The sequence below is a fragment of the Actinomadura sp. K4S16 genome (assembly GCF_008327685.1).
In the GTDB taxonomy this organism is placed as follows: Bacteria; Actinomycetota; Actinomycetes; order Streptosporangiales; family Streptosporangiaceae; genus Spirillospora.
In genome coordinates this window covers 226,562-340,092 of record NZ_BDDE01000017.1, presented here as the reverse complement: position 1 = coordinate 340,092, position 113,531 = coordinate 226,562, and the positions used below count along the sequence as shown (strand labels likewise).

At 71.2% G+C, this 113,531-nt stretch carries 105 protein-coding genes, 1 tRNA gene and 2 pseudogenes (2 of these 108 running past the window's edge); 66 read left to right on the top strand and 42 right to left on the bottom strand.

What is annotated here, in order from left to right:
- Both K4S16_RS27625 and K4S16_RS27620 read left to right on the top strand, forming a co-directional pair.
- Positions 1-1,120: the 3' portion of a sensor histidine kinase gene (locus K4S16_RS27625; RefSeq protein WP_235037110.1), read on the top strand. The gene continues 11 nt to the left of window position 1, outside the view; the window shows 1,120 of its 1,131 coding nt (coding positions 12-1,131); its start codon lies off the left edge, out of view; its stop codon occupies positions 1,118-1,120.
- Positions 1,117-1,779 (top strand): response regulator transcription factor, encoded by a 663-nt coding sequence (locus tag K4S16_RS27620; RefSeq protein ID WP_149261940.1) that lies wholly within the window; start codon positions 1,117-1,119, stop codon positions 1,777-1,779. Before K4S16_RS27625 ends, K4S16_RS27620 begins: the two co-directional genes overlap by 4 nt.
- Positions 1,780-1,888: 109 nt before the next feature.
- On the opposite strand, the gene K4S16_RS27615 is transcribed toward K4S16_RS27620, so the two are convergent.
- Complete coding sequence (locus K4S16_RS27615; RefSeq protein ID WP_149261939.1) at positions 1,889-3,160, bottom strand: MFS transporter; 1,272 nt, start codon at positions 3,158-3,160, stop codon at positions 1,889-1,891.
- Entirely contained in the window at positions 3,141-3,764 is a 624-nt protein-coding gene (locus tag K4S16_RS27610; RefSeq protein ID WP_149261938.1) for a DsbA family protein, read from the bottom strand. Before K4S16_RS27610 ends, K4S16_RS27615 begins: the two co-directional genes overlap by 20 nt.
- Positions 3,765-3,804: 40 nt before the next feature.
- Between K4S16_RS27610 and K4S16_RS27605 the strand changes: the two genes are divergently transcribed.
- The 4 genes from K4S16_RS27605 (at position 3,805) to K4S16_RS27590 (ending at position 9,177) form a co-directional block, all read left to right on the top strand.
- Positions 3,805-4,296, top strand: a complete 492-nt coding sequence (locus K4S16_RS27605) for a MarR family winged helix-turn-helix transcriptional regulator (protein ID WP_149261937.1) — start codon at positions 3,805-3,807, stop codon at positions 4,294-4,296.
- 209 nt (positions 4,297-4,505) lie between these two features.
- Entirely contained in the window at positions 4,506-5,894 is a 1,389-nt protein-coding gene (locus K4S16_RS27600; RefSeq protein WP_149261936.1) for a serine hydrolase, read from the top strand.
- A 1,175-nt stretch (positions 5,895-7,069) separates the two neighbouring features.
- Positions 7,070-8,245 (top strand): hypothetical protein, encoded by a 1,176-nt coding sequence (locus K4S16_RS27595; RefSeq protein WP_149261935.1) that lies wholly within the window; start codon positions 7,070-7,072, stop codon positions 8,243-8,245.
- Entirely contained in the window at positions 8,242-9,177 is a 936-nt protein-coding gene (locus K4S16_RS27590) for a DUF4231 domain-containing protein (RefSeq protein WP_149261934.1), read from the top strand. Before K4S16_RS27595 ends, K4S16_RS27590 begins: the two co-directional genes overlap by 4 nt.
- 14 nt (positions 9,178-9,191) lie before the next feature.
- On the opposite strand, the gene K4S16_RS27585 is transcribed toward K4S16_RS27590, so the two are convergent.
- Together K4S16_RS27585 and fxsT are read right to left on the bottom strand one after the other, a co-directional pair.
- On the bottom strand, positions 9,192-10,187 hold the full coding sequence (locus K4S16_RS27585; RefSeq protein ID WP_149261933.1) for a hypothetical protein: 996 nt from the start codon (positions 10,185-10,187) through the stop codon (positions 9,192-9,194).
- Between the two features lie 43 nt (positions 10,188-10,230).
- Positions 10,231-14,070: an FxSxx-COOH system tetratricopeptide repeat protein gene (gene fxsT / locus K4S16_RS27580; protein WP_149261932.1), complete on the bottom strand. Its 3,840-nt coding sequence runs from the start codon at positions 14,068-14,070 to the stop codon at positions 10,231-10,233.
- 471 nt (positions 14,071-14,541) lie between these two features.
- Here fxsT and K4S16_RS27575 point away from each other — a divergent pair, with 471 nt between their 5' ends.
- Genes K4S16_RS27575 through K4S16_RS27565 form a run of 3 tightly spaced genes read left to right on the top strand, consistent with a single transcriptional unit; the run spans position 14,542 to position 17,629 of the window.
- A complete protein-coding gene (locus K4S16_RS27575) occupies positions 14,542-15,570 on the top strand; it encodes a toll/interleukin-1 receptor domain-containing protein (RefSeq protein ID WP_149261931.1) in 1,029 nt (342 codons plus the stop codon).
- A 12-nt stretch (positions 15,571-15,582) separates the two neighbouring features.
- On the top strand, positions 15,583-16,689 hold the full coding sequence (locus K4S16_RS27570) for a hypothetical protein (RefSeq protein WP_149261930.1): 1,107 nt from the start codon (positions 15,583-15,585) through the stop codon (positions 16,687-16,689).
- Between the two features lie 25 nt (positions 16,690-16,714).
- Positions 16,715-17,629 carry a toll/interleukin-1 receptor domain-containing protein gene (locus K4S16_RS27565; RefSeq protein WP_149261929.1) on the top strand — a complete coding sequence of 305 codons (915 nt, stop codon included), beginning with the start codon at positions 16,715-16,717 and terminating at the stop codon, positions 17,627-17,629.
- Between the two features lie 34 nt (positions 17,630-17,663).
- Here K4S16_RS27565 and fxsA read toward each other — a convergent pair whose 3' ends face one another.
- Complete coding sequence (fxsA, locus tag K4S16_RS27560; RefSeq protein ID WP_149261928.1) at positions 17,664-17,852, bottom strand: FxSxx-COOH cyclophane-containing RiPP peptide; 189 nt, start codon at positions 17,850-17,852, stop codon at positions 17,664-17,666.
- A 135-nt stretch (positions 17,853-17,987) separates the two neighbouring features.
- Between fxsA and K4S16_RS27555 the strand changes: the two genes are divergently transcribed.
- The 8 genes and pseudogenes from K4S16_RS27555 (at position 17,988) to K4S16_RS27535 (ending at position 24,254) form a co-directional block, all read left to right on the top strand.
- On the top strand, positions 17,988-19,286 hold the full coding sequence (locus K4S16_RS27555) for an FxsB family cyclophane-forming radical SAM/SPASM peptide maturase (protein ID WP_149261927.1): 1,299 nt from the start codon (positions 17,988-17,990) through the stop codon (positions 19,284-19,286).
- A complete protein-coding gene (locus K4S16_RS27550) occupies positions 19,255-20,583 on the top strand; it encodes an HEXXH motif domain-containing protein (RefSeq protein WP_149261926.1) in 1,329 nt (442 codons plus the stop codon). The genes K4S16_RS27555 and K4S16_RS27550 overlap by 32 nt, the downstream gene beginning before the upstream one ends.
- Before the next feature lie 373 nt (positions 20,584-20,956).
- Entirely contained in the window at positions 20,957-21,463 is a 507-nt protein-coding gene (locus tag K4S16_RS46550; RefSeq protein ID WP_268843279.1) for a transposase, read from the top strand.
- Positions 21,445-21,701: pseudogene (locus tag K4S16_RS46545) on the top strand (transposase); the annotation flags it as partial. The gene K4S16_RS46550 and the pseudogene K4S16_RS46545, both read left to right, overlap by 19 nt.
- Positions 21,701-22,186 carry a transposase gene (locus K4S16_RS46540; RefSeq protein ID WP_268843278.1) on the top strand — a complete coding sequence of 162 codons (486 nt, stop codon included), beginning with the start codon at positions 21,701-21,703 and terminating at the stop codon, positions 22,184-22,186. The pseudogene K4S16_RS46545 and the gene K4S16_RS46540, both read left to right, overlap by 1 nt.
- A gap of 229 nt (positions 22,187-22,415) precedes the next feature.
- A complete protein-coding gene (locus K4S16_RS27540; protein WP_149261925.1) occupies positions 22,416-23,075 on the top strand; it encodes a hypothetical protein in 660 nt (219 codons plus the stop codon).
- A gap of 302 nt (positions 23,076-23,377) precedes the next feature.
- A complete protein-coding gene (locus K4S16_RS44510) occupies positions 23,378-23,530 on the top strand; it encodes a hypothetical protein (RefSeq protein ID WP_160161052.1) in 153 nt (50 codons plus the stop codon).
- A gap of 442 nt (positions 23,531-23,972) precedes the next feature.
- A complete protein-coding gene (locus K4S16_RS27535; RefSeq protein WP_149261924.1) occupies positions 23,973-24,254 on the top strand; it encodes a hypothetical protein in 282 nt (93 codons plus the stop codon).
- Between the two features lie 117 nt (positions 24,255-24,371).
- Here K4S16_RS27535 and K4S16_RS27530 read toward each other — a convergent pair whose 3' ends face one another.
- The 4 genes from K4S16_RS27530 to K4S16_RS27515 form a co-directional block, all read right to left on the bottom strand.
- A complete protein-coding gene (locus K4S16_RS27530) occupies positions 24,372-24,818 on the bottom strand; it encodes a hypothetical protein (protein WP_149261923.1) in 447 nt (148 codons plus the stop codon).
- Positions 24,815-26,218, bottom strand: a complete 1,404-nt coding sequence (locus K4S16_RS27525; protein WP_149261922.1) for a hypothetical protein — start codon at positions 26,216-26,218, stop codon at positions 24,815-24,817. The genes K4S16_RS27530 and K4S16_RS27525 overlap by 4 nt, the downstream gene beginning before the upstream one ends.
- A gap of 368 nt (positions 26,219-26,586) precedes the next feature.
- Positions 26,587-26,865 (bottom strand): hypothetical protein, encoded by a 279-nt coding sequence (locus K4S16_RS27520; protein ID WP_149261921.1) that lies wholly within the window; start codon positions 26,863-26,865, stop codon positions 26,587-26,589.
- Between the two features lie 25 nt (positions 26,866-26,890).
- The gene (locus K4S16_RS27515; protein WP_200842154.1) at positions 26,891-27,214 is read right to left on the bottom strand and encodes a helix-turn-helix domain-containing protein; all 324 of its coding nucleotides are present in this window, start codon (positions 27,212-27,214) and stop codon (positions 26,891-26,893) included.
- Positions 27,215-27,442: 228 nt separating this feature from the next.
- Here K4S16_RS27515 and K4S16_RS45220 point away from each other — a divergent pair, with 228 nt between their 5' ends.
- Positions 27,443-27,658 carry a hypothetical protein gene (locus K4S16_RS45220; RefSeq protein ID WP_200842153.1) on the top strand — a complete coding sequence of 72 codons (216 nt, stop codon included), beginning with the start codon at positions 27,443-27,445 and terminating at the stop codon, positions 27,656-27,658.
- Between the two features lie 567 nt (positions 27,659-28,225).
- Complete coding sequence (locus K4S16_RS27505; protein WP_149261920.1) at positions 28,226-29,599, top strand: hypothetical protein; 1,374 nt, start codon at positions 28,226-28,228, stop codon at positions 29,597-29,599.
- Between the two features lie 389 nt (positions 29,600-29,988).
- Here the strand turns inward: K4S16_RS27505 and K4S16_RS27500 are convergent, their stop codons facing one another.
- The 3 genes from K4S16_RS27500 to K4S16_RS27490 all read right to left on the bottom strand — a co-directional run bounded on the left by K4S16_RS27500 (position 29,989) and on the right by K4S16_RS27490 (position 33,094).
- The gene (locus tag K4S16_RS27500) at positions 29,989-31,446 is read right to left on the bottom strand and encodes a hypothetical protein (protein ID WP_149261919.1); all 1,458 of its coding nucleotides are present in this window, start codon (positions 31,444-31,446) and stop codon (positions 29,989-29,991) included.
- Positions 31,447-31,454: 8 nt separating this feature from the next.
- Complete coding sequence (locus K4S16_RS27495) at positions 31,455-32,201, bottom strand: hypothetical protein (protein ID WP_149261918.1); 747 nt, start codon at positions 32,199-32,201, stop codon at positions 31,455-31,457.
- 332 nt (positions 32,202-32,533) lie between these two features.
- A complete protein-coding gene (locus K4S16_RS27490; protein WP_149261917.1) occupies positions 32,534-33,094 on the bottom strand; it encodes a hypothetical protein in 561 nt (186 codons plus the stop codon).
- Positions 33,095-33,272: 178 nt separating this feature from the next.
- Between K4S16_RS27490 and K4S16_RS27485 the strand changes: the two are divergent.
- Together K4S16_RS27485 and K4S16_RS45215 are read left to right on the top strand one after the other, a co-directional pair.
- Positions 33,273-33,629, top strand: a pseudogene (locus K4S16_RS27485) (hypothetical protein); the annotation flags it as partial.
- Positions 33,626-33,919 carry a transposase gene (locus K4S16_RS45215; protein ID WP_235037119.1) on the top strand — a complete coding sequence of 98 codons (294 nt, stop codon included), beginning with the start codon at positions 33,626-33,628 and terminating at the stop codon, positions 33,917-33,919. The pseudogene K4S16_RS27485 and the gene K4S16_RS45215, both read left to right, overlap by 4 nt.
- Positions 33,920-34,082: 163 nt before the next feature.
- Here the strand turns inward: K4S16_RS45215 and K4S16_RS27475 are convergent, their stop codons facing one another.
- Both K4S16_RS27475 and K4S16_RS27470 read right to left on the bottom strand, forming a co-directional pair.
- A complete protein-coding gene (locus K4S16_RS27475; RefSeq protein ID WP_149261915.1) occupies positions 34,083-34,367 on the bottom strand; it encodes a hypothetical protein in 285 nt (94 codons plus the stop codon).
- Between the two features lie 45 nt (positions 34,368-34,412).
- Positions 34,413-35,531: an RDD family protein gene (locus tag K4S16_RS27470; RefSeq protein WP_160161051.1), complete on the bottom strand. Its 1,119-nt coding sequence runs from the start codon at positions 35,529-35,531 to the stop codon at positions 34,413-34,415.
- Positions 35,532-35,838: 307 nt separating this feature from the next.
- Between K4S16_RS27470 and K4S16_RS27465 the strand changes: the two genes are divergently transcribed.
- From K4S16_RS27465 to K4S16_RS27455, 3 genes are read left to right on the top strand one after another with little or no spacing between them, the layout of a single operon-like run.
- Positions 35,839-36,162: a hypothetical protein gene (locus K4S16_RS27465; protein ID WP_149261913.1), complete on the top strand. Its 324-nt coding sequence runs from the start codon at positions 35,839-35,841 to the stop codon at positions 36,160-36,162.
- Positions 36,159-37,631, top strand: a complete 1,473-nt coding sequence (locus tag K4S16_RS27460) for a hypothetical protein (protein WP_149261912.1) — start codon at positions 36,159-36,161, stop codon at positions 37,629-37,631. Before K4S16_RS27465 ends, K4S16_RS27460 begins: the two co-directional genes overlap by 4 nt.
- A gap of 35 nt (positions 37,632-37,666) precedes the next feature.
- Positions 37,667-37,882 (top strand): hypothetical protein, encoded by a 216-nt coding sequence (locus K4S16_RS27455; protein WP_149261911.1) that lies wholly within the window; start codon positions 37,667-37,669, stop codon positions 37,880-37,882.
- Positions 37,883-37,910: 28 nt separating this feature from the next.
- On the opposite strand, the gene K4S16_RS27450 is transcribed toward K4S16_RS27455, so the two are convergent.
- Both K4S16_RS27450 and K4S16_RS27445 read right to left on the bottom strand, forming a co-directional pair.
- Positions 37,911-37,983: transfer RNA gene (locus K4S16_RS27450), tRNA-Glu, on the bottom strand.
- Between the two features lie 71 nt (positions 37,984-38,054).
- A complete protein-coding gene (locus K4S16_RS27445; protein ID WP_149261910.1) occupies positions 38,055-39,665 on the bottom strand; it encodes a metallophosphoesterase in 1,611 nt (536 codons plus the stop codon).
- Positions 39,666-39,730: 65 nt separating this feature from the next.
- On the opposite strand from K4S16_RS27445, the gene K4S16_RS27440 reads away from it, so the two are divergent.
- Positions 39,731-40,081 carry a metallopeptidase family protein gene (locus tag K4S16_RS27440; protein WP_375708348.1) on the top strand — a complete coding sequence of 117 codons (351 nt, stop codon included), beginning with the start codon at positions 39,731-39,733 and terminating at the stop codon, positions 40,079-40,081.
- 167 nt (positions 40,082-40,248) lie between these two features.
- Positions 40,249-41,505: an MFS transporter gene (locus K4S16_RS27435; protein ID WP_235037109.1), complete on the top strand. Its 1,257-nt coding sequence runs from the start codon at positions 40,249-40,251 to the stop codon at positions 41,503-41,505.
- An 8-nt stretch (positions 41,506-41,513) separates the two neighbouring features.
- On the opposite strand, the gene K4S16_RS27430 is transcribed toward K4S16_RS27435, so the two are convergent.
- On the bottom strand, positions 41,514-41,828 hold the full coding sequence (locus tag K4S16_RS27430) for a PspC domain-containing protein (RefSeq protein ID WP_149261908.1): 315 nt from the start codon (positions 41,826-41,828) through the stop codon (positions 41,514-41,516).
- 138 nt (positions 41,829-41,966) lie between these two features.
- Here K4S16_RS27430 and K4S16_RS27425 point away from each other — a divergent pair, with 138 nt between their 5' ends.
- The gene (locus K4S16_RS27425) at positions 41,967-43,118 is read left to right on the top strand and encodes an acyl-CoA dehydrogenase family protein (protein ID WP_149261907.1); all 1,152 of its coding nucleotides are present in this window, start codon (positions 41,967-41,969) and stop codon (positions 43,116-43,118) included.
- 97 nt (positions 43,119-43,215) lie between these two features.
- Positions 43,216-44,238, top strand: a complete 1,023-nt coding sequence (locus K4S16_RS27420; protein WP_149261906.1) for an aspartate-semialdehyde dehydrogenase — start codon at positions 43,216-43,218, stop codon at positions 44,236-44,238.
- Here K4S16_RS27420 and K4S16_RS27415 read toward each other — a convergent pair.
- From K4S16_RS27415 to K4S16_RS27400, 4 genes are all read right to left on the bottom strand, one after another.
- The gene (locus tag K4S16_RS27415; protein WP_149261905.1) at positions 44,235-44,447 is read right to left on the bottom strand and encodes a DUF2277 domain-containing protein; all 213 of its coding nucleotides are present in this window, start codon (positions 44,445-44,447) and stop codon (positions 44,235-44,237) included. The genes K4S16_RS27420 and K4S16_RS27415 overlap by 4 nt on opposite strands.
- Positions 44,448-44,955: 508 nt before the next feature.
- Positions 44,956-46,476: a M28 family peptidase gene (locus K4S16_RS27410; protein WP_149261904.1), complete on the bottom strand. Its 1,521-nt coding sequence runs from the start codon at positions 46,474-46,476 to the stop codon at positions 44,956-44,958.
- A gap of 71 nt (positions 46,477-46,547) precedes the next feature.
- Positions 46,548-48,959, bottom strand: a complete 2,412-nt coding sequence (locus K4S16_RS27405; RefSeq protein ID WP_235037108.1) for a M4 family metallopeptidase — start codon at positions 48,957-48,959, stop codon at positions 46,548-46,550.
- A gap of 323 nt (positions 48,960-49,282) precedes the next feature.
- A complete protein-coding gene (locus K4S16_RS27400; protein ID WP_149261903.1) occupies positions 49,283-50,311 on the bottom strand; it encodes an esterase family protein in 1,029 nt (342 codons plus the stop codon).
- A 140-nt stretch (positions 50,312-50,451) separates the two neighbouring features.
- Here K4S16_RS27400 and K4S16_RS27395 point away from each other — a divergent pair, with 140 nt between their 5' ends.
- Positions 50,452-51,183, top strand: coding sequence for an isocitrate lyase/phosphoenolpyruvate mutase family protein (locus tag K4S16_RS27395; protein ID WP_149261902.1), 732 nt, complete (start codon positions 50,452-50,454; stop codon positions 51,181-51,183).
- A gap of 259 nt (positions 51,184-51,442) precedes the next feature.
- Positions 51,443-52,267, top strand: a complete 825-nt coding sequence (locus K4S16_RS27390; protein ID WP_149261901.1) for an oxygenase MpaB family protein — start codon at positions 51,443-51,445, stop codon at positions 52,265-52,267.
- Positions 52,268-52,282: 15 nt separating this feature from the next.
- On the opposite strand, the gene K4S16_RS27385 is transcribed toward K4S16_RS27390, so the two are convergent.
- On the bottom strand, positions 52,283-54,049 hold the full coding sequence (locus K4S16_RS27385) for a BCCT family transporter (protein WP_149261900.1): 1,767 nt from the start codon (positions 54,047-54,049) through the stop codon (positions 52,283-52,285).
- 127 nt (positions 54,050-54,176) lie between these two features.
- The gene (locus K4S16_RS27380) at positions 54,177-55,358 is read right to left on the bottom strand and encodes a cytochrome P450 (protein ID WP_149261899.1); all 1,182 of its coding nucleotides are present in this window, start codon (positions 55,356-55,358) and stop codon (positions 54,177-54,179) included.
- A gap of 130 nt (positions 55,359-55,488) precedes the next feature.
- Between K4S16_RS27380 and K4S16_RS27375 the strand changes: the two genes are divergently transcribed.
- The gene (locus tag K4S16_RS27375) at positions 55,489-56,304 is read left to right on the top strand and encodes an SAM-dependent methyltransferase (RefSeq protein ID WP_149261898.1); all 816 of its coding nucleotides are present in this window, start codon (positions 55,489-55,491) and stop codon (positions 56,302-56,304) included.
- Positions 56,305-56,313: 9 nt separating this feature from the next.
- Here the strand turns inward: K4S16_RS27375 and K4S16_RS27370 are convergent, their stop codons facing one another.
- Positions 56,314-57,738 (bottom strand): pyridoxal-dependent decarboxylase, encoded by a 1,425-nt coding sequence (locus K4S16_RS27370; protein WP_149261897.1) that lies wholly within the window; start codon positions 57,736-57,738, stop codon positions 56,314-56,316.
- Positions 57,739-57,809: 71 nt separating this feature from the next.
- On the opposite strand from K4S16_RS27370, the gene K4S16_RS27365 reads away from it, so the two are divergent.
- Entirely contained in the window at positions 57,810-58,787 is a 978-nt protein-coding gene (locus K4S16_RS27365; protein ID WP_149261896.1) for a helix-turn-helix domain-containing protein, read from the top strand.
- Positions 58,788-58,907: 120 nt separating this feature from the next.
- Here the strand turns inward: K4S16_RS27365 and K4S16_RS27360 are convergent, their stop codons facing one another.
- The gene (locus tag K4S16_RS27360; protein WP_149261895.1) at positions 58,908-60,728 is read right to left on the bottom strand and encodes a bifunctional UDP-sugar hydrolase/5'-nucleotidase; all 1,821 of its coding nucleotides are present in this window, start codon (positions 60,726-60,728) and stop codon (positions 58,908-58,910) included.
- Positions 60,729-61,269: 541 nt separating this feature from the next.
- On the opposite strand from K4S16_RS27360, the gene K4S16_RS27355 reads away from it, so the two are divergent.
- Genes K4S16_RS27355 through K4S16_RS27335 form a run of 5 tightly spaced genes read left to right on the top strand, consistent with a single transcriptional unit; the run spans position 61,270 to position 66,890 of the window.
- Positions 61,270-62,862: an AMP-binding protein gene (locus K4S16_RS27355; protein WP_149261894.1), complete on the top strand. Its 1,593-nt coding sequence runs from the start codon at positions 61,270-61,272 to the stop codon at positions 62,860-62,862.
- Positions 62,859-64,091: an acyl-CoA dehydrogenase family protein gene (locus tag K4S16_RS27350; RefSeq protein ID WP_149261893.1), complete on the top strand. Its 1,233-nt coding sequence runs from the start codon at positions 62,859-62,861 to the stop codon at positions 64,089-64,091. The genes K4S16_RS27355 and K4S16_RS27350 overlap by 4 nt, the downstream gene beginning before the upstream one ends.
- A 23-nt stretch (positions 64,092-64,114) precedes the next feature.
- Entirely contained in the window at positions 64,115-64,867 is a 753-nt protein-coding gene (locus K4S16_RS27345) for an enoyl-CoA hydratase/isomerase family protein (protein ID WP_149261892.1), read from the top strand.
- An 8-nt stretch (positions 64,868-64,875) separates the two neighbouring features.
- The gene (locus tag K4S16_RS27340) at positions 64,876-65,817 is read left to right on the top strand and encodes a VOC family protein (RefSeq protein WP_149261891.1); all 942 of its coding nucleotides are present in this window, start codon (positions 64,876-64,878) and stop codon (positions 65,815-65,817) included.
- The gene (locus K4S16_RS27335; RefSeq protein ID WP_149261890.1) at positions 65,808-66,890 is read left to right on the top strand and encodes an acyl-CoA dehydrogenase family protein; all 1,083 of its coding nucleotides are present in this window, start codon (positions 65,808-65,810) and stop codon (positions 66,888-66,890) included. Before K4S16_RS27340 ends, K4S16_RS27335 begins: the two co-directional genes overlap by 10 nt.
- 7 nt (positions 66,891-66,897) lie before the next feature.
- On the opposite strand, the gene K4S16_RS27330 is transcribed toward K4S16_RS27335, so the two are convergent.
- A complete protein-coding gene (locus K4S16_RS27330; protein WP_235037107.1) occupies positions 66,898-67,221 on the bottom strand; it encodes a type II toxin-antitoxin system PemK/MazF family toxin in 324 nt (107 codons plus the stop codon).
- On the bottom strand, positions 67,218-67,526 hold the full coding sequence (locus tag K4S16_RS27325) for a molecular chaperone GrpE (RefSeq protein ID WP_149261888.1): 309 nt from the start codon (positions 67,524-67,526) through the stop codon (positions 67,218-67,220). The genes K4S16_RS27330 and K4S16_RS27325 overlap by 4 nt, the downstream gene beginning before the upstream one ends.
- A gap of 156 nt (positions 67,527-67,682) precedes the next feature.
- On the opposite strand from K4S16_RS27325, the gene K4S16_RS27320 reads away from it, so the two are divergent.
- The 6 genes from K4S16_RS27320 (at position 67,683) to K4S16_RS27295 (ending at position 73,923) form a co-directional block, all read left to right on the top strand.
- On the top strand, positions 67,683-68,873 hold the full coding sequence (locus K4S16_RS27320; protein ID WP_149261887.1) for a sensor histidine kinase: 1,191 nt from the start codon (positions 67,683-67,685) through the stop codon (positions 68,871-68,873).
- Positions 68,874-68,927: 54 nt separating this feature from the next.
- On the top strand, positions 68,928-69,677 hold the full coding sequence (locus tag K4S16_RS27315; protein WP_235037106.1) for a LytTR family DNA-binding domain-containing protein: 750 nt from the start codon (positions 68,928-68,930) through the stop codon (positions 69,675-69,677).
- A 92-nt stretch (positions 69,678-69,769) separates the two neighbouring features.
- Complete coding sequence (locus K4S16_RS27310) at positions 69,770-70,078, top strand: DUF485 domain-containing protein (protein WP_235037105.1); 309 nt, start codon at positions 69,770-69,772, stop codon at positions 70,076-70,078.
- Positions 70,075-71,805, top strand: a complete 1,731-nt coding sequence (locus K4S16_RS27305; protein WP_149261886.1) for a cation acetate symporter — start codon at positions 70,075-70,077, stop codon at positions 71,803-71,805. Before K4S16_RS27310 ends, K4S16_RS27305 begins: the two co-directional genes overlap by 4 nt.
- A 151-nt stretch (positions 71,806-71,956) precedes the next feature.
- The gene (locus K4S16_RS27300) at positions 71,957-72,316 is read left to right on the top strand and encodes a DUF485 domain-containing protein (RefSeq protein ID WP_149261885.1); all 360 of its coding nucleotides are present in this window, start codon (positions 71,957-71,959) and stop codon (positions 72,314-72,316) included.
- Positions 72,313-73,923, top strand: coding sequence for a cation acetate symporter (locus tag K4S16_RS27295; RefSeq protein ID WP_149261884.1), 1,611 nt, complete (start codon positions 72,313-72,315; stop codon positions 73,921-73,923). The genes K4S16_RS27300 and K4S16_RS27295 overlap by 4 nt, the downstream gene beginning before the upstream one ends.
- Positions 73,924-74,067: 144 nt before the next feature.
- Here K4S16_RS27295 and K4S16_RS27290 read toward each other — a convergent pair whose 3' ends face one another.
- Positions 74,068-74,652 (bottom strand): DUF2867 domain-containing protein, encoded by a 585-nt coding sequence (locus tag K4S16_RS27290; RefSeq protein WP_149261883.1) that lies wholly within the window; start codon positions 74,650-74,652, stop codon positions 74,068-74,070.
- A 102-nt stretch (positions 74,653-74,754) separates the two neighbouring features.
- Here K4S16_RS27290 and K4S16_RS27285 point away from each other — a divergent pair, with 102 nt between their 5' ends.
- Positions 74,755-75,309 (top strand): TetR/AcrR family transcriptional regulator, encoded by a 555-nt coding sequence (locus tag K4S16_RS27285; RefSeq protein ID WP_149261882.1) that lies wholly within the window; start codon positions 74,755-74,757, stop codon positions 75,307-75,309.
- A gap of 48 nt (positions 75,310-75,357) precedes the next feature.
- Here the strand turns inward: K4S16_RS27285 and K4S16_RS27280 are convergent, their stop codons facing one another.
- From K4S16_RS27280 to K4S16_RS27270, 3 genes are all read right to left on the bottom strand, one after another.
- Entirely contained in the window at positions 75,358-76,293 is a 936-nt protein-coding gene (locus K4S16_RS27280; RefSeq protein WP_149261881.1) for a hypothetical protein, read from the bottom strand.
- A 1-nt stretch (position 76,294) separates the two neighbouring features.
- Complete coding sequence (locus tag K4S16_RS27275; RefSeq protein ID WP_149261880.1) at positions 76,295-76,795, bottom strand: SigE family RNA polymerase sigma factor; 501 nt, start codon at positions 76,793-76,795, stop codon at positions 76,295-76,297.
- A gap of 76 nt (positions 76,796-76,871) precedes the next feature.
- Positions 76,872-77,429, bottom strand: a complete 558-nt coding sequence (locus K4S16_RS27270; protein ID WP_149261879.1) for a maleylpyruvate isomerase family mycothiol-dependent enzyme — start codon at positions 77,427-77,429, stop codon at positions 76,872-76,874.
- 71 nt (positions 77,430-77,500) lie between these two features.
- On the opposite strand from K4S16_RS27270, the gene K4S16_RS27265 reads away from it, so the two are divergent.
- From K4S16_RS27265 to K4S16_RS27255, 3 genes are read left to right on the top strand one after another with little or no spacing between them, the layout of a single operon-like run.
- The gene (locus K4S16_RS27265; protein WP_149261878.1) at positions 77,501-78,103 is read left to right on the top strand and encodes a TetR/AcrR family transcriptional regulator; all 603 of its coding nucleotides are present in this window, start codon (positions 77,501-77,503) and stop codon (positions 78,101-78,103) included.
- 57 nt (positions 78,104-78,160) lie between these two features.
- Positions 78,161-79,522 (top strand): hypothetical protein, encoded by a 1,362-nt coding sequence (locus tag K4S16_RS27260; RefSeq protein WP_149261877.1) that lies wholly within the window; start codon positions 78,161-78,163, stop codon positions 79,520-79,522.
- 23 nt (positions 79,523-79,545) lie between these two features.
- Entirely contained in the window at positions 79,546-81,141 is a 1,596-nt protein-coding gene (locus K4S16_RS27255; RefSeq protein ID WP_149261876.1) for a hypothetical protein, read from the top strand.
- A 4-nt stretch (positions 81,142-81,145) separates the two neighbouring features.
- Here the strand turns inward: K4S16_RS27255 and K4S16_RS27250 are convergent, their stop codons facing one another.
- Positions 81,146-82,456: an SDR family oxidoreductase gene (locus tag K4S16_RS27250; protein WP_235037103.1), complete on the bottom strand. Its 1,311-nt coding sequence runs from the start codon at positions 82,454-82,456 to the stop codon at positions 81,146-81,148.
- Between the two features lie 53 nt (positions 82,457-82,509).
- Between K4S16_RS27250 and K4S16_RS27245 the strand changes: the two genes are divergently transcribed.
- The 14 genes from K4S16_RS27245 (at position 82,510) to K4S16_RS27180 (ending at position 98,764) form a co-directional block, all read left to right on the top strand.
- Entirely contained in the window at positions 82,510-84,291 is a 1,782-nt protein-coding gene (locus K4S16_RS27245; RefSeq protein ID WP_149261874.1) for an AAA family ATPase, read from the top strand.
- Positions 84,292-84,448: 157 nt separating this feature from the next.
- Positions 84,449-85,558, top strand: coding sequence for a DegT/DnrJ/EryC1/StrS aminotransferase family protein (locus K4S16_RS27240; RefSeq protein WP_149261873.1), 1,110 nt, complete (start codon positions 84,449-84,451; stop codon positions 85,556-85,558).
- Positions 85,555-86,586: a Gfo/Idh/MocA family protein gene (locus tag K4S16_RS27235; RefSeq protein ID WP_149261872.1), complete on the top strand. Its 1,032-nt coding sequence runs from the start codon at positions 85,555-85,557 to the stop codon at positions 86,584-86,586. The genes K4S16_RS27240 and K4S16_RS27235 overlap by 4 nt, the downstream gene beginning before the upstream one ends.
- Entirely contained in the window at positions 86,576-88,210 is a 1,635-nt protein-coding gene (locus tag K4S16_RS27230; RefSeq protein WP_149261871.1) for a glycosyltransferase family 2 protein, read from the top strand. The genes K4S16_RS27235 and K4S16_RS27230 overlap by 11 nt, the downstream gene beginning before the upstream one ends.
- Positions 88,211-88,213: 3 nt before the next feature.
- Positions 88,214-89,551, top strand: a complete 1,338-nt coding sequence (locus K4S16_RS27225; RefSeq protein WP_149261870.1) for a nucleotide sugar dehydrogenase — start codon at positions 88,214-88,216, stop codon at positions 89,549-89,551.
- 2 nt (positions 89,552-89,553) lie between these two features.
- Positions 89,554-90,777, top strand: a complete 1,224-nt coding sequence (locus tag K4S16_RS27220; RefSeq protein WP_200842152.1) for a glycosyltransferase — start codon at positions 89,554-89,556, stop codon at positions 90,775-90,777.
- Positions 90,774-91,313, top strand: coding sequence for a hypothetical protein (locus K4S16_RS27215; RefSeq protein ID WP_149261869.1), 540 nt, complete (start codon positions 90,774-90,776; stop codon positions 91,311-91,313). Before K4S16_RS27220 ends, K4S16_RS27215 begins: the two co-directional genes overlap by 4 nt.
- Positions 91,314-91,318: 5 nt before the next feature.
- Entirely contained in the window at positions 91,319-92,698 is a 1,380-nt protein-coding gene (locus K4S16_RS27210; protein ID WP_200842151.1) for a glycosyltransferase, read from the top strand.
- Between the two features lie 35 nt (positions 92,699-92,733).
- Entirely contained in the window at positions 92,734-93,276 is a 543-nt protein-coding gene (locus K4S16_RS27205; protein ID WP_149261868.1) for a hypothetical protein, read from the top strand.
- Positions 93,277-93,460: 184 nt separating this feature from the next.
- A complete protein-coding gene (locus K4S16_RS27200) occupies positions 93,461-95,017 on the top strand; it encodes a glycosyltransferase family 4 protein (protein WP_200842150.1) in 1,557 nt (518 codons plus the stop codon).
- Between the two features lie 3 nt (positions 95,018-95,020).
- Positions 95,021-96,244, top strand: coding sequence for a glycosyltransferase (locus tag K4S16_RS27195; protein ID WP_200842149.1), 1,224 nt, complete (start codon positions 95,021-95,023; stop codon positions 96,242-96,244).
- A complete protein-coding gene (locus K4S16_RS27190) occupies positions 96,241-96,810 on the top strand; it encodes a hypothetical protein (RefSeq protein WP_149261867.1) in 570 nt (189 codons plus the stop codon). Before K4S16_RS27195 ends, K4S16_RS27190 begins: the two co-directional genes overlap by 4 nt.
- Entirely contained in the window at positions 96,807-98,189 is a 1,383-nt protein-coding gene (locus K4S16_RS27185) for a glycosyltransferase (protein ID WP_149261866.1), read from the top strand. The genes K4S16_RS27190 and K4S16_RS27185 overlap by 4 nt, the downstream gene beginning before the upstream one ends.
- A gap of 20 nt (positions 98,190-98,209) precedes the next feature.
- Positions 98,210-98,764, top strand: a complete 555-nt coding sequence (locus K4S16_RS27180; protein ID WP_149261865.1) for a hypothetical protein — start codon at positions 98,210-98,212, stop codon at positions 98,762-98,764.
- Positions 98,765-98,770: 6 nt separating this feature from the next.
- On the opposite strand, the gene wecB is transcribed toward K4S16_RS27180, so the two are convergent.
- The 6 genes from wecB to K4S16_RS27150 all read right to left on the bottom strand — a co-directional run bounded on the left by wecB (position 98,771) and on the right by K4S16_RS27150 (position 107,180).
- Positions 98,771-99,865 (bottom strand): non-hydrolyzing UDP-N-acetylglucosamine 2-epimerase, encoded by a 1,095-nt coding sequence (gene wecB, locus K4S16_RS27175; protein ID WP_149261864.1) that lies wholly within the window; start codon positions 99,863-99,865, stop codon positions 98,771-98,773.
- A complete protein-coding gene (locus K4S16_RS27170; protein ID WP_149261863.1) occupies positions 99,862-100,485 on the bottom strand; it encodes an acyltransferase in 624 nt (207 codons plus the stop codon). Before K4S16_RS27170 ends, wecB begins: the two co-directional genes overlap by 4 nt.
- Complete coding sequence (locus tag K4S16_RS27165) at positions 100,482-102,461, bottom strand: glycosyltransferase family 2 protein (RefSeq protein WP_149261862.1); 1,980 nt, start codon at positions 102,459-102,461, stop codon at positions 100,482-100,484. The genes K4S16_RS27170 and K4S16_RS27165 overlap by 4 nt, the downstream gene beginning before the upstream one ends.
- Positions 102,462-102,500: 39 nt before the next feature.
- Entirely contained in the window at positions 102,501-104,267 is a 1,767-nt protein-coding gene (locus K4S16_RS27160; RefSeq protein ID WP_149261861.1) for a CDP-glycerol glycerophosphotransferase family protein, read from the bottom strand.
- A 138-nt stretch (positions 104,268-104,405) separates the two neighbouring features.
- Positions 104,406-105,824: a bifunctional cytidylyltransferase/SDR family oxidoreductase gene (locus K4S16_RS27155; protein ID WP_149261860.1), complete on the bottom strand. Its 1,419-nt coding sequence runs from the start codon at positions 105,822-105,824 to the stop codon at positions 104,406-104,408.
- 249 nt (positions 105,825-106,073) lie between these two features.
- On the bottom strand, positions 106,074-107,180 hold the full coding sequence (locus K4S16_RS27150; RefSeq protein WP_149261859.1) for an acyltransferase family protein: 1,107 nt from the start codon (positions 107,178-107,180) through the stop codon (positions 106,074-106,076).
- A 236-nt stretch (positions 107,181-107,416) separates the two neighbouring features.
- Here K4S16_RS27150 and K4S16_RS27145 point away from each other — a divergent pair, with 236 nt between their 5' ends.
- The 3 genes from K4S16_RS27145 (at position 107,417) to K4S16_RS27135 (ending at position 109,259) form a co-directional block, all read left to right on the top strand.
- A complete protein-coding gene (locus tag K4S16_RS27145) occupies positions 107,417-107,833 on the top strand; it encodes a PGPGW domain-containing protein (RefSeq protein ID WP_149261858.1) in 417 nt (138 codons plus the stop codon).
- 90 nt (positions 107,834-107,923) lie between these two features.
- Positions 107,924-108,334, top strand: coding sequence for a hypothetical protein (locus K4S16_RS27140; RefSeq protein ID WP_149261857.1), 411 nt, complete (start codon positions 107,924-107,926; stop codon positions 108,332-108,334).
- A 106-nt stretch (positions 108,335-108,440) separates the two neighbouring features.
- Positions 108,441-109,259, top strand: a complete 819-nt coding sequence (locus tag K4S16_RS27135; protein ID WP_200842148.1) for an IclR family transcriptional regulator — start codon at positions 108,441-108,443, stop codon at positions 109,257-109,259.
- Positions 109,260-109,265: 6 nt separating this feature from the next.
- Here K4S16_RS27135 and K4S16_RS27130 read toward each other — a convergent pair whose 3' ends face one another.
- Genes K4S16_RS27130 through K4S16_RS27115 form a run of 4 tightly spaced genes read right to left on the bottom strand, consistent with a single transcriptional unit; the run spans position 109,266 to position 112,669 of the window.
- The gene (locus K4S16_RS27130; protein ID WP_149261855.1) at positions 109,266-110,153 is read right to left on the bottom strand and encodes a fumarylacetoacetate hydrolase family protein; all 888 of its coding nucleotides are present in this window, start codon (positions 110,151-110,153) and stop codon (positions 109,266-109,268) included.
- Positions 110,150-111,019 carry a fumarylacetoacetate hydrolase family protein gene (locus tag K4S16_RS27125; RefSeq protein WP_149261854.1) on the bottom strand — a complete coding sequence of 290 codons (870 nt, stop codon included), beginning with the start codon at positions 111,017-111,019 and terminating at the stop codon, positions 110,150-110,152. The genes K4S16_RS27130 and K4S16_RS27125 overlap by 4 nt, the downstream gene beginning before the upstream one ends.
- Positions 111,020-111,071: 52 nt before the next feature.
- On the bottom strand, positions 111,072-111,860 hold the full coding sequence (locus K4S16_RS27120) for an SDR family NAD(P)-dependent oxidoreductase (protein WP_149261853.1): 789 nt from the start codon (positions 111,858-111,860) through the stop codon (positions 111,072-111,074).
- A gap of 14 nt (positions 111,861-111,874) precedes the next feature.
- The gene (locus K4S16_RS27115) at positions 111,875-112,669 is read right to left on the bottom strand and encodes an SDR family NAD(P)-dependent oxidoreductase (RefSeq protein ID WP_149261852.1); all 795 of its coding nucleotides are present in this window, start codon (positions 112,667-112,669) and stop codon (positions 111,875-111,877) included.
- 152 nt (positions 112,670-112,821) lie between these two features.
- Here K4S16_RS27115 and K4S16_RS27110 point away from each other — a divergent pair, with 152 nt between their 5' ends.
- Positions 112,822-113,433 (top strand): TetR/AcrR family transcriptional regulator, encoded by a 612-nt coding sequence (locus K4S16_RS27110; RefSeq protein WP_149261851.1) that lies wholly within the window; start codon positions 112,822-112,824, stop codon positions 113,431-113,433.
- Positions 113,430-113,531, top strand: the 5' portion of a protein-coding gene (locus K4S16_RS27105) for a ferredoxin (protein WP_149261850.1). Its footprint extends 99 nt past the window's final position; the window shows 102 of its 201 coding nt (coding positions 1-102); the start codon lies at positions 113,430-113,432; the stop codon falls past the right edge of the window. The genes K4S16_RS27110 and K4S16_RS27105 overlap by 4 nt, the downstream gene beginning before the upstream one ends.

Sequence of the window (113,531 nt, the reverse complement as noted above, 5' to 3'; positions counted from 1 at the left end):
CGACCGGCTGCGCGCCATCCCGGCACGCCGGCTGGACCTGGCGCTCGCCGCGCTCGTCCTGGCGGCCCAGCTCTGGCCGCTTCTCTCCAGCCCGGGATCGTGGAGCTGGTGGGGGTACGCCGTCGTGCTCGCGGCGGCCGTACCCCTGGTGTGGCGGCGGCGCGCGCCGGTGGCCGTGCTCATGGTCGTCCTCGTCACCGTCTCCCTCTACGACCTGTCGGACCGGGTCGCCGCCCAGCCGGTCTGGTACGGCGCCCTGGTGGCGATCTACTCCACCGCCGCCTACGCCTCCCGGTGGCCGCGCATGATCGCGCTGGCCGTCGCCACCGCCGGCGGGCTCGCGTTCACCGGATCGTCCGACACGGCGGTGCGCGGCGTCGTGCTGTTCGTCGCCGCCTACGCCGTCGGCCGGGCCGCGGCCGTCTCCCGGAGCCACGCCGCCGCGCTGGAGGAGCGGGCGGCCCAGCTCCAGCGCGAACGCCAGGTCGAGGTCGAGCGGGCCGCGGAACGCGAGCGGGCGCGCATTGCCAGGGACATGCACGACATCCTGGCCCACGCGGTCAGCCTCATGGTCGTCCAGGCCGAGGCCGGCCCGGTCGTCGTGCGCAGCGACCCCGACCGCGCAGAGGCCGCGTTCGACGCGATCGCCGCCTCGGGGCGCGACGCGATGGTGCAGCTCCGCCGGCTGCTCGGCGTGCTCAAGGAGGGCGAGGGCCCGCGCGAGCCGCAGCCCACGCTCGCCGACCTGCCCGACCTCACCGGCCACGTCGCGGGTCCCGGGCTGACCGTGAACCACTCCGTCACCGGGACCCCGGTCCCGCTCCCCGGCGACGTGGACGTCGCGGCCTACCGGGTGACCCAGGAGGCGCTCACCAACATCGTCAAGCACGCCGGAGCCACCCGCGCCGACATCCGATTCGACTGGCAGGACGACGAACTCATGATCCGCATCACCGACGACGGCAAGGGGGTGCCGCACGCGCTTCCCCACGGCGGCAACGGCCTGATCGGCATCCGAGAGCGCGCCGCCGCCTGCCGCGGCACCGCCTCGGCGGGACCGCGCCCCGACGGCCCCGGCTTCGAGGTCGTCGTCCGGCTGCCGCTCGGGGGCGCGGCATGAGCGGTCTGCGCGTCGTCGTCGCCGACGACCAGGAACTCGTCCGGGCCGGGTTCGGCATGATCCTCGAAGCCCAGCCCGACATCGAGGTCGTCGCCGAGGCCGGGGACGGGATCGAGGCGGTCGAGGCGGCCCGCGTCCACGAGCCGGACGTGCTGCTGCTCGACATCCGGATGCCCCGCATGGACGGCATCGAGGCGGCCGGGATCGTCTCGGTCCAGACGGCGTGCCGGGTGCTCATGCTGACCACGTTCGACCTCGACGACTACGTGTTCGAAGCGCTGCGGGCGGGCGCGAGCGGGTTCCTGCTCAAGGACGTCCGGCGGGACGACCTCGTGCACGCCGTGCGCGTGGTGGCGGCCGGCGAGTCGCTGCTGGCCCCCTCGGTCACCCGCAAGCTGATCGCCGAGTTCACCTCCCGGTCTCCGGCCGCGAAGCCGCCGGCCGGAGAGCTCGACGTGCTGACCGCCCGGGAGCGGGAGACCCTGCGAATGATCGCCCTGGGGCAGTCCAACGCCGAGATCGCCGCCACGATGGTCCTCAGTGAGCACACCGTGAAGACCCATGTCAGCAGCATCCTCACCAAGCTCGGCGTGCGGGATCGGGTGCAGGCCGTGATCGCGGCCTACGAGGGCGGCCTGGTCGTGCCGGGGTCCCGGTGACGACACGGTGGCGAGCGGCGCGTGGCCACCGCGGCGTCCCAGGACCCCCGGGCCGCCTCCGCCGCCGCGAGCCAAGACCTGCGGACCGGTGCCGTGCTCGCGAGCGGCTCTAGGCGCCGGCCTGTTGCACGGCGTTCTCGAGGGTCGGGGAGCCGGGCGCTGGACGGATGCCGACCGCGTGCGGCGGCAGGGCGCGCTCGGTGCACAGCAAGATGATCGCCCCGGTCAGGACCATCAGCGCCAGTACCGCCCACAGCTGCCATGACCCCGTCTCCAGCAGGAATCCCAGGAGCAGGGGCGCGATCGTGCGGCAGAGCGACCAGGACAGTTGGTAGACCGACAGGTACCGTCCGCGCAGGTGGTCGGGGGCGGCCTGCACCGACAGGCCCTGCGCGGGCACGGAGTGGATGAGTTCGCCGCTGGTGTAGAGCACCGCGACCGCCAGGACGGCGACGAGGGCGGTCGTGCCGCCGAAGAGTCCGGGGATGAGCGCGAAGGCGGCGAAGGACGCCGCGAAGATGGTCGCGCCGAGCGCCGAGGTGCGGGGGCGTCTCCCTCGCATGGTGAGGCGTGCGACCGGTACGCCGAGCGCGGCGACCAGCGCGGTGTTGAGCGCGAACACGCCTCCTGCGAGGGCGGCGGGCAGGCCGATGTCGCGGGTGAGGAAGACCGGCAGCGCCATGGCCTGTGCGGTGTAGCCGAAGGCGATCAGGAAGTTGGCGGCGGCGATGAGCAGGTAGGGCCGATCGGTGAGCACCTGCCGGTATCCCTGCTGCTTCTCGGGCGGTCGCCGTGCACCGTCGTGGACGGCCGGGATCCTGGCCACCAACCCGGTGGCCAGGACGAACAGCGAGGCCAGGACCATCGCGGCCGTGGTGAAACCGGTGTTTCCGTCGACCGCCAGCAGGGCGGCGGCCGCGATGCTGCCCAGCCCCATGCCGCCGTTGCGGAGGCTGCGGTCCCAGGCCAGCAGCCGGTCGCGTTCGGTGCCCTGGGCGATCTCGCCGATGAGCGCGTGCTGGCTCGGCGTGGAGGCCCACATCCCCACCGCGACCACCACTGCGACCGCCAGGAAGGACGGGTAGGTGTCGGCGAAGGGGTAGGCGGCGAACCCGGCGGCGCGCAGTACCAGCGCGCACATGACCACGCGCTTGGCCCCCATGCGGTCGATGAGGGTCCCGGCGACCGGCATGAACGCCAGCGCGCACAGCCCGGCGAGGCTGAGGCCGGCACCGATCGCCGTCAGGGACAGCCCCGTCAGCGCATGAACGAACAGCATGGTCAGCGGGACGTAGATGCCGTCGCCGACCGACCCGACGAGTGCGGCGGCGTAGAGGCGGCGGCGCGTGGACGCGTTCGAGTCAGCTGAAGTCGAGCGCACCCCGTGCCCGCTTCATCTCGGCGAACGGCCCCGTCCCGGCGAGGGTCCGCACGGCCTCGAACAGCCGGACGGCCTGCTCGCCCTTCGGGATGGCGTTCAGGACGGGCCCGAAGAACGTCGCCCCGTCGAGGGTGATGAGAGGCGTGCCGCCTTCCTCGCCCATGGCGTCCTGCGCGGCCTTGTGCCTGGCGCGCAGAGCCGTGTCGAACTCCTCGCTGCGGGCGGCTTCGGCCAGCGATGCGGGCAGACCCGACTCCTCCAGGGCCTCGGGGATGACCGTGTCGAAGTCCTTGTTGCCTTGCGCGTGTATGCGCGTGCCGAGCGCGGTGTACAGGTCGCGCAGGACCGCGGCGCCGTGGCCGATCTCGGCGGCCGTGCACACCCGGGCCGGGCCCCAGGCGCGGTCGTTGAACTCGCGGTACCAGGGCTCGATCTCGCGGTGCTCGTTGAGCACCGACAGGCTCATGATCCGGAAGCTCAGGTCGACCGGCCGCAGCCGCTCGACCTCGAGCAGCCACCGGGAGGTGATCCAGGCGAACGGGCAGCTGGCGTCGAAGTAGCACACGACCTGCACGGCCTGCCGAGACGCAAGATTATCTTCCATGGAAGCTAATATAACTTCCAAGGAAGATATAATCAACGCCATGGACCCTGACGCCACCGACGCGATCGTCGCCCAGTGGAACCGCGAGCGCCCCGACCTGGACGCCAGCCCGATGCTGGTCATCGGCCGGCTCTTCCGCCTCACCGACGCGGTCGACCAGCGGCTCCGCCCGCTCTTCGCCGCCGCGGACCTCGGCAACGGCGACTTCGACGTCCTCGCGGCACTGCGCCGGTCCGGCGCGCCCTACACCCTGTCCGCGGGAGAGCTGAGCCGTGCCGTCCTGGTCACCACCGGCGCGATCACCAAGCGCGTCGACCGGCTCGAAGCCCGCGGCCTGGTCGGCAGGACCGTCGCCGAGAACGACTCGCGCGGACGACTCGTCACCCTCACCGCCGAGGGCGTCGCGCTGACCGACGACCTCATGGCCGCCCACCTGGACAACCAGCGCCGCGTCCTGGCCGGGCTCAGCGCGCCGGAACAGGAGCGACTGGCCGCCCTGCTCCGACGCCTCGCCTCGTCCCTCGACAATTGAGCACTTTCACGTCCGGCCGGACCGCCGAGCGAGCGGTGCGCGATTGACAGCGGCCCCTGAGCGCCGGACGCGGGCGGGTGGTCCTGTTCCGGGGGCCGCGACGCCTTGGCCGAACCCACGAAACGACGTGCCGCTCGTGGTGGCGGCGAACGAAGAGCCGGGGCCTCGCCGACCCTATGCTCGTCGGGAGTCGAGCAAGGAGGACACCGGTGTCGAAGCTGGACGAGATCGGTGCGTGGCTGCGACACCGGTTGGCGGACCTGCTCGCCGAGAACGGGGTGCCCGGGGCGGCGGTGGCGGTCTGCGCCGGCGACGAGACGGTGGACGCCGCGGCCGGGATGCTGAACACGGCCACGGGCGTCGAGGCGACCGTCGACTCCCTCTTCCAGATCGGCTCGATCACGAAGGTGCTGACCGCGACGCTGGCCATGCAGCTGGTCGACGAGGGGAAGCTGGACCTCGACGCTCCGGTGCGGACGTATCTCCCCGAGTTCCGGATCGGCGACGAGCGGGCGGCAGAGCGGATCACCGCGCGGCAGCTGATGTGCCACGTCGCGGGATTCGAGGGGGACGTCTTCACCGACACGGGCAAGGGCGACGACTGCCTGGAGAAGTACCTGGGCGTCCTGCGCCAGGTGCCGCAGCTGTTCGAGCCCGGCGAGATGTTCTCGTACAACAACGCCGCCTACTGCGTACTGGGCCGGATCGTCGAGGTCGTACGGGGGAAGCCGTTCGACGCCTGCATGAGGGCGCACCTGTTCACGCCGCTGGGCCTGACCCACGCCGCGAACGACCCGTACGAGGCGATCATTCACCGCGCGGCGGTGGGGCATATCGAGGAGGCGCCGGGCGCCCGGCTCCGGCCGGCTTCCGTCTGGGCGCTGGCGCGCTCGAACGCGCCGGCCGGGTCGATGCTGGCGATGCGCCCCCGCGACCTGCTGGCCTTCACGCGCATGCACCTTGCCGGCGGGCTCGGCCCGGACGGCGGTTCCGTGCTGAGCCGGGCGAGCGTCAGGGCCATGCGGCAGCCGCAGGTCGGACTGCCCGACATCGGCTGGGGCACCGCCTGGGGCTTGGGGTGGGAGCTCTACGACCTTCCGGGCGGCGCCGTCCTCGGCCACGACGGCAACACCATCGGCCAGTCGGCGTTCCTGCGCGCGGCGCCGGAGCGAGACGTGGCCGTGGCGATCGTCACCAACGGCGGCTCGCCGCAGCCGGTGTACCGCGAGATCGCGGGCCGTGTGCTCCGCGAGCTCGGCGGTGTCGAACCGCCCGGGCCGCCGGCGCCCGATCCGGCTGCGCCCCCGCTGGACGCGTCCCGGTACGTCGGCACCTACAGGTCGGGCACGTGTGAGACCGCGGTGAGCCAGGACGAGGAGGGGCGGGTCTGGCTGGAGCGCACTCCCACCGGGATCACCGCCGAGCTGGGCGAGGCGCCCTACCGGACGGAGCTGGTCGCCTGGCGCGGCGATGCGCTGCTCCCGGTCGAACCCGAGCGCGGCGTCCGCGCGCCGCTCGCGTTCCTCGGTGACGACGGAGAGGGGCATGCGGCCTACCTCCACACGGGCCGAGCCGACAGACGCGTTTCGCCGGCCTGAGCCCTGCGCGTGAGCGCGCGAGTGTCGATGCCTCCGGCTCAGTCGATTCCGTGCATCGCTCAAGCATCGTGACTCACACCGCGGGCCAACCTGTCCGGTCGGCCATCATTGGCGCGCAAGCTTGGGATACGGCGATGAAATCGAGCAGACGCCCGCCACGGAGAGTGCTGATCCGATGACTCGGCCCGGGAGTAGGGCCCCGCGTCCATGTTGTGTACCCCCTACGGGATCCGCCGTAGACCGGCTCCACCCCCCACCCCACCCAACGCTCGCCTAACCATCCCATCCCGCTTCCCGATCACCTAATCGCGCGGCCCGCGTCGCTGGGGGTGCCAAGGAGTTCGCACCTTAGGAACCACCCCAGCGTGCGCGGCCCCGACGAGCCATGCCTGTAGGAGCCTGGCCGCACCCTGTGCGGGTGTCTTCCACCCGGACGGCCGGTCCACGTCCCAGCCACGTGCGGATCTTCGGACGATATGTGGCGCCGCAGGTCGGTCTTGCTCACGCCCGGCATGACCGCGTCCGCCGCCGGCACATCGACCGCAAGACCTCCGGCATCCGGACGTCGGCGAGATCACGTCCTGTACGAGAGCCTCGACATCGGCCTGGAGGGCCAGCGGCTGGCGATCTCCAGGCCGTCCCCGGCACCACCGACCAGGAGAAGATGAGGCTGCTGTCCTACGCGTCCCGGTCGAGGTCGGCGGCCGCACCGCGACACCGTGGTCAGCCGCACCGCCGACCTCCTGCGCGAGGTGTGGTACGAGAGTGTGGTCCCCACGGCCGTCGGCGGCGGGCTCTTCGACGGCTGGGAGCGCCTCTACGCCGGTGCGCGGCAGATCAGCCAATGGACGATCGCGGTCCTTCGGACCATCGGGACACGTCCGGCGGCAGTCCGCTTTCCGGCTCCGAATGAGCCATTCCAATGATCGACAACCCGCCGTCAAGATCACATACTGCGCGGTTACATCTTCCGTCGAATGATGGTCCCCGGCCGGGTCCGCCGATTATCATCGAATGGCCCGGTAGTGACGCAGATCGTGGGTGCCGATGCGGCCCGTGAGGGGGTGGCCACGGGCTATGAACAGGGGTCATCCCGGATGACAACACCAAGAATGGTCCGCGGCCCGGCGGCCAGACGATTTGTCATTGCACTCGCCATTATCGCGCTGGGCGCCTTGGCCGGCCGTGCCGCCGGAGCCGGACGGGTCGAGAATCTGGTCAACGGCCATCCGTATTTCCTCGCCGTCACGGCATTGCTCGCCATCGGGCTCTACAGCAGCACCCACGGGATCGACAACGCGCGGATGCGCGCGGACCTGCGCGTTGTGGTGCTCGCGGTCACCGTGGGAGTGGTGGTCAAGGCCACGATCATCACGCTGGTCATGGTGGCGCTGTTCCCCGGGCCCGAGGCGCTGGTGCTCGGCGTGGCGGTCGCGCAGATCGACCCGCTCTCGGTCGCCGCGCTCCAGCACTCCTCGCGGCTGTCCTCGCGCGGCAGGACGCTGCTGCTGGCGTGGGCATCGTTCGACGATCCGGTCACGACGCTGCTGACCGTCTACGCCGCGACGCTGGCGGTGGCGGCCTACGACATCGACCGCACCGGCGAGTTGGCCGCGCTCCAGGGCGGCGGCCTGGACGCCTTTCTGCTCGGGGTGGCCGCCAACGTGGCCTTCGCGGCGGTGGTCTGCGGGTCGTGGTGGGTGCTGCGGAGGTGGCGTCCGGGCACGGTCACCGGCTTCGCGGTCGGCTGCGGTTTGCTGCTGGCCGCGGCCGTCGTGGCGGTCTCCCAGTTCTGGATGCTCGGTGTGGCGCTCATCGGCCTCTTCGTCCGGCCGGTCCTGGCCAGGGCCCCCGAGACGTTCGAACGCCGGCTCGCGCAGCTGACCCAGGTCGCCCTGCTGCTGGCCGTGCTCGGCGTCGGCTTCCTGCTGTCGGTGCGGGTGCTGTTCGCCGCCGGGATCGTGCTCGGCGTGACCGCGTTCGCGGCGCATGCGCTCGTCAGCCTTCCGCTGACGCGCGGGCAGGACGCCGATGACCGCGCCCAGTTGGCGGTTGCGCAGCAGAACGGCATCACGGCGATCGCCCTCGCGCTCCTGCTCACCCCGCTGTTCCCCGGCGTGGTAGCGACCGTCGCGCCCGCGATCGTCGTCATCAACGCGCTGCACGCCATCACCAACGCCGGCTACGACCGCGCCGGCTCCTGGGCGGCCGTCCGGGACCGGCTCGTCCGGCTGGTCCCGTCCCGCCGGAAGAGCCGCATCGGTGCCGGGAAGGCGCGGGTGCCGCCGACTCCACCCCGGCCCGGCGACGAGCAGCCCGTCCGCTCCTCCGGGCCCCGTGCCGACCGATGACGTCCCAGCGACCGCAGGGAGGCAACGACGTGCAGGGCGAGGCGACCGGATCCGTGGCGGTCCAGCGGGTCTGGGACCGGCAGAGCGTCTGGTCGCAAAGCGCCGACCGGCTCAACCGGCTGATCGGCCGGACCCGGCTGGCCAGCCTGGTGCTCGGCGCGGCCGCTGCGGTGATGGGCGCGGCGGCCGCCCAGACGATGGACTTCGGGCTGCTCGGCGAGATCCTCGCCTTCGGCGCCGCCGTCGCCGCCGCGCTGGTCCCGCTGACCGCACGGTCCGCGGGGCCGGACGCCCTCCGCGACTGGACGCGCCTCCGCTCGATCTCCGAGGCACTGAAATCGGAGGTGTACGTCCACCTGGCGGGGGCGGGCCGGTACCGGGGCGCGCCTGGCCCCGGTCCGCTGCTGGACGAGGCCGAACGAATCGAAGCCGACGGCACCGACCTGCTCCCCTGCCTCGCCGGCATCGAGCCGGTCGCCCGGACGCCCCCCGCGGTCTCCGGCATCGGCTCCTACGTGACCGAGCGGATTCAGGGGCAAGTGGACGGCTACTACCGGCCCAAGGCGCTGCGGATGGGCCGCAGCGTCCGGATCGTCCGCCGGATCGAGTCCGCGCTGGGCGCTGCTGGCGCCGTTGTCGGCGCGGTCGCGGGAGCCTTCCAGGTGGGGGAGATCGCCGCCTGGGTCGCCGTGTCCGCCATGCTGGCCGCCGCCGTCGGCACGCACGCGGCCGCCGCCAAGTACGAGTACCGGCAACTGGAGTACACCAGGACCGCCGAGCAGCTGACCCGGCTGCTGGCCCGGCGCGAGCGGAACGCCCCGTCCACCGGGGACGATGACGCCTTCGTCGCCGAATGCGAGCTCGTCATCTCCGCCCAGAACGATGCATGGATGGCGAAGGTCTCTGGAAACGACGCCCCTGCCCTGCCCTGAGCCGCGTCCGTGTCTCAGCGGTCGGCGATCGCCTGCGCGAGCGTGTTCATCGCCGCCTCCGCCACGGCGACCTTGGCCTGGTCGAGGGTCACGCCGATCAGGGCGTCGTCCTCTCCCAGCCGTCGGTAGTACAGCGCGCCGGCCTCGACGTCGAGGACCACGCGCTGCAGCACCCCGCCGAGCAGCGGGAGGAGGGTGCGGTCCATCCGGTTGCTGGTGATGTAGGTCAGCTTGCCGATGCGCTCGTAGTGCTTCCTGCGCGTGTCGTGGTTGGTGTGGACGGTCAGCGCCGCCAGCTTGGGATGCCGGAGCAGGTCCGCCGACCGGACCGGCTCGGCTCCCTCCAGGTACATCACGTAGTGCAGCGCCTCGGGGCTGAGCGCGGCGCGGAAGTGGCCGCCGAGCTCCGGATGGGCCCCGCCGAGCCCGAGCTCGTCGATGTACGGCTCGTCGTCGGCCAGGTCGGCTTCCTCGACCTCCACGTCGTACTCGGTGTGCGCACCGCCCGGGTTCTGATGGCCGCCGTAGCCGCGGGCGAGCCGCACCAGGTCGCACAACTGCCCCATGGCGGCGTCGGCCTCGTCCGCCGGTGTCTCCGCGAGGACCGCGCCCACCAGGTACTCCCCGGCGAAGGGCGAGTGGTAGAAGACCGCCCCGTCGCCGACGTCGAACACGCACCGGATCAGGCGGCCGCTCCGGACCGGCACGAACGCCTTGTCGAGGCGGGCCACGACGTAGTGCAACTGCTGGCCGCTGGCGTGCAGCGACTCACGCTTGCGCTTGGCGTCGTCCGGGGAGTCGATGCCGGGCTCGTCCTCGGAGTCGAAGGTGTCCTGCCAGAACTGCTGGTTGCCCTGGATGTAGTACGCGACGTACTGCACCGTGTGGCGTTCCAGCGCCTGCCGGGCCAGGCCCTTGAGCTTCTCCAGGCCGGTCGCCGACAGGTTCGGCTGCCCCCCAGTGATCCTCAGCCTCGGCCCGCTGCCGTTATCGGGGACCTCTACCGTCATCACACACCCCGTTCCGCGCCGCCGCGTTCTCTTCCCGCGCTTCTCACGTCGCCGGAATCTCAATGTCGATGTCCTTGCGCAGGCCGCCGTCCAGGCTGTCGTCGGTCCCGGTCTTCCTGTCCTCGGTCACCTGCAGGTTGGTGTAGGCGATCTGGCTGAGCGGATGGCGGGGCCCCAGCCGGTCCTTGTAGCTGTCGTAGGCGTGGCCTTCGCGCTCTGAGGCGGCCTCGGCCTTTCCGACCGCCGCCAGCGCGTTGGCGAACCCGATTTCCGCGGCGAGCGTGAACGAATGCTCCGGCCCGACGTTGACGTCGTCGTGCAGCGCCCGCCACGCCTTCTCGGCGTTGGGCAGGGCCTCGATGAGCTGGCCGCAGAGGCGTGCGTACACGGCGAGGTTGGCCTGGCATGCGCGGGTGAACGGATGCGACTCTCCGAAGACCTCCCGGTAGAGCCGCAGATTGAGCCGCCCGCGTTCGAGCGCGTCGACGCTCCTGCCGGAAGCCGCCTGAGCCGCTGCGACGCTGACGGCGCAGGAGAGGGTGGCCGGGTGGTGGGGACCGTAGAACTGCCGGCTCCGGTGCCAGGTGTCGGTGATGGAGGCGAGTGCCTCTTCCGCCTCGCCTTCGTATCGCCGGGTGACGGCCAGGGCCTGTTCCGCTCGCAGGGCCGGGGGAGTGGTGTTCCCCCCGGTGGAGCGGAGCATGGCCAGGACCTCCTCAAGGTGGCTCCTGGCGTTGGCGTATTCACCCATGTCCCGGTAGTCGATGCTGAGCATGATCAGCGTGTGCCAGGTTTCCGGCGCCTGCTCGCCCAGCACCCGGCACCGGGTCTCATAGATCGAGCGGTCCAGCTCCATCGCCGCCTTGGTGGCACTGATCAGCCTGAGCGCGACTGCGAGGTTGTTGGCCTCGCGCAGCGTGTCGGGGTGCTCCTCACCGAGCCGCTGGCGGAACGACTCCAGGGTCCGCTGGTCCAGCAGGGCCGCCTCGCCGAACCGTCCCTGCGCGCGCAGGTCGGCGCCGGCGGCACGCTGGATCTTCAGGCCGAGCAGATGGTTGGCCGGCAGTTTCTCCGCGCGCAGCCGCCCGGCCTCCTCGTCCCAGCGGGTGGCCTCGGCGTACCGGCCCAGCTCGCGCAGCGCGTTGGCGAGTTCGAGGAGCAGCTCCAGCCGGTGACGGTCGCCTTCCCCGAAGTCGTCCGTCCAGCGGACGCGCAACTGGTCGCCCAGGTCGAAGGCCACCTGCCAGTCGTTGGTCAGGTACAGGTGCCTGACCTGCCGGACGGCCCACGCGCGCACGGTGTCGGCGGCTTTCACCGTGTCGCCGAGCTCGCATGCCGCCACGTGCCGCTGCAGCTCCCGGTGGCGCCGCTCCCGGAGGGGACTGGGCGCCTCGTCGCCGGGCACGAACGCCGCCAGCACGGACTGCGCGGAGGTGCGGGCCGCGAGCCGCTCCTCCGCTGTCATCCGGTCGTGGACGATCCCCAGCGTGTGCGGGTGCACGCACAGCCGGCCGAGCTGCTGGTCGACCCGGATCAGCGAGTAGCGCTTGAGCGTCTGGACGACCTCGTCGACGGTCACGTCGAGACCCACGTCCGGGTCGTGCTCCCCGATCTGTTCGCGCATCCCGACGGAGCGGACCAGCTCCGTGGCGACACCGTCCGGGGACAGGTACACGCAGAGGCGCAGCAGCCAGAGCGCCGCCGCCCGCTCGTCGGCGAGGCGGTCCAGGGACAGCTCCGCGGGCCGCTCCTCGTCGGCCGGGACGGTGATCTCGCCGGCGTCGCCGAGTATGTCGAGGAGCTGGTTGACGAGCGCCCGGGGCGTGCGGTCGGTGGGCGGGCCTTCCTGGCTCTGCGCCGCCGACCAGCTCGTGGCGACCCACCCCGCCGCCTGGTCGATGGCGAGCGGATGGTCGTTGAGGCGCTCGGCCACCCGGTCGGCCATCGCCTGGGTGACGTCCATCTGCCCGATGCGCGCCAGGAAGAGCCGGATGCTTTCGGCGCGCTCGAAACGGTCGACGGGCAGGACGGTATGCCCGGCCGCGGCCCAGCCCGCATGCCGGGACGTCACCAGCACGTTCCCCGGCCCGCCGGACGGCATGAGGCCGCGGAGCCCGTCCGGGTCGTCGGCGCCGTCGTAGATCAGCAGCCACCGGTCCGGGCCGTCGCCGGCGCCCAGTGCCTCCAGGACCTGGTCGACGGCGTCGTGGGCGTCGGTGGAGGCGCCCTTGCGCAGCCGCGGAAGCAGCTCCGCCAGCTTGGTCCGCACGTGGTGGACGTCCTCGGCGGGAAGCCACCAGATCACGTCATAGTCGTGGGCGAACAGCCATGCGTACATCGCCGCGACGCTGCTCTTCCCGATCGCCGTCGGGCCGGTGAGCACCGTGGGGCGCCCAGTGCCGCGGTTCAGCCGCAGCGCCTCCCGGAGGTCGCGCAGGAGGCCGTCCCGTCCGACGAAGCTCTTCGCGGGAGCGCTGACCTCCCGGATCCTCGGGGGGCGCTTCGGGAAGCGGGGGGCGTCGGGCGCGTCAGGGACGCGCGGCTCGAGCCGGTCGGTGAAGGTGAAGGAGGTGAGCAGCTCCCGCTGCACGGCCTCGGGCTCCGTCCCGTACGGCACCAGGTCGACGTCGACGATCCAGGACAGGATCTCGCCGAGCGCGCCCTCTCGGACCCGGACGCCGACCAGCCGCTGGTCCTCGCGCGCGCGGCTGCCCGACCTCAGGTCGGCGATCAGGCCCGCCGCCTCGTCGAGTTCGGGCGCCTCCAGCAGGTCCGGCGAGAGCAGCACGATGGTGGTCTCGACGGGCGCGCCCGGTGTGCCGTGAGGTCTGACCCGCAGGCGCGCGCTCTGCAGGACCCACGTCATCCATTCCGCCCACGGGCTGTCCGCCACGCAGGACAGGATCGCCACGTCGTACGCGGTCGCCACCGGCTGGGCGGTTAGGTGGCGCTTCAGTGCCGTCCGGGTCTGCTCCGGGCGCGGCTTCGCTGCGGTCTCGGGATCTCCGGTGATGGCCTGGGCGAGTGTCTCGTAGGCCTTGAGCGCCGTCCCCGGCTCGTTGGGGTCCTCGGCGATGGCCGCGATGATCGGGTGCCGTCGGAAGTAGGGCGACTCCGGGACGGTGACCCCGCCCCAGTACCGCGCCCGCTTGACCTCGTCGGGCTCCTGGAGCAGCCGGTCGAACCGACTGCGGGCGAAGCGCTTCATATCCTCGACGGCGTTCCGGTCGTCCCTCATCGGCACCGGCAGCACTCTGACGGGGCCTTCGGCGCGGTGCTCGGTGAGTCCGCGCAGCACCCGCGTCTGCTCAGCGGCGTCGGCGATGTCCTGGGCGTAGCCGAGCCTGAAGCAGGCCACCAGTACGTCGGCGAGGTGGGTGATGCCGAGCTGGGCGACGGTGTATCGCCCCCAGAGGTTGTCGAGCAGGACGTAGTCGTACCCGCTTTCCGTAAGCTCGGTGCGCAGCGAGCTGAGGAAGTGGAGGCCGGGCCTGCTCTCGATGAACAGCTTCCATTCGAAGCTCTCCGTCTCGGCCCAGTAAGTGTTGTCGGAACGCCGGCCGGGGCCGAGGTAGGCCAGCTTCCCCGCGAGGTCGAATTCGAGCCCGGCGTCGGGCCAGCCGAGCGTCAGGATGTGCTGGCCGATCCGCCCGTGCCGCTCCCACAGCGCGTCGAGAGTGAGGTCGGTGTCGCGCCGGGCGACGTCCCAGTAGTTCTGCACGACATCGAAGATCCCCGGTTGCTCATCGGCGATCTCCTCGCTCGGGAAGAATTTGGCGAGGTATTGATCGACGGAAGGGCGCTGCGCGCCGATGGCCCAGTCGGCGATGAGCACATTGTGGCCGTGGTCTGCCAGTATCCATGCCGTGTTCGCCAGCGCCATGGAGCAGCCGATTCCCGGCTGGCCGCCATGGAATGCGATGATCTTTCCTGTGGATGCCGCGGCGGGCACCTCACCGTGCCGTGGAGTCACCCTCGCCCCCGCCCTGGGACACAAGTGCACAACCGTTGAGAAATGCTATGGATAGCTCATGTTATATCCACTCCGCTCGCCTGCTCACCTCTTACCGTGACATCCGGCCAAACGATCACGTGATCGTAGTTTAGGGCTGTCCCAAAACCGTAGATACATGGCCACATCAGGTCGTTTTGGGCTTGTTTGGATCGCTGATGTGCGGTGATGGCCAGACTTTTATGGCGCGGGAAAGCTGTTGTCCGCACTTCGGTGCGGTCATCGGCGTCTCATCCCTTACGATGAGAACGAAAAGTCAACGGCCGTCCCCGACCCTCCGTCCCGGACCCCGCGCAGGCCTTGCCCAGAGCAGGCCTTGCCCAGGGCTGAGTTGTTCCGCGCATGCGAGGTGACGTGAAGACCTACTTCTTCACAAGCTACGCCCGGGGTACGGACCAGGCATGGGTCGGTCGGTTCCACACCGACCTAGAACGCGAGGTGCGCGTCCGGCGCGGCCCATTCGCCGAAGGGCGGCTGGCCGAAGCGGAGACCGCCGGCGTCCACGTGGCCGCCGAGTCCGCGGCGATGGTCGCGTTGATCTCCGGCGGCTATCTCCGCGACTCGTACTGCGGCCGCGAATGGGCGATCTTCGAGGAGCGGTTCGCGCCGCGGCGGGAGACGCGCGACCTGTGCCTCATACCCGTCCGATGGCGGCCGCTGGACCCGGCCGCCGTACTGCCGACGATCATGCGGCCGATGCCGGACGCCTGGACGTCCGCGGACATCGAGTCCTCCACCCGCTCCGGGGTGCTGGAACTCATGCGCACCCATCAGCTCGAAGGGGAGAGCGGCTACTATGCCGTGGTGCGCGCGGTCGCGGCGCGGATCCTCGCAGCCCAGCTCGTCGACCTCGCTCCGCTTGACTCGAAGACGGCGGCGGCCACCGGGCCCGCGTTCGGCGACCGCGCCGAGCAGGGGACCACCGAGCCGGTGTCGGCGCGGTCCGAAACTGAGGACCCGCCGCACACCGTGGCGATCAGCTATGTCGGGGCCGACCAGCCCTGGGCCGAGTATCTCGGCAACCTGCTGCGCACCTACAACTACGACGTCGAACTGGTCCGCTGGAACGCCGGCCGGAGCGAGCCACTGAACGACTCCGTCGCCCGCGCCCGCAGCAGCGGGGAACGGGTCGTCGCCGTGCTCTCCCAGAACTTCGTCGCCCCGCACATGGAGGCGCTGGTGCGCGAGGACGACCTCGGCTGGGAGGAGGCCCTGACCGCGCCCCCAGGGAGCGGCGCCCCCGTCATCCCCGTCCAGGTCGACAGCAGCCCTCTGCCCGGCGGCCTCAGCAAGCGCGCCATCCGCATGCACGGCCTCGACGACGCGATGATCAGAACGTTCCTCGACGCGGTCCGAAGACGCCCAGCCTGACCGGCCGGCCCCATGACCCCCTACTTTCCGACCCTGCCCGATCCGCTGCGCCTCCCCGGCACGCCTCCGCCAGTCTGTCGCCGCGGCCCGCGCGACCCCCACTTCACAGGTCGCGACGACGAACTGGAGCGGGTCAGTGAACTCTTGTGCGAGGAGCGGGTCCTGGTCGTCGACGGCGACGGGCTGGAGCAGTCCGGCAAGTCCGCGTTCGCGCTGGAGTACTGCCACCGGTTCGGCCAGCGCTACAACATGATCTGGTGGTTCGACTGCCGCGCCGAAGACGGCCTCGACGCGCAGGAGGACGCCTTCCGGGAGCAGGCAGGGGACGCGCTCCGGTCGCAGCGGTGGCGGCTGAGCGTGTACGACGGCGTGCGGTCCGCCGCGGACGTGGACGGCCACCTGCCCGGCGGACCGGCGCACGTGCTGCTGACCTCCCACGGCGCCCACAGGCCCCATGACCGCGGTGTCCCGGATGTCCGGACCTTCCCGCTGGGCGCGCTGACCCGGGAAGAGTCGATCATGCTGCTGATGCGAAAGGCGCCGGCACTGGACCCGGCTCAGGCGAGGCGTCTCGCCGAAGCGGTCTGCCACTGGCCCGCGCTGCTCGGCGAACTGGGAGACCGGCTTGTGGAGAGGCCGGACCTCGACGTGGACACATGCCTCGGCCTGATCGGTCTGGGCCGTCGCGTGCACTCCCTCGCATCGGCGGTGCCGGCTCCCCGCCTTCCTCCAATGGAGGAGCCCGCGACTGTGGGGGAACCGCTGCCTGCGGGGGAGCCGCCGCCGGTGGAGGCACCACCGTCACCGTCGCGCAAGAAGGTGCCGATGGCGCTCGTGGCGCAGCTCGTCAACGCGATGGCCGAGGTCCGGGCCCTGAACCACGACGGCATCGGCCTATGGATCGAGGTCATTGAAGACCGGTTCGAGCCATTGGACGTCCAGCGCGACGGAATGCGCGCCACACTTGTCAGGATGACCAATCGCGCTCTCGCTCACGAGAACGGGCAGATGCTCGAAGGAATGCTCGAAGCCCTCGGCGTCGTAGCGCCCGCAAATGAGCCCGGGGTGCCCCAGGTGGCCGAAATCATCGGCCAGATAAAGCGCATCCGTTACCCCTGATCGTCCGCGACGCCCGGAGAGCCTCATGTCCGAGACCCCCTACGCCTTTTTCGTCAGCTACGCGCGCCACGTGGACCAGGACCTCGTCGCCGAGTTCTTCGACGATCTGGATGTGGAAGTGCGGCTGCTGCTCGGCCGCGACCGGAAGGACGCCGGTTTCCTCGATCGCGAGGGGCTGTATCCGGGCGATGACTGGGAGCAGGTCCTCATCGAGCGGGCCCGCACCGCGCATTCCATGATCGCTCTGTTGTCCGCCGATTACGGCAGGAGTCGCTGGTGCGGCCGCGAATGGGGCATCTTCGCCGAGCGGATCGAGCGGCTGAACGCGCCGCCCGGGGCGCCGCATGCCCGCTGCCTGATGCCGTTTCGCTGGTCCGGGGCGGCGACGCCGCCCGCCGCGGTGGCCAAGCTGCACAGCACCCATCGAGGCCTGGGCGGCGACCTGCTGATCGACCTCAAGTGGGCGGGCGGGCCCCCGTACCTGAAGGCGGTGGCCAAGATCGCACGCTGGATCGCCGGGGCCGACGCGCTCGCGCTGCCGCCGCTCGGCCGGGCTGAGGCCCGCGCGGTGCCGCCCGCGTTCGGTGACCCGTCGACACCGGCGTCACCGCCGCCGCTCCCCGCCGCGGCTCCCGGGCGCGTGCCGATGCAACTCAAGGAGCGCCTCGTGAACGCGCTGTACATGGTGGGTCCGATCCGGTCCGGGGAGATCGGAGAATTGATCCGGCTGGTCGAGGATGAGGTGGGCATCCTGGACATCGGCGGCAACGGGCCCAGGGCCCGGCTGGTCTCGCTGGTCCAGCGTGCGCTCGCGCATGAGGACACGACGATGCTCGACAGCATGCTGGCCGGCCTCCGCGTCCAGGCACCCGGGAACGACCCCGCGCTGCCGCGCGTCGCCGAGCTCATCCGGCAGATCAAGGACATCCGCTACCCCTGACCGCGGCCCGCGGTGGGTTCGGCCCATTAACGCGTCATTCCATATCGTCCTCGAACGCAGACTGGAAAGCGGCGACGGCATCGGATGAGTTTGTGTCAAGTGACACAAAGAAGCGTTCCAGGGCGTGCGCCAGCACGGAATCCTCGAGATCATCCAGGGCGTGCAGGGGTATGGCGCTGACATCGAGCAGAAGGTCGGGTGAGTCCGCTCCAGCATCGGGCATGGGTACACCTCCGAATCGATGTTATTTTGTGATGGGGCTCACCGCGACGGACTATCGGGTAAGGGACGGCCCGTTTTCGCCCGGAACGGGAGGCGAAACGGCCGGCGCCGTGCCGGGATACGGATCCGGATGACAATGAAAACCTCTTCTGAGGCGTTGCCGCACCCGCCGTTCGGCGACGCCTGGCCGGCGGCGCTGGACGTTCGCGCGCTGCTGGACGGTGGCTGGCGGCCGACCCCGTTCCGTCAGTTCGTGCTGAAGGTCTTCAGCCGCTGCGACCTGGCGTGCGACCACTGCTACGTCTACGAGATGCGCGACCAGAGCTGGCGGGGCCGCCCGCGCGCCATGCCGCGCGAGGTCCTCGACCGGGCCGCCGAGCGCATCGCCGACCATGTCGCAACCCACGACCTCGACTCCGTCACGCTCGTCCTGCACGGCGGCGAGCCGCTGCTGGCCGGCACCGGCCTGCTCGGCGACGCCGTCCGCACGACCCGCGACGCGGTGCGCCGAGCAGCGGGCCCCGGCCCGGATGGCCGCCACCGGGTGCGCGCCGTCGTGCAGACCAACGGCGTCCGGCTCGGCACGCGCGAGCTTGGGCTGTTCGACGAGTTGAACGTCCGCGTAGGGGTCAGCCTCGACGGCGCGCAGGCCGCCCATGACCGGCGCCGCCGCCACGCCGACGGGCGAGGCAGTCACGCCGAGGTCCAGGCGGCACTCGACCGGCTCTCCTCCGACCGCTACCGCCACCTGTTCGCCGGGCTGCTGTGCACGGTCGACCTGCGCAACGACCCGGTGGAGACCTACGAGGCCCTGCTGCGCCACGGCCCGCCCACCGTCGACCTGCTGCTGCCGCACGCGAACTGGTCGGAGCCGCCCCCCGGACAGGGCGATCCCTGCACGACCCCGTACGGCGACTGGCTGGCCGCGGTGTTCGATCGCTGGTATGCGGCGCCGCGGCGGGAGACCGGTGTGCGGCTTTTGGAGGAGATCCTTCAGATGCTGCTGGGCGGGGCGTCCAGCAGCGAGGCGATCGGGCTGTCCCCCGTCGGCGTCGTCGTAATCGAGACAGACGGGGCCATCGAGCAGTCCGACAGCCTCAAATCCGCATTCCCCGGCGCGCCCCGAACGGGAAGGCATGTGTTCGTCGACTCTTTCGACGAGGTACTGCTGTCGCCGTTCGTCGCGGCCCGCCAGATCGGGCTGCGCGCGTTGTGCCCGACCTGCTCGTCCTGCCCGGTGAATAAGGTGTGCGGGGGCGGGCATTACGCTCACCGTTACAGTGACGGAAACGGTTTCCTGAACCCTTCGGTGTATTGCTCCGACCTTCTCCGGCTCATCATGCACATTCGTGCCAGGGTCGCCGCCGACCTTCCCCGGACGGCCGCGAGACGAAAGGTGTGCGATGGAGATCCGCTACCACCGACCGCCAGCTGACCTCCTCCGGGAATTGGCCGCGGGTGGTGGCGGCGTCCGCGCGATGCGCATGCTCGGCGAGATCCAGGCCAGTCGGAACCTGCTGCTGGTGCGCGGCGTGGTGGAGACGGCGCGTGCGTTTGGCGGCCCAGGCACGGCGTGGCGGGTCCAGGCGGCCTACGGGATGCTCGCCGACCTGCAGGCTGCCCATCCGGAGGCGGTCCGGCAGGTGATCTGCCACCCTGCGGTCGGTGCATGGGCCGGCCGCGCCATCCGGGACGCGCGGCTCCGCCGCTCGCACGGCGGCCTGGAGCGGCTGGGCGCGCTCGCCGCCGCGGCGGCGGTCCGGGCCGGCGCCCGCACCACCGTGATCGTCCCAGCGCCGGGCGGACGGCTGATGCTGCCGTCGCTGGGCATGGCCGTGCCGGCCCCCGCCTCGCGCGCGACGGTACGGGTGGCGGGCGGCCACGCGGTCGTCGAGGCGTCCGGCGCGCGGGTCGCGATCCCCGCCGATCCGGAGTCGGACGCGTCCGGTTGGCTCGGGCTGCGCCGTCTCACGGTGTCCTCCGGCGATCTGTCCCTCGACGTGCTGGTCGACGACCTCGACCCGTACCGCCTCCCCGGCATGCCGGTGCGCGCCCGGCTCCCGGGGCCGGAACTGGCCCGCTGGGAGGACGATCTCGCGGCGGCCTGGCGGATCCTCGTGCACCGCCATCGCCCCGCCGCCGAGGAGGTCGGCGCGGGAATCCGGGTGGTGACGCCGCTCGCCGGCGACGGCACCGGACAGGTCAGCGCAAGCTCCCGCGAGGCGCACGGGAGCCTCGCGTTCTCCACCACCGGCAGGGCGCGAGATCTGGCCCTGATCCTCGCCCATGAGGTGCAGCACGCCAAGCTCGCGGCACTGATCGAGGCGGTCCCGATGATCCGTTCCGACCATGACCGCCGGTACTACGCGCCGTGGCGGGAAGATCCCCGCCCGGTCTACGGTCTGCTCCAGGGCGCCTACGCCCACCTCGGCGTGGCGGGTTTCTGGCGGCGGGAGCGCCGCCGGTCACCGGGCGACATGCACGCGCACACCGAGTTCGAACGCTGGCGCAGGGCGGCGCTGCTCGCGTCCGAAAGCCTTCTCGACGGGCGCGGCCTGACACCGGACGGCGCTGGCTTCGTCGGAGGCATGGCGGACACCTTGCAGCTGTGGGGGCGCGAACCGGTGCCCGCTCCGGCGATGCGGCTGGCCCGCCGCAAGGCCGCCCGCCACCGCGCCCTCTGGCTCCGCCGCCACGGCCACCACCTCGCAGCCCCCAGGAACCAGGGATGATCACCCCGGCCTGGCGCCTCGCCTCCGGCGGGCTGGAACACGGACCCTGCTGAGCCGCTGAGCCCGCGCCGGAGCAGCCCCGAGGGAACGCGAAGCACCGATCGAGGGGGCTCGGCAGTGAGCGACGTGATCCTCCACAAGCCATCCCGCTGACAGCAGGAGCGGCTCCTGGCATGCTGAGGAACACCTCACGGACTGCTCGGCTACCAGCGTGTCAGCCAGTCGCTTATGGTGTCGGCCTACCGCTCGGTCCACGGTTGCGTCCACGGAGGTGGTGTATGAGTTTGACCTGGTCAGAGGGCGTGGCGTCGTGACGTGAGACGGCCATCGCGTGATCCTTCGAATCGACCAAGATCAGAAGGAGAGGAACGCGATGGCCGTGGACAACAGTGTGGCCCCTGCGGGGTGGCCGGCCGAGCAGATCGGGGCGTGTGAGCCCGATGTGTTGCAGTCGATGGTCAAGACGATGGCCGAGGCGCTCATGAGCGCGGAGGCCGACTCGGTGTGCGGCGCCGACTACGGGACCCGCTCGGACGAGCGGGTCAACCGCCGCAACGGCTACCGGTCCAGGGACTGGGACACCCGCGCCAGCACCGTGGAACTGGCGATCCCAAGCTGCGGTCCGGCTCATACTTCCCCGAATGGCTGCTGGAGCGACGCCGTCCGGGCCGAGCAGGCCCTCGTATCGGTGGTGGCCACCTCCTATCTGCTGGGCGTCAGCACGCGGCGGCTGGACAAGCTGGTCGAGCAGATGGGCATCAAGGGCATCTCCAAAAGCCAGGTCAGCGAGACGTCCAAGGTGCTGGACGCCCAGGTGCGGGGTTCCGCAACCGGCCCTTGGAGGGCGGTCTGTATGCGTTCGTGTGGGTCGATGCCCTGACCCAGAAGGTTCGTGAGGGCGGCCGGATCGTCAACGTTCACGTGCTGGTGGCCACCGGCGTCAACGCCGACGGGCACCGCGAGATCCTCGGCGTCGAGGTCACCTCGGCCGAAGACGGCGCCGGGTGGCTGACCTTTCTGCGCGGGCTGGTCGCCCACGGTCTGACCTGCGTCCAACTGGTGATCTCCGACGCCACGCCGGCCTGGTCGAGGCGATCGGATCCACGCTGCCCGGGGCGTGCTGGCAACGGTGCCGGACCCATTACCTGCGCAACCTGCTGACCAGGGTGCCCACCGCAGCCGTGGGTGGCCACGCTGGTGCTCACCGTCTTCGACCAGCCCGCCGCCGAAGAGGTCCACGCCCAGCACGCCCGCGTCGTCCCTGGAGGCCAAACACCCCGACGCCGCCGCGCACCTGAACGCCGCCCGCGCCGACCTGCTGGCCTTCACCGGCTTCCCACGCCAACTCTGGCGGCAGATCTGGTCCAACAACCCGCAAGAACGGCTCAACAAGGAGATCTGTCGGCGCACCGACGTGGTCGGGATCTTCCCCGACCGGGCCGCGATCGTCCGCCTCGTCGGCGCCGTGCTGATGGAGCAGACCGATGAGTGGACCGAGGCCCGCCGCTACATGGGCATGGAATTCCTCGCCAAAGCCCGCCTGCGCGTCATCGAGGGCACCACACCCGACCTCGAGATCGAGCAGCGAGAGCTCACCGCTTAACCTGCAGAGACAGGATCACGCGAAGATCAACTCTGACACCACTCCAGTGGACGTGACCCAGCCGTCCCGGCCGAACAGATGCCGAAGACACCGAACACCCGTACGTCCTGCGGTCCTACATCACCTGTGCCGACTGCGAACGCCGGATGTTCGGCAAGAACGATCGGGGCGGCTGTACTACGTCTGCAGCCCGAAACGTTCTCACCTGCCTGAAGGGCATCCCGCGGTCGTGCGGATCCGTGAAGAGCCTCTCATCGCGGGGCTGAACGACTTCTTCAATCGGGAGATCTTCGGTGCCCATCGCCGAGGGCGTCTTGAGACGCTGCTCGTCCGGCTGGATGATCGACACCTGCGTGAACACGAAGGGCATGTCGCAGCCCTGGTAACCGAGATCGCGGATCTCGGTCGTCGCCGGGCGCGGGTGCTGGATCCGCTTGAACAACTAGATGACCCCAGCGAGGCGTTCGTCCAGAACATCAACGAACGCGCCGCTCAGATCGCCGCCGACCTGGAAGCCGCACAAGCCAAGCTACGAGAAGTCCGGAGTGCGGCGCCCCCGCGCCCCTACCCTGAACTGCTGGATCTGCTCCCGGCCGGAGCGATCGATCCGGGGCGGGTTCCAGGGCCGGTGCTGCGGCGGCTGCTGGATGTGCTCCGGTTGCGGATGCGCTACGACCGGAAGACCGGCCGCATGGACTGCGAGGTCACGATCACGTCCGAGATCGTCGGCACCCAGCACGACGCGGCGGCTGCGGCGATCGGGGCCGCCGAAACGGGATCGCGCGCCGGTCTACGGCGGACCCCCTACGGGGTCCGCCGTAGACCGGCTCCAGGCCCCACCCCACCCAACGCCCGCCTAACAATCCCATCCCGCTTCCCAATCCCGTAACCGCGTATTGCCGAATGCTCAGATCCGACCACACAAGACCCTGCACCGACGCCCCTGCCGACCACTCTGGCTCTTTGTCGAAGAGCGGAGTACCAGGCTGGCGGAGGCGTTGCGAGCCATCGCTATGGCCTGAGCGCGGTGATCCTCCACGAGCCGGAGCGGCCAACGAGCGAACACGGCCGACCCGCGTGATGTGGCGGCTCAACCGTTGAAGCCCCTCCACGGCACGCCGAGATGGGCGAGCGGTCGCAGGAGGCTGCGGTGGGTGGTGCCGACCCATATGTCGCATTGGCCTTCGCCTCGTGGTCGCGACCGGCCGCGTGCTGGATGTGCTCATCGAGTCGGCGATCCGTGGTGCGATGGCCAGCCCGGCGTTCGACGGCACGCGGGACCTGGAGGCCGCCTTTCGGACGCTTGATATCAGCGGGTCGTGCCGGGGGGCCGGATGGTGCTGAAGGTACGCCGGTGGTTGCACGATTGATTGGAAACGGTCCGCGGCTTCGAGGAGCTCCGCGTCACGGCAGGCATCCGGGCGCCACGGCTGCTGGATGCCGGAACCATCGGGGATGCGTGGCGGGCTGTCCTGGAACGCCTACCGGGTGCGCTTGCGGAGAGGCCGACACCTGAACGGCAACGGGAACTGGGCCGCCAGCTCCGCCTTTGGCACTCCCAGCCTCCCGGCGAGGGTCTGCGTCTGGAGGATCCCGGCGCATTGGGTGTCCTGCTGGGCTGCCGCTCGCGTGATTCTGACCGATCTGCTGAGCACGGTGACCACGACCTTCGCCGCGATCGCGGCCGACGACGACGAGCGAATCACGCGCGGCATGGAGGACATAGCGCGCTACGCCGGTAGCGTCCGCCGGACGGAACGACACGTCAGACGACCCGTACGACCAAGTGTTCGTCCTACTCGGGTGGGCATGGGACGTCGCTCTCGCCGCTCAGGAGGCTACCCGCTACCCGGTCACGCACGCGACGGTCGCGGAAGCCGCGGACCTGTCGCGCCCGCTGCTGGCCGTTCCGCTCCCCGAGGTAAGAACGCCGATCGTCAACGACGGATGGCATCGAATCCACAAGGCCAGACAGACGGGCATCACGGAGTTGCTGGTCATCTTCCTGGATGTCGATGACGAGCGCGCATGCCGACTCATGAGCGGCAGCATCGAACGCCGCTGGTAGACCGGCAGATACGGCACGGACAGTGCCACGCGCGAGGGCCCGGGTAGGCGGGACGCCGCCCGGGCCCCGTGCGTGCGGTGGAGGGTGCGGCCCGGTGCGGCAGTCATAACCATCGGGTCAGTTCGGTTCGAACAGGGCGGTGATTCGGGCGGTCCGGCCGTTCTGGTCGAACTCGAAGTGCAGGTAGTGCTCGTTGACCTGGTACCGGTCGAAGCTCGGCCCGACGCGTTCCGGCGTGCCGAGGAAGGCGGTCACCTCGGCACGGGTCGCGGTGGGCGACAGCCCGTCCACGAGGGCGGTGGGTCGCGGGTACAGGCCGTAGGCCGCGTCCTGGGGGTCCGGTTGGGTGCGGACCATGGCCGACACGAGGACCTTGTCCTCGAAGATTAGGTCGGTGCCGGCTGGTTTGAAGATGTAGTAGGTCGACTTCTCGCCGTCGAAGTCGAACTCCTCGACCTCCATCGTGGGGCCCACCAAGGCGACGGCGTCGAGGATCCGGTCGTCGCCCTGGCGGCGGCCGAGCACATCCAGCAGCACGGCGATCTCGCCGGTGACCGTAGTCATATCCCCTTCTTTCGGTTCGCCTCGCGCATCTTTTTGATGGCCGCGTCGACGGCCTCGGGTGAGTAGCCCTCGTCAATGAGGTTCTTCCGGGTCGTAGTGTAGTCCCTCTCAGCGGCCGTGCTGAGGTCAGCGGCGTCGACCTCGATCTTTTCCTGCGTGTTCTTTCCCCGCCACGTGTCGCCTTTCGCGTGAACGTTTTTCGGTACCTCTATGGCCGTGCCCTGATCGTGGACTGCCTTCGCTTCCTGAGGGGTCAGCTTGCGACCGAGGTCCTTTTCCTTAGACTTCTTGAGCGCCGCCGAGGAGGGAATGTGGTCGTGTTCGAGATTGTCGCCGACCTTCTCGCGTTTCTTGAGATCGGCGTAGGTGCCGACGTCGAGTGGTTTGACGTTGCCGGTGTCGTCGCTGCTGAGGGCGGTGGTGGCTTGGGAGGAGGTGTCGCTGGCCGCATCGGCGAGTGGCTGCCCATTCCGGCCGATCACTTCATCAGGAACCTCGTCGATAGCCTCTGCGGGCGGCGTCCCCTCGACCCATCCGTCACCCCCTAGCTCGGGGCGCGAGGCATCGCGGTTGCTGGATTCGGTGGTGGTCTCGCCGTTCTCGCTCGCCGCCTGCGCACCCTGCTGCTCGACGGGCGAGGTCTCGGTCTTCTTGCCCTCTTCGCTGGGTTGGCCGATGTCGGTCTGCGAGGGAATTGCCTGGCTGGTATCACCGGGCTCGGCGGGGGTGTCTTGGAAGACGGCTCGGTTGCGTTCCGCGGCCGCGAGTTGTTCTGCGCGGGCCAGGGCCAGGCTCTGCAGGCGGGAGTGGGGTTGGGCGGGTGGCTGGGAGGCGTCGGCTGGAGGGGTGCGCTGAATCGGTTCGGGGTCGTCGGTGGTCTCGACGCGGGGGCCGGGCCATTGCTCAGAGGATTGAGGTGTGGGCGGGTCGATATCCTCGGAGTCGTCACCGTCGGTCTTGTCGTCGCTGCTGCCGACCACGGCGGGGCCGGTGTTGTTCTGAGGGCGCGGACCCTCGTCGCGGTCGTCCTGCCCTCCCACCTCGCCGGTCTCGGGTTGGCCGACCCCGGAGCCGCGGTCGCCGTCCTCTCGCTCACTCTCGTCTTGGCGCGGGTCCTCTGGCTTGGCCTGGCCAGAATTCTCCGCTTCTGCGCCGCCGCTCTGAGCTGGGTCGGTCTTGCTGCGGTCGTGCTCTTCGGGAGGCTGGGAGCTGCCTTCGGGTTCGCTGGTCTCCGGCTCCTCCTTGGTCTTGGCGCCGGTTTCGGCTGACGGATCGGCCGGGGTCTTCGGCTTCTCGCTGGCCAGGTCGGTGGAGGAGGATTCGCCAGTTTGGCCCTTACCGTCGTCACTGACGTCCGGCCGCTCAGGGAACTTCCAGCCTGCTGCTCTGAGGCTGTCCATGCGGGGGGTTCTGCCGTCCGCGCCGGGAGTGGTGGACGGAGACTCACCAGCGTTGCCCGGTGGTGTGGGCTTGTCGGTGGACTCAGGGTCCTGCGCACCGGGGGGCCTGTCCACACCCACGCTCGCAGCCCTTCCACTGGGTTAAGGCGAACCGATCCGCCGGACGGCTCACCGGGCGTGTCCTTGACATACCGGGGCAAATGCCGGATCACGCCGGTCCCTATGTAAGCGCGCACGCGCGGACTTTGCACGTGCACGGTGCCGAGACTGCGGTACTCGCATGCGTTTTCGTGATGTCTCGCCGCTCCAAACCTTCAGGATTGTTCTCATTTGCCACCGCGACAGGGTGGGCAACGGCGTGGGCGGTCCTATTCAAGTAATTCGGCCATGCCTGGCTCGTTGGAGCTTGGAGGTGCGGAGAGGACGGGGCCGGTGTGCCGAGCGAGCTCTGCGGCGTCCTCGGGTGAGGCCGCGATATAGATCTTGTTGCGGGCGTCGGCGGAGACCGTGTCGCGCAGGTCCTTGGGCAGTTGGGACAGGTGTTGGTGGGCCAGGACGAGCGAGAGGCGGTAGCTGGGGGCCTCGGCCGGGATGTCGGAGACCGAGCCGGGCAGGTTGAGGAAGTTTGAGGAACGCCTGCTCCTCAAGGGATGACAGTTGGAAGTCTCCGTCTTACCCGCGCAGGTAGGCTCTGCCGGATCCGGTCACGCGGCATGGTTTCGCCGAGGGATCGCACTCGGGAACGTGCGCGATGACAACCGGCATTCCCTCGACAACCCCGTCTTCCATGGTGATCCGGAGGGGTGGGGTGAAGGAGCGTGCCTTCACGGCGATGCCTTGCTTGAGCTTCTGCGGGTCGGTGAGCGGTACCGGCCGGAAGCCTGTCGCCTCGTCGAGCCCCAGGATGATCGTGTCGCCGCCCGGAAGGTCCGCCAGGGCGCTAAGTGTCGAGGTCAACGACCGTGGCAACTCGTCGGCGGCCGACCTGACCTCCACGTCCAGACGAGTCGCCGCCTGCTGTGCGCAGGCGTTCCACCAGGCCGTCCAGATTCATGCTCACGCGCAAATGCAACGGGGGTGTGGTTACATTTGCCATGGGTTCAGTTGCATTTGGGTGTTTCGTCCGCTCAGCTGCGTGCCCCATCACGCGGCCCGGCGACGACCTCTGTGGCTGCCGGAGGCGTTCGGTCCCGTCGCATGAACGAGCCGGCACACCGTGCGCTCATGAGGATGCTGGGCGCGCAGTCGCAGCGCGAGGTGCTGCGGGCACGGCACCGTGTCCTGACCGCGATGCGCATCCAAGCCTGCGAGCAGGGCCGCTGCATCGGCGGGCTCGGCGCACTCATCCGCGTCGACCAAGATCACGCGGAGACGGTAGATCTGTCCCACCCGCTCCTGGCCGTTCCGCTTTCCGAAGTGGGGACGCCGATCGTGATCTGACGGATGGCACCGGCTCCACAAGGCCCGGCAGACCGGCGTCACGGAGTTGCCGGTCGTCTTCCTGAATGCCGACGACGCGAGCGCATGCCGCATCATGGGCGGCAGGGTGAAACCCGCTGGTAGACCGGCGAGGCCAGCACACCGCGCCACGCGCGAAGGGCCCGGGTAGGCGGAACGCCGCACGGGCCCCGTGCGCGCTGCACCGAGCCCGTGCGGCAACTTCCCAACACTCGGGTGCAGTTCGATGAAAAAGGCCCGCCGTGCCGCGAGACTTACGGTATGAGCCGGACCCGTCCCCATCGGCAACCCCGACGGCAGGAAGCCCGCTTCCGGGCGCACGGGCTATGTGCGAGCCCTGATCCTCACCCGCTTACGGTGGGGCCTGATATGACATCCGGCGTACGAGAGCCCCATGGCTCTGTTTGTCACTGTTGCGTTTTTCGAGGTAGTTGGACGCGCATGTCTAATAGCGGATACGTTACCCCGAACTTGGGACCGAGGTAGGTGACGCACTCAGTCTTCCGCCGTTCAGTACAGGATACCATTCATTCTTCAAGTGGAGGAAAAATGTCATATGTAATCATTTTGAGAGACGGTAGCAGATCTCTATCTGTCGGTCCTTTTAGAAAAGCGGTCCTCAAGCCTAATATCGGAACTCTTCGGCCTGACGTGTGCTGGATATTCACTTTCTCGACAGAGTTGCTGCTAGTTGGAATAGCATACGCAAGTCCGCGTCAAGTGCGCAGCGCAAAAGAACGCATTATCGAAGAGCAGTTGTCTGTCGACCATATTCAGATGATAAGCCCGGCGCTGCGGCTTTCTGAGATCTTTTCAGAGATGATTCCTTATGTCGATCCGGAAACCCACCTCCAGCTAAGAGGTTTCTTGGAGACGTCCCGCCCGGGCCATGCCGAACAACTCTCGAATCGCCAGGGTTACGCGCTGGAAAGGATTGCGGTCTCGCGGCGAGATGATATAGCTCAAATATTGGAGACAGTTCGTCAACTTGCTGGAGCAAAAAAGATCCCATTCACTGGCTCAGCAGCGGACATTTGGCAACTTGAGCGTGACGCAATGCTCACTGCCTTGCGTGCGGCGGGATTCTCTTCGAGCATCCTAGCCGCCTGGAGCCCTCCAGAGTCCGCCGACGATCCATTCTCTTCTGGCCTCAACGACATCGAGATGCGGGAAGCCGGCGATCTCGAAGAAGGTGTTGCAGCGGCGAGGAGACCCACGCCAATTCGTGGAAGGCTATCTCTCGCTGACCTGACCACCCCGAGCGAGCAGTCACTAATCGAGGCGGACAGCAGGGTGATGCCTGGCTGGATCAGCAGCGGAAGTGAGAATCTTCGTCATGACGTGCAGTCGTTCGATGACGGAAACGGGCATGTACTGGAGATATTTAACGTTAATGCTACTCCCATCGAGAGCAGGTTGGGTGTGGATCTTTTGTATTTTTATCGAAATGCAAACTCGCTTGTCGGCGTTCAGTACAAAAAACTGAAGTCTTCCGATGATGTCATCTATGTGGATGCTCGTCTTGAAGATCAGATTAGCCGCATGAGTCGATGGACTGAAGAGTGTAGGGTCATGCCGACCGAGCCAGCGCATTGGCGAATCGGCGATGACTGGATGTATCTAAAACTCGCCGAGGCAACGCCCATGTATCCGGATACCCCTAGACTCATGGGAGGGCCATACCTGCCCCTATCATACCTTCTTTTGATCCTAGAGGATCCGGCGATCTTGGGGCCAAAAAAAGGAAAGCGTCTGGGGCCTGGACTTGTGAAGCGGCATGTAACCGGCACGCTTTTTATTGATCTACTTAAGAGGAATTGGATAGGGAGTCCAAGTCTAACAGAGGATCGATTGAAAGAAATGATGCAAGTGTCTTTGCAGCGAGGAAATAGTGTTGTAGTCGGCATTGATTACAGGCCTTGAGTTGCGGATTGGACTATGGAATCATGCGGGCTTCTGATTGCTCCAGACAAGGAGAGGTTGAGTAGTGCCCACTCAGTCAGTCCGGCGGTAGGTCTCAACGCCGATTGCCGGGTGGCAGGTTGAGCAGCGGGCAGCGATCACTTTGCCGGGGGCGATGACGAGGCCAACATGGCCAGGGTGAGTACCAGAGGTACTGGGCCAGCGTCGAAAAATTGAGCCTTTTTCGCCGGCAGTTCGGTGTGCGCTGAAAAAGACTCGCTGTACCCTTTTTGCCTGCGTTGGTGTGATCGACGATCACGGTGTGATCGCGGACGGCGAGTGCGTCCTCGGCAGCGGACGACCCAGGGCGTCGTTTCTACGAGGCTGCCCAGGAAGGGACATCCGATCTTTTACCAAGCCCGTCGTTCCTCTGGGCCGTAGGGGCTCCAGTCCTTGAGGTAGGGCTTGAGATCTTCTGGGCGCAGCTCCGGATGTTCAGGGTGCGAGGGCAGTGCCCGAAGGGGATCGAGTGAAGCGGCGTAGTCACACACCCACGACAGCCATTCTCGAGCCTCCCGCACCCCGGGCGTATCCGGTGTCTCACGGTCAATACGTTGTTCCAGCGCTCGGCAATAGGCGCCGATCTCCTGAGACTCGCGCCACCTGGAGATCTGTTCGCGGAGCGCAGTCGCCTCGTTGGCCTCGTTTGCTTTCCGCCGTGCTTCGGCCATGGCGAGTTCCCAGCGCCGTCGTCGTTCGGTTCGGGCTCGCTCTTCCTCGGCCTCACGGGCGGCATCTTCCACAGCGCGTTGCTCAAGCTCACGCAGGACCGTTTCAAGAATATCTTCGACTTGCCAACGCTTTCGATCGGCCCACCGACACTGCCGGCCGTTCGAGCGGTACCGCGTGACCTCGACGACCAGACGCTCGACCTTTTCGGGATCGCTGCTTTGCGGGTTCTCCTCTGCGATGGTCACCGCGTAGGAGAATTTCTCGATTGCGATGCGTATCGCGCCGTCACGGCGAGAATACCTGCTCGGATAGTGCTTCCCCAGGTACGCGTAGGGCCGGCTCCTGTGATGCTCGGGCACCGGTTCGTCGTGCACGGCGTGGCCACGCCGTTCGGCCTCGGTTGCCAGCGCCTGGAGGATGAGCAGGCAGCGTCGCCTGCGGTGGCGTGGCATGACGAGGCGGTGCTCATCGTCGCGGAGGCGGGCAACCACCGGATGCAGGGCCCGGAGCTGCGAGGGCACCGGAATGCTCGGAGCGTCGTCACTCGCATTGACGCGCTTGTTTGGAGGATCGCCGGTGAGGAGCTCGATGACGAGGTTTCCGTTCCACTCCTTCCGCTTTTCGATCCATCGACCGGGCGGCTCGAGCTTGTGCCGCTTAACGTAGTTGATCGTGCGGCGCCACTGGCCGACGGTCTCCTCGTCTGGTTTTTCGATGATGAGGCGCTGCTCAGAAGTCAGGCGCTCGATCAGGGCCGTGGCCGCCGCATAGCGCTTCTCCGAGACCAACGTCTGAGGATGCGTCCGGTTCTTTCCCGAATAGTCTTGCGGGGCCGCTGCTCGTGGCGTCCGGGCGCGTGGACGAGACGACGGCCCTTTCTCCTCAGCAGTTGAGTTATCGCGCCTGCGGTCGGGGTGGTCGGGGTGTTGACCATGCTCGAGGTAGAACCGTCCGGCCTCGGTGATGGACGCCTGCCACCTGCCATCGCGACGGCTGACATCGACGAGTCCGCGGCTCTGCAAGGCCCGAGCCGAGGTGCGTAGAGCGACGTCTTCGGGTCGGCTCAGGTCATTCCCTTCGCCGATCCGGCGCAAGACGTCCAGTTGGCGCTCGTTGAGCGGATCCCACCGATGCATCCATCAGCTCACTCATCTGCAGCCGAGCCGGGGTCCCTGAGCTGTGCGCCGAGTTCCTCGATCCGGCGTTGTGTCTTCGTGATCGACTTGTTCTGCCGCTCCAGCTTCGCCTCCGCGGCTTGGAGCTCTTCGGCCAGTCGTGCCGTTCGCACACGCCCCTCAGCGTCGTCCGTGGGGCCGATGCGATGGGCTTGGACGACACCTCGGCGAGCGCTGCAGGTGGGACAGTCGATGATCCGCCGGGAGTAGTAGTCGTGATCGCGGTGCTGTGTAACGCGAACCATGTGATCGCAGGTCAGCGTGAGATCCCAGTCATCGAGATCCCGTTTCCGCACCTCCGACTTGACGGACGTGAAAATTCTGCTGATCTGTTCGATCTGCCTGTGGCTCAAGGGATGTGGTGGGCAGCAGTATCCGCAGTGCACGGTGCGTGATCCTTGCATGCTCCATCGATGGGAACGGCATTCACCGTGACGCTCGAGGTAACGCGCTTCCTCCCGATCATGCTCTTCGCGCTGTTCCGGCGTCATATGCATCAGCGCAAGACGGTCGCCACGTTGATCCAGAAGGGGCTCACCGCAGCCCCGACAAGGCTCGCCCGCTTCAAACTCCTCACGGCTTAGATAAGCGCCGTCGCGTACCCACTTCTGTCGCTGTTCTTCCTGTCGGCGATCTTCCTGCTCGGCGGCGAGAGCCTCACGCCGCGCGCGCATCAACGCCCGACGCTTACGCTCTTCCTCGGTTAGCTTTGCCACAGGGGCTCCCGGAGTTGTTCTCTCGCCTTCAGGTTAAAGCCAACGTAGCCACCAGTGGACGCTTTCTAGAAATCCGCACGCCGGTGCTGGCAGGCGGTAGGGGAGATATTCACCTTTCCAGGATATAGGCCACAGAAGTTCTCGATCGGTTCTTGGTGTGAAATTGAATATTTCAGACATCGGTCCAGATCAACTACCCGCACGCCAGGCTCCGCGGTAAACGCGGGCAGAAATTCGCGCCGCGCGTGTCCAAGATCGGGGTGGGCGGTGTCAGTTACTTGGTGAGACAGGGGACCGGGCGACCACCACGGGTCACCCAACATGACCAGCACCTACCAGCCGAACCCGACGCCCGCCAGCGGTGCACGGCAACTGCTGCCACTTATCGTCTGGCTTGCCCGGACGACACCACCGACCAGCCCGCCCAGAACGTGCAGCCCTGGCAAGGCCCCGCGCACCGAGCGTCGCAGCCCCGAACCTGTGAACGGCACCTGGGCACGATCAGTTCCGGGCTCGCGCGCCATCTCATTACCACCGCCACCGGTGAAGGCGACGTGATCGCTGAGGCGTTCACCACCAACTCCGCCACCCTGCGCGCCGCGGCCGAACTCGACTGGCGCGCCGTCGCGTGCGTTCCGCACCTCCCGCTCGCCCAGCACATCGGGGCGCAGTTGCGCGCCTCCCTGCCGCACGAACACCTCGGACGAGTCGCGATGCGCCCGCGTCGTGCCGACCAGATGCACGGCGGTATCGCCGACCACTCGGGACAGGTCGCCCTGGTGATCGCCGCCCCGCCCACGGCCGGGAGTTGCACCGCCGAACCAAAGCCAGGGCGGGCACAGGGAGCGTGCCCAGCCTACTTGTCGGATGTCCTGATCGACAGTGCCTTCCACGCCGGTCGTTCCTGCCGGCCGCCTACCGGGTGCTGCGCCCCGGAGGTCACCTCGCCCGTCGTGACCACGGCCCGGCATCACAACGGGCACCTGATCGACCCCGCACCGGTGATCACCCGAGCGGACGTCCCGGTTCCCCGAAGGCAGAAACGACCGGGTCGCTGTCCGCACCCGGCAGCGGCACGCCGCCGTGCACGCCTTACTGACTTACGGCCGCACCATCAAGCAGATCGCCGACGAGCTGCAGCTGAGCCGCAACACCATCCGCCGGTTCGCCCGGACCGCCGATCCCGACCTGCTCCTGGTCCACGGCGGCACCGGAAAGCGCACCAAAGACCTCCAGGCCTACGACGCCTACCTGCGCACACGCTGGGACCAGGCAACGCCCAACGGCTCCACGCAGAACTACGTGAACGCGGATACAGCGGCGCCGTCACCACGGTCCGGCAATACCTCCAGCCCTGGCGGACCGGCCGGCCCGCACCGCACGGTCCGCGTCCGCCGACGGTCCGCCAGGCCACCGCCTGGTTCCTGAGCAACCCCGCCCACCTGGACCCCGGCGACCAGCACCGCCTGGACATCCTCTGCGATGCCAGCCCGCAGCTCGCGGTCTTGCGCGAGCGCGTCCGCGAGTTCGCCGAGATGATGGTCCACCGCCGAGAACAACGGCTCGAGACCTGGATGACCGCCGTTGTCCGTGACGACCTGCCCGAACTGCACTCCTTCGTCACCGGACTGCGCCGCGACCAAGACGCCGTCACCGCCGGACTCACCCTGCTCTGCAGCTCCGGCCCCGTCGAAGGCCACGTCAACCGCATCAATTGATCAAGAGGCAGATGTACGGCCGCGTCAACCCCGACCTCCTGCGCAAACGCGTCCTCCTGGCTGACTGACGCGCTCCGCTTCACGGAATGTGTGCCAGAGCTAGACTTCGGCCGTCGTTGACACTCGATGACGGCTTCGTCCCGCTGGGCCCGGACCCGCACCGTCACCGAGTCGCCGGGACGGCAGTAGCGGGCCGCGTTGGACAGCAGGTTGCCGACGCCTGGTGGATCCGGTCGGCGTCCGCGCGGATTACGACGCCGTCGTCGATGCCGGTGTGCACGGTGAGACCCGCCGCGTTTAGCTGGGCGCGGCGTGCGGCGACCGGCTCGCGCGCCACGGCGCCGATGTCGACGTCCGCCGGGCGCAGTGACAGGGCGGCCGACTCCGAGGCGGACAGCTCGGCGAGGTCGTCGACGATCCGGCCTAGCCGCAGGGACTGGTCGTGCAAGGCGGTCAGGCGCGACCCGATGGTGAACCCGCGAGGCGCGGAGCTTCAGAGCCAGAGGATGACGTTGAGGGTGGGGACGTGGATCAGGAGGAAGGCGTTCTTCGCCTTCGCCGCCGCTTCAGGCCGGCGTGCAGAGACGGCGGTCGTGGCGACCACGTAGCGGTCCCGGGTTCCGACCTGGCCGATGAGGGCGCCGCCCGGCGGGTCGACGCGGCCGCCGGGAACGAAGCGCAGGTCGGTGTGCCGCAAAAGGCGCTGAGCACCGGCGGCGGAAGCCCGGTCGTGGAACTTGAGGACGTGGCTGCTGACCAGGACGCCGTCCGTGGTCCTGAACGCGATCTCGATCCGTCCCTCGCACCCCGTTCGGCGCAGGACGGCCCGGGCCTGCTCACTGGTCGCTCCCGCCAGGCAGCCCTCCTCATCGTCCAGGACCTCGGCGGCCGTTCGCTCGTAGGTCTCGGAACGTCCCCCGAAGCGGTTCTCGAACCTGGTGGCGTCGTCGTAGAAGGTTTCGACCTCGAACGCCGGGCCGCTGACGGCGGATGGCCCGGTCATGAGCACGGCGGCGAACGGTGCGGACAGAACGGCCGCCCCCAGAACGCCCAGGGAGGAGCCGAGCGCGATGCGCCGCTTGCGCTCGCGTGCCTCCCAGCGGTGCACATGGTCAGGGAGCCCGGCCGGGCTGGGAGATCCGAGCGCCGCCAGTCCGCCGGTCTCCTTGGGCGCCGGGGGCGCCTGGGCCCGGACGACCACCGTCCCGGCGCGCCGGTCGTGCAGGCACTGCCTCAGCCGGTCGTCCTTCCTGTACACCCAGGGGTCGCTGATCAGCGGTACGGGCGAGGCACTCCTCGGGAGGACGTACCGCCGGAAGGACCGCCGCCATCCCGGGGCCCGCGTCCCGTCCTCCTCGCGCACCACCCGGATCCCGGCGACCCGCTGGCCCAGGGTGCAGCCCCACCGCACGATCCCCCCGACGCGCAGCAGCGGCGGACCGGCCATGCCGGTGATCACGAGTGGGGCGGCCGCCCAGGCCGTCGCCGCGGAGGAGGAGCCGTCGGACAGCAGGACGACCGCGTAGACGGGCGACACGGCTGCCAGGACCATGAGAAAGGCGACCAGCAGGTCGATCGCCCGGGCCGCGACCCGCTGCCGCGTGCTCGCCAACACCCGCACGACACGGCCGTCTTCGCCCGGATCCCGATCTGGGGAAGTCCCCGCAGGGACATACAGGGGAGCCGTCATGAGCGTAAATGCAAGCATGCCCCAGGCCTCAGACAGACCCACTGTGGCCTCGCGCCACGTCACCGCCGGCCCATCGCGGCGATCCAACACGCTGGTCGCGGGCATGGCAGACCGACACTGGCCACTCTGCCTGACGCGACGCCAGGGTGAACGAGTCTCCGGTAGGTCTGGATGTCGAGGACCCTGCCTGCTGGAGAGGATCGCCGTGGACCTTGTCGAGTATCAGGGCATGAGCGACGACGAGCTCTACACCTTGCTCGGAGCGGAACTGCTGGGCGAAGGGGTGGGGCTGTCCCCCGAAGACGAGGAGGAACAGCGTCGCTTCGGCAAGCAGTGGTTCGCCGACAAGCACCGCGATCTCCAGCGCAAGATCTGCCATCACGAAGGGATCCGGCCGTTCCTGGGGACCAGCGGTTCCGACCGCGTCATCGACGCGGCCGCCATCGCCGAACTCCTCACCGACGATTTCGGCCCCACATCGGTGATCGTCGCCGTCCTGATCGCGCGGATCGGCCTGGGCGCCTTCTGCCAGAACGCCCCCGCGCCGCGATGAGCACGGACGAGGCCGAGCCGGAGCCGGAGTCACCGGGCGAGGCGGCCGCACGCCTCTCCGGCATCAACCGTGAGGACCAGCTGGAGAAACTGCTCGAAGAACTCACCGACATGGGCGACCATGCGGGGCGCGCCGAACTCGAACGCCTCATGGCCGAGTGGAAGCTCAGCCAGGGGGAAGGCGGCCACGCCAATCCGGTCGATGCGCTGACCCACGGACTCAAACAGCAGGTCACCGAGGCCATGGCCGAGCTGACCAACCGGCCTGAACGCCTGGACCTGCTCTCCTTCGTCGCCATCAACAGCGAAGCGGTGTCGGCTCGCATGCGTCCGCTGGAGAGCGGATGGGGACTGGTCCAGTTCTCCGACGCGACCACGACGTTGTGCCTTCTCTACAGCGGATGCGCTGCGGAAGGCTTCGTGCCTGCTGGTTCCGCCCTGCCGTTCAGCCGGTTGAGGCACGCCTGGCGAGCCCAGCGCACCAGGAGCCTCGGCATCGACCGGGGGCTGCTGACCGGGCTGCTCCGCTACTACTACGTGAACCAGCGTGTCTTCGCGCTGGCCGCGAAACTGGGGTATCGAGTGCCCCGCCGAGCCCAGCAGGTCAGTTGGCTGCTGGCGCAGCAAGCGATGGTGTTCGTGCTGTGCCATGAGGCCGCCCACCACGTACTGGAGCATCCTCCCGCTGCGAGCGCGTTCTCTCCGGCCGAGGACCTGTCGGCCTGCACGGACAGCCAGCAGCGGGAACTCGACGCGGATCTGCTGGGTTACAGGGCAGCGGTACGAGTCGGCGAACACGCCGTCGCAGGGACTCGCGCGGCCGGTGGGCTCGGAATGTTCCCCGAGGCCGGGGCCGCTCTCGGAGCCCTGATAGGGATGCTGGCGATCTACGGCGACGAGCGGGCGGTGTTCATCCGCAGCGGTCGCACCCACCCCTCGGCTCCGGTCCGGGCTGCCCGGCTGATGGGAGAACTCAGGCCCGAGATACGCGGCTTCGCGGAGATCTTCCTGAACGACCTGGTGGAGGCCACCCACCGAGCGACGGACTTCTCCGAGCACGGGCACCGCTTCACCACGGAATGGCTGGCCCGGACTCCAGGAGTCCATTCGCCGCTGCCGCCCATGAAATTGCGGCTTGTCGAGGCTCTCGACCTGACCCAGAGCCGCGCGCGTGAGAACGTCGCGGCGGACATGTCGGAAATAGAGCAGGAGGCCGATCGGCCGGCGCTCGACGCCGTCCGCGCGGCGGTGGCGGGGGACGCACGCACAGCGCTGCTCGCGTGGGGCGTGCCGGCCAAGCGCGTCGAGGCCTTCTGCGATCCGCACCGGGCTCTGAAATTCTCCGAGCTCGTGGAGAAGCTGCGGACTGCCTTCGGCTCCCGCGACCTCCCCAAGGGAGGCGCGCTGGCCGCATCGGTGCTCGCCGCGCAACTACTATCGGACCCGCTCAGCCGCCTCACCCACCCATAACGCGAGCCCGGCCGGTGTTCGTGCTGAGGCACTATATGACCTGTGGGCTGTGCGAGCACCAGACGCAGGTGGCGACGGCCAAAGCCAAGAGCAAGGATCTGGCTCGGCGGCAAGCGCGCGTGCTCGACCCGTTGGAGAATCTGGAAGAGCCGACTCCAGCGCTCGTTCAGCGTGTCAACGAGCGCGCCGCCGAGATCGCAGCCGACCTCAACGCGGAGCAGGCCAGGCTCGCGATGCCGCGAACGTGGTGATCGGTTCCGGCCGAGCCGGTTCCGAGAGTACCCCCTACCGGATTCGAACCGGCGCTACCGCCTTGAAAGGGCGGCGTCCTAGGCCGCTAGACGAAGGGGGCCCGTGGTGGCGGAGATGGTCGCCACTCGACTCGCCAAGTCTAGAGGACGTGGCGGGGCGGCGTGCAAACGGTTACCCCGGAGAGGGGGTGCGGGTGGGCGTGCGGGACGGGGAGGTCGTCGGGGACGGGGTGCGGGACGGCCAGTCGGACGGGAACTCCGAGGGGAACGGGGACGTCGGGGACGCCGGCGGGGACGTGGCCGGGGGCTGGGGCTTGACGGCGCGGTCCGGGGCGGGTTCGAGGTGGCGCTCGATCTGCGCCGAGGTGAGGCCGAGGCCGCCGAGCCGGAGGTCGTCCCAGCCCTGGAGGCGGTGGCTGGCGCGGGAGAAGTAGAGGACGGACAGCTCGATGGGGGTGGGCTGCTCGTGTTCGAGGCCGCGCAGGCCCGCGCCGCCGGTGGAGCCCTGGACGAAGAGGCGGGAGCCGGTGGGGAGGAGCTTCGTCGAGCGGGCGTGGGTGTGGCCCGCGAGGATCATGGGGGCGACGCCGGAGAAGCCCTCGCCCTCGGTGGGGTCGTGGGTGACGACGAGGTCGGGGAGGTCGCCCCCGCCGCGCAGCCGCTCGGCATGGCGCAGGCCCTCGGCGCGGAGCTGGTCGGCGCCGACGTAGTCGTCGCGGGTGCTCTTGTCGGGGGTGAAGCGGGGGTCGCCGAGGCCGTAGACGCGCAGGCCGGCGACCTCGCGGGTCGTGTCGTCCAGGACGATCGCGTTCTTCTGCCGGGCGACGGCCTTCTGGGTCTGCTTGGAGTCGTGGTTGCCGCGGACGTAGACGTAGGGGACCTTCAGGTCGGAGATCTCGTCCGCGAACTTGTCCTCGGGCTTGCTGCCGTGGTCCATCAGGTCGCCGCTGTCGATGACGACGTCGACCTTGAACTGGGTGCTGACGGACTTGATCACGTTCCAGGCGGCGGGGTTGAGGTGGATGTCGGAGACGTGCAGCACGCGGATGGTCGACGGGTCGGGCTCGTAGGTGGGGAGGGTCGAGGTGGTGGCGTACAGCTCGGAGATGTTGCCGACGAGGCGGGCGAGCTGGGCGCGGTAGGCGGAGAAGCGCTCGACGATGCTGCGGGCGTCGCCGACGACCTGGGGGGCGTTGGCGAGCAGGCCGGTGTAGCGGGGCTCGGCGATGGACTGGGGGTTGAACGTCCCCCAGGTGACGAGGGTGAGGGCGACGAGGCCCGCGGCGGCGGAGCCCAGGCCGAGCAGGGCGCGCCGCCAGGAGCGGAAGAGCAGCAGGGACGCGACGAAGCTCGTGGCCAGGCCGATGAGGACGGCGCGCAGGAGGAGTTCGGCGATGCCGTGCCGGAGCTGGCCCGCGATGTGGTCGGTGAGGCGGTCCAGCGCGGTCTCGTCCTCGATCAGCTTCTTGGCCTGGTCGGGGCGCAGGTCGGTGAGGCGGGCCTCCAGGGAGACGGGCCCGCCGTGGGTGTCGAGCTGGAGGGAGCCGAGCGGGGGGAGCTTCAGGGTCGTCCCGCCGTGCAGGGACGGGTGCAGGCTGAGCTGGACGTCCGCGGGGCCGACGGGGGTGACGTAGCGGCCGCCGGCGAGGAGGCCCAGGTAGCCGGCGGCGAGCCCGATGATGAAGACGAGGAAGAACCGCGTCCAACGGCTGGTGAGTACGGGTCGGGCGCGGCGGGTGACGGGCGAGCAGGCGTCGCGGGCGCGCGCAGCGTAGGCGCGCACGGTTGCGGAAGCCTGGGTCAACGCGGCGCGGACCTTGGGCACGTGTTCCCCTTCTGTCGAGCAGAATGACCGGTGTGATGGAGTTGTCGCGCGATGCGTTCGAGGACCTCGTCGGGGAGGCTCTCGACAGCATCCCGCCCGAGCTGACCGCCCACATGCGCAATGTCGTCATCGTCGTCGAGGACGACGCGCCGGAGCGCGGCCTGCTCGGCCTATACCAAGGCGTACCACTCACCGAGCGGGGCGACTGGTACGGGGCCGTCCTGCCCGATCACATTTCGATCTACCGCAACGAGATCCTCCGTATATGTGACACCGAGGATGACGTGGTGGAAGAAGTCCGAATAACAGTCGTACACGAGATCGCCCACCACTTCGGCATCGACGACGAGCGGCTGCACGAACTCGGATATTGATCCGAGAAATGTGTACTGTAGGTCACGCGACTGCCACGCAGCGTGAGTTAATAGGGGAGGGCGCCCGGCACCGGGCGGACTGAACTGGAGCGTGCGTGGCGGGAAGGCAGACCGGCCGGCATCGTCGTCCGCCGGATGAGCAGGCGACCTACCGTGAGGTTTTCGCGGTGGGCGAGTTCCGTGCTCTCTGGCTCGCGCAGGCCCTGTCGTTCGTCGGCGACCAGCTCGCGCAGGTCGCGCTCGCCGTGCTCGTGTACGACCACACGAAGTCGACGCTGCTCACGGCGCTGATGTACGCGCTGACCTATATCCCGCCGATCGTGGGCGGGCCGGTGCTGTCCGGGCTCGCCGACCTCTTCCCGCGCCGGACGGTCATGGTCGTCTGCGACGTCCTGCGGGCCGGGCTGGTCGCGGTGATGGCGCTCGTGCCGATGCCGGTCGCGGGGCTGTCGGGGCTGGTGTTCCTGACGGTGCTGCTGGGGACGCCGTTCTCCGCCGCTCGCGCCGCCGTCATGCCCGACGTACTGGAAGGCGACCGTTATGTGGCGGGGTCGGCGATCGCGAACGTCACCCAGCAGATCACGCAGGTGCTGGGCTTCCTGGTGGGCGGCGCGGCCGTCGCCGTCGTCGGGACGTACGAGGCGCTCGGGCTGGACGCGCTGACGTTCGGCGCCTCCGCCGTCATCCTGGTCGGCTGGCTGCGCCGGCGGCCCGCGCCGCGGCGCGGGGAGCGCCAGGTGCTCGGGCTGTGGCGCGGCACGCGGGACGGCGTGCGGCTCGTGTTCGGCGACCCGGTGCTGCGGTCGCTGGTGCTGTTCGCGTGGCTCTGCGCGTTCTACGTGATCCCCGAGGGCCTGGCCGTCCCGTACGCCGCGACGTTCGGGGGCGGCGCGGTGACGGCCGGGCTGCTGCTGGCGGCGATGCCGGCGGGGATGGTGGTGGGCTCGCTGCTGTTCAGCCGGTTCGTCCGGCCGGCGAGCCGGCTGCACGTCATGGGCTGGATGTCGATGCTCGCGTGCCTGCCGCTGATCGGCGCGGGCGCGCATCCGCCGCTGTGGTGCGTCGTCGCGCTGTGGGCGCTGTCGGGCGTCGGCGGCGCCTACCAGCTCGCGGCCAACGCCGCGTTCGTGGGGGCGGTCCCGGCGTCCGGGCGGGGGCAGGCGTTCGGGCTCGCCCAGTCCGGCATCCTCGCCGGGCAGGGCGTCGGCATCCTCATCGGCGGCGCCGCGGCCCAGGTGCTCGGGCCGGAGACCGTGGTCGCGCTCGCCGGCGTCCTCGGCCTTTCGGCCGCCGCGATACTGACCCTGGGCTGGAACCAGGTCCGCGGCGGCGTCATCGCCGGGGCGCGCGAGCGCGTCGAGGCCGTCGTCGTCACCCCGCCGTCCGGGGGCGGCGACGAGCTGTCCGGTATCCAGGCGTCCTAGACGGCGTCCTAGACGCTGGTCCGGTTCTTGTTGACCGTGGCCTTCGTCTTCTGCACGGCGTCCTGGACGGTCGGGGAGTCGCTCGCCTTCTTGAACAGGTCCTCGGCGACCGACTTCTCCGCGCCCTCCTCGGGGATGAGCAGCCACGCGATCGCGTAGAGCGCGACGCCCGCGCCACCGAAGATCGTGAAGATGGCCAGGCCGAGCCGGAGGATGTTGGGGTCGACGCCGAGGTACCGCCCGGCGCCGGAGCACACGCCGGCGATCATCCGTCCCTCGCGGGTGCGGCGGAGCTGCTTGCTGGTGGTCTTCTCCATGTCCATGCCTCGATCATGCCCAGCCACGGGTAACCCTGACATCCGGATTCGCCCTGATTTACCCCTGAATGCCCCCCTGCCCGGTCAGGGTCGCGCCCCCGACGTACCCTCGTGGCGGACGGCCCCGGACGGAGGAGACCCCGCATGGACGTGCTGCGCGTAGACGACCGGCTCACCGACGAGGAGCGGATGGTCCGCGACACCGTGCGCGCCTTCGTGGCCGAGAAGGTGGCGCCGCACCTGGCCACCTGGTTCGAGGACGGGACGTTCCCCGCCCGCGAACTGGCGCCCGAGCTGGGCAAGCTGGGCCTGCTCGGCATGCATCTGGAGGGCTACGGCTGCGCCGGGACGAGCGCCGTCGCCTACGGGGTCGCATGCCGGGAGCTGGAGGCGGCCGACTCGGGGCTGCGCAGCTTCGTCTCCGTCCAGGGGTCGCTGGCGATGGCGGCGATCCACAAGTACGGGTCGGAGGACCAGAAGACCGAGTGGCTGCCGAGGATGGCCGCCGGTGAGGCGATCGGCTGCTTCGGGCTGACCGAGCCCGACCGCGGCTCCGACCCCGGCGACATGCGCACCCGCGCCGTCCGGGACGGCGCCGACTGGGTGCTGGACGGCGCCAAGATGTGGATCACCAACGGGTCGATCGCCGACGTCGCCGTGGTCTGGGCGCGCACCGACGACGGGATCCGCGGCTTCCTCGTCCCGAAGGGCACCCCGGGGTTCGCCGCGAGCGACATCCACCGGAAGCTCTCGCTGCGGGCGTCGGTCACCTCCGAGCTGGTGCTGGACGGCGTGCGGCTGCCGGAGTCGGCGATGCTGCCCAACGTGAAGGGCCTGAAAGGCCCGCTCGGCTGCCTCTCGGAGGCCCGCTACGGCATCCTGTGGGGCGCCGTCGGGGCCGGGCGGTCCTGCTACGAGGCGGCCGTCGACTACGCCAAGACGCGCGAGCAGTTCGGCAAGCCGATCGGGTCGTTCCAGCTCACCCAGGAGAAGCTCGCCTGGATGGAGGTCGCCCTCGGCCAGGCGGGCCTCGTCGCCCTGCACATCGGGCGGCTCAAGGACGAGGGGACCGTGACCCCGCAGCAGGTCTCGTTCGGCAAGCTCGCGAACGTCCGCGCCGCGCTGGACGTCGCCCGCGAGGCCCGGACCGTCCTCGGCGCCAACGGGATCACGCTCGAATACCCGGTCATCCGGCACATGAACAACCTGGAGAGCGTCCTGACCTACGAGGGCACCCAGGAGGTTCACCTGCTGACCCTGGGGAAGGCCGTCACCGGGCTGGACGCCTTCCGTTAAGCATTCCTTGAACCCTCCACGTAGGGTTATTCACTGGACGTCCTGCATCCGACCTGGGCAGACTCGCCCGGTCGAGCGATCTACACGAGGGAGCGGCATGAGAGTCGGCATCGTCGGGGCCACCGGACAGGTCGGGGCCAAGATGCTCGAGATCCTGGCCGAGCGGGGATTCCCGGTGGACGAGCTGCGGCTGTTCGCCTCGGCCCGTTCGGCGGGCCGCAGGCTCCCGTGGAACGGCACCGAGATCACCGTCGAGGACGCGGCCGCCGCCGACTACACCGGCCTCGACATCGTGCTGTTCTCCGCGGGCAAGACCACGTCCAGGGAACTGGCGCCCAAGGTCGCCGCCGCCGGCGCCGTCGTGATCGACAACTCCTCCGGCTGGCGGATGGACCCGGACGTCCCGCTGGTCGTCGCCGAGGTCAACCCGCACGCCGCGGCGCAGCGCCCCAAGGGCATCATCGCCAACCCGAACTGCACCACGATGGCCGCGATGCCGGTGCTGCGCCCCTTGCACGAGGAGGCCGGCCTTACCGCCCTCGTCGTCTCCACCTACCAGGCCGTCTCCGGCAGCGGCCTCGCCGGCGTCGCCGAACTGCACGACCAGGCGGCCAAGACCGTCCAGACCGCCGACCGGCTCACCCACTCCGGGACGGCCGTGGAGTTCCCCGAGCCGTCGGTCTACGTGCGCCCGATCGCGTTCAACGTCCTCCCCATGGCGGGCTCGATCGTCGACGACGGCCTCGCCGAGACCGACGAGGAGCAGAAGCTCCGCAACGAGAGCCGCAAGATCCTGGAGATCCCGGACCTGAAGGTGTCGGGCACCTGCGTCCGCGTCCCCGTCTTCACCGGCCACTCCCTGCAGGTCAACGCCCGCTTCGAGCGCCCGATCAGCCCCGAGCGCGCGAGCGGGCTGCTCGCGGGCGCGCCCGGCGTCGTCCTGTCGGACGTCCCGACGCCGCTCCAGGCCGCCGGCCAGGACCCCACCTACGTGGGCCGCATCCGCCGCGACGAGACCGTGGAGAACGGCCTCGCCCTCTTCTGCTCGGGCGACAACCTGCGCAAGGGCGCGGCCCTCAACACCGTCCAGATCGCCGAACTGGTCGCCGCGGGGAGCTAGCGGCGCCCCCGCACCTCCAAGGACTCGAGAAGGGCGGCGGTGCTCCGCGCGATCTCCTCCACGGCCCGGTCGAACGCCTCGGCGTTGTGCGACGCGGGCGCCCGGAACCCGGAGATCTTGCGCACATACTGGAGCGCCGCCGCCCTCACGTCCTCATCGGTGACAACGTCGGCATACGGCGGTCGAAGCGTCTTAATGCTGCGGCACATACCCCCAGTCTGCCCCCACCCACCGACAGCTTGAGGACCGCAGCCCCGAGGCGGCATGAACGCCCGCACGAATCTCAGCCCTCGAGCAACCACGCAACAACCTGGGAGCTCGCGATCGCGTCCGAAGGCAGATTCGAGCGAAGCAAGAATCTGATCGCGAAGCGAGCCGCCAAGGCGAGCCGGAGCGATGCCAGCGATCGCCCGCAGTGCCCGACGATGGAGGGCCGCCAGGCCCGAAGGAGGAGAGCGCTGCCATAGACACAGAGCGCCCCCCGGCATCTGCCGGGGGGCGCTGGCGGGGGGCGGGGTCCCCGGCTTCTTCCTGTGCACGGGGCGGGCCGAGATCGTCCCGTGCGGTGTACTGGTGAACGGCCCTGGGGGTGGGGGAGGGGCCGTCCACGAGTGCATCGCGGCGGGCGGTGGGGTGTCAACGAATCCATCCGCCACTGGATTTTCAATTGTGTGAACGGGGCCGTGCAAAACTCTGAAAACGGCCCTCGGCCTGCGGTTACTTGGTGATCTTGAGGTTGTCCAGGCCGGCCTCGACGAGGCTGCCCGTGCCGGCGTCGGCGGCTTCGGCGACGATGCGGACGGTCTGGCCGGCGTAGGCGGAGACGTCCGCGGTCTGCGTCTGCCAGGACCCGGCGCGGTTCGTCGCCGCGCCCGCCTGGCTGAGGACGGTCGTGGAGCCGTTCGGCCCGACGATCCGCACCCGCAGGTAGTCGTCGCTTGAGCTGTTGTTCAGGTGGGCGAGGTACCAGGAGAACGACAGCGTCTTCGAGCCGGCCGGCAGCGCGATCGCGGGCGACTGGACGGTGGTGGTGCCGCCGTCCAGGTCGTAGGTTCCGGCGTCGGTTCCGGCGGCCGCGCCCGTCACGAGGGCGCCGCTGCCGCTCGCGGCGGCGAGCTGCAGGTCGGTGCCGGAGTAGCTGGTCGGCTGCGGGGTGCCGCGCTCCCAGCGGCCCGTGGTGGCGGTGTCGCTGCCGTTCGGGTTGGCCGTCCAGCCGGTGCCCGATTCGAGGTCGTCGGAGAAGACGGTGTCGCCGGGCGGCTCCTGGGTGCCGCCGTCGCCGCCGAGCGTCCAGACGGCGTACGCGATGGCGTCGGCGTTGCGGTCGAGCGCGGTGTCGTCGATGTTGGACGCGGTGTCGCAGGAGGAGTGGTAGCAGCGGTCGAACGCCACGCCCGCCTGGCCGCCCCACAGCTGCGCCTGCTGGGTGGTCTTGCGCCCCTCGGCACCGGTGAACAGCCCGCCCGCGGCGATCCCGTACCGGATGAACGGCCCGTAGTCGGAGCGGCCGTCGAACGCGGTGTCCTGGACGGGCACGTTGATCGACTGGAAGTGGGCGCGCAGCGTCTGCTCGATCTCGGCGGATCCGGCCGGGCCGCCGCTGCCGCTGGAGCCGTCGCCGTCGTAGGCGAAGTAGCCGGGGTTGGGGGAGCCGACCATGTCGAAGTTCAGGTAGCGCTTGATCTTCGACCGCTCGGTGGAGGGCAGGTTGTTGACGTAGTAGGTCGAGCCGACGAGGCCGAGCTCCTCGGCGCCCCACCAGCCGAACCGCAAGTGCCGCTTGGGTGCGTACTTCTCGCGGGCGACGGCGAGCGCGACCTCCAGGTTCGCGGCGGAGCCCGTGCCGTTGTCGTTGATGCCGGGCCCGGCCGTGACGCTGTCGAGGTGCGCGCCGGTCATCAGCACGTCGTTGGTGTCGCCGCCGGGCCAGTCGGCGATCAGGTTGTAGCCGGTGGCGCCGTTCGAGGTGAACGACTGGACGCTGGTCTGGTAGCCGGCGGCGTCCAGCTTGCCCTTCACGTAGTCGAGCGAGGCGCGGTAGCCGGAGCGGCCGTGGGCGCGGTTGCCGCCGTTGGCGTTGGCGATGCTCTGCAACTGGGACAGGTGCGCCTTGACGTTGGAGAGCGGGATGTCGGGCGCGGCCAGGGCGGTGGGCGCGGCCGCGGCGCCGGACGGGGCGAGCAGGGCCGACGCCGCCAGGGCCGCCGCGCCCAGGGTCGCGAAGATACGCGATCTCATGAGTTCCTCCAGGTAGGGCGCGGCCCGCGACGGGGGAGCGGGCCCCGTCACGGGCCGCGGGCGGGGGGCGGTCAGGCCTTGGTGATGGTGAGGTTGTCGATGCCCGCCTCGACGAGGCTGGCGGTGCCGGCGTCGGCCGCTTCGACGACGATGCGGACGGACTGGCCGGCATAGGCGGACAGGTCGTACGTCGCCGTCTGCCACGCCCCGGCCTTGTTGGCCATGGCGCCGCTCTGGCTCAGCACGGTGCTCGACCCGTTCGCGCCGACGACGCGGACGCGCAGGTAGTCGTCGGTCGAGCTGTTGTTGAGGTAGGCGAAGTTCCAGGAGAACTTCAGCGACAGGGTGCCGCTCGGCAGGCTGATCGCCGGGGACTGGACGGTGCTGGTGCCGCCGTCCAGGTCATAGGTTCCGGCGTCGGTTCCGGCGGCCGCGCCCGTCACGAGGGCGCCGCTGCCGCTCGCGGCGGCGAGCTGCAGGTTGGTGCCGGAGTAGCTGGTCGGCTGCGGGGTGCCGCGCTCCCAGCGCCCCGTGGTGGCGGTGTCGCTGCCGTTCGGGTTGGTCGTCCAGCCCGTTCCCGACTCGAAGTCGTCGGAGTAGACGGCACCGGGCTGGCCCTGCCCGACGGTCAGCGTGTAGGTGGCCGTTCGGTCGACGGACGCGCCGTCGGCGAGGACGGTCAGCTTGTAGGTGCCGTCAGCCGTCCCGGCCGGGACGGTGACCGTCATCGTGGACGACTGCCCCGAGGTGACGGTGGCGGGCGAGAACGTCGCGGTCGGGCCGGACGGGCTGCTCGTCGCCGACAGCGAGACCTGCTGCGCGGTGCCGCCGGTGGTCTGGGTGCTGACCGTGGCGGTCGCCGTCCCGCCCGCCTGGGCGGTGCCGGAGCCGGGGCTGAGCGAGATCGAGAAGTCGTTCTGCTGGGTGCCGCAGGCCGCCTCGCCGCTCTGCGCGGGGACGTTGATCGCGCTCCACGCCGCCTTCACCGCGTTGCACTCGGTGGCCGAGCCGGGGAACAGCTGCAGCGCCGCGTTGATCGTCTCGATGCGGGCGCGGGCGTGGCTCCAGTTCGTCACCTTGCGGTTCAGGCCGCCCATGAAGATCTGGCCGGCCTTCTGGATGCCGATGCCGGTGACGGTGGAGCTGTTGCAGGTCGGGCTGGTCGGGTTGCCGTTGGTCGGGTTCGAGCCCTCGGCCAGCAGGTAGAACCAGTGGTTCTGCGGGCCGGCCGCCGCGTGCACCTCGGTGCTCGGGATCGAGGACGAGTAGCAGTTCGGGTCGCCCAGCGCGGACGGGTTGTACATGTTGCGGATCGGGCCCTGGCCGACCAGGTCGACCTCCTCGCCCACCAGGTAGTCCGGCGGGTCGTAGGTGGAGGGCTCGTTCATGTAGTGCTCGGTCAGCGCGCCGAAGATGTCGCCGGCCGACTCGTTCAGCCCGCCCTTCTCGTTGCCGTTGCCGCCGCTGTCGCCGCCGGGCGTGGTGGTGAAGACGGCGTGGCCGTTCTCGTGGCCGACGACGTCGACCGACGTGGCCTGCTTGGTGCCGGCCTGGTTGTGGCCGAAGTTGGTGTAGCTGCCGTTCCAGTAGGCGTTGACGTCGCTCAGGCCGACGCGGAGCGGGAAGCCGCCGCCGCTGCCGTTGATGCCGTTGCGGCCGAGCCAGGAGCCCAGCATGTCCCATTCCTTCTGGACCGCGTAGAGGGCGTCGACGCAGGCGGTCTCCAGGTCGGTGCCGCTGCCGTTGCCCCACGCGCTGTCGGTGCCGGTGTAGGTGGAGCCGTTCTGGCCACCGCACCGGATGCCGGAGCGCTGCGGGTCGCTCATGGACGTGGCGGCGGTGCTGAGGTCGACCGTGCCGTGGTAGTTGCTGCGGTCGTCGGCCGCGTCCCGGACCTCGTCGTAGGTCTTGACGACCTTGCCGGACCTGGCGTCGACGAACACGTGCAGCTTCGTCGGGGCCTTCTTCTGGGTGCCGCTGACGACGGTCTCATAGACGAGGCGTCCGGAGCCCTCGGCGAGCACCATCAGGCGGGGCGTGGACGCGGTCTCGACCTTGGACACGCGGGCGCGCGACGTCTTGGCGGCCTGCGCCGCGCCGATCGACGCCTTGGTCGACACGTCGAGCTTGCGGGTCTGGCCGACGGTGGTGCTCAGCACGCCGCCGCTGGCGTTGGTGGTGACGACGAAGTCGCCGCCGTAGACGGGCAGGCCGTCGTAGGTGCGCTCGTAGGCCACGTACTGCAGGCCGCGCAGGCCCGAGGTGACCCCGCGCCGGACGATCCGGTCCTCGGGGGCCTTCTTGAACGCGGCGGGCTTCGCCGCGACCAGGCGGTCGGCCGAGGCGGCGGCGACGGCGCGCGGGTCCGGCTTGGCCAGCGCGGCGGGGGCGGTGCGGGGTGTCGCACCTGAGGCGGGCGAGGACATCGCCACGGCGAGGCCGACGGACAACGCCGCCGCCCCGATCGCGGTCTGGTGTCTCACGGGGGTGCTCCTTCCACGTGCCGGGCGGGGAGGGGGTGGGGCACGTGGAGACCCTTTGTGAGGGCGCTCCATGAACCGCCGCCCGCCCGGCGGGGGGTTTGGATGGGGACTCATCCGGATGAGCTGACCCGAAGTGCACCGTGGTTCGGGAAGGGAGTCAATAAATCCATTTGGTTCTGGATTTTCAATTCTGTGGAGGGAATCTCTGAAACCAATGGAAGGCCGTGGTCTGCCAGCGCGGACGGGCCGGGCCGGTGAACCGGCCCGGCCCGTCAGGCAGGGAACCAAGGGGGCGGCGAGCGCGTTGAGGCGCCCGGCCCGCGTCAGGGGGCGATGCGGCGGCAGAGCCAGGAGAGCGCCAGCGGGTAGCGGTAGTCGATGGCGCCGTGCCCCGCGTCGAACAGCTCGAAATGGATCACGTCCTCCGCGACGCCGGCGTCGAGCAGCGCCCGGCGGAACGCCTCCGCGCCGATGTCGAGGTACCACTCGTCGCGCGTCCCGCCGTCGATCCAGATCGCGCGCTGCGACCGCATCGCCTCGGCGTGCCCGGGCACCATCCGTACCGGGTCCCACGCGAGCCAGCGCTCCCACACCTCCGGCCGCAGCACGCCGGTGACCGGGTCGAACGGCAGGTCGACCGTGCCGTCCTCGCGTGCGGAGTAGCACAGCGCCATGCCGAGGATGTTGAGCAGTTCCATGTCCTCGGGCTTGGTGAACGAGGTGCGGCTCCTGAAGTCGTCCCACCAGCGCCAGATGTCGCCGTCGTACTTGCGCAGGTGGCGGACGCACTTGGGGAACTCGGTCAGGTAGCAGTACTCGAACAGGGCGTCCCCGGCGTGCGTCGCGAGCGCGCCGAACAGGTCGGGGCGGAGCATCGGCGTGATCATCGCGCCGTAGCCGCCGCTGGACTTGCCGCTGATCGCCCGGTGCTCGGGCGCGTCGAGCGTCCGGTAGTGGCCGTCCACCCACGGGACGACCTCGTCGCAGATGTAGGAGTGGTAGCGGCCCGTGCCGGGCGAGTCGACGAACTGGCTGCCGCCGTGCGCCGTCCAGGCGTCCACGAACACCACGATCGCGGGCGGCGCCTCCCCGGAGGCGAACACCGCGTCGGCCGTCTCGGGGAACGGCTGCCGGTAGGGCATCCGGTTGCGCCAGATGCCGACGTGCCCGGTGAAGCCGGTGATCACGTAGACGCTGGGGTAGCGGCGGTCCGGTTCGTCGTCGTACCCGGGCGGTACGTACACCAGGACCGGCCGCTCGTGCGGATCGCCCAGCGGGTTGCCGCGCAGCAGCTCGCTGCTGACGGTGTGCTCTTCCAGGCGGCCGGCGAGCTCGGCGGACCACGGCTGCATCGCGTACTCCCTTGTCGCAAAGCGAATGATCAGCTCGACGCTAACCCATGGCCCGGACGTCCGGACGGGCCCGCCGTCGGGGGCGGATGTCACAATCCGGCGGGGTTCTCCGCTCCTACAGGGAAGTGAAGGAGACAGACATGACCGACAACGCCGCACGCCTTCGGGAACTGCACCGGCCGGGCGACCCGCTGCTGCTGCCCAACGTCTGGGACGCGGGGAGTGCGAAGACCGTCCAGGAGGCCGGGTTCCCGGCCCTCGCCACCGCCAGCGCCGCCGTGTCCGCCATGCTCGGCTACCCCGACCGCGAGGGGGCGCCCGTCGAGGAGATGTTCGCGGCCGCCGAGCGCGTCATCCGCGCGGCGACCGTCCCCGTCACCGTGGACGCCGAGGCCGGGTACGGGCTCCAGCCGGGTGAGCTGGTCGAGCGGCTGCTCGCCATCGGGGCGGCGGGCTGCAACCTGGAGGACACCTACGCCGGGGAGCTGGCGAAGCCGGAGACGCAGGCCGAGTACATCGCGGCCGTCCGGGAGGCGGCCGGTGACGCCCTCGTGATCAACGCCCGGGCGGACGTCTTCGTCGCCAAGGCGCCGGACCCGGTCGAGGCCGCGATCGCCCGCGGACGGCTCTACCTGGAGGCCGGCGCCGACTGCGTGTACCCGATCGCGGCGCCGCCGGACGCCCTCCCGTCCCTGGTCAAGGGGATCCCGGGGCCGATCAACGCGAACAACTTCCCTGGCACCTCGCTCAGGGATCTGGCGGAGACGGGCGTCGCGCGCGTCTCCTACGGCCCGATGCCGTACCTGCGCGCCCTGGACGCGCTGAAGGAGTTCGCCGGCCGCGTCCTGGCGAAGGAGGACCCCTACGCCTGACCTGGGGGTCGCCTACGCCTGGCCGGGTCCCCCGCACGGGCCCGGGCCGCCTGGCCAAGGGGCGACCGCACAGCCCTGAGCTCTGGCGCCTGCGCCCCGCCCGGCGTAGGCGCCTGGCCTCCGGTGCGGGCCGCGTGTGAGGGCGCTCTCACGACGGGCGCCTTGCAAGTGTCCACTTACGATGGCACAGTGAGACGAAATTCGACTCGTTGTATCAGACGTGGGCGCAGGCGCGAGCCCGTACGGAGGTGGGGCCGGCATGACCGCGACCGTTGAGGAGACGCCGCCGAAAGTCGTCCTGGACTCGATCAGCGGCATGGCCCTGGCCGCCGCCGCGGCCAACGTCGTCATGCAGCTGTCCCGCCTGCCGATCGGGCACGGCGTCGCCGAGAGCACGGTCGACAGCGGCCGCGTCGACAAGCACCCGGTCAAGCGGGCCCGCACCACGCTCAGCTACATCGCCGTCGCCATGCTCGGCACCGAGGCCGAACGCGAGGCGATGCGGCGCGAGGTGAACCGGGCGCACCGGCACGTCCGCGCGAAGGAGCCCGTCGCCTACAACGCGTTCGACCGCGAGCTGCAGCTGTGGGTCGCCGCGTGCCTCTACGCGGGCGTCGAGATGATCTACGCGATGCTGTACGGGGAGCCGTCGGAGGAGGAGGCCGCCGAGCTGTACCGGTACGGCGCCCGCTTCGGCACCACCCTCCAGGTCGCGCCGGAGATGTGGCCGCCGGACCGGGCCGCCTTCGAGGAGTACTGGCGGGCGGGCCTGGAGAAGATCGAGATGGACGACGTCACCCGCCGCTACCTGCGCGACCTCGCCGACATGCGCTTCCTGCCCGCGCCCGTCCACTGGACGCTCGGCCGGTTCCACCGCTTCCTGACGCTCGGCTTCCTGCCCCAGCCGTTCCGCGACGAGCTCGGCCTCCCGTGGACGCCGCGCGACCAGGCGCGCTTCGACCGCTTCGCCCGCGTGCTGGCACGGAGCAACCGCGCCCTGCCGGGCCCGGCGCGGATGTTCCCCTTCAACCTCTACCTGCGCGACGTCCGGCGCCGCATCAGGAGCGGGCGCCCGATCGTGTGACCTCGTCCCGGGCGCTCAGCGGGGCACCTCCCGGGCCGCGGCGTCCGCGTTCCGCGCGTTCTCCGGGTTCTCCTGGTCCCGCGCGGTGTCCGCAGTGTCCTGCGTGTCGGACGGTTTGATCTGGAGCTCGAAGTCGCCCTTGTGGTGGGTGACGCCGGCGATGACGGCGTCCTCCAGCACCTCGGCGCCCTTGTGCTGGCGGCGCATCATCGGATCGGAGCGGACGTCCTTCGCCAGCGCGACGCACAGCAGGATCAGCACGATCGCGAACGGCAGCGCGCCGATGAACGTGATGTTCTGGATCCCGTTGAGCGCCTCGTCCCCGCCGATCACCAGCATGATCGCGGCGACCCCGCCCGTCATCGCGCCCCAGAAGACCACGACCCAGCGGGACGGGGAGGTCGAGCCGCGCTGCGACAGCGTGCCCATCACGATCGACGCCGCGTCCGCGCCGGACACGAAGAAGATCGCGACCAGCACCATGACGACGACTCCGGTCACCGCCACCCACGGCAGGTGGCCGAGGACGTTGAAGGTGATCTGCTCCTCGGTCCCGTTCCCGAACGGGTTCAGGCCCTTGCGCTGCTGGTCGACGGCCGTCCCACCGAAGATCGCGAACCAGACCACGCTGACCGCGCTCGGCACGAGGATCACGCCGGCGACGAACTGCCGGATGGTGCGGCCGCGGCTGATCCGGGCCAGGAACATGCCGACGAACGGCGCCCAGGAGATCCACCACGCCCAGTAGAAGATCGTCCAGTTGGACAGGAACGTCTTCATCGGCTCGCCGCCCGTCGCGCCCGACCGGGACGCCATCTCCCCGAAGTCCTGGAGGTAGACGCCGAGCGTGGTGGGCAGCAGCTCCAGGATGAAGACGGTCGGCCCGACCACGAACACGAAGAGCGCGAGGAGGACGGCCAGCACCATGTTGATGTTGGACAGCCACTGGATGCCGCGCGCGACGCCGGACACGGCCGACACCACGAAGCAGACCGTCAGCACCACGATGACAAGGACGAGGACGGTGGTGCCGAGCGACTCGATCCAGCCCGCCTCCTGCATCCCGGTCCGGATCTGCAGCGCGCCGATGCCGAGCGAGGCGGCCGAGCCGAAGAGGGTGGCGAACAGCGCGAGGACGTCGATGACCTTGCCCGCGGGACCCGCGGCGCGGCGGCGGCCGAGCAGCGGCGTGAACGCCGAGCTGATCAGCTGGCTGCGGCCCCGGCGGTAGTGGCTGTACCCGATCGCGAGGCCGAGCACGGCGTAGATCGACCACGGGTGCAGCGTCCAGTGGAACATCGTGGTCGCCATGGCCGTCTCGATCGCGGCCTCGCTCTGCGCCGGGTCGGTGCCGGGCGGCGGCTTCACGAAGTGCGTGAGCGGCTCGGCGACGCCGAAGAACATCAGCCCGATGCCCATGCCCGCGCTGAACATCATCGCGACCCACGAGACCGTGCGGAACTCCGGCTCGTCCCCCTCCTGCCCGAGCGGGATGCGGCCGTACCGGCTGAACGCCAGCCACAGCGAGAAGATCACGAAGCCGGTCGCGGCGAGCACGAACAGCCAGCCGAGGTTCGTCAGCAGCCAGTCCAGCGCCGTGCCGGCGACCGAGCCGAGGCCGCCGGTGTCGGCCGCGCCCCAGATCACGAACGAGGCCGACAGCACCGCCGCGACGCCGTAGACGACCCAGTCGGTACGCGGCCGCTCGTGCTCGACGAGGCTCACGGGCTCGGTGCCGGGATACTCGTCGCGCTCGCCCGGCTCGGGCTTGGTCCTCTCCATAGCCCGGTCTCATGCCCGAAAGTTCAGTTTTCAGTTACGCAGGGGAGCGGTCCGTTTGCAAAATCTTTGGGTTCGCGGACTCCGGCGTCCCCGGCCGTCGGAGCGCCTCCGGCCGGGGACGGCGCGGTCAGCGGCGGGCGGTGACGCGGGTGGGCAGGGACGCGAAGCCGCGGTCGTTGGACGAGCGGACCCGCTTCGCGGCGTCGATGTCGATCTCGTAGTCGGCCACGACGTCCGCGATCTCGCCGAGCGCGATGCGGGCCTCCAGCCGGCCGAGGTTCGCGCCGAGGCAGTGGTGGCGGCCGTTGCCGAACGCGAGGGACGCGCCGGTGTCGCGGTCGAGGTCGAAGCGGTCGGGCTCGGGGAAGACGTCCGGGTCGCGGTTGGCGGCGCCGGTGAGCAGCAGGACGCGCGCGTCCGCCGGGATCGTCACGCCGTGCAGCTCCACGTCCTCGTTGGTGGTGCGGGCGAGCGCCTGGGACGGCGGGTCCCAGCGCAGGGTCTCCTCGATCCAGTCCTCGACGCGCCCGCCGAGCGCGGCGGCCCGCTGCTCGGGGTGCCGCCAGGCGGCGTGCCAGGCGTTGCCGAGCGTGAGCATCGTGGTCTCGATGCCGGCGCCGACGAGCAGGATCAGCACGCCGACGATCTCCTCCGGGGTGAGCCGGTCCTCGCCCTCGGCCGCGTCCAGCAGGCCGGACAGCAGGTCGTCGCGGCGCCGCTGGGCCCGTTCGACGGTCAGCTCGGTGTAGTAGGCGACGAGGGCGCCGATCGCCTGGAGCGCCTCGGGCGGCAGGTCGTCGCCCGCCTCGTCCCGGTACATGATCGCCATGCCGAGGTCGCGGACCTTGCCGCGGTCGGCCTCGGGGACGCCGACCAGCTCGGAGATCACGTCCGTGGGGAAGCGGGCCGCGAAGCCGGTCATCAGGTCGAAGGAGTCGCCGTCCAGAAGCGGCGCCAGGCACTCGCGCGCGATCTCGCGGATGCGCGGCTCCAGCGCCTGGACGCGCTTCTGCGTGAACGCCCGCGACACCAGGCCGCGCATCCGGGTGTGCTTCGGCGGGTCCATCGCGACGAAGGAGAAGAACCTCTCCGCGTCCGGGCCCCAGAACGCCGGCTCGATCCGCAGGCCGTTCCGGCTGGAGAAGCGGGCGGAGTCCTTCAGGGCCGCGAGAACGTCGGCGTGCCGGGAAAGGGCCCAGAAGTCGTCGGCGTCGTTGCGATGGACCGGTGACTTCTCGCGCAGTTCCGCGTACACCGGGTAAGGGTCGTCCTGAATCGCGAAGTCGAAGGGACTGTAGAAGAGATCCACGGTCGCCACCATTTCACAAAGGCCGCCGTTTCGGTCCCCCGCGGATGTGAGATTCTGTTCTTCGCCCGGTACGACCAGGGCACTTGATCTTGAGCCGCGGGGGCGCGGCGCGCAACGAAACGAGGTCGCCGTGGAAGATGAGTGGGTCCCCGCGGGGATCGACCCGACGAAGGCGCACCCGTCCCGCCGCTACAACTACTGGCTCGGCGGCAAGGACAATTTCGCGGTGGACCGCGAGTCCGCTGAGGTGGTCGCGTCCGCGTGGCCGACCGTCGGCCTGTCGGCCCGGGAGAACCGCAAATTCCTGAAGCGCGTGGTGGGATACCTGGCCGGCGAGGCCGGAATACACCAGTTCTTCGACATCGGCACCGGGCTCCCGTCGGCCGGCAATGTGCACGAGGTCGCCCAGGCGATCGAGCCGACGTCGCGCATCGTCTACGTCGACAACGACCCCGTGGTGCTCGTCCACGCCCGCGCCCTGCTGAACAGCCACCCGGCGGGCCGGACCGCCTACATCGAGGCCGACCTGCGCGAACCCGACAAGATCCTCGCGAACGCCGATCTGCGCGAGACCCTGGACCTGTCCAGGCCGGCGGCGCTGATGCTGGTCGCCACCATGCACTTCATCACCGACGACCACGACCCGCACGGCATCGTCTCCCGCCTGGTCTCGGCCCTGGCCCCCGGCAGCTATCTCGTCATGACGCACGCGACCAGCGAGCACCTCACCCCCGAGCAGTACGCGGAGAACGAGGAGGCGAACGCGCGCAGCGGCGTCCCGTTCCGGCTCCGCACCCGGGAGGAGTTCGCGCGCTTCTTCGACGGCCTGGAACTCCTCCCGCCGGGCATCACCTCGGTCGTCGACTGGCGTCCCGACGCCCCGCCGGAGGACCGCCCGTCGGTCGAGGACGTCTCCATGCTGTGCGCCCTCGCCCGCGTCCCCTGACCCGCCTGATCAGGTGCGCGCCTTGTTCACGGCGTCGACGAGGTCCTCGACGTCCTCGGCCGTGGTGCGGTGGCTGATGACGCAGGCGCGCAGGGCGGCGCGCCCGTCCAGCCGGACGGGGCTGATCCACGCGCGTCCGCTCTCCACGACCGTGCGGGCGAGCGCGTCGTGGTGGTCCCACGTCCGGTCGCCGGGGTCGGCGAAGCACACGACGGGCAGCGGGGTGTCGTTGACGACCTCCCAGCCGGTCGCGGCGAGCCTGCCGCGCAGCACGTCCGCGAGGGCGGCGTCGCGTTCGAGCTGCTCGGCGTAGCCGGCGCGGCCCGCGACGGCGAGGCTGAGGAAGAGCTTGAGGCCCATGAACCGGCGCGACCACTGCTGGGTCGAGGTGTAGGGGTCGACGGTCCCCTGGATCTCGTCCGGCATGTAGGACGTGGTGACCCGGAAGGCCTCCGCGAGGCCCTCGGCGTCGGTGGTGAGCAGCGTGCCCGCGCCCATCGGCACGCTCAGCCACTTGTGCGCGTCGAGCGTGACGGAGTCGGCGCGCTCGATGCCGTCCAGGGCGGGGCGCAGCCGGTCCGACAGCGCCGCCGCGCCCCCGTAGGCGGCGTCCACGTGCAGGCGGAGGCCGAGGCCGGCGCACAGGTCGGCCAGGTCGTGCAGCGGGTCGATCGCTCCGGCGCCGGTGGTGCCGGCCGTCGCGGCGACGAGGAACGGCAGGTCGCCGCGCGCCCGGTCGGCGGCGATCAGCTCGGCGAGCGGCCCGGCCTCCATGCGCAGCCCGGGGCCGGTCGGGACGAGGCGCACGGCGTCCCGCCCGATGCCGGTCGCGTGCGCGATCTTCAGCCAGGCCAGGTGGCTCTCGGACGACGCGTACAGGAGCGGGCGGCCGGGGAGCGCGCGCAGCCCCTCCTTCCCGTACTCCGGCCAGGTCCTGGTCAGCGCGAGCAGCACGGCCGTCAGGTTGGCCTCCGCGCCCCCGCTCGTGAACGAACCGGCCACCGCGTCGCGCGGGTAGCCGAGGCGGCCGCCGAGGAAGCGCACCAGGTGCGCCTCGATCTCCGCCGCGGCGGGGGCGTGCGACCAGGCGGCCAGCTGCGGGTTGAACGCCGCCGCGAGCGTCTCGCCGACCACGCCCATGAAGGTCGGCGTGGGGTTGAACAATCCGAAGTACCGGGGATGCGTGGTGTGGACGGTCGTCGCCCGCAGCAGCTCCGCGACCCCGTCCATAGCCTCGCCGGGCGCGACCGGGCGGTCGAAGTCGTACGCGCCGATCGCCGCACGCAGTTCGTCCACGTCCACGAGGGCGCTCACGTCCCGCCCGGCGATCTGCTCGCGCTCGCCGCGCATCAGGTCGACGACCTGCCGCCACACGCGCTCGGCCGCCTCCGCGGGCGGATCGAAGGAGGCTCGTCCAGAGGGGAAGTGGTCCATGCGTCCGAGCCTGGCGTGCACGGGGCCCGCCCCCAAGTGGCACAAGTGACCATCACCGCTAAATTAGTGACATGCACACGCTCGCCGTCGCCGTCACCGAGGGCGTGCCGATCTTCGAGCTGGCGATCCCGTGCGAGGTGTTCGGGTACGAGCGCCCGGGGCTCGCCCCGTCCTGGTACGACTTCCGCCTCTGCGCCGCTCCCGGCACCCGCACCACCGCCGGCTTCGCCGCCCAAGCCGAGTACGGCCTCGACACGCTCGCCGAGGCCGACACCGTCGTGGTCCCCGCCTGCGCGAGCGTCATCGACCAGCAGCCGCCGGACCTGGTCGACGCGGTCCGCGCCGCGCACCGCAACGGCGCCCGCATCGTCTCGCTGTGCACGGGCGCGTTCGTCCTCGCCGCCGCGGGCCTCCTGGACGGGCGCCCGGCGACCACCCACTGGATGCACGCGGGCGAGCTGGCCGCCCGTCACCCGAAGGTCATGGTGGACGCGTCCGTCCTCTACATCGACGACGGCGACGTGCTGACCAGCGCGGGCACCGCCGCCGGGCTCGACCTGTGCCTGCACGTCGTCCGCAACGACCACGGCGCCGCCGTCGCGAGCGCCCTGGCCAAGCGCCTCGTGATGCCCGCGCACCGTCCCGGCGGCCAGGCCCAGTTCATCGACGCGGCGGTGCCCCTGGCCGACGCCGACGAAATGGGCCCGCTCCTCGACTGGGCGCGCGAGCGCCTCCACGAACCCCTCACCGTCGCCGCCCTGGCGCGCCGCGCGAACGTCACCACCCGCACGCTGATCCGGCGCTTCCACGCCGCGACCGGCACGACCCCGATGGCCTGGCTGCGCGGCATCCGCATCGACCACGCGCGCGAACTCCTGGAGACCACGTCCCTCCCCGTCGACCAGATCGCCGAGCGCTCCGGCCTCGGCAGCCCGGCCAACCTCCGCCACCACTTCACCCGGGCGGTAGGCGTCCCCCCGACCGCCTACCGCCGCGCTTTCTTCCAACAGTCCCGGCCCACTTCGCTCGCCTGGCGGCTCGCTACGTGACCGTGCCTGGGCGAACGCGGCATCGCTTCGCGATCTGCCCGGTGCCGCTCGCCTCCGGCTTCGCCGCACCGGGCAGGTCACGCGTTCGCGCGCGTGGCCGAGGACACTTCGAGCCAGGCCCTAGAAGACCGGGGTGCCGTTTCGGACGAGCTTCCAGTTCTCCACGTGGAACGTCGTGGGGTCGATGGTCCCCGCGGCGGACGCGTACTCGACGATCGCCTCGCGGATCGCCACCTGGGCGTTGTAGACGACCGGGGCCGCGGCGATGTGGGGGAAGCCGCCGCCGCCCGACTGGCGGTAGTTGTTGACCGCGACGACGAACTTCTGGTCGTCGGCGACGGCCTTGCCGTCGTAGGACAGGTTCGCGATGCGCGAGCCCGCCGGCTTGGCGATGTCGACGTCGTAGGCGACGCCGGAGAACTGGTCGTAGTTGTAGTCGGGGCGGTTGTTCGCGTTCGTCCACGAGGCCGGGTCGACCGGGGCCGCGGGGTCGACCTGCTTGAAGTACTGGGCCGAGTACTCCAGGTACGCCTTGATCTGGGAGCCCGTCAGGATGCTCGCCAGCAGCGTGTTGTCGTAGATGTAGAGGCCGGCGATGTCCCGGATCGTCACCTTGCCGGCCGGGAAGGTCGCGGCGCGGCTGAAGGGCGCGGCGATCGAGACGACGGGCAGGGACGCGTTCTCGGTGCCCGCGACCGCCTCCTTGACCTTCGCGGTCTGCACCAGGTGGATGTAGTCCAGGATCGCGGTGTCCTTCCAGCAGGACTCCGCCGCCGACATCTCCTCGGTGGAGGTCGCGACCTCCTTGTTGACGTAGGCGACCACCGCGTCGTGCTGCTTCTTGACGAGCGTGACGAGCTCCGGGTCCTCCTCGACCGTGTTGCTGTTCACGGTCGTCGCGGACTTGCCGGTGACCTTCCAGCGGCCCCGCTCGTGGACGAGGGTGAGGTCGAAGACCGACAGGCGCTGGCCCCAGCACTTCGGCTCGCTCAGCACGACCGTCCGGCCGGTGGCCTTGTTGGTGACGAACCGCTGCGGGATCTCCAGGTGAGCGTGCCCGAACAGGATCGCGTCGATGCCCGGGACCTGCTCGGCGACCAGGGCGGCGGCGTTCTCGACGGGCAGCGCGTCGCCGTAGGACGAGGTGCCGCTGTCGCCGGAGTGGGCGCTGACGACGACGACGTCCGCGCCCTTCGCGCGGATGACCGGCACCCAGCGCCGGGCCGTCTCCACCAGGTCCAGGAAGTCGAGCTTGCCGGAGACGTTGGCCTTGTCCCAGATCGCGACGCCCGGGTTGGTGAGGCCGAGCACCCCGACGCGGATCGGCGGGTAGCCGCGGACCCGCATCGTCTTGATCATGTACGGCAGGTAGGCGGGGCGGCGGGTGCCGGCGTGGACGGCGTTGGCGGCGAGCACCGGCGCGTCCATCTGCTCGATCCACCTGTTCAGGAACGGGATGCCGTAGTTGAACTCGTGGTTGCCGAGGGCCACGGCGTCGTAGCCGATGGCGTTCATCTGCCGCGCCATCGGGTGGATCCCGCCGGTATCGGTGATCGGCTCGACGGAGGCGTAGTAGAAGCCGAGCGGGGTGCCCTGGATGGTGTCGCCCGCGTCGAAGAGCAGCGTGCGGTCGCGCCCGCGGTCGGCGCGGATCTGGTTGACGAGGCTGGACACGCGCGCCAGGCCGACCACGTTGCCGGCGCTGTCGGTGTACTCGGCGTCCTTGTAGTAGTCCCAGTTAACTACGTGGCTGTGCAGGTCGGACGTGCCCATGACGGTGATCGTCACGGACTTGCCGGGGGTCGCAGCCTGGGCGGAGCCGGGCCATCCGGCCAGGGCGAGCGCGCTCGCGGCGGTCAGGCCGCCGAGGACCTGCCTGCGGCTGACGTCCGGCACGCGGCACGAGCACCAGCGGGGCTCAGGGGCCTTCGGATTCTCCATGACGCACTCGTTCCTTCCGCAGGGGTGACGGCAGAACGATAGAGGCGCAGCTCAGGATCGCTTTCGGCGACATCCTCCGATCCTTGGGCGGATTCGTTGGCAGTCCTTGTGCACGGTGTCCGGCCCGGCGCTGTTCGATCTCGTGCCGGAGGCCGCCGGACATCGGGCGGGCACGGCCGGCGGCGCCCCGCGCGAACGCCCGGTCAGGCCGCCGCCTGGCCGGGCGTTCCGTCGTATCGGGGGTACTTCGCCTGCTGAGGCGTGTGTCCGAAAACCGGGGGCTGGGTGGTGTGGCGTGCGTCACAGTGGTGATGGCGTGTCCCAGTAGCGCACTACTTGAACGTCCTTGTTGCCTTTTCGCCACTATTGCCGTGTTTGGCGTTTCGTGTTCCTCTATTTAAGGCAATGTCTGATTGCGGACCCCGCCGGCCGTTTCCGCGCCGCCGTCCGCCCGCCCGCCAACGAGCCGCCCATCGAGCCGCCAGCCGTCGAGCCCACCCAGCCCGTCGACCCACGCCACGCAGCGACAGCGGAGGTCCGGATGCGCAAGGAGACGCTGGAGAGCTTCGTCCTCGGGGACGTTCTCCGGTCACAGGCGCAGGTGCACCGAAGACAGACGTTCCTCAGGTTCCGCGACGGGGAGATCAGCTACGGCGAGGTGGACGCCGCCGCCGACCGGCTGGCCCGCGCGTTCTCCGCCGCCGGCATCGCGCGCGGCGACCACGTGGGCGTGATGCTGCCCAACTGCGCCGACTTCGTGCACGTCATCTTCGCGCTTGCCCGGCTGGGCGCGGTCGCCGTACCGATCAACATCGCCTACCGGGGCGAGCTGCTCCGGCACGTCCTGGACAGCTCCGACTCCGGCCGGCTCATCATCGACGGCCCGTACGCCGAGCGGCTCGTCGAGATCGCCGACCGGCTGCCCAAGCTGGAACGGGTCATCGTGCGGGGCGCCGCGGCGGCCGGGGTGCTGCTCGACCGGCTCGGCAAGCCCGCGCGGGACATGTCCGCGCTCCCGGCCGACGGCTCCGGTCCGGTGGACGCCGGCGTCGCCTTCAGCGACATGCAGGCGATCATGTACACGTCCGGCACCACCGGGCCGTCCAAGGGCGCGATGGTCCCGCACGCCCTCGCGCTGACCTGCGCCTACGACTCGCTCGACTTCCTCGACCGCTGGGGCAAGACGATCTACTGCCCGCTGCCGCTGTTCCACGCCGCCGCGCTGTGGGACGGCATGCTCTCGGCCCTCCTCGGCGGCGGCTCGATCGCGATCGTCGAGAGGTTCAGCGCGTCGAGGTTCTGGGACGACGTGCGCCGCTTCGACGCGCAGGTCTGCATGAGCGTGTTCTCCATGATCCCGATCCTGCTGAACCGCCCGCCGACGTCCCGCGACCGCGACCACCGGCTGGAGACGTTCTACATGGGCAAGTCCAACCTGGACGAGCCCCTGCGGGAGCGGTTCGGTGTCCGGTCCGTGGAGACCTACACCAGCACAGAGGCGGGCATCGCGACCGGCAGCCCGTACGGGGAGTGGCGCGTCGGCTCGTGCGGGCAGGCGCACGAGGAGCGGTTCCAGGTGGCGGTCGTGGACGAGCGCGACCGGGAGGTCGGGCCGGGCGAGCCGGGCGAGCTGGTGCTGCGGCCGAAGCAGCCGTTCGTCCTCACGACCGGCTACTACGGCAACTGGGAGGCCACGACCCGCTGCTTCCGGAACATGTGGTTCCACACCGGCGACCGGGTATGGCGCGACGACGACGGGTACTTCTACTTCCTCGACCGGATGAAGGACGCCATCCGCCGGCGGGGGGAGAACATCTCCGCGTTCGACCTGGAGACCGAGATCAACCGGCATCCGGCGGTACTGGAGTGCGCCGCGATCGGCGTGCCCTCGGAACTGGAGGACGAGGACATCAAGGTGTCGGTCGTGGTGCAACCGGACACCGGGCTCGACCCGGAGGAGCTGGTGGCCTACTGCGAGGAGCGGCTGCCGCGCTCGATGGTGCCGCGCTACGTCGAGTTCATCGACGCGCTGCCGCGCACCCCCACCGACAAGGTCGCCAAGTACAAGCTGCGCGCGCAGGGCGACGGCGGGATCACCCCGACCACCTGGGACCGGGAGGCGAGCGACCGGTGAACTGGGACGACACGCCAGAGCAGGCGGCCTTCCGCGAGGAGGTCCGCGCCTTCGTCGAGGAGCGGTTCCCCGCGTCGTACCGTCCGGCCGGGGACGAGGAGCACAGCCTCGAACCCGAGGACGTCGCCGGCTACAACTGGCCGGTCGACCGGGTCGCGGACGATCCCGAGCGGCGCGAGGGCGCGCGGGCCTGGGCGGCGGCGCTGGCCGAGCGCGGCTGGATCGCGCCGCACTGGCCCCGGGAGTACGGCGGCGCGGGCCTGTCGGCGCTGGAGGAGTTCGTCCTGCACGAGGAGATGATGCGCGCCCGGGTGCCGACCGTGAACGGCATCGGCGCGTTCCTCCTCGGCCCGACCCTGCTGGTCCACGGCACCGACGAGCAGAAGGCCGTCCACCTGCCGCCGATCGCGGCGGGCGAGGCGACGTGGGCGCAGGGCTTCTCCGAGCCGGAGTCGGGCTCCGACCTGGCCTCGCTGCGCACCCGCGCCGTCCGGGACGGGGACGAGTACGTGGTCGACGGCCAGAAGGTGTGGACGTCCCTGGGCCAGTACGCCGACTGGCTGTTCGTGCTCGTGCGCACCGACCCGTCCGCCGAGCGCCCCCACCGCGGCATCACGTTCCTGCTGGTCGAGGCCGACTCGCCCGGCGTGACGATCCGCCCCATCACCGACATCCGCGGCGCGGTGCCGTTCTGCGAGATCTTCTTCGAGGGCGTCCGGGTGCCGGTGGCGAACCGGGTCGGCGAGGAGAACCGCGGCTGGTACGTGGCGATGTCCGCGCTCGGCTTCGAGCGGGCCGGGATCGGCGCCACCATCAAGTACGAGCACGCCCTCGCCGATCTGGTCGCCTACCTCAGGTCGCCGGAGGGGGCGCGGCACGCCCGGCGGAGCCCCGCGCTGCGGGAGGAGGTCGCGCGCCGGCGGACCGAGATCGCCGTCCTGTACAACCTGGCCCGCTACACGGTGTCGCGGCAGGCGGCGGGCGACGAGCCCGGCTTCGAGGCGTCCGTCAACCAGCTGTTCGGGGCCGAGCTGCACCAGCGGCTCGCGCGGACGGGCGCGCTGGCGTTCGGGCGGTCCGCCGCGCTCTGGGACCGCGAGGGGGCGCCCCTCGACGCGGTGTTCACGCACATGCGCCGGGACTCGGTCGCGTCCACCTTCCTCGGCGGCACCACAGAGATCCAGCGCAACGTCATCGCCACCCGGGGCCTGAACCTGCCCCGCGGCTGACCACTACGGGAGGAGCCACGGACATGCCCGAGGACTACGAGACCGTCGACCTGCGGATCGAGGAGCGGGTCGCCTGGCTGACGCTGAACCGGCCGGACAAGCTCAACGCGCTGACGCCCACGACGATGACGGAGCTGCGCGACATCTTCACGCGCGTGGACGACGACGAGGACGTCTGCGTCGTGGTGCTGCGCGGCGCGGGCGAGCGCGCGTTCTGCGCCGGCATGGACCTCTCCTGGTCGGAGAAGCTGACCCCGCGCGAGCGGATCGAGCAGGGCCGGCTCGGCGAGAAGACGTTCGCGATGATGGAGCGCCTCTCGGTCCCGGTGATCGCGGCGGTGCACGGCTACGCGGTCGGCGGCGGCCTGGAGCTGGCGCTCGCGGCGGACTTCATCATCGCCTCCGACGACGCCAAGATGGGCCTCGTCGAGATCACGCTGTCGGCGCGTCCCCCGTACCGCCCGAAGATGACCGAGGACGGCGACCCCGACCAGCCCGAGTTCGGCGGATCCGCGCCCGGCTGGGGCGGCGTGAAGCGGCTGCCGGAGCGGATCGGCAAGGCCCGCGCCAAGGAACTGCTCTTCACCGGCGCCCGCATCGGCGCCGAGCGCGCCCTGCAGCTCGGCCTGGTCAACGACGTGTATCCCGCCGCGGAGTTCGACAAGCGGATCGGCGAGCTGGCCGAGCGGATCGCGGCGATGAACCGCTACAACCTGCGGCTCGTCAAGGAGCTCGTCACCTACGGCTACGACTGGATCGAGCCCCACCCGAGCTAGGAGGACCCGTGCAGATCTACCGAATCGATCATGTCGCGCAGGTGACCCCCGACCTCGAGACGCAGGTCGCCTTGCTGGAGGGCCTGTTCGGGTTCCGGCGCGTCCGGAGCTGGGACAACCCGGCCGAGGGCGTGCGCGGCGCCCGGCTGGAGATCCCCGGTAGCCGCGGCCAGGCCTGGGAGGTCGTCGCGCCCGCCGGCGACGGCGGCTCGTTGCGGACGTGGCTGGACGAGCACAAGGGCCGGCCGGGCCTGCACCACGTCGGCGCGGAGGTGCCCGACCTCGAAGCCGTCCGCGCGGAGCTCGAGGTGCGCGGCATCAAACCGACCGACTGGGCGCGGGGCGGCTGGCTGGAGGCGTCGCTGAGCCCGCCCGAGCACGGCACCGGCGTGCTGTGGCGGCTCCGCGGGCCGGGCAGCCTGGACATGTGCGGCGACACCGCCGCCGCCGCGGCCGCCGAGCCGTCCCCGCCGGACGGCCCGTCCCTCGGCGTCGTGGCGCTCGACCACATCTGCCAGGCCTTCCACGACCGGGACGTCCTCGCCCGCTGGTACCACGACCTCGCCGGGTTCGTGCAGGTCTGGCGGACGGCGGACGAGGAGCACCCCGACATGGCCGACCTCGTGCTGAACATCCCCGGCTCTGCGATCTGCTGGGAGGTCATCATGCCGCGCGGGGAGGACTCGTTCATCGACCGCTTCCTGGAGCGCGGCGGCCCGGGCGCGCACCACGTCACCTTCGAGGTGGCCGACTGGGACGCGGCGCTGGCGGCCTGCGACCACCACGACGTCCCGACCTTCGACGACGAGGAGGGCGTCACCGACGGCGCCGCCTGGAAGCACACGTTCATCCACCCGAAGCACACCGGCGGCATCCTCGTCCAGCTGTTCTGGGAGGAGCGGCCGGGAGTGTGGGTCCGCTCGGACAAGGTGCCGCCGCCATGGACCTGAGCCTGACCGAGGACCAGGAGTTGATCGCCGCCACGGCCCGCGAGCTCCTGGAGTCCAAGGCCGCGACGGCGGGCGCGCGGGCCCTGGCCGGCGACCCCGCCGGCCACTCGGCGCCGCTGTGGAAGGAGATGGTCGAGCTCGGCTGGCCGGGCCTCGCCTTCCCCGAGGAGCACGGCGGCGTCGGCGGCGACTTCCTGGACGTCTGCCTGCTGTTCGAGCAGCTGGGGTACGCGCAGGTCCCGAGTCCGCTGCTGGCGTCGGTCGCGTGCTGCGGGATGCCGGTCGCGCGGTTCGGGACGTCCGCGCAGAAGGAGCGCTGGCTGAGCGCCATCTCGGAGGGCCGGATCGTGACCGCGGCACCGCTCCCGTGGGACCGCCCTGGCGAGGGGCTGGTCGCGACCCGCTCCGAGTCCGGCTACCTCCTGGAGGGCACGGCCACCTTCGTGCCGTTCGCCGCGTCCGCCGAGAACATCCTGCTGGTGGCCCGGCTCGACGGCGAGCCGCACGCCTTCTGGGCCGACGCCGCCGACGTCACACTGAAACCACTCGGGACGATCGGCCACGACCGTCCCTGCCACGCCGAACTGGACGGCCTGCGGGTCCCCGACGAGGACTCCATGGGCCCGGACGCCGCGAACGCGATCTCCCTCTTCGGCGCGGCGGCCACCTGCGCCGAGATGGTGGGGGCGGCGCAACGCGTCCTCGACATGACGGTCCAGTACGCCACCGAACGCGAGCAGTTCGGCCGCGCGGTCGGCTCGTTCCAGGCCGTCCAGCACCACTGCGCGAACATGGCCATCGACGTCCTCGGCTCCCGCTTCACCGCCTACGAGGCCATCTGGCTCCTCTCGGCGAACCGCGACGCCGCGCAGGCGGTGGCGATGGCCAAGGCCTGGGTGAGCGAGGCGTACGAACGAGTATGCGCCCTAGGCCACCAGGTACACGGCGCCATCGGCTTCACCCAGGAACACGACCTGCACCTGTTCTCCGAACACGCGCTGACCGCGTCCCTGGCCTTCGGCGACGCCCACTTCCACCTGGACGAACTGGCAACGTCCCTCGACCTGCCCTGACCCGCTGTCACAGCGCCAAGGCATGCCGCAGTGCACGGCCTACATCCATCATCGTGTGAGCAGACAGTGCTCCTAGATCAGCGACGATCTGGTCTCGGTACAAGGGGCCGAGGTCGTCGCAGTTGACGTAGCCGGCGAGTGGATCGCCAGGTCGCAAGGGTGCCCAGGATGGCAGATCGCGGCGAGTGGTGGTGATCCGTGCCACCAGGCAATCGCCGATGGCCTTGTTGCGAGCGTTGTTGGAGACCACTAACCACGGCTTGAGTCCGAAACCGAGGTCGGCGCGATAGACCCGGCCGCGGACGGGGATGACAGTAGGGGCTGCGTTCACGTGCTCGTCTCGCCGTCCGTCTCGTTGTCGCGGTCCCAACCGCGCCGGGCGGCCCGGTAGGCGCGGTCCTCGTCGTCCATCTCGGCAGCCCATGCCGCGTACCCGGTGGCCGCCACCTGCTGAGTGACGGCCTCGCGGCCTGCGCGGACCAATGCGGCAAGGATCTCCGCATCAGAGGCGCTCGCGTCCAGCTCCTGGCCGGTCAGTTGGGCCAGGGCCTGGCGCTCTGGGCTGGCAGGAGCGTGCATGCGTTCCAGAGTGATGACGTCCTCGGGCCCCATGGGGACACTCTTGCGAACACTCATGCAACCAACTATACAGCAGATAATGCTGCATTGAATGCTGCATAACCTGGTGCACAGGGAACGATTCGCGCACGCGTAGGTCCGCCGAGGCAGCGTGGTTGAAGTCGGTCGGGCCGGGCTCCCCCGGAGGGTGTCCGGTCGGCGTAGTTTGGCCGGATGAGTGTGGTCGTTGCCGTGGCCGCGACGCTGGTGGTCACGTGGGTGCCGGCGTTGCTGTGGGGGCGGCGGCATCGGCGGCGGGGGGATCTCGGGGGGCCTGAGCGGCGGGCCACGTTCGAGACATTGCACACCGTTTCGCGGGTGGCGCCGGCGTTCCGGGGCGGGCTGACCGAGCAGGGGGCGCAGAAGGCGGCCCGGCACCTGCGGGCGCTGCTCGGGTGCGAGGCGCTCGCCATCACCGACGGGGAGCGGCTGCTCGCCTGGGACGGGGAGCACGACCACCACGCGGTGGACGGGCCCAAGCATGCCGAGGTCACGCGGGGAAACGGGCGCACGCAGGTGCACGACGTGCAGTGCGACCGGCTCGACTGCCCGATCCGGAGGGTCGTGGTCGTGCCGCTGGCCACCGACGACCGGGTGGTCGGGACGCTGGCCGCGTACGGGGAGGACGTTCCCGCCGGGCTGATCCGCGCCGCCGAGGAGGTCGCGCAGTGGGTGGACGCCCAGCTCGAACTCGCCGAGCTGGACCATTCGCGGACGCTGCTGATGGAGGCGGAGATGCGGGCGCTGCGGGCGCAGATCTCGCCGCACTTCATCTACAACTCGCTGACGACGATCGCCTCGTTCGTCCGGTCCGATCCGGAGCGGGCGCGGGAGCTGCTGCTGGAGTTCGCCGGGTTCACCCGGTACTCGTTCCGGCGGCACGGCGACTTCACGACGCTGGCGGAGGAGCTGCGGTCGATCGACCGGTACCTGCTGCTCCAGCGCGCCCGGTTCGGTGAGGAGCTGCGGGTGACGCTGCGGATCGCGCCCGAGGTGCTGCCGGTCGCGGTCCCGTTCCTCTGTTTGCAGCCGCTCGTGGAGAACGCCGTGCGGCACGGGCTCCAGGACCGGTCCGAGCCCGGCCTGATCACGATCATCGCGGAGGACGCCGGGGCCGACTGCGTGATCAGCGTGGAGGACGACGGGATCGGCATGGACCCCGAGGACGTCCGCCGCCTGCTGTCCGGGGAGCGGCCCGAGCCGTCCGCCGACGACGCGGCGGGGATCGGGCTCGCCAACGTCGACGCGCGGCTCCGGCAGGTGTACGGGGACGAGTACGGGCTCGCCGTGGAGACCGGACCGGGCGCCGGGACGAAGATCACGGTGCGGGTCCCCAAGTACCGGCCGGGTGTGACGGCCTCTTGACGTGGGGTTATTTGTTGACTGAAATGTGGCGAACGGTGCGGAAAGGATGGTCTTGTGGGCCTGCGTGTCCTGGCGGTGGATGACGAGGCGCCCGCGCTCGACGACCTCGTCCACCTGCTGCGCGCCGACCCGCGCATCGGGGAGATCGACACCGCACGGGACGGGGCCGCCGCGCTCCGCAAGCTCGACCGGGCGCTCGCCGAGGGGCGTCCCGTCGCCGCCGTCTTCCTCGACATCCGGATGCCCGGCCTGGACGGCACCGTGCTCGGCCGCGTCCTCGCCCAGTTCGCCCGCGCCCCGCAGATCGTCTACGTCACGGCGTACGAGGAGCACGCCGTGGACGCGTTCGAGATCAAGGCGGCCGACTACATCCTCAAGCCGGTGCGGCCGGAGCGGCTGGCCGTGGCGATCCGGCGGGTCACCGAGGCCGTCGGGGAGGACGAGGCCGCGCCGGAGCCGTCCGAGCCGGAGCCCATGCCCGTCGAGCTGGGCGGCGTGACCCGGTTCGTCACGCCCGCGGAGGTGCTGTACGTCGAGGCGCAGGGCGACTACGCGCGGCTCCACACGCCGGGCGGCAGCCACCTGGTGCGGATCCCGCTCGCCGCGCTGAGCGAGCGGTGGAGCGGCGCCGGGTTCGTCCGGGTGCACCGCAGCCATCTCGTGGCGCTGTCGGCGATCACGGAGCTGCGGCTCGACTCGGGGCGCTGCACCGTCGTCGTGGGCGGCGCCGAGCTGCCGGTCGCCCGCAGGCACGTGCGCGAGCTGCGCGACCTGCTCGTCCGCCGGGCGAGGCGGTCCCCCTGAGCGGGGCGGAACCGGGCCGGCGGGGCGTCGCGCCCGGGCGGACGCTGGTCACCGGGCCGCGGACCCGGGCCGTCCGGCGGCCCCGGTACCCGGTGACGCGGGAGATCGACGAGCAGACCGGGCTCGGCGAGGCGTACATGCGTTCGCTGGTGCGCGCGCAGTGGCGGCTGGCGGCCCGGTTGTGCCTGGTCCTCGCCGTGGTGGTGCTCGGCCTGCCGCTGCTGTTCGCGCTCGTCCCCGCGGTGCGCGAGCAGGAGGTGTTCGGGCTGCCGCTGCCGTGGGTGCTGCTCGGCGGGCTGATCTACCCGTGGTTCGTCGCGTGCGGCTGGTGGTACGTCCGGCAGGCCGAGCGCAACGAGGACGACTTCGCCGACCTCGTCGACCGGGCCGACCGGCTGTGAGCACCGCGTACGGGCTCGCGGGCGTGCTGCTGGTGGTCGTCGCGACCATGCTCATCGGCGTCCTCGGGGTGCGGATCTCCCGCACGACCTCCGACTTCTACGTCGCGTCCCGGACGGTGACGCCGCTGCGCAACGCGTCCGCGATCGGCGGGGAGTACCTGTCGGCCGCGTCGTTCCTCGGCATCGCCGGGCTGATCCTCGCCTACGGCGCCGACATGCTGTGGCTGCCCGTCGGCTGGACGGGCGGCTACCTCGTCCTGCTCGTCCTGGTGTCGGCGCCGCTGCGCCGCTCCGGCGCCTACACGCTGCCGGACTTCGCCGAGGCGCGCCTGGAGTCCATGGCGGTGCGGCGCGTCGCGAGCGTGTTCGTCGTGCTGATCAGCTGGCTGTACCTGCTGCCCCAGTTCCAGAGCGCCGGGCTGGTGCTGCGCACGGTCACGGGCGCGCCGGTGTGGACGGGCGGCGTCCTCATCGCGGTCGTCGTGGCGGCGAACGTGCTGGTCGGGGGCATGCGCAGCGTCACGATGGTGCAGGCGTTCCAGTACTGGCTGAAGCTGACCGCGCTGGCCGTGCCGCTGGTGTTCCTGCTGATGGCGTGGCGGTACGACGGCGCGCCCGGCCTGTCGTCGGACGTCCCGCCGCGGTTCGGCGACCGCACGACCGTCGCGGTCGGCATGGCCGTCACCGTGGAGGTCACGACCCCCGTCCAGGTGACCGTGGACGGACGGGTGGACGGGCGCGCCTACTCCGGCGCCCCGCTCGCACTGGGGCCGGGGCCGCACCACTTCGACCAGGACACGTCCGTCACCTTCCCCGCGGGCGCCGACGTCCCGCACGTCAGCGGGCGCCCCGCGACCACCGGACGGGAGTGGGCGCTGCCGCTCGACGGGCGCGACCACTCCCTCTACGCCACCTACTCGTTGATCCTCGCCACGTTCCTCGGGACGATGGGGCTCCCGCACGTCCTCGTCCGCTTCTACACCAACCCGGACGGGCGCACCGCCCGCCGCACGACCGTCGTGGTGCTGTCGCTGCTGGGCGCGTTCTACCTGCTGCCCGCCCTGTACGGGGTGCTCGGGCGCCTCTACACGCCCGAGCTGCTGATGACCGGGCGGGCCGACGCCGTCGTCCTCACCCTGCCCGGACGGCTCATCGGCGGGCTCGGCGGCGACCTGCTGGGCGCGCTCGTGACGGGCGGGGCGGTGGCGGCGTTCCTGTCCACCTCGTCCGGCATCACCGTCTCGGTCGCGGGGGTGCTGGCGCAGGACATCCTGCGCGGCGGCGTCCGCTCGTTCCGCGTCGGGACGCTGCTCGCCCTCGCCGTCCCGCTCGGCCTGGCGATCGCGGCCCGGTCCCTCGCCGTCGCGGACGTCGTCGGGCTGGCGTTCGCCGTCGCGGCGTCCACGTTCTGCCCGCTGCTCGTCCTCGGCGTCTGGTGGCGGCGGCTCACCGTGCCGGGCGCGCTCGCCGGGCTCACCCTCGGGGGCGTGCTCGCCGGTACCGCGGTGGTGGTGACGATCGCCGCCGGTCCGCCGGCCGGGCTGCTCGGCGCGCTGCTCGCCCAGCCCGCCGCCTGGACGGTCCCGATCGCGTTCACCGTCATGATCGTCGTCTCGCTGTGCACGCCCAGGCGGACACCGCGCGGTGTCGCCCGGATGATGGTGCGCCTGCACACTCCGGAGTCGCTCGACGTGGACCGGGGGACCTGGCGGCCCAAGCGGGTGTGACCGTTCGTCGCGCCAGAACGACCGTTCGGCGACGGCCGCGGCCTTCCGGCGACGGTGAATGGCGGCTTGCCGCAGCCTTGCCCGCGCCCCCTCGTCGGCTTCCAGCAGGCTCTTTACGGTGGCGCGTGACCGGCGTCACAACCGAGGAGGGATGGGCGTGTCCGTCTATAAGAGCGCTCCCGCCACCGTCTATGAACGGTTCCAGGGCACCGCGGAGTTCCAGGAACTCCGGCGCAGATTCCGCCGATTCGTGTTCCCGATGACCGCGGCTTTCCTCAGCTGGTACCTGCTGTACGTCGTCCTGTCGGGATGGGCGCGCGACTTCATGGGCACCCAGCTGTTCGGGGCCGTCAACATCGCCCTGGTCTTCGGGCTGCTGCAGTTCGTCTCCACCTTCCTCATCGCCTACCTGTACGCGCGGCACGCCGAGCGCCGCCTCGACCCCGTCTCCGACGAGATCCGCGCCCGCATCGAAGCGGAGTCGGCCCCGGCCGCGGAGGAGGCCCGATGAGCAACGAGACCCTGTCGATCATCCTGTTCCTGGTCTTCGTGGCGGCCACCCTGGCGATCACCGTGTGGGCGAGCCGCAACACCCGCAACGCCACCGACTTCTACGCCGGCGGGCGGTCGTTCTCCGGCGCGCAGAACGGCATGGCGATCGGCGGCGACTACATGTCCGCCGCGTCGTTCCTCGGCATCGCCGGCCTGATCGCGCTGTACGGCTACGACGGGTTCCTGTACTCGATCGGGTTCCTCGTCGCGTGGCTGGTGGCGCTGCTGCTCGTCGCCGAGCTGCTGCGCAACTCCGGCCGCTTCACGATGGCGGACGTGCTGGCGTTCCGGATGAGCCCCCGCCCGGTCCGCACCGCCGCCGGCGTCTCCACCATCGTCGTGTCGATCTTCTACCTGCTGGCGCAGATGGTCGGCGCGGGCGCGCTGGTGTCGCTGCTGTTCGGCTTCACCAGCGACTTCGCCAAGGGCGCGACGATCGCGCTGGTCGGCGTGCTGATGATCGTGTACGTGGTGTTCGGCGGGATGAAGGGCACCACCTGGGTGCAGATCGTCAAGGCCGTCCTGCTGATGACCGGCGCCACCCTGATCACGCTGCTGGTGCTGGGCAAGTTCGGGTTCAACCTGTCCAGCCTGCTGAACGACGCCGCCGACCAGAGCGGCAAGGGCGGCGCGTTCCTGGAGCCGGGGCTGCGCTACGCGACCGCGGAGCAGGGCCTCACCGGCAAGCTCGACCTGATCAGCCTCGGTCTGGCGCTCGTCCTCGGCACCGCCGGGCTGCCGCACATCCTGATCCGCTTCTACACCGTCCCGACCGCCCGCGACGCCCGCAAGTCGGTGCTGTGGGGCATCGGCATCATCGGCGTGTTCTACCTGCTCACCCTGGTCCTCGGCTTCGGCGCAGCCGCGCTCGTCGGGTCCAAGGAGATCGCCAAGGTCAACCCGGCGGGCAACACCGCGGCCCCGCAACTGGCCCAGAAGATCGGTGAGATCGTCTTCGGGGACGCGGGCGGGACGATCCTGCTCGCGGTCATCGCGGCGGTCGCGTTCGCGACGATCCTCGCGGTCGTGGCGGGCCTCACCCTCGCCTCTTCCTCGTCGTTCTCCCACGACCTGTACGCCCACGTGTTCAAGAAGGGCGAGGCCTCGGAGCGGGACGAGGTGCGCGTCGCCCGCATCTCCGCGTTCGTGATCGGCGCCGTGTCGATCGTCCTCGGCATCTACGCGCAGCGTCTGAACGTGGCGTTCCTCGTCGCGCTGGCCTTCGCGGTCGCGGCGTCCGGGAACCTGCCCGCGATCCTCTACAGCCTGTTCTGGAAGCGGTTCAACACCACCGGCGCCGTCTCCGCCATCTACGGCGGCCTCGGCTCGGCCATCTTCCTGGTGGCCTTCTCGCCGGTGGTGTCGGGCTCGGAGAAGGCCCTGTTCACCGATTCCGACTTCAGCTGGTTCCCGCTGAACAACCCCGGGATCATCTCCATCCCGGTCGGCTTCCTGTGCGGCTTGGTCGGAACCCTGCTCAGCAAGGAGTACAACGCGGCCAAGTACGCCGAGATCGAGGTCCGCTCCCTCACGGGCGCGGGCGCCGAGAAGGCGGCCGAGCACTGAGCCGGAACTGAGCCGGCACCGAGCCGGCTCAGAGAGCCGCCGCGCGGGCGGCCGTCGCCCGGTACCGCGCGGCTTGCGGCCCCGTCCCTCCTGCCCCCGCAGGGACGGGGCCGCTCCATGCCCGGGGGCCGGGGCCCGCCGTGGTCAGGCCGGTTCCGCCTGGCGGGCCTTCCACGCGCGCTCGATGGTCCGCATCAACGCCGGGTAGACGAGGATGTGCCGGAACGGCAGGATCGCGGCCATGTAGGCCTTGCCGAGCAGGCCGTTCGGCTTCACCAGGACGGCCATGTGGGCGCGGTGGCCGTCCGATCCGTCCGGGACCCAGCTGACGTGCATGACGCCGTGCATCGTCCGGTTGGCGGTCTCGGCCGCCCACTCGTCCTCGGTCAGGTAGAGCGGCTGGAACGGCAGCGAACGGGGGGCGGGGCCCGGCGGGCGGTCGCGCAGATCGTCCGGCAGCCGCTCGCGCAGCGAACGCACCCGCCCGTCCAGCCCCGAGTCCTCCTTGTCCCAGCCGAGCAGCCGCCCGAGCTGCCAGCGGATGGCGAAGAGCACACCGGCGACACCGGGCAGGTGGTTCTCGCTGGAGGTCATCTGCTCCAGCAGCTTCGGGAAGTCTTCCGGGCCGCCGGTCGCGGGCAGTGCCCAGACGTCCTCCAGCCGGAAGTCGGGCGTGATCTCGTGGATCCGCCAGGGACGGTCGGTGTGCGCGGTCGGGGGGAGCTTCATCGCCGGCCTCCTCGGTCGGCGGACGCTCCGTCGCGCCCGCCTCGCGGCCAAATATACGGCACCGTATGAATCGGCCCCGGGAGGGGGAGGCGATAATGGGCCATGCCCGCCGTATTGCGCACGCCTCGCAGCAACTGGATCGAGCAGGGCCTGAAGGCCCTCGCCGCCGGCGGGCCCGACGCCGTCCGGGTCGAGGCACTCGCCCAGGCGCTCGGCGTCACCAAGGGCGGCTTCTACGGCCACTTCCCCGACCGCAAGGCGCTGCTGGCCGCCATGCTCGACGAGTGGGAGCGGCGGTCCGTCGACGACCTGCGCGACCAGGTCGAACGCGAGGGCGGCGACGCCCGCACCAAGATCAGGCGGGCGGGTCTCCTCACCCGCGCCGGCGACCGCCTCCATGTCGACCTCGCCATGCGCGACTGGGCCCGCCGCGACCCGGACGTGGCCGAGCGCGTCCGCCGCGTGGACAACCAGCGCATGGACTACCTGCGCGAGCTGTTCGGCACCTTCTGCGCGGACCCCGACGAGGTCGAGGCCCGCAGCATGCTCGCCTTCTGCCTCCTGGTCGGCAGCCACTTCCTCGCCGCCGACCACGGCACCCGCACCCGGGCCGAGGTCACCGAACGCGCCGGCCGCCTCCTCCTCGGCGACGGCTGACCCGTTCTGCGCCGGCCGCCCGTTCGGCGGCGGCCGGCGCCGGGCGGCTCAGTCGCAGAGGGTGGGGCGGGGGCGCGTCATGCCGTCGGTGCAGTCCTCTGTGGCGAAGCCCGCCTCCTCCGAGCTGACCTTGGGGCTCCAGGTGTGCAGGACCCGTCCCGCCGCGTTGTACCCGGTCACGCTCAATACGCGGATCGTGGGAGAGGACATCGCTCCCTTCGACATCACCCCGGTGGCGTTGTGGTCCGGCACCATCCTGGTGGGTGTCTGGGCGATGAAGAACCCGTTCTGGACGGCCGCGTCGGCCGCCCGCCCGCCCTCCCAGGTGACGCGGATCCTGGCCACCCCGGGCTTGGCGCGCCCGGCGACGACCGCGAGCAGATCGTCGAAGTGGCTCAGCGCCTGGATCTGCCTGATCGCGTCCACGCGCAGCGGCGCGCTGAATCCGAAGAGCCCACCGCTCGACTTCCCCGGCCAGGCGTTCAGCCACGGCCCCATCGTGCGGCTCTTGCCGTTGCTCACGCAGACCACGAGGCCGCGGGGGCTGCCGACCTCCATGAGATGCCCGCCCTTCACCGGCATCGACGTCAGTACCCGGAAGTCCTTCACGGGGCCGATCGCGTCACGCACCGTGCTCTGGGGTGTGGGGTCGCCCGGCTTGGAACGCCGCACGGACGGGAGCCTGTCGTCCTTCACGCAGATGCGGGCGAGCGCCAGCTGCTCAGGGGTGTTCTTCGGCAGCCCCTTCGCGAACTCGGCGTCGCCGGAAGAGCCGAGGGCCTGGGCCGCGGAGTCCTCGCGCACTGTCATGACCGTCGCCGGGACCGCGAGCGCCAGGGCGAGAGTCGCCGCGCAGGCGGCGGCGGTCCTGGTCCTGCGGCGGCGGGCGGCGGTGCGGACGGCGCGCTCGGCGAGCCCGTCGACGGGGTCGGGGGCGCGGTCGGCCAGCGCGGCGAGGGCGTCCTTCAGCATCTGGTCGGTCATGTCAGCTCCCCATGGTTGCTAGGTCGGCGGCGAGGTCGGGGGCCAGTTCCCGGAGCCGGGTGATGGCGCGGTGCGTCTGGCTGCGGACGGTGCCGACCGAACAGCCCATGATCTCGGCGACCTCCCGTTCCGGGAGGTCCTCGTAGTAGCGCAGGACGAGCACCGCCCGCTTGCGGGGCGGCAGGGACAGCAGCGCGCGCTCCAGCGTCACCCGCAGATCGACGTCGGGGCCGGACGAGGGGAGGTCCGGCGGCTCGGCGACGACCGCCTCGCGGCCGCGCCACCGCCACCGGGTCACCTGCTCGTTGTACATGGCGCGGCGCACGTAGCCCTCCGGGTTGTCGCGCACGTGCCGCCACCGCGCGGCCGTCTTCGCCAGGGCGTTCTGCAGCAGGTCCTCGGCGGCGTGCTGGTCGCCCGTCAGGACGTACGCCGTCCGGATGAGCCTGCTCGACCGCGCCGCGACGAACGCGCCGAAGCTCTCTCGGGCCTCTCGGTTCACGGGGCCTCCTCTGGGGGTGTCGTCTCCTCAGACACCCCTGAGGCCCGCCACTATGCCGCGCCCGCCCCCCGAACCGTCAGATCGCCGGGGACCAGCGCGGATCGCGGCCCAGCAGGGCGGCGATGTTGTCGATGGCCGGACGGGCCGGGTCCTCGGCGAGGGGCGGCCGGTAGGCGCCGCCCGGTCCGTTGAGGGGGCTGCCGGGGGCGGTGTTGGCGCGGGCGAGCGGCAGCGCGGCGTCGGTGATCCAGGACGGCGCGGCGGGCGCGGTCCCGAGCGCACGCGCCAGGTCCCAGCGGTGGACCAGCATGTCGACCGCGTGGATGCCGAGCACCCACTCGGTGGACAGCGGCCCCAGCCGGGGCATGGTGACGGTCTCGCCCGCCCGTTCGAGGACGGCGAGGCAGCGGGAGGCGGTCAGGGCGAAGTCGCCGCGCGGGTCGCCGGACGGTTCGAGGGCCGGCAGCGCGGTCCGCGCGATGGCCTCGTGGCGCTCGTTCATGTGGCGGAGCAGGTCCGCGACCGTCCATCCCTCGCAGGGGGTCGGGGCCGCCATCGCGGCGTCGGGGACCATCGCCACGTCGTGGCCGATGAGGGCCAGGGCCGTGGCGTCGAGCCGGAGCAGATCGGTCATGTCGCCTCCATTCTTTGGCGAACGGTCGTTCGCCAAAAACATAGCGTACGCTCGTTCGCTATCCTGGCGCCATGTCTCCTCGTCATTCGGCGGCCGAAGCGGCCCGGACGCGCGACCGGATCGTGCGCGCCGCGGTGCGGGACGCCTCCCGGCTCGGTCTGGAAGGCCTGACGGTCGGCTCGCTGGCGCAGCGGCTCGACATGAGCAAGGCGGGCCTGGTCGGGCCGTTCGGCTCGCGCGAGCGGCTGCTCATGGCCGCGCTCGAAGAGGCCTGCGAGGTGTTCCGCGCGGCGGTCATCGACCCGCTGGCGGACCTGCCGCCCGGGCCGGGACGGCTCGCCCGGCTCATCGACGGATGGGTGGACTACCTGGCCGACTGCCCGTTCCCCGGGGGCTGCTTCCTCACGTCCGCCTCGTCCGAGCTCGACGGGCGCCCGGGGCCGCTGTGCGAGCGGCTGCGGGAGATCGTCGCCGCCAACCGGCGGGGGCTGGCCGCCGAGGTCGCCGCCGCCCAGGCCGCGCTGCCGGGGCCGCACCGTCCCCCGGAGGAGGTCGCCACGACGCTGATCGGCCTGTCGATGGCGGCCAACCAGGAGGTCCAGCTGCTGGAGGACCCCTCGGCCGCGTCCCGTGCGCGGGACGCCATGCGCCACGCGGCCGGGCTGCCCGCCTGAACCCCCGGCCCCCGTAAACCGGTGGAACGGGGCGCGGGTTGCCGGGAGGGTTGAGGGGTGGGGTACGGAGAGGTCAGGCGCCCGCGGGCGCCGGTCGTCGAGCTCGCCGATCGGCGGGCGCTGGAGCGGTGGCGGCCCGCCGACGAGGAGGTCGTCGAGGCGGCGCGGCGGTTGAAGGAGCGGGCGCTGCTCGAACTGGGGATGACGCACAGCGCCATCGCGTCGTGGCTGTTCAGCAAGTGCCACCACCAGGTCCCCACTACGGCGGTGGACACGGCCGCCGTGGTCGCCTCCGGGGACGGGTCCTGCCTGCTCCTCTACAACCCCGAGTTCTTCGTCGGGATCGGGGCCGAAGGGGTGCGGTTCGTCCTGTTCCACGAGGCCCGGCACCTCGTCCAGCGGCACCTCTTCGCGGACGCCGACCTGCGGAGCGACCCGGTGTTCACGCTGGCGTGCGAGGTCACCATCAACCATGTCGCGATGGTGCGGCTGGGCGGCGGGCTGCCCGAGATCGGCGGCGAGCCCGTCGGGATCTCGCCTCGCGGTGTGTACCGGGACTACGTCGATGACCTGCGGGAGCAGGGCGCCGATCCGCTCCCGTACGAGGAGTGGGTCGACACCGACATGAGCGTCTACCGGGAGCTCGGGCGGATGCGGAACCCGCCGGGCGCCTGGCAGGCGGCCTGCATCCACGTGGTCGTCGACGCGCTCGACGGGGAGACGGTCGGGCGGATCGGCGACGACGTGCTGCGGAGCGTGCTCATCGCGGCGCGGCGGGGCGACCGGGTGGCGCGCGGCGAACTGCTCGACCTCCTCCGGCGCACCGAGGGGGCGTCGGAGGGCGTCGACCGCATCTGGGGCGACCTCGGAGCGCATGCGCTGCGGGGCGTCACGTCGGCCACGCGGCGGGTCGAGTGGTGGCAGCGGTGGCTCGTGGACGTGCTCGCCTCGAAGCTGGAGGAGGGCGAGCGGCTCGTCTACCCGAAGAAGCGCGGGGCGGTGCTCGCGGTGCTCGGGCACGAGCCGATGCTTGCGCGGCGCGGGCCGCGGCGGGTGAAGTCGCTGGTCATCGCGCTGGACACGTCCGGGTCGATGCCGGCCGGCGTGGTCGAGTGGCTGGGCGAGCTGGTCGGCCGGATCGACGGGGCCGAGGCCGAGTGGGTCGCCTTCGACGCGACGGTGAAGCCGTTCCGGCCCGGCGAGCCGCTCCGGGGCGGCGGCGGGACGAGCTTCGCGGCCGTCCGGCGGCACGTGGAGGGACGGGACGAGCCCGCGGACGCCGTCATCGTCGTGACCGACGGGTACGCCGACCCGATCCTCCCCATGGACCCGGGGAAGTGGATCTGGCTCATCACCTCCGGCGGCGACGAGTGGCCGGAGCGGCGGGGAATGGCCTGCCACCGGGTCCGGCCGAGGTGATCCGTCGGCTACGGTGACGGCTCATGGCCCCCCACTCCCGGATCCGCGCCAACGACCTCCTGGGCTGCACGGCCGGACTGCTCCGGTTCGCGACGCCCGACGAGATGGACGTGCTGCTCGGCCACCTCCCGCTGAGCCTGCTCGAACACGCGCTGAGCAGCCACGGGACGCCGAACCGGGTCGTCCTTGAGGCCCTGCTGCGGCGCGGCCGGGCCGGCGACCTGGACCTGCTCGTCCGGCACGCCGTGCTCGTCGGCGATCCGCCGGAGCTGCTGGGGCGGCTGCTCGACCTGGACGACCCCGAGGTCAACGCGACCCTGCTGACCGCCGAGAGCGCGCTCGGCCGCATCCCGCGCAACCTGCGCCGCCAGCTCGCCCACCAGACCTCCCGCCGGGACGGCGTCACGCCGCTGCCGCTGCCCGCCGAGGTGCGGGAGGCCCTGCTGTCCACGCGGGGGCAGGATCCGCTCGACCACGCGCTGCTGTACGCGGCCGACCCCGACCTGGCCGGGGGCGCGCTGCTGTACCTCGGCGCGGGCGCCGATCCGCACGGCGCCGTCCAGGCTTGCCGCACGCTTCTCGACGCGCACCGGGAGCACGAGATCCGGCGGCTCGTCGAGGACGGGCGGCTGCCCGCGTACCGGTGGGGGCCGGACCAGTCGGAGCCCAGCGTGCTCGCCTACGCGCAGGCGGCGCTGGCGAGCGCCGAGGGGGAGCGGCGGCTGCGGGAGCTGGCCGGGCGGGCGCGCCGTCCCGAGTTCCTGCGCACGGTGGCCGAGATCGCCGACGCGGACGGCTGCGAGCCGTGGCGCGGCACCCCGCTCGTCCGGACGGTCGTGAACCGCCGCGCCTTCTGCATCCCGCGCGTCGGCTGGGACGCGGTGCTGGCGGACGAGCCGCGCCGCCGGGCCGCCGAGGGGCCGTTCCCGCTGCGCGCCGCCCGGTTCATGGCGAAACGTACGGATGTCCCGCTCGAACTCGTCCGGATGCTCGTCGCCGACCATCCGGAAACGGCCGTCTACCTGCCCGACCCCGCGCCCGAGGTGCTCGCCGACCTCGTCGGGCTCGGGGCGCGCGCGGGCGCGGACGTCATCGTCAAGGTCGTCGGGAACGGCCTCGTCGCCGGGACGCTGACGCCCGACGGCGTCGCCGCGGCCGTCCCCGAGGAGACGCTGCGCGTGGTCGCCGACGCGCTGTGGCTCCCCGGTCTGCGCGGTACCGCCCGGCTCAGGGCCGGGCTCGGGTTGGACGGGGACGTCGTCCTGGCCCCGCCGTTCGTCGACGAGACCGGCCACGGGCGCGCGCGCAACCTCCGCGAACCCGGCGTGCGGCGCCACTGGGACCCCGAGCTCGCCTACGGCAAGGCAGCCGGCCGCCTGTTCCGCGGCTCGGGGGACGTCACCGCCGACGCCGTGCTCGGGGCGGCGGAGGTCGACGCGATCCTCGCCCCCTCCGAGGGCATGCCCGACCCGCGGGTGCTGCGCCGCCTCGCCGAGCACGTCGACCGCCACCTCGGCGGGCGGCCCGAGGCGTGGCTGGTGGCGCGCAGGCTGCTGCAGGAGGGGTTCGTCGGGACGCTGCCCGAGCTGCTCGCGACCGCCGGCGCGGTCGCGAGCTGAGCCGTCACCAGTTGACGACCCGGTAGTCCTTCAGCAGGCAGCCGCTCGGCGGGTCGCCGTCGCGCTCGCCGCGCACGATCGGGTGGTAGATCCGGGCGGCGGCGTCCACGACGTCCAGCGGCGGGCGGAACCCGGCGGCGGTGCGGCGCGCCCGCGCGGGCTCGGGCTGCTGGTCGGTGAACCAGCCGGGGTCGACGCTGGTGACGTGCACGCCGTGCTCCGCCAGCTCGGACGCGGTCGTGCGCGTCAGCATGTTCAGCGCCGCCTTCGCCATGTTCGTGTGCGGATGCTCGGCGCCCTTGTACACGCGGTCGAACTGCCCTTCGACGGCCGAGACGTTCACCACGTACCGGCGCGGACGCGGCGACAGCTCCAGGAGGGGACGCAGCCGCCCCAGCAGGACGAACGGCGCCGTCACGTTGATGAGCTGCACCTCCAGCAGCTCCACGGGATCGACCTCGTGCACGAGCCGGGTCCAGGAGTTGACGGGGGACGGGTCGGGGAGCAGCCCCGCCACGTCGACGGCGCCGGTCGGGAGGGGCACGGGCAGCGCGCCCGGCGCCGCGACCCCCTCGCCCGCCGTCAGCTCGCCCGCCCGCTTCTCGCCCGCCAGCAGTTCCGCGTAGGACTCGGGCGGATGCCGCAGCGTCTGCGCCGCCAGGTTCACCAGGATGTCGAGGGGCTCGCCGGCGTCCACGAGCGCGTCGCACCACCGGACGAGGGACGGGACGTCCCGCAGGTCCATGCCGACGATCGTGAGCCGGTCCCGCCAGTCGGCCTGGTCGGCGACCTCGGCGAAGCGGCGGCGCGCGTCGGCGGGGAACCGGGTCAGGGCGGTCACGGCCGCGCCGTCGCGCAGCAGCTTCAACACGAGCTCGAACCCGGCCTTGACCCGCCCGCCCGTGACGATCGCGCGGCGTCCGGCCAGGTCGGCGCGCGCGTGCCGGTACCGCCGGTGCTCCTCCGCGCACGGCGGGCAGAGGCGGTGGTAGAACGCGTCCGCCTCCCGGAAGTGCGCCTTGCAGACGTAGCAGGCGCGCAGCCCGCCCGTCACCGTGCCGGACGGGACCGCCTCGCGCGGCGGCTCGACGGGCGCGCCCTCGACCCGTCCCGGCGCGCCCGTGGCGGTCGCGGCCAGCATCCGCGCGTCGGCCGCCGCCTGGCGCACCCGGGCCGCGGCCCGCTCGCGCTCCCGGGTCCTGCGCACGAACGCGCCGGCGGCCGCCCGCACCCGCGCCAGGTCGGGATGGCCGTCCGGCGCGTCCGCCATCTCCGCCAGGACGCGCAGGCAGGTCCGCACATCGTCGTCGCGCATGTGCGCCATTAAATCGGGTGATCCGGACGTGCCGGACCGCTGTACTGGAGCGCATGAGCATGCCGGACGGGCCGCGGCTGGCCCGTTTCATCGACACCATGATCGAGCTCGGGATCACCGGGCAGGTCTTCGGCGAGCACGGCATCGGCAAGACCTCCACGTTCTTCCACCACGTCCGGCGCCGCGAGGACACCGCGCTCGTCTACGTCCCGGCCGCGAACCTCACCCCCGACGACCTGCTGGTCAACGCGCCCGTCCGGCAGGACGGGGAGCTCGTGCTGCGGCAGCTCGTCATGCGGCAGCTCAAGCCGGGCAAGCCGTTCGTGCTGCTCATCGACGACTCGCTCCAGGCGGGCGCGACGATCCAGTCCCAGCTCATGCAGATCGCCTGCAACTGGACGCTCGGCGAGCACGACCTGCGCGCGCTCGGCTGCGTCGGGGTGTTCCTGACCGACAACGAGTCGCTCACCGAGACCGCGGCGCTCCGCACGGATCCCGCCGTCCTCGACCGGATGGCGACGCTGCGGGTCACCGCCGCCGACACCGCGTGGCGGGCCGCGCTGTCGCGCAGGTTCCGCGGCGTCGACCTCACCGGCGTGTTCCGGGTGTGGGCGTCGCTGCCCGCCGAGCTGCGCAGGCTGCTGTCGCCGCGCACGCTGGAGCACGTCCTCGACTGCGCGCTCGCCGGGTTCCCGCTCGCCTGGGGCCTCCCGCTCGTGGACGGGCGCCGCCTGCCCCTCGCCGCCGCGGCCGGCGGCCCGGACGGGAGGCCGGGCGACGACCAGGCCCCCGAGATCCTCGGCCGCGTCGCCGCCGAGCTGCGGCGCGCAGGGGCCGACGTCCCCGACCCCGCGCACGTGCCGGACGCCGTCCGCCGCGTCGTGCGCGCCGCCATCGAGCGGCGCTGGGCCGTGCTCATTCAGGGGCCGCCCGGCTGCGGCAAGACGGAGGTGGTGAAGGAGGTCGTCCGCGACGAGCTCGGCGCCGACCCGCTCTACTTCTCGCTTCCCGTCACCAACGTGGAGGACTTGTGCGCGCCCGTCCCCACTCTGGACGGAACCCTCGACAACCTGTTGTCCGGCCCGTTCCTGGAGCCGGGCGACAAGGCCATCGTTTGGGACGAGTACAACCGTCCCAAGGACAAGGCCACGTTCGCCCGCCTCATGGAGGTCACGCAGGAGTGGTCCCTGGCCGGGCGGCGCATCAAGGGGCTCCGCGCCCAGATCGCCTTGCAGAACCCTCCCTACTACCTGGGCCGCAAGCTGCTCGTGTCGCGCAACACCATCGCGCAGGCGTCCCGGTTCACGGTCTCGTTGGAGATCGAGCCGGATGACATTCCGGCGAACGAATGGTTGATAGCCCGTTACGGCGGGGTGGCCGAAACCGTCCTGGAGTGGTGGAAGAACGACATCGACGACGAGGGCCGGCAGTGGATGACCAAGCGCACGCTTGAGCGCCTGATCCGCCTGCACGGCACCGGTCTGCCGCTCGACATCGCCAAGATGTATCTGGGCGACGGCGACTACGCGCCGGTCCCGCTCACCGCGCTCGAGGCGCGGCTGGCCCGCCGGCAGGTGACCGGGCTGCGCGAGCTGGCCGCCGACCTGGACGGCTGGGCGGAGCGGCTGCGCGCCGCCGGGGACGAGGGCTCGGACGCGACCGACATCGTCCACCGCGTCTTCGCCAACGCCGAGTTGTCGCAGCTCAGCCGCCATGCCGAGACCGCGGCGCGGCTGGCGCCGCTGCTGCCGCCCAAGCTGAAGGCGACGTATCTGTTCGGCGCCGATCCGGACCGGCAGCGGTTTTGGACGGGCGTCTTCATGGGAGGTTCCTGAGTGCGGGAAAGATCGATGGACGTCCTCGCCACGGTCTGACTTGGCTAGAATCCGTCCGTCAGACGAGGCTTCCGCCGAGAATGCGCCTCTTGTCCGGACGCGATCTGTCCCCCGCGAGGAAGCCCTTGCTCACCGTCCTGCCATAAGGAGCCTGTGCATGCCCGTGGAATCGGAAAGGCCCGTCCCCGCGGCGAGTCCCGTGATCGGGGAGGCGGAGATCGAGGCTGCCGTGCGCGTCCTCCGCAGCGGGCGTGTCGTGCAGGGCCCCGAGGTCGCCGCCTTCGAGGAGGAGTTCTCCGCCCTCGTCGCGGGACGCCACTGCGTCGCCGTCAACTCCGGGACGTCGGCCCTGCACCTCGGCCTGATGGCGCTCGGCATCGGCCCCGGCGACGAGGTGATCGTCCCCTCGTTCACGTTCGCGGCCACGGCCAACGTCGTCCGCCTCGTCGGCGCCGAGCCCGTCTTCGTCGACATCGAGCCCGGCTCGTTCAACGTCGACCCGGACGCCGTCGCCGCCGCGGTCGGCCCCCGCACCGCCGCCATCATGCCGGTGCACCTGTACGGGCACCCCGCGGCGATGGACCGCATCGGCGCGCTCGCCGAGCGGCACGGGCTCGCCGTCGTCGAGGACGCCTGCCAGGCGCACGCCGCCGCCCACAACGGCGTCCCGGTGGGCGCCATCGGCACGATCGGCACCTTCAGCTTCTACCCGACCAAGAACATGCACGCCCTGGAGGGCGGCATGATCACCACCGCCGACGCGGAGACCGCCCGGACGCTGCGGCTGCTGCGCAACCAGGGCATGGAGCAGCGCTACGCCAACGAGATCGTCGGCGCCAACGTGCGGCTCACCGACGTCGCGGCGGCCATCGGGCGCGAGCAGCTCAAGCAGCTGCCCGCCTGGACCGAGCGGCGCATCGCCAACGCCCGGTTCCTGGACGCCAAGATCACCGGCGCGGTGGTGCCGCCGGTCGCGCCCGGCGCGCGGCACGTCTACCACCAGTACACCGTCCGCGTCCCCGGCGACCGCGACGCCTTCCAGCAGCGCCTGGAGCAGCGGAAGGTCGGCAGCGCCGTCTACTACCCGACGCCCGTCCACCGGCTCAGGCCGTTCCTGAAGGACGGCGCCCCCGACCCGCGCTGGGACCTGCCCGAGACCGAGCGCGCGGCGGCCGAGGTGCTGTCCCTCCCGGTGCACCCGTCCCTCACCGACGACGACCTGGCACGCGTCGCCGACGCGGTGAACGCGGCCGGAGCCGCGTCGTGAGCGCGCCGCTGCGCGCCGGCCTGGTCGGCCTCGGCGTGATGGGCCGCAACCACGCGCGGGTCCTGTCCGGCCTGGACGGCGTCGACCTCGTCGGGATCGTCGACCCGGCCGGACGGCCGGAGGGCGCCCCGCACGGGGTGCCGCTGATGGCGTCCCTCCAGGAACTGCTCACCGTCGGCATCGACTACGCGGTGGTGGCGTGCCCGACCGCGCTGCACGAGGAGATCGGGCTCGCGCTAGCCGAGGCCGGCGTCGGCGCGCTGATCGAGAAGCCGCTCGCCGAGTCGGTGGAGGCCGCAGAACGGCTGGTGACGGCGTTCGAGTCGCGCGGGCTCGTCGCGGCCGTCGGCCACATCGAGCGCTACAACCCGGCGCTGCAGAGCATGCGGGCCCGGCTGGAGGCGGGCGAGCTGGGCGAGGTGTTCCAGGTCGTCACGCGCCGCCAGGGGCCGTTCCCGCACCGGATCGCCGACGTCGGCGTCGTCAAGGACCTCGCGACCCACGACATCGACCTCACCGGCTGGGTGACCGGCCAGGACTACGTGTCCATCTCCGCGCACACCGTCGCGCGCAGCGGCCGCCCGCACGAGGACATGGTCGCCGCCGTCGGGCGCCTGGCCGACGGCTCCATGGTCAACCACCTGGTGAACTGGCTGAGCCCGCTCAAGGAGCGCACCACGGTGGTCACCGGCGAGCGCGGCTGCTTCGTCGCCGACACGCTCACCGCCGACCTCACCTTCTACGCCAACGGCGAGACGCGCACCGAGTGGGAGGCGCTGCGGTCGTTCCGCGGCGTGTCCGAGGGCGACATGATCCGGTACGCGATCCCCAAGCGCGAGCCGCTGCTGGTCGAGCACGAGCGCTTCCGCGACGCGGTCCTCGCGGGCCCCGACGGGTCGGCCCCGGGGGACGTCGTCACGCTGCGGCAGGGCCTGCGGACGGTCGAGGTGTCGGCCGCCGTGCTGAAGTCGGCGCGCCTCGGCGAGACGGTCGCGCTCCAGCCCGGGGAGGTGCTGGATGCCGTCTGAGCGAAGCGGCGGCGGAGCGGAGGACGGCGGTCCCGCGTCCGCCGCGGTGCCCGACGTCACCGTCGTGGTCGCGGTCTACAACACGATGCCCTACCTGACCGACTGCCTGAACTCGCTGGTCGGGCAGAGCATCGGCCGCGACCGCATGGAGGTCGTCGCGGTCGACGACGGCTCCACCGACGGCTCCGGAGCCGAGCTCGACCGGTTCGCCGCGGAGTACCCCGACGTCGTCACCGTGCTGCGGCAGCCGAACTCGGGCGGCCCGGCGGCCCCCAGCAACCGGGCGCTGGACGTCGCGACCGGCCGCTACGTCTACTTCGTCGGCGCCGACGACCACCTGGGCCCCGAGGCACTGGAACGCATGGTCGCCGCGGCCGACGAGTGGGGCTCGGACGTCCTGGTCGGCAAGATCGAGGGCGTCAACGGGCGGGCCGTGCGGCGCCCGGAGCTGTTCGCCGAGAACCGCCCCGAGATCGACCTGTACGACTCGGTGCTGCCGTGGGTGCTGTCGAACTGCAAGCTGTTCCGCCGCGAGCTGGTGGAGCGGCACAAGCTGCGGTTCCACGAGCACATGCGGATCGGCAGCGACCAGCCGTTCACCCTCGAGGCGTGCGTGCGCGCCCGCCGCATCTCCGTCCTCGCCGACTACACCTGCTACTACGCGGTGCTGCGCGACGACGGCGGTAACATCACCCAGGGCGCCGTCGACGTCCACACGCGCCTCGAATGCGCGGAGAGCCTCTTCGGCGTCGTCGCCGACCTCATCGAACCGGGCCCGAAGCGCGACGCGATCCTCAAGCGGCACACCCGCTGGGAGCTGACGATGCCGACGCGGGAGGGGTTCCTCGAACTCGACCGCGACGCGCAGGAGGACGTCTGCGCCCGCGTCGGCAGGCTCGTCGACCGGTACGTGACCGACGAGGTCCTCTACACGCTGCCCATCGTCCGCCGTGTCCGGCTCCGGCTGGCGCAGCGCGGCGAGATCGACCTGCTGTGCGAGGCGATCCGGGCCGGGATCGCGGAGCACCCCTACCTGATCGCGCTCAAGGACGGCCGGGCCTACCTCGCCTACCAGGGCTTCGAGGACCCCCGCCGCGGGCTCCCGGACGACCTGTTCGAGATCACCAAGGGGATGCGCAAGAGGCTGGCCCAGGAGGCGCGGACCGTCGCCGTGCGGCGCGACCGCGACACGGTGGAGATCACCGTCCGGACCCCGCTCACCGGCCCCGAGACCGGCGACCCCGCGACCGTCCGCCTCGCGCTGGCCCCCCGCGGCGGCGGCAAGACCCTGGACCTGGACGACCTCACCCGCGAGGCGCGCGAGGACGGCCTGCACGTGACCGCCCGGATCCCGGTGACGCTCACGGCGGCGTCCGGAAAGCCCCGGCACGCGCTGCGGCTCGTCGTCCGGGCCGCCGGGGAGACGCACGACGTCGCCGTGCCGGCGGGGACGTCCATGGTGCCCGCCCCGCGCGGCGAGCTCTTCTGGCACCGGGCCAGGCCCTACCGGCTGTCGGTGGCCGGCGACGACCGGCACGGCACGATGATCGAGACACGTCCGGTACGTCCGGCCCAGGCCGTCGCCCAGCGGGTCCGGCGCGTGACGTCCCTTGGAGGTAAGTAGCACATGCGGATCTGCGTGGTCGCGCTCGGCAAGATCGGTCTTCCGCTCGCGGTGCAGTTCGCCCGCAAGGGCCACCGCGTCATCGGCGCCGACGTGAACGAGCGCGTCGTGGCCGAGGTCAACGCGGGGCGCGAGCCGTTCCCCGGCGAGGCCGAGCTCGACGTCCACCTCGGCGAGGCGGTGCGGGCAGGGCTGCTGACGGCGACGACCGACACGGCGGCCGCGGTCGCCGAGTCGGAGGCGGTCGTCGTGGTCGTCCCCCTGTTCGTGGACGAGAAGGGCACCCCGGACTTCGGCTGGATGGACGCCGCGACGCGCTCCATCGCGCAGGGACTGCGCCCCGGGACGCTCGTCAGCTACGAGACGACGCTGCCCGTCGGCACCACCCGTGACCGCTGGGCCCCGATGCTCGCGGAGGGCTCCGGCCTGACCGCGGGCACCGACTTCCACCTGGTGTTCAGCCCGGAGCGGGTGCTGACCGGGCGGGTCTTCGCCGACCTGCGCCGCTACCCCAAGCTCGTCGGCGGCATCGACGAGGCGTCCGCCCGGCACGGCGTCGAGTTCTACGGCCAGGTCCTCGACTTCGACGAGCGGCCGGACCTCGACCGCCCGAACGGCGTCTGGGACCTCGGCTCCGCGGAGGCGGCGGAGCTCGCCAAGCTCGCCGAGACGACCTACCGGGACGTCAACATCGGCCTCGCCAACCAGTTCGCCCGCTACGCCGACACGGTGGGCGTGGACGTCACGAAGGTCATCGAGGCCTGCAACACCCAGCCGTACAGCCACATCCACCAGCCGGGCATCGCCGTGGGCGGCCACTGCATCCCGGTGTATCCGCGGATGTACCTGTGGAACGACCCGGACGCGACCGTCGTCCGCGCCGCCCGCGAGGCCAACACGGGCATGCCCGAGTACGCCGTCGGCCTGCTCGCCGACGCCTACGGCGACCTGACCGGCGCCGGCGTCCTCGTGCTGGGCGCGGCGTACCGGGGCGGCGTCAAGGAGACGGCGTTCTCCGGCGTCTTCCCCACGGTGGAGGCGCTGCGGCGGCGCGGCGCCGTCCCGTACGTGTCCGACCCGATGTACACCGATGAGGAACTGGAGGCCCTCGGCCTCCCGCCCCACCGGGGCGAGTCGGTCACCGCGGCGATCGTGCAGGCCGACCACGCCGCCTACCGCGAACTCGGCGCGGACGACCTGCCGGGCGTCAAGGCCCTGGTCGACGGCCGCCGCGTCACCGACGCCTCCCGCTGGCCCGGCGTCGCGCACGTTGTCATCGGCGCCCCCGCCGCCGCCGAACAGAAGGCGTCGACCGGACGGCCGGCGCCCACCGAGAGGTGAGCATGAGAAGAGCCGGCAACCGGGACGTTGCGGTCGTCACCCCCTGGTACCCGATTCCGCAGACACCGTTCGCCGGGGCGTTCGTCCAGGCGATGGTGGAGGCGACGGCGCCGGGCTGCGGCGAAGTCACGGTCTACCAGACCGACGCTTGGTCGGCGAAGATGAAACCGGAGGCCGCGGCCGCCGCGGCCGAGGCGCACCGCGCCCTCATGCCGCGGGTGCTGCACCGCGCGACCACCGTCGCGGGCGCCGGGCTGCTGCGCGTCCCGGTGCTGATCCCGGCCGGATGCAGCTACGCCGAGCTCGCCCGGCACCATGCGGCGTGGCTGCGTGAGGCACTGGGCGGCGAGCCGATTCCGGCGCCGGTCGTGCACGCCCACGTGGGGCTGCGGGGCGGCTGGCCGGCGCTGGAGAACGCGCGCCCGGACGCGAGGGTGTTCGTGACCGAGCACGCGTCCTATCTCCACCAGGTTCTCGAACAGCCGGATTCGCGCGAGATGTACGGGCAGGTCCTGGACCGCTGCACACGCTTCTTCGCGGTGACGGAGGCCCTGCGCGAGCAGCTGCTGGACGTGTTCCCGGCGTACTCCGACAAGATCGATGTGATCTCCAATCCGATCTCCTTCGACACGCCCCGGGCCCGGCCGGTGACCGAGCTGCGTCGCTGGCTGTATGTGGGGAGCCTCATCGAGCGCAAGGGGGTCGGCTGGCTGCTGGAGGCGTTCGCCAAGTGCCATGCGGAGGATCCCGAGCTGACGCTGACGATGGTGGGGGCGGGAGAGCTGGGCGAGCAGCTCGCGCAGCGCGCTGCGGAGTTGCAGGTCCAGGATGCGGTGGAGTTCCTTCCCCCCGTTCCTCCGGAGGAGGCCCTCCGGATCATGCGCGAGCACGACCTCCTCGTGCATCCGGCTCGCTGGGAGACGTTCGGCGTCTCGGTCGTCGAGGCGGTGGCGGCGGGGATGCCGGTGCTCGTCACGCGCTGCGGTGGTCCCGAGCGGACGCTGGCGGGGATAGAGAGCGCCGCGGGGGAGATGATCGAGGTCACCGAGGACGCCGAGTCGATCACCGGCGGGTACCGCAGGCTGCGCGACAGGTTCCCCCATGACCTCGACCTGGCCGAGGCCAGGCGGGTGCTGGAGGCGCGGTTCGGATACGGCGCCGTGGCCGAGGCGCATCACCGGCACTGGTTCCCGGAGACGGGGCCGGACGGGGGAGAAGACTCGTGAACGTCCTGTTCCTGGCGCTCGGTGCCTCACGCAAGGGCGCCGTCTCCGCGGAGGTCAAGCGCGTCATTGCGGGCGGAGGGACCGCGACCGTGCTGATCGGCAAGCCTTCGGCGTGGCGGAAGCACCCGCTCCCCGAAGGCGCCGAGGTCGTCGAGTTGGCGGCGGTCGAGCGCGGCTACCGGCCCGGCTGGGTCAGGTTCTGGTTGTACCGGGCACCGCGGCTGGTGCTGCGGATCTGCCTGCCCGGGCCGCTGCGCCGCTGGCGCGACCGGATCGACAACGCGTACCGGCGCCGCGTCGCCAAGCCCCTGAACCGCCGGCTGGCCCGCCGCTACCGGCGCGACCCCGTCCAGGTCCGCCGCCTGGCCGTCGAGCGCGACGTGCTCCGCGGCCGCTCCCTCGGCCTCGTCGTCGTCGGCGACGCGCAGTCACTCGTGACGGCGTCCGAACTGGCGGACGTCCTCACCGGCACCGGGGCACGCCTCGCCTACACCGTCGACCACCAGGGATCCACGACCGGTCCCGCCGGAGGATGAAGCCGATGTCCCCCCACCGCCGCCCCCGCCTGCTCTACCTCGCGTTCTACTTCCCGCCCTCCCGTGCGAGCGGGGTGTACAGGGCACGGGCCACCGCCAACCGCCTCGTCCAGCAGGGCTTCGACGTCACGGTCTTCACGGCGCCGCTGCCCTTCCTGTACGACACCATCGGGTCGGTCGACGAGAAGCTCGGCGAGACCGTCGACCCGAGCATCACGGTGGTGCGGCCCAAACTGAACCAGTACGCCTGGCAGACGGAACTCCAGGACTACAGCGGCTTCCGGGGCAGATTCCCCCACCTGGCCCAGTCGATGTTCGAGTGGGGGCAGGAGCACCGCTTTCCGGAGAAGTACGCGTCGTGGGCCCGGGCGTGCGTCCGCAAGGCTCTGCGGATGCACGCGCGCCGCAGATTTGACGTGGTCTTGGCGACAGGGAATCCGTTCGCCTCGTTCGGCGCGGCTTGGCGGCTCCACCAGTTGGCCCGGATCCCCTACATCCTCGACTACCGGGACTCCTGGACGCTCGATCTGTTCAGCGAGGAGCCGGCGTTCGCGGACGGCGATCCCGCCTGGAAGTGGGAGAGCCGGGTGCTGAGGTCCGCGTCCGGCATCGTGTTCGTCAACGAGGCGCTGCGGTCCTGGCACGCGGAACGCTATCCCGACCAGGCGGACCGGATGTTCGTGGTCCCCAACGGCTGGGACGCCGACACCCTCCCGGCCGTCGCCGAGCCGCCGCCGTCGGCCTCCGGCGGCCTCGCGCCCCGCTTCGCCTACGTCGGAACACTGACCGGTAAGCAGCCGATCGAACCGATGGTCCAGGCGTTCCGCCGCGCCCGCGAGCATCCCGACATGGCGGACGCGGAACTGGACCTGCACGGTTACCTCGGGTTCTTCAAGCGGTCGGACGGCGGGCTCCGCAAGCGGCTCGCCTCCGGGGCCGGCGATGCGGAACCGGGCGCACCGGGGGAGCAGGACCCGGCGCCGTGGGTGCGGTACCGCGGGCCGGTGTCCAAGACGGAGATCGCCGAGGTCTACCGGACGTCCGACGTGCTGGTGTTCCTGGCGGGCGGGGCCCGCTACGTCACGTCCGGGAAGATCTTCGAGTACATGGCGGCGGGCCGGCCGATCGTGTCGGTGCACGCGCCCGGCTCGGCGGCCGAGGAGGTTCTGCGGGACTACCCGCTGTGGTTCAATCCGGGCGGTCTCGACCCGGAGGACATCGCCGCGTCGATGGTCGCGGCGGCCAAGGCCGCGGCAGGGCTCGACGGACGGCAGGTCGCGGAGGCGCGCGGGTACGCGGACCGGTTCGAGCGGAACGTCGCACTGGAGCCGCTCGTGCGGCGGCTGACCGGTCTGGCCGGCCGCAAGCGGGGCGTGGCCGGATGACGGCGCCGGAGACGAAGGTGCGGGAGGGTGACGACGTGAACGGTGAAGGGTCCCCGCGGGTCCTGCTCGTGGCCATGGCCCCCGACCTCAAGCGCAAGAAGGCCATCCGGCTGGCCGCCCACTTCCTGGACGAGGGCGCGCGGGTGGACGTCCTGACCGCCGAGCGGCGCGGCTGGGGCAAGCTGGACGAGCGGGCGCGGCTGCACCGGCTCGACGAGGCGGAGGCCCGGCATCCCCTGCCGTGGCTGGAGCGCGCCGTGGTCGTTCGGGCGCCGCGGCTCGCCGTGCGTCCGCTGGCACGGCTGGGCCGCCCAGGCGCGATGGCGGAACGGGTGCGCGGCCGGCTGAGCGGTGCCGTTCACCGGCGGCTGTTCCTGCCGTTCTACCGGCACGTCCGGCCGCTGCTGCTGGCAAGGCTCGCCCGCAGGCGCGTCCTGCGGGACATCGACATGGCGCAGGTGGTGCGGGTCATCGTCACCGACAGGGACGGGGTTCCGCTCGCCTGGAGGCTCGCGCGGAGGCATCCCGGCGTCACCGTGACGACCCGGCTGGACAAGTCCCTGGAAGCCCGGGGCTGACCCGCCGCAGGCCGATCCGCGACGACCGTTTCCGTTCGCCCGGCGTTCACCGCGCCCTCACCCGCGATCGAGGTAAGACCTCCCATACTTGCAGGTGAGCCGCGACTTACCGCCGAACGACCGTGCCGCTCATCCCGCCACTCGGCGCCGGATGGCGACGGCTCGACCGAACGGAGGATGCCGTATGCACACCGAGGGCGAAACCGATCCCCTGGAGCCGCGCGGCCGGGTCGTCATGCTCGTCGACAACGGCGTCGAGAAGGACTCCCGGGTTCAGAAGGCCGCGACGTCCATCGCCGCCGCGGGGTGGGAGGTGCACCTCGTCGGTTGCGTCCGGAGCCGGCGAAGGCAGACCTGGCGGCTGGGCGGCGCCCATGTGCTGCTCGTCCCCCGGCAGGACGTCCTCAACAGGCCGCGGCCCCGGGTCTGGCGGTCCACGCTCCGCCGTCCGCTGGCGTACTCGCACGCGGAGGTCGCGGCGTACCGGCGGCGGCTGGTCCAGTCCCGGCGGGCCGACATCGCCGCGACCCGCCTCGCGCCCGGCGTCGACGGACCGGTGTGGAAGGCGTGGCTGGCGGCCCGCCGGATCTCGGCGAGGGCCCAGCAGAGCTGGGTGGCGCTGCGTGCGCACCAGACGGACTCCCTTGCCAGGGCCCGTATGGACGCGAACTCGCCGGTCGAGCGCCTCGCCCTCGCCTTCTGGCAGAAGCTCCTAGGCGATCGGGCATGGCGCGTTCTCGACCGCGGCCTGTGGGACTGGGACACCGCTTACAGGACGACCGTCGACGAACTCGAACCGGACATCATCCACGCCAACGACTTCCGCATGCTCGGGGTCGGCGCCCGCGCCGTGCGGCGTGCACGGGCCAAAGGCCGGGAGGTGAAGCTCGTGTGGGACGCGCACGAGTTCCTTCCCGGCATCCGTCCCTGGCACGACGGGCCGCGCTGGCATCCCGCCGTGTGCGCCTACGAACGCGAGTACGCCGGCGCGGCCGATGCCGTGGTGACCGTCTCGGCGCCTCTCGCCGACATGCTCGTCGAGCACCACGGCCTGCGGCAGAAGCCGGCCGTCGTGCTCAACGCGCCCGCCATCGGGGGAGAGCCGACCACCACGCGCCCCGTCCCGGACCTGCGGGAGCTGTGCGGCATCGGCGCCGGCACCCCGCTCGCCGTCTACAGCGGCGGCGCCTCCGAGCCGCGCGGCCTGATCATCATGATCGAGGCACTGCCGCGGCTGGCCGGACTGCACGTCGCCCTGGTCGTTCCCGTGCCCGGCGGGAGCGAGGCGAAGCGGCTGCTGCACCGCGCCGGCGAACTCGGCGTCCGCGACCGCGTGCACATCCTCCCGTACGTTCCGTTCGACCAGGTCGTCCCGTTCCTGTCGGCGGCCGACGTCGGCGTCATCCCGATCCACCACTGGCCGAACCACGAGATCGCGCTGATCACGAAGTTCTTCGAGTACTCGCACGCACGGCTGCCGATCGTCGTCAGCGACGTCAGGGCCATGAGCGAGACGGTGCGGGGCACCGGCCAGGGCGAGGTGTTCCGGGCCGAGGACGAGGACGACTACGTGCGGGCCGTCGAAGCCGTGCTGAGCGCCCCGGAGCGGTACCGCGCCGTGTACGGCGCACGGCCGGACTTGCTCCGTGCGTGGACGTGGGAGGCGCAGGCCGAGGTCCTGGACGGCGTCTACACGGAGTTGCTGCCGGGCGCCGCGAAGCCGTCCGTGAAGAGCGTGTAGGCCATGGCGGACAGAGGCGGCGGCAGGGACGTGGCGGTCCTCACCCCCTGGTACCCCGCCCCGCACCACAAGTTCCAGGGCGCCTTCGTCCAGGCGATGGTGGAGGCGACCGCGCCGGGCTGCGGCGCGGTCACCGTCTACCACACCGACGGATGGCCGCTGAGGATCGCGCCGGAGGCGGCGCGGGCGGCGGAGGAGGCGCACCGGCGACTCCTGCCCGACGCGCTCTCCCCCATTCCCGCGGACGGGGGAGCCCGGCTGCTGCGCGTCCCCGTCCTGATGCGCGGACGCACCTTCGGGGAACAGGCCAGGGAGCACGCGAAGGGTCTCGGCCTGGCGTTGGACGGCGAGCCGATCCCGGCGCCGGTCGTGCACGCCCATGTCGGGCTGCGGGGCGGCTGGACGGCGCTGGAGAACGCGCGCCCGGACGCGAGGGTGTTCGTGACCGAGCACGCGTCCTACCTCCACCAGGTGCTCGAACAGCCGGATTCGCGCGACCTGTACGAGCAGGTCCTGGACCGCTGCACACGCTTCTTCGCGGTGACCGAGGCCCTGCGCGAGCAGCTGACGGCGGCGTTCCCGGCGTACTCCGACAAGATCGATGTGATCTCCAATCCGATCTCGTTCGGCGCGGCCCGGCCCAGGCCGGTGACCGGGCTGCGCCGCTGGCTGTATGTGGGGAGCCTCATCGAGCGCAAGGGGGTCGGCTGGCTGCTGGAGGCGTTCGCCAAGTGCCATGCGGAGGACCCCCGCCTGACGCTGACGATGGTCGGGAAGGGCCCGCTGGGCGACCGGCTCGCGGAGCGCGCCGGGGAGTTGGAGGTGCGGGACGCGGTGACGTTCCTCCCCCCGGTCCCGCTGGACGAGTGCAACCGGCTCATGCGCGAGCACGACCTCCTCGTCCACCCGGCCCGCTGGGAGACGTTCGGCGTCTCGGTCGTCGAGGCGGTGGCGGCGGGGATGCCGGTGCTCGTCACGCGCTGCGGTGGTCCCGAGCGGACGCTGGCGGGGATAGAGAGCGCCGCGGGGGAGATGATCGAGGTCACCGAGGACGCCGAGTCGATCACCGGCGGGTACCGCAGGCTGCGCGACAGGTTCCCCCATGACCTCGACCTGGCCGAGGCCAGGCGGGTGCTGGAGGCGCGGTTCGGATACGGCGCCGTGGCCGAGGCGCACCACCGGCACTGGTTCCCGGAGACCGGGCCGAACGGGGGAGAAGACTCGTGAACGTCCTGTTCCTCGCCCTCGGCGGGTCGCGCCGGCATGTGATCGTCGCCGAGGCCGAACACGTCCTCGCCGCCGGCGGGGCGGCGACCGTGCTGGTCGGCGACCCCGCCAGGTGGCGGAACGACCCGCTGCCGGAGGGAGCCGACATGGTCGAGTGGCGGCGGCTCGTACGCGGTCACAGGCCCGCCGTGATGCGGCTGCTGCTGGACCGCGTCCCCCTGTTCCTCATACGCGCCTGCCTGCGCGGTCCCCTGACGGGATACGGAGCGCGCCTGCAGGCATTCCACCGGCGCCGCGTCTCCCGTCCGATCCACCACCGGCTCCTCCGGTTCTACCAGCGGGATCCCGCCCGGGTCCGGAGCCGCGTCGCCCGCCGCGAACTCCTTGGCGGCAGGTCGATCGACATCGTCGTCGTCGGTGACGCCGAGTCGGCGGTCACCGCGTCCGAACTGCGGGACGTCGTCCTCGGCTCGGGGGCGCGCCTCGCCTATACCGCCGCCCACGCCGGGCCTGCGGACGCTCAAGCCCGGCCTGTGGCCGGCCTGCTCGGAGGGGGAAAGCCATGACCGCACGCCGTCCCCGCCTTCTGTACCTCGCCTTCTACTTCCCGCCGTCCCGGGCAAGCGGCGTCTACCGTCCGCGCGCGACGGCCAATCTCCTGGTCGAACGGGGCTGGGACGTCACGGTCTTCGCCGCGCCGATGTCCTTCCTGCACGACGCCATCGGTTCGTTCGACGAGAAGCTGCTCGCCTCGGTCGATCCGAGGATCACTGTGGTACGGCCGGAACTGAACCAGTTCGCATGGCAGCAGGACGTGCGCCGCTACGGCAGGTTCCGTGGAACCTTCCCGCATCTCGCCCGCCGGGCCTACGGGTGGGGGCAGAAGCACGTGTTCCCGGAGCACTACGCGTCCTGGGGTCGTGCGAGCGTGCGCCGCGCGCTGCGCCTGCACGCCCGCCGCAGGTTCGACGTCGTGCTGGCAACGGGGAACCCCTTCGCCTCGTTCGCCGCGGCATGGGCGTTCAACCGGCTGACCCGGACGCCCTACATCCTGGACAACCGCGACGCCTGGACCCTCGATCTGTTCAACGAGACACTCGCGTTCGAGGAGGGGCACTCGGCCCTGGCCTGGGAGCGCCGGGTGCTGAAGCACGCGTCCAACGTGGTCTTCGTCAACGAGGCCATCCGGGCGTGGCACGCCAAGCGCTATCCGTCCGTGGCGGACCGGATGATGGTCGTCCCGAACGGCTGGGACTCCGACACCCTCGCGAACACAGTCGGGCCGCCCTCGAGCATCCGCGATGGACGGGACGAGCGCCGCCCGCGGTTCTCCTACGTCGGCACGCTGACCGGCAACCAGCCCATCGAGGCGATGCTCGAAGGGTTCGGGCAGGCCCGCGAACACCCGGACCTGGCGCACGCCGGGCTCGACCTGCACGGATATCTCGGCTTCTTCAAGGGGGCCGACGGCAAGCTCCACCAGAGGCTCGCGACCGGACTCGACGGGCAGGGCGGCGGGCAGGGCGGCGAGCAAGGCCTCCCGCCCGGTGTCCGGTACTGCGGGCCGGTGTCCAAGACCGAACTGCACAACGTCTACCGGGACACCGACGTCCTGGTGTTCCTGGCAGGAGGCGCGCGCTACGTGACGTCCGGAAAGATCTTCGAGTACATGGCGGCGGGACGCCCCATCGTGTCGGTCCACGCCCCCGGCTCCGCGGCCGAGGAGATCCTTCGCGGCTACCCGCTGTGGTTCAACCCGGGCGGGCTGGAGCCGAGGGCCATCGCGGCCTCGATGGCCGAGGCCGCGAAGGCCGCGGCGGGACTCGACCAGCGGCAGCTCGACGAGGCGCGCGCCTACGCCGGCCGCTTCGAGCGCAGCGTGTCGCTGGAGCCGCTGGTGCGGCGGCTGACAGCACTGGCGGAACGCGGGCGCGCGGCCGGATGACCGTTCTCGGAGGCGATGACATGAACGCTGAACCGTCACCGCAGGTACTCATCCTCGCCATGGATCCCAGGGGCCACAAACGCGGCCACGCCAGGGTCGCGAGCCTGGTCGCCTCCTTCCTGGACGAGGAGGGAGCGCGGGTCGACGTGGTGACCGCCGAGCCGAGGGGGTGGGAGAAGCTGGACGAGCGGGTCAGGCTGCACCGGCTGGACGGAACCGAGGCCCGGCATCCGCTGCTCTGGTTGGAACAGGCGGTGGTGAGCAGAGCACCGCGCAGGATCGTGCGGCCGCTGAACCGGCTCGGCCGTCCAGGCGCCGTCCTCGGACGGGCGCAGAGCCGCGTCTCCGATGCCGTCCACCGGCGGCTCTTCCTGCCCTTCTACGGGCAGGTCCGGCCGCTTCTCCTGGCCCGCATCGCGCGGCGACGCGTCCTGAGCGGCATCGACATGGCGAAGGTCAGCCGGGTCGTCGTGATGGACGACGCGTCGGTGCCGTGCGCCTGGCGGCTGGCCCGCCGGCACCCGGACGTCACCGTGACGACGCGGCAGGTGCGCACGCTCGACCCGGCGCGCTGACCGGGCTCAGCCGCGGGCGCGTTCGGCGAGGATCGCCGCGACGGCCTCGGCCGCGCGGCCGTCGCCGTAAGGGGTGCCGCGCGGCGCCTCCGGGGCGGGACGCGTGGCGGTCGCCGTCCAGCGGGCCGCGCCGAGTTCGCCGGGATGGGGGACCAGCTCGTTCCATCCGCCGGCGAGCGTCTCCGGCCATTCCGTCTCGGTGCGCAGGGTCGTGCACGGGCGTTCGAGCAGGAAGGCCTCCTTCTGGAGGCCCCCGGAGTCGGTGATCACGCCCCGCGAGCCGAGCACGGCCGCCACCATGGCGGCGTAGGGCAGGGGGCGGCCGACCCGGACGGCGCCGCGGTCCAGCTTGATCCCGTGCGTTTCGGCGCGGGCGACCAGCCGGGGGTGGGCGAGCAGCGCCACCGGGACCGGGAGGTCGGCGAGGGAGTCGACGAGCGAGCCGAGCCGAGCGGCGTCGTCGGTGTTCTCCGCCCGGTGCAGGGTGGCGACCAGGTAGGGCTGCTCGGAGTCGATCCCGTCCGGGAGAGCGGGGGCGGCGGGGTCGGCGAGGACCGAGTCCCGCACCCGGAGGCACACGTCCACCATCACATCGCCCGTGCGGACGCTGCGCTCCGCGAGCCCCTCGGCGGCGAGGTGGCGCATGGCCTCCTCCGTCGGGGCGAGCAGCAGGTCGGCGGCGTGGTCGGTGAGGACGCGGTTGTGCTCCTCCGGCATGCGGCGGTTGAAGGATCGGAGCCCCGCCTCCAGGTGCGCCACGGGGAGGTGCAGCTTGACGGCCGACACCGCTCCGGCCAGGGTCGAGTTCGTGTCCCCGTAGACGAGGACCCAGTCGGGACGCTCCCTTTCCAGGATCGGGTCCAGCGCGGACATGACGGCCCCGGTCTGGACGCCGTGGCTGCCGGACCCGACGCCGAGGTGCACATCGGGGTCGGGGATGCCGAGGCCGGAGAAGAACACGTCCGACAGGTCGGCGTCGTAGTGCTGCCCCGTGTGGACGATGACGTGCCGGTGGCCCTGCGCGGCGAGGGCGGCGGCGATGGGAGCGAGCTTCACCAGCTGCGGCCGTGCGCCGACGATGCTGAGGACCTTGAGGTTCATGCCTGCCTCTCGATGAGGACCGTCGTCTGCGAACCGTCCCCGGCGGGCGTCTCGACGTAGCGCTCGCCGGTCCGCGGACACTCCCATACTCCCTGCTCGTCCGGCCGCTCGGTCAACCGGGCCCCCGCGCGGCCGACCCAGCCGATGCGGCGGGCGGGCACGCCCGCGACCAGCGCGAAGTCGGGGACGTCGCGGGTCACGACGGCGCCTGCGGCGACCATCGCCCAGCGGCCGACGCGGACGGGCGCGACGCACACGCTGCGGGCGCCGAGCGAGGCTCCCTCGGCGACGTGGACGCCGACCGCCTCCCAGTCGCCGCCGCGCTTCAGCCTGCCGTCCGGGTCCACCGAGCGGGGCTCGCGGTCGTTGGTGAGCACGACGGCCGGGCCGACGAACACGCCGTCCTCCAGCACGGCGGGCTCGTAGACGAGCGCGTGGTTCTGCAGCTTGACGTTGTCGCCGATCCGCACGCCCGCGCCGACGTAGGCGCCGCGCCCCACGATGCAGCCCTCGCCGAGCCGGGCCTTCTCCCGGACCTGGGCGAGGTCCCAGACCGTGGTTCCGTCGCCGAGTTCGGCGCTCGGGTCGACCTGGGCGCTCGGCAGGATGCGGTGGCTCATTCGGTCCCTTTCCGTCGCGGAGTGATCAAGCCCAGCGCCCGGCGCGCTCGCGTGTTCAGGGGGGACGTGACATGCACGGCCAGCGGGCTTTCGTCGAGCCTGACGTACACGCGGCGGGGCGGCAGCAAGGAGGCGGTGAGCGGCCCGAGGCGGCCGGTGCCCTCCGGCATCCGCGTGGAGACCGGCCCGCCCATCCCGTCGATCTCGAAGGAGGCGCGCCAGACGCCGGGGCGCGCGCGGGCGACGGACAGGTCGGCGTACCGGTGGGACCGCCGGCCGGGACCGTGCTCCAGCCCCGTGCGGATCTCGCCCCCGCCCTCGTTGGACCGCCGCAGCACGATGGTCATCGCCGGGGACCCGCCGGAGGGCAGGGTCGGCGGCGGATCCGCCATCACGCGCAGCCGGCGCCCCCGGGCCTGGCTGATCCGGACGTCCTGGAAGTCGGTGGGCTTGAGGGCGCCGCCCACCTCCAGCGTCAGCCGCTTCCGCTCGTGCGGCGACAGCGGCCGGACGAGGTGCCACCGGCCGTCCGCCTGGACGACCGCCGCGCGCGGCATCGCGAACCCGCGGGGCTTGACGACGGGGGCGGTCAGGGTGAGCCCCCCGACTTCGGCCTCCACGGTCGCGGTCCACCGCCCGTCGGCCCAGGAGCCGGGGGCCGGCAGGAACGACGCGGTGTAGGTGACGGCCAAGCCCTTCTCGTCACGGACGGAGGAGGTGACCTGGCACTCGATCCGGTGCGAGGCCCCGGCGCCGTTCTCCAGGACCAGGTGCAGGAGGGGGGCCGCCTCGTCCACGTCGTGCAGAAGGAACTCGCCGGTGAGGCGCAGGGCGTCGTCAGCCCAGGAGAGCGCGGTCAGGTCGTGCCGCACCCGTACGGGCTCTCGGCTCTCGTAGCACGCGTCGGGAACGCCCACCGAGGCGTCGCGGAAGAACGGGTACTTCAGGTATGTCCGCCCGCCGTCTATGCGGATGCCGGGAGGCGTTCCACTCCGGTGGAACCGAAGGACCTCCGCGAGTTCCTCGTTGAGATGTTCGCGCAGGCAGTGCGCGAAGACCCGCCGCCGCGGGTCGTAGAGCTCCAGCAGGCCCGGGGTGAGCCAGGTGTCCAGCAGGTCGCGGCACCCCTTGAGGATGATCTCGCGACCCTCGCGCGAGGCGGGCAGGTACCGCTGCTCGAGCATGCCGAAGACCTCCAGCAGCAGGTACCGGTAGTGCAGGCGCTCTCGCAGCTCGCCCGGTTCGGTGTACCTGGCCACCAGGGACATCGCGCGGTGGGCGATCGCGTGCACCTCGGCGGGCGGGGCGCCGCCGACCTGCGTCGCGCTCGACCCGTCCGTCCGCGCCGCCCAGTAGTAGCAGTCGTAGTCGGTGAGGACGGACACGCCGCTCGCCGCCAGGTAGGCGCCCGCGGTGAAGAGCTGGTCCTCGTGGGAGAGCAGGCCCTCGCTGAAGCGCAGCCCCTCGCGTTCGACCAGCGACCGGCGGAAGAGCTGGAGCGCGGCCATCGACATCCGGGGGAACAGGTCGCAGTCCGGGTCGAGGACGTGGGTGCGCTCGATGGTGCGCTCGAACACCCGCGGCACCTTGCGCCCGCCCGTCCCGACCTGCTTGCCGAGGACGATGTCGGTGCCGTTGCGCTCGGCCATGGCCGTCATGCGCTCCAGCGCCTCCGGGCCCAGCCGGTCGTCGGAGTCCAGGAAGAAGACGAACTCCCCGGAAGCGAGCTCTAGCCCGCGGTTGCGGGGCGCTCCCGCGCCCCCGGAGTTGGGCTGGTGGACGACCGTGAGCTGGTCGTGGGCGCGGGCCAGCTCGTCGAGCAGCTCGCCGCCGCCGTCGGTCGAGCCGTCGTCGACGGCGATGACCTCGATCCGCTCGGCGGGCAGGGTCTGGGCGAACACCGACTCCAGGGCCCCGCCCACCGTGTCCCGGCACTGGAACACCGGGACGATCACGCTGACCAGAGGTCGGCTCATGGCCCCTCAACAGGCCGGAAGGCACTCATGGCGAACACTCTAGGCGTGCTCCGTGACCGCCGCGCCGGAGACCCTGTACATCGTCGACCTGGGGCCGGCCTGCGCCAACGCGTCGACGGCGGCGGCGAACCGCGTCATGGCGTCCGGGTGCTCGGGGCCCAGCAGGTAGTCGCGGAGCGTCCGGCGCTCCGCGGCCAGCGGGTCCTGGCCGGGCGTCGCCGCGACGGCGAGGATGTCGGCCAGCTCGCCGCAGCCCGGGCTCAGCAGGTAGGCCGCCGACGCGGACGGGAACTCGGCCCTGAAGGCGCTCTCGTCCATCCCGTCGGGGTTGGTGACGACGTACGGCTTCAGGCTCGGGATGTAGTCGGAGATCACGCTGGAGATGTCGGTGATCAGCATGTCCGAGCGGTTGAAGCACTCGTAGAGGGAGGCGTCCGCGCCGGTCACGACCTGGTGGCCGCCCGCGCCGCTGCGGTTCGCCTGCTCGATCATCCGCATGAGCCGGTTGTGCACGGCCGCCGCCTCCGGCAGCCGCCGGCCGGTGTAGGGGTGCGGCCGGTAGATGACGCGCAGCCGCGGCCCCTGCTCCAGGAGGGTCCGGACGATCCGCTCGCCCATGCCGAGCAGCGAGCTGTAGCCGTGCTCGTTGTCCCAGCCCTCCCACGTGGGGGCGTACAGGACGGTCGGGACGGGCCCGCCGGACGGCTCGGTGGTGATCTCGCCGAGCTGCGGGCGCCCCACCTCGACGATGGCCTCGTCGCGCACGCCCGCGTCGGAGTTGCGGTAGCGGTCGCGGCCCGCCGGGCCGGCCACCCACACCTCGTCGAAGACCTTGCTGACCGGGTTGGAGCTCGGGCCCTTGTCGCTGTCGCCGTGCCCGACGAAGACGTGCTTGATGTGCTCCTCGCGGAGCAGGTGGAGGTTCTTGCCGGTGTTGCCCGGGTAGAGCGCGACCTTCACGGTGCCGAGGTCGAAGTTCATCATGTCCTCGGCCCGCGTGATGCACACGACCGGGAGCCGGGTGGGCGCGAGCGCGCCGACGACCTCGGGGGAGCGGACGAGGACCATCGCCTTGCGGTCCAGCCGCTCCAGCGTCTCCAGCCACATGTTGGCCTGGTAGACGGTGGTGACCGGGCCGGTGAAGTACAGCACGACCTCGGGCTTGTAGCGGTTCACGCGGCGCTGCACGTCGCGGGCCATCCGGCCGGCGTTGAGCAGGGCGCGCATCCGGCGCAGCCGCGGCGCCTGCGCGGCCGCGGTGGCGACGGCCGCCGCCGCGGTGCCGAGGAGGCCGACCGCCACGAGCACCGGGAGGTCGAGCATGATCCCGGCGGTGCCGAACAGCAGAATCGGGAGGTCGGCGTGGCTCTCCAGGAGGAGGATCAGCCGGGCCTGCCAGACGGTGTCGGGGCCGGGGAGCGCCGGCTCGCCCTCGCCGAGGTTGCGGGTGGCGAAGGGCAGCCGGTTGACGCGGCGCGCGGCGACCGAGCCGGCGAGGGTCGCGGCGCGGAGCCAGTCGACCAGCAGGAGGCCGAGGGCGGCCAGCACGATCGTGGGCCGGCCGGCGCCGCCCGACTGGACGAGCAGCAGCACGAGGGCGGCCTGCCGGACCAGCACCCGCGCGCCGGGGGGCATCTGGCCCCAGCGCAGCGGCCTGGCCGCGTCCGGCAGCGTCCGCCCGAGGGCGTACTCGGCCGCGTAGCAGAGCACGGCGGCGCCGAGGAACGCCCAGGGCGACCCGGCCGCGGCCGTCCCGATCAGCAGCCCGAGCGTGACGGGCAGCCACAGCACCGTTGAGTACCGCATGAGAGTCGAGTACCGGGAGACGAGACGCCGCACGGCACACCTCCGTCTGGTCAGCGCCCCGGGGGGTGGCGCAGTTGAAGAGGGGAAGGGGGGACCTGCGCCCGCCGGGCCGAGCGGGCGTGTGCGGGGGAGCCGGCGTCAGCCGGAGCGGCCGCCGGTGAGGGGGTCTTCACGGCGGACGTCGATGACCTGCCCGGTGAGGCTGGAGAGCAGGACGTTGAGGGAGGTGCGGGCCACCTGGTCCGCGCTCAGCAGGGTGTGCGGGGGCTCCTGCCCGAACGCCGCGGTCCGCATGGGGGTGCTGGTCCGCTCGGGGTTGATGCAGTTGATCCGCACGCCGTCGCCGGACCACTCGTCCGCCAGCGCCTGGGTGAGGTTCACCGTGGCCGCCTTGGCGGAGGAGTAGAGGCTGTAGTCGGCGCGCCCGCGGGTGTAGGAGCTGGACGTGTAGAGCAGCAGCTGCCCGCCGGTCTTCGCGAGGTAGGGGAACGACGCCCGCGCGATGTGGATCGGCGCGAGGTAGTTGACCCGCAGCGCCTCCTCGATCGCGTCGGGGTCGATGGCGTCGAGCCGGCCGATCCGCAGCACGCCCGCCGTGTTGACGACGAAGTCGACGCGGCCGGTCGCCGAGTAGGCCTGCGCGAGCGCGCCGGCGACGTCCTCGGGCCGCTCGACGTGGGTGCGGGTGGCGCCGCGGCTGTAGCCGAACACGCGGGCGCCGAACCGCTGGGCGAGCTCCGCGACCGCGGCGCCGATGCCCTGGCTGGCGCCGAACACGACCATCGTCTTGCCGCCGAGCGCCTCGGCGTACTCGTCCTCGGTCAGGTCGGGGGCCTCGGAGGAGGCGAGCTGGAACAGCTTGTCCGCGACGAACATGTCGACCGGCTCGGTGACCTTCATGTTGTGCTCGTCGCCGCGCACGACGTAGATCGGGGTGCCGGGCAGGTAGCGCAGCACCACCGAGCAGTCGTCGGTCGCCTCGAAGTTCTCGTCGCGCCACGCGTTCTCGTAGGCCGCGCGGATGGTGGCGAGCCGGAAGCCCTGCGGAGTCTGCCCGCGCCGCAGGTTCGCCCGCCGCGGCACGTCGACGATGACGTCCTCGTCGACCTGGATGATCGTGTCGGCGGACGGGATGGCCACGTCCACCGCCTGGTGCTCGCGCAGCGCGGACACGCAGTCGCGGATGATGCGCTGCGACAGCAGCGGGCGCACCGCGTCGTGGAACAGCACGCTGGTCGTCTCGGCCGGGTGGTCGGCGAGGGCGTCGAGCGCGAGCTGCGTGGTCGCGTTCCGGGAGGTGCCGCCGGGGAGCACGGCCTTGACCTTGGTGCAGCCGGCCTTCTTCACGCACTCCTCGGCGTCCTTGAGGAAGCCGGGGTTCATGAGGACGAGGATCTCGTCGACGTCGGAGGCCTCCTCGAACACGCCCAGCGTGTGCTCGAGGATCGACTTGCCGGCGATCTTGAGGAGCTGCTTGGGGGTGCTGAGGCCCATCCGCTGCCCGCTGCCACCCGCCAGGATGACGGCGACGACGCGATGCTCACCCTGCGGCGCCATGACCAATGCGACCGTCCTTCTTATTCATGGCAGCCGGAACGGCGGCCGGAAACGAGGTGTTGCAGTCACCCGAGGGGGATCTCTGGGGGGCGCGGGCGGCGCGGCATTCGCAGGGCTGATGATCCGCACAGGGGGGAACTGACGCTTTACTGTACCCGGTCTGTGGAACTTTGAGACGAATTCACCGACGTTCCAGGACCCCGTAACCCTTGTGTGATGGGGCCTGAGGTGCCCGGACGAGGGGAATCGTCAACGGCCGAACAGCGGCCTCATGTCCGGCTCGACGGCCCAGCGGGTCACGCGGCGCACCGGGGGCGTGCTCAGCACCGTGACGAGGACGAAGCAGGCGAGCACGACCGAGAGCACGCCCGGGATCGTGTCGAACCACGCGAGCTTGTGCCAGCCCTCGAACGTGAACAGCCGCGTCGCGAACCCGTGCAGCAGGTAGCCGTAGATGGTGGCGGCGCCGAGGCCGCTGTACCAGGTGCGGCGGGACGGGGTCACCGCGAGGAAGGCGAGGATCAGCACCGTCCCGGTGACCAGCAGCCCGGCGCGCATCAGGGTACCGGTGAGCTCGCCCACGCCGAGGTCGGCGTTGGAGGTGTCCCAGTTCAGCCAGCGCGCGTTCATGCGGTCCTGGGTGAGGTACGCGCCGGCGAAGGCGGCCAGCAGGAGCGCGGCGCCGGTGATCCGCGCCCACGGCCGCCGGACGATCTGGACGACCTCCGGCGACAGCGTCAGCCCGAGGACGTAGAACGGCGCCAGCCCGAGGATCCGGTACACGTCGAGCGTGCTGCCGATGTCGGTCATGTAGCCGAGAAGGGCGACGAGCATGGCTGTCGCCAGGGGGTACTTGAGCCGCCGCCAGACCGGGGTGAGCAGCCGCCAGACGAACAGCGCCAGCAGGAACCAGGTCAGGTAGTAGGGGTCCAGCACGTCGAACTGGAACCGCCGGTCGTCGACGCCCCAGGCGAACAGGCTGTAGGCGCACTGGAAGATGATGTATGGCGCGATGGTCGAGCCGACCAGCCGCACCGACTTGTCGTCGGTGAGCGTGAACCGCTTGGACAGGTACCCGCTGACCATCACGAACAGCGGCATGTGGAACAGGTAGATGAAGTTCCAGAGCGCCGCCGCCAGCGGGACGTCCCGCAGGCCCGACAGTCCGTGCCCGCCGGCGACGAGCAGGATCGCCAGGAACTTGGCGTTGTCCAGGTGGGGGTCGCGTGCTCGGGGAGCCGCGCCGCCCGGCGTCCGCGGCTTCTCCTGCGGGCGCTGGGCGGGGGGCGCCGCCGCCTCGGCGGAATCTGGGACCGCCGCCTCGGCCACGACGGACGCCTCGGGTGTCTGTGTCATGAAAGATCTCTGATCCTGGGAGGGGCTCGTGGAGCATACCTAACGAAACGCCCCACAACCCTGGGAGTCACAGCGCGCTGTGCCGGGGTCACGGAGGGGGTCCGGAGCGCGGACCGGGGGATTTCGGCGGGCCCGCCGCGCACAAGATCTCCCCAGACGGGTACACGGCCCTTACCGGATACGGTGCGGGGCCGGTCCGGGCGGCTCCCGGACCGGGCGGGAGGACGGGGAGGGACATGGGTTACGGGAGGTCCACCAGGCAGGGCGTGGTGATCGTGGCCGGCGGCGCCGTGCTGCTGGCGGGAGTCGCGCTGCTCGTCCTGCCCGGCCCAGGCCTGCTGCTCGTGCTGGCGGGCCTGCTCATCCTGTCCCGGGAGTTCCCGGCCGTGAACCGCTACGTCGAGCCCCTCCGCGAGAAGGCGATCGGCGAGGCGGAGAAGAGCGTCACGTCCTGGTGGCGCCTCACGGGCTCCCTCCTCACCGTGCTGGCGCTGTTCGGCGCGGGCGTGGCCTGGGGACTTGTGCGGGAGCTGCCGTTCAGCGGATGGAGCACGGGTTCCGGGCTCATCCTGTCCGGCTTCATCCTCTGCGGGCTCCTCTACTGGAGCTGGCGCCGGGTGAAGGCCCGCCGCGCCGAGACCTTCCCCGAGTGACGGGCCCGACTTGGGGAAATGTTCGGCCGGATTGATCCGGCGGCCGGATATCCCCGTGCAAGGGGTATGGGCATTGTTCTTCGTGTACTCGTGGCCGCGGGACTCGCGGCCGACGCCGTCGTGCACTGGCGGTTCGCACCCGACATGGCCCCCGGGCCCAACACCCCCAGCGACGTCATCCCGGGAGACGACCTGTTCTACGGCCAGGCCATCGCGGCGGCCGTCGCGGGCCTGCTCGTGCTGTTCTGGGCCCGGAGGTGGACGTACGCCATCGCGTTCGTCGTCGCGGCGAGCGCGGCCGGGGCCGTGCTGCTGTACTACTTCGTCGACTTCGGGCAGATCGGCCCGATCCCGCGGATGTACGACCCGCAGTGGTACGCGGACAAGACGATCAGCTTCGCCGGGGAGGCGGTGGCCGCGCTCGCCGCGCTCGCCGGCTTCTTCACGGCCGGCCGGAAGAGGGAGGAGGAGGCGGACTCGTACTACGAGGCCCTGAGGTGACGGATCCGCGGGGCGGCGCGTCCGTACGATGAGAGGCGCAGTGCCCGTCAGCCGGCAGGCCCCTCAGTCGGCGGTGTCCGCCGGCCAGGCTGAAAGCGAGGCGTCCGTGCCCCCGCGTGACCGTACGCCGCCCCGCTCCGCCGGCGGCCGGGCCGGCCCGAAGAGCGGCTACCACGTGGAGGCGCTGGCGAAGGGCCTGCGCCTCCTCGCGCTCTTCTCCGAGCAGCGCCCGGCCATGAAGCTGACCGACATGGCCGCGGCGACGGGCCTGCCCCTGCCGACCGCCTTCCGGCTGGCCTCGACGCTGACCGCCGAAGGGTTCCTCGAACAGCTTCCGGACGGCGCCTACCGGCCCGCGCCGAAGGTGCTCACGCTCGGCTTCTCGGCGCTGCGCAGCCTCGACCTCGTCCAGCTCGCGGAGGGGCCGCTCCGCAGGCTCGCCGACGCCACCGGGCAGACGGCGAACCTCGGCGTGCTGTCGGGGGACCACGTGCTGTACCTGGTGAGGCTGCGCAACAACGACCTGGTGACGGCGAACATCCAGGTCGGGTCGCGGCTTCCGGCCGTCCGCACCTCGATGGGCAAGATGCTGCTGGCCCAGCTCGACGACGCCGAACTGAAGGACGTGCTGACCGGGGAGTCCTTCGCCGGGGCGGCCGGCCCCAACGCCGCGGCCTCGCTGGAGGCGCTCCGGCCCGAGCTGGCGGAGATCCGCGGCCGCGGCTGGGCCCTCCAGGACGAGGAGCTCGCCTACGGGCTCCGGTCCGTCGCGGCGCCCGTCCGGGACGCGTCCGGGACGGCGGTCGCGGCCGTCAACGTGGCCGTGCCCGCGATGGAGGTCCCGACGGCGCGCCTCCTGGAGGAGATCCGGCCGCTGGTCCAGAAGGCGTGCGCGGAGATCTCCCGGCTGCTGGGCGGACGCTGACCCCGTTCACTCCCCGGAGGGCGGAAGGCCGTCACGGGCCGGCCCCGCGACGAACCGCTGGGTCATGCTCCCCACGCCTTCCAGCTCGCTCACCAGCACGTCGCCCGGCCGGATGAACCGCTTGGGCGAGCGGGCGTTCCCGACGCCGGCCGGCGTCCCGGTGAAGACCAGGTCGCCCGGGAACAGCCGGCAGATCCGCGACAGCCGGACGAGCAGCTCCGGGACGCTGTAGATCATCGCCGAGGTCCGCGCGCTCTGCACGGTCTCGCCGGAGAGGCTGCACGAGATGGCGAGGTCGGACGGGTCGTCGAACTCGCTCAGGGTGGCGAGCCAGGGGCCGGTCGGGCCGAAGTTCGGGAACGACTTGGCCAGGCTGAACTGCGGCCTGGGCCCGGCGAGCTGCGAGGTCCGCTCGGACAGGTCCTGTCCGAGCGTGATGCCCGCGACGTAGTCCCAGGCGTCCACCGGATGGATGCCGCTGCTCTCCCGCGCGACCGCCACCACCATCTCGACCTCCCAGTCCACGGTGGCGGACGGCAGCTCGACCTCGCAGTAGGGCCCGGCCAGGCAGCTCGGGAACTTGGTGAACGTCACGGGAGCCGACTCGGGCGGGTACCCGGCCTCGCTCGCGTGCGCGGCGTAGTTGACGCCGATGGCGAACACCTGGGCCGGACGCGGCACCGGCGGGCCGAGGTCCTCCGGAGCGAACGGCCTGCCCTGCTCCGGGTCCAGGGACCACGCCGCCCATTCGCAGAACGCGCGCCACCGGCTGAAGACGGCCTGCGGGTCGGCGGGGAACCGGCCGCCGCTCGCCTCGGCGACGTCCACGGCGAGGTCACCGGAGGCGCCCTCGACGATGACCGCGGCCCGCCCGTCCAGGTTGGCGAACCTCACCAGTCGACCCGCTCCGGCGGAGCCTCGCCGTGGGCGTCCTGCCAGGAGACCACGGGGTTGCGCAGTGTCCCGACGCCCTCGATCTCGGCCTCGACGACGTCGCCGGGCCGCAGGTAGAACGCGAACGGGTCCGGCTGGACGGCGGCGACGCCCGACACGGTGCCCGTCGTGATGATGTCGCCCGCGCTGTAGGTCTGCGGCGAGTGGTAGGCGACCAGGTGCGGGATCGACACGCGCATCTGCTTGGTGTGCCCGGTCTGCCGCCTCTCGCCGTTCACCCGCAGCTCCATGGCGAGGTCCTGCATGTCCTCGATCTCGTCGGCGGTGACGATCCACGGGCCGATCGGGCAGAACGTGTCGATGGCCTTGCTGAACGAGAACACCCCCGACTCCATCTCGCGGCGCTGGATGTCGCGGGCCGTGACGTCGTTGAAGACGGTGAACCCGGCGATGTGCTCCAGCGCTTGCTCGGGGCCGAAGAACTTGCCCGGCTTGCCGATGACGACGGCCAGCTCCAGCTCGTAGTCGAGCTCCCGGGTGAGGTGCTCGGGGTACACGATCGGGTCGTCCGGCCCGATGATCGCGTCCACGTTCTGGAAGAACACGATGCCCTTGTGCACCGGGTGCGACCAGTTGACCGCCTGGAGCTCCTCGTGGTGGTCGGCGAAGTTCCCCGCGGTGTGGAAGAACTTCTTCGGCCGGATGGGCGCGCGGAGCCGGACGTCCGCCAGCCTCAGCCGCTCCCCGGTCTCGGGGGCGGTGCCGCCGCGCTCGAAGAACGCCCGCGTGGACGGCACGTCGAACTCGATGACGTCCTCGCCGTCCAGCCGGCCGACCCGGCCCTCGTCGAACGTGATCAGTTTCAAGATGGTTCCTCTCAGGCCCCGGCGCCGCCGGTCCGGGCTCGGCGCCGGCGGTTCAGGCGCCGACCATGTTGAAGCCGCCGTCGGCGAGCATGTAGGCGCCGGTGATGTGGGAGGCGTCCTCGGTGGCGAGGAACAGCGCCGTGCCCGCGACCTTCTCGGGCGGCGGGATCGTGCCCAGCGGCGTCTGCGCGATGAGCTTCTCGCGGCGCCCTGACTTCCAGTCCTCGCGCTCCAGCGTGGCGCCGGTCTCCATGAAGCCGGGCGCGAAGGTGTTCACGCGGACGGCCGGCGCGAACGCCGCCGCGTACGACTTGGTGATGCCGAGCAGCCCGTACTTGGCGGCGGCGTACTGGGGGGCCCGCGCGCTGCCCCGCACGACCACCGTCGATCCGATGTTGATGATCGAGCCGTGGCCCTGCTCCAGCATGCGGGAGCCGAACTCGTGCGTCATGAGCAGGGTGCCCTTGACGTCCACGTCGATGACGCGGTCCAGCGACTCCTGGGTCAGCTGCCGCCACGACATCTGCTCGGTCGCGACGTCCCCGACGTTGTTGACCAGGACGTCCAGCGTGCCCGCCCACGCGAAGACCTCGTCGGCGAGGCGGCGGATCTCGTCCCAGGACGAGATGTCCGCCTGCACGACGAACGCCTCGCCGCCGGCCTCCCGGACGCGCTCCGCCGTGCGCTCGGCGCCCTGCTTCGAGCTGTTGTAGTGGACGCCGACCCGGGCGCCCTCCTGGGCGGCCCGGACGGCGATCTCCGCCCCGAACCCCGTCCCGGCCCCGGTGACCAGCACCGTCTTCCCGGCGAACCGAGGGAAGATGCCCTCCTGCGTGCTCATGCGTTCTCCTCTGATCAGACGAGAGTGCGGCCACCGTCGACGTACATGACGTGCCCGGTGATGAAGGCCGCGTGCGGCGAGGACAGGAACAGTATCGGGCCGACGATCTCCGCTGCGGTGCCCAGCCGCCCGGCCGGGACGAGGCGCACGAGCTCCTCGCGGACGCCCGGCCGCGCGAGGTATCCGGCGGTCAGCGGCGTCTCGACGTAGCCGGGCGCGACCGCGTTGACCGTGACGCCGTGGCACGCCCACTCGGCCGCCATGACCCGCATCATCTGGTTCATTCCGCCCTTGGACGCGGCGTACGGGCCGTGCTTGCGGTGCGCCAGGTGCCCGGACACCGAGGACAGGAGCACGATGCGCCCGCCGCCTGCCTCCACCATGTGCCGCCCCGCCGCCTGCGCCGCGCCGAACGCGGTGGACAGGTTGGTGCGCAGCACCCGGTCCCACTCGTCCTCGGTGAAGTCGAGGATCGGGCGCCGGTCGTTGACGCCGACGCAGTGCAGGAGCACGTCCAGCCCGCCCATCGCCTCCACCGCCCGCCGGACGGCGTCGGCTCCGGCGCCCGGCTCGGCCAGGTCGGCCGCGAACGTGTGCGCGCCGGTCCCGTCCGGGCCCGGGGGCAGAGCGTCCAGCCGCGCGGGGTCGCGGTCGACCACCGTGACGACGGCCCCGGCTCGGAGATATCCCCGAACGCACTCCGCGCCGATCCCGCCGGCACCGAGCACGAGTACCCGAGCGCCCCGCAGCCCAGGCCAGTCAGCCGCCGCGTCCGACGCACCATGAGCCGCCGCGGACCCGTCAGCCACGTGTTCCACCCGTCACTTTCGCTTAATGAAAGCCGCTTTCATGTTGTGGTCGAGTATCCGAGGACCCGCAACCCGCCGTCAAGAGGCCTGGGCGGAGCCTTCGGGGGTGCGGGGGCCTTGACCCGGCAAATGAACGCTCGTTTAATTTCGGTATGGGACGCATTGCCGGCGTCACGCGCGCGGAGACGCGCGAACGGCTGCTGAGCGCGGCGGCCGACGAGTTCGCGCGGCGCGGGTACGACGGGACGCGCGTCGCCGACATCGCGCGGGCCGCCGGCGTCAGCAACGGCGCTCTGTATGCGCACTTCGACTCGAAGGCGGAGCTGCTGGTGGCGGCGCTGCGTGCGCACGGGCGGCGGCTGCTGGCCGAGCTGTTCGCCGCCGAGCCCGACCGCCCGGTCGTCGAGCTGCTGCTCACCATGGGGCGGTGGCTGCCGAACCGCCGCGACGCCCGCGCCCACCTCGTCGTGGAGGCCCTCGTCGCGGCCCACCGGGACGAGGACGTGGCCCGTCCCATGCGCGACTACGTCGGAGAGCGCGCCGAGTGGCTCGCCGGGCTGATGCGCATCGCCCAGGCGGGCGGGGAGATGGACCCGGCGCTCTCCCCGAACGCGCTCGCCCACCTCTGCCTGCTGCTCGGGATGGGGAGCGCCCTCATCCCGCGGGACATGCACGCCGTCGGGGACGAGGAGTGGGTCGCACTGCTCGCGCGGATCGTGTCCGCGCTCGCGCCGCCCGGAACGACAGGGGGAGGAACCCAGTGAAGGTGCAGATCGACCCGAAGCGCTGCCAGGGGCACGGCCGCTGCTACGACCTCGCCCCCGGCCTGTTCGGCGAGGACGACGAGGGATACGGCGTCGTC

Bases quoted from the DNA above. Each gene is read 5' to 3' on its own strand.
- K4S16_RS45220 (WP_200842153.1), top strand. From the start codon at position 27,443: ATGAGGATGCTGGGCGCGCAGTCGCAGCGCGAGGTGCTGCGGGCACGG.
- K4S16_RS27155 (WP_149261860.1), bottom strand. From the start codon at position 105,824: ATGGCGCCGCAGGGTGAGCATCGCGTCGTCGCCGTCATCCTGGCGGGT.
- K4S16_RS27290 (WP_149261883.1), bottom strand. From the start codon at position 74,652: ATGAAGCTCCCCCCGACCGCGCACACCGACCGTCCCTGGCGGATCCAC.
- K4S16_RS27460 (WP_149261912.1), top strand. From the start codon at position 36,159: ATGAGCACGGACGAGGCCGAGCCGGAGCCGGAGTCACCGGGCGAGGCG.
- K4S16_RS27555 (WP_149261927.1), top strand. From the start codon at position 17,988: ATGAAAACCTCTTCTGAGGCGTTGCCGCACCCGCCGTTCGGCGACGCC.
- K4S16_RS27265 (WP_149261878.1), top strand. From the start codon at position 77,501: ATGTCTCCTCGTCATTCGGCGGCCGAAGCGGCCCGGACGCGCGACCGG.
- K4S16_RS27420 (WP_149261906.1), top strand. From the start codon at position 43,216: ATGAGAGTCGGCATCGTCGGGGCCACCGGACAGGTCGGGGCCAAGATG.
- K4S16_RS27385 (WP_149261900.1), bottom strand. From the start codon at position 54,049: ATGGAGAGGACCAAGCCCGAGCCGGGCGAGCGCGACGAGTATCCCGGC.
- K4S16_RS27170 (WP_149261863.1), bottom strand. From the start codon at position 100,485: ATGAGCCACCGCATCCTGCCGAGCGCCCAGGTCGACCCGAGCGCCGAA.
- K4S16_RS27410 (WP_149261904.1), bottom strand. From the start codon at position 46,476: ATGAGATCGCGTATCTTCGCGACCCTGGGCGCGGCGGCCCTGGCGGCG.
- K4S16_RS27620 (WP_149261940.1), top strand. From the start codon at position 1,117: ATGAGCGGTCTGCGCGTCGTCGTCGCCGACGACCAGGAACTCGTCCGG.
- K4S16_RS27530 (WP_149261923.1), bottom strand. From the start codon at position 24,818: ATGACTACGGTCACCGGCGAGATCGCCGTGCTGCTGGATGTGCTCGGC.
- fxsT (WP_149261932.1), bottom strand. From the start codon at position 14,070: ATGGCGCTGGCGAACACGGCATGGATACTGGCAGACCACGGCCACAAT.
- K4S16_RS27110 (WP_149261851.1), top strand. From the start codon at position 112,822: ATGGGACGCATTGCCGGCGTCACGCGCGCGGAGACGCGCGAACGGCTG.
- K4S16_RS27390 (WP_149261901.1), top strand. From the start codon at position 51,443: ATGACCGCGACCGTTGAGGAGACGCCGCCGAAAGTCGTCCTGGACTCG.
- K4S16_RS27280 (WP_149261881.1), bottom strand. From the start codon at position 76,293: ATGACCGACCAGATGCTGAAGGACGCCCTCGCCGCGCTGGCCGACCGC.
- K4S16_RS27210 (WP_200842151.1), top strand. From the start codon at position 91,319: ATGTCCCCCCACCGCCGCCCCCGCCTGCTCTACCTCGCGTTCTACTTC.
- K4S16_RS27525 (WP_149261922.1), bottom strand. From the start codon at position 26,218: ATGGACAGCCTCAGAGCAGCAGGCTGGAAGTTCCCTGAGCGGCCGGAC.
- K4S16_RS27160 (WP_149261861.1), bottom strand. From the start codon at position 104,267: ATGCGGTACTCAACGGTGCTGTGGCTGCCCGTCACGCTCGGGCTGCTG.
- K4S16_RS27395 (WP_149261902.1), top strand. From the start codon at position 50,452: ATGACCGACAACGCCGCACGCCTTCGGGAACTGCACCGGCCGGGCGAC.
- K4S16_RS27255 (WP_149261876.1), top strand. From the start codon at position 79,546: ATGGCCCCCCACTCCCGGATCCGCGCCAACGACCTCCTGGGCTGCACG.
- K4S16_RS27565 (WP_149261929.1), top strand. From the start codon at position 16,715: ATGTCCGAGACCCCCTACGCCTTTTTCGTCAGCTACGCGCGCCACGTG.
- K4S16_RS27605 (WP_149261937.1), top strand. From the start codon at position 3,805: ATGGACCCTGACGCCACCGACGCGATCGTCGCCCAGTGGAACCGCGAG.
- K4S16_RS27400 (WP_149261903.1), bottom strand. From the start codon at position 50,311: ATGCAGCCGTGGTCCGCCGAGCTCGCCGGCCGCCTGGAAGAGCACACC.
- wecB (WP_149261864.1), bottom strand. From the start codon at position 99,865: ATGAACCTCAAGGTCCTCAGCATCGTCGGCGCACGGCCGCAGCTGGTG.
- K4S16_RS27455 (WP_149261911.1), top strand. From the start codon at position 37,667: ATGACCTGTGGGCTGTGCGAGCACCAGACGCAGGTGGCGACGGCCAAA.
- K4S16_RS27440 (WP_375708348.1), top strand. From the start codon at position 39,731: ATGACCGGTGTGATGGAGTTGTCGCGCGATGCGTTCGAGGACCTCGTC.
- K4S16_RS27200 (WP_200842150.1), top strand. From the start codon at position 93,461: ATGCACACCGAGGGCGAAACCGATCCCCTGGAGCCGCGCGGCCGGGTC.
- K4S16_RS27590 (WP_149261934.1), top strand. From the start codon at position 8,242: ATGACGTCCCAGCGACCGCAGGGAGGCAACGACGTGCAGGGCGAGGCG.
- K4S16_RS27570 (WP_149261930.1), top strand. From the start codon at position 15,583: ATGACCCCCTACTTTCCGACCCTGCCCGATCCGCTGCGCCTCCCCGGC.
- K4S16_RS27430 (WP_149261908.1), bottom strand. From the start codon at position 41,828: ATGGACATGGAGAAGACCACCAGCAAGCAGCTCCGCCGCACCCGCGAG.
- K4S16_RS27145 (WP_149261858.1), top strand. From the start codon at position 107,417: ATGGGTTACGGGAGGTCCACCAGGCAGGGCGTGGTGATCGTGGCCGGC.
- K4S16_RS27365 (WP_149261896.1), top strand. From the start codon at position 57,810: ATGCACACGCTCGCCGTCGCCGTCACCGAGGGCGTGCCGATCTTCGAG.
- K4S16_RS27245 (WP_149261874.1), top strand. From the start codon at position 82,510: ATGAGCATGCCGGACGGGCCGCGGCTGGCCCGTTTCATCGACACCATG.
- K4S16_RS27285 (WP_149261882.1), top strand. From the start codon at position 74,755: ATGCCCGCCGTATTGCGCACGCCTCGCAGCAACTGGATCGAGCAGGGC.
- K4S16_RS27415 (WP_149261905.1), bottom strand. From the start codon at position 44,447: ATGTGCCGCAGCATTAAGACGCTTCGACCGCCGTATGCCGACGTTGTC.
- K4S16_RS27335 (WP_149261890.1), top strand. From the start codon at position 65,808: ATGGACCTGAGCCTGACCGAGGACCAGGAGTTGATCGCCGCCACGGCC.
- K4S16_RS27165 (WP_149261862.1), bottom strand. From the start codon at position 102,461: ATGAGCCGACCTCTGGTCAGCGTGATCGTCCCGGTGTTCCAGTGCCGG.
- K4S16_RS46550 (WP_268843279.1), top strand. From the start codon at position 20,957: ATGGCCGTGGACAACAGTGTGGCCCCTGCGGGGTGGCCGGCCGAGCAG.
- K4S16_RS27300 (WP_149261885.1), top strand. From the start codon at position 71,957: ATGGGCGTGTCCGTCTATAAGAGCGCTCCCGCCACCGTCTATGAACGG.
- K4S16_RS27120 (WP_149261853.1), bottom strand. From the start codon at position 111,860: ATGAGCACGCAGGAGGGCATCTTCCCTCGGTTCGCCGGGAAGACGGTG.
- K4S16_RS27240 (WP_149261873.1), top strand. From the start codon at position 84,449: ATGCCCGTGGAATCGGAAAGGCCCGTCCCCGCGGCGAGTCCCGTGATC.
- K4S16_RS27150 (WP_149261859.1), bottom strand. From the start codon at position 107,180: ATGACACAGACACCCGAGGCGTCCGTCGTGGCCGAGGCGGCGGTCCCA.
- K4S16_RS27225 (WP_149261870.1), top strand. From the start codon at position 88,214: ATGCGGATCTGCGTGGTCGCGCTCGGCAAGATCGGTCTTCCGCTCGCG.
- K4S16_RS27465 (WP_149261913.1), top strand. From the start codon at position 35,839: ATGAGCGACGACGAGCTCTACACCTTGCTCGGAGCGGAACTGCTGGGC.
- K4S16_RS27325 (WP_149261888.1), bottom strand. From the start codon at position 67,526: ATGAGTGTTCGCAAGAGTGTCCCCATGGGGCCCGAGGACGTCATCACT.
- K4S16_RS27370 (WP_149261897.1), bottom strand. From the start codon at position 57,738: ATGGACCACTTCCCCTCTGGACGAGCCTCCTTCGATCCGCCCGCGGAG.
- K4S16_RS27610 (WP_149261938.1), bottom strand. From the start codon at position 3,764: ATGGAAGATAATCTTGCGTCTCGGCAGGCCGTGCAGGTCGTGTGCTAC.
- K4S16_RS27320 (WP_149261887.1), top strand. From the start codon at position 67,683: ATGAGTGTGGTCGTTGCCGTGGCCGCGACGCTGGTGGTCACGTGGGTG.
- K4S16_RS27360 (WP_149261895.1), bottom strand. From the start codon at position 60,728: ATGGAGAATCCGAAGGCCCCTGAGCCCCGCTGGTGCTCGTGCCGCGTG.
- K4S16_RS27195 (WP_200842149.1), top strand. From the start codon at position 95,021: ATGGCGGACAGAGGCGGCGGCAGGGACGTGGCGGTCCTCACCCCCTGG.
- K4S16_RS27180 (WP_149261865.1), top strand. From the start codon at position 98,210: ATGAACGCTGAACCGTCACCGCAGGTACTCATCCTCGCCATGGATCCC.
- K4S16_RS27295 (WP_149261884.1), top strand. From the start codon at position 72,313: ATGAGCAACGAGACCCTGTCGATCATCCTGTTCCTGGTCTTCGTGGCG.
- K4S16_RS27425 (WP_149261907.1), top strand. From the start codon at position 41,967: ATGGACGTGCTGCGCGTAGACGACCGGCTCACCGACGAGGAGCGGATG.
- K4S16_RS27505 (WP_149261920.1), top strand. From the start codon at position 28,226: ATGTCATATGTAATCATTTTGAGAGACGGTAGCAGATCTCTATCTGTC.
- K4S16_RS27500 (WP_149261919.1), bottom strand. From the start codon at position 31,446: ATGCATCGGTGGGATCCGCTCAACGAGCGCCAACTGGACGTCTTGCGC.
- K4S16_RS27220 (WP_200842152.1), top strand. From the start codon at position 89,554: ATGAGAAGAGCCGGCAACCGGGACGTTGCGGTCGTCACCCCCTGGTAC.
- K4S16_RS27355 (WP_149261894.1), top strand. From the start codon at position 61,270: ATGCGCAAGGAGACGCTGGAGAGCTTCGTCCTCGGGGACGTTCTCCGG.
- K4S16_RS27230 (WP_149261871.1), top strand. From the start codon at position 86,576: ATGCCGTCTGAGCGAAGCGGCGGCGGAGCGGAGGACGGCGGTCCCGCG.
- K4S16_RS27185 (WP_149261866.1), top strand. From the start codon at position 96,807: ATGACCGCACGCCGTCCCCGCCTTCTGTACCTCGCCTTCTACTTCCCG.
- K4S16_RS27250 (WP_235037103.1), bottom strand. From the start codon at position 82,456: ATGCGCGACGACGATGTGCGGACCTGCCTGCGCGTCCTGGCGGAGATG.
- fxsA (WP_149261928.1), bottom strand. From the start codon at position 17,852: ATGCCCGATGCTGGAGCGGACTCACCCGACCTTCTGCTCGATGTCAGC.
- K4S16_RS27575 (WP_149261931.1), top strand. From the start codon at position 14,542: ATGCGAGGTGACGTGAAGACCTACTTCTTCACAAGCTACGCCCGGGGT.
- K4S16_RS27550 (WP_149261926.1), top strand. From the start codon at position 19,255: ATGGAGATCCGCTACCACCGACCGCCAGCTGACCTCCTCCGGGAATTG.
- K4S16_RS27585 (WP_149261933.1), bottom strand. From the start codon at position 10,187: ATGACGGTAGAGGTCCCCGATAACGGCAGCGGGCCGAGGCTGAGGATC.
- K4S16_RS27270 (WP_149261879.1), bottom strand. From the start codon at position 77,429: ATGACCGATCTGCTCCGGCTCGACGCCACGGCCCTGGCCCTCATCGGC.
- K4S16_RS27345 (WP_149261892.1), top strand. From the start codon at position 64,115: ATGCCCGAGGACTACGAGACCGTCGACCTGCGGATCGAGGAGCGGGTC.